Annotated in this window: 94 protein-coding genes and 3 tRNA genes (2 of these 97 only partly in view); 40 read left to right on the plus strand and 57 right to left on the minus strand. The window is 42.3% G+C overall.

The features are described 5' to 3' along the window. Together FQ083_RS03800 and FQ083_RS03805 are read right to left on the minus strand one after the other, a co-directional pair. Positions 1–56 carry the 5' portion of a c-type cytochrome gene (locus FQ083_RS03800; protein ID WP_011512659.1) on the minus strand. The gene continues 613 nt to the left of window position 1, outside the view, so only the first 56 of its 669 coding nucleotides appear in the window; the start codon lies at positions 54–56; its stop codon lies beyond the left edge, outside the window. Between the two features lie 342 nt (positions 57–398). Continuing rightward, positions 399–734: a c-type cytochrome gene (locus FQ083_RS03805; RefSeq protein ID WP_011512658.1), complete on the minus strand. Its 336-nt coding sequence runs from the start codon at positions 732–734 to the stop codon at positions 399–401. A gap of 411 nt (positions 735–1,145) precedes the next feature. Here FQ083_RS03805 and yihA point away from each other — a divergent pair, with 411 nt between their 5' ends. Next, a complete protein-coding gene (gene yihA / locus FQ083_RS03810; RefSeq protein ID WP_220432356.1) occupies positions 1,146–1,916 on the plus strand; it encodes a ribosome biogenesis GTP-binding protein YihA/YsxC in 771 nt (256 codons plus the stop codon). Positions 1,917–2,023: 107 nt separating this feature from the next. Here the strand turns inward: yihA and FQ083_RS03815 are convergent, their stop codons facing one another. From FQ083_RS03815 to FQ083_RS03825, 3 genes are all read right to left on the minus strand, one after another. Beyond that, positions 2,024–2,728, minus strand: coding sequence for an HAD family hydrolase (locus tag FQ083_RS03815; RefSeq protein ID WP_149408893.1), 705 nt, complete (start codon positions 2,726–2,728; stop codon positions 2,024–2,026). Positions 2,729–2,863: 135 nt separating this feature from the next. Further along, complete coding sequence (locus tag FQ083_RS03820) at positions 2,864–3,880, minus strand: RluA family pseudouridine synthase (protein WP_149408894.1); 1,017 nt, start codon at positions 3,878–3,880, stop codon at positions 2,864–2,866. 381 nt (positions 3,881–4,261) lie between these two features. Then, on the minus strand, positions 4,262–4,519 hold the full coding sequence (locus FQ083_RS03825) for a hypothetical protein (protein ID WP_149408895.1): 258 nt from the start codon (positions 4,517–4,519) through the stop codon (positions 4,262–4,264). A gap of 568 nt (positions 4,520–5,087) precedes the next feature. Here FQ083_RS03825 and FQ083_RS03830 point away from each other — a divergent pair. Beyond that, a complete protein-coding gene (locus FQ083_RS03830; RefSeq protein ID WP_149408896.1) occupies positions 5,088–9,428 on the plus strand; it encodes an Rne/Rng family ribonuclease in 4,341 nt (1,446 codons plus the stop codon). A 124-nt stretch (positions 9,429–9,552) separates the two neighbouring features. Here FQ083_RS03830 and FQ083_RS03835 read toward each other — a convergent pair whose 3' ends face one another. Beyond that, on the minus strand, positions 9,553–10,476 hold the full coding sequence (locus FQ083_RS03835; RefSeq protein ID WP_149408897.1) for a DUF808 domain-containing protein: 924 nt from the start codon (positions 10,474–10,476) through the stop codon (positions 9,553–9,555). A gap of 400 nt (positions 10,477–10,876) precedes the next feature. Here FQ083_RS03835 and FQ083_RS03840 point away from each other — a divergent pair, with 400 nt between their 5' ends. From FQ083_RS03840 to FQ083_RS03860, 5 genes are all read left to right on the plus strand, one after another. Further along, positions 10,877–11,734 (plus strand): DsbC family protein, encoded by an 858-nt coding sequence (locus FQ083_RS03840; protein ID WP_149408898.1) that lies wholly within the window; start codon positions 10,877–10,879, stop codon positions 11,732–11,734. 214 nt (positions 11,735–11,948) lie between these two features. Beyond that, a complete protein-coding gene (locus FQ083_RS03845; protein ID WP_149408899.1) occupies positions 11,949–13,295 on the plus strand; it encodes a homoserine dehydrogenase in 1,347 nt (448 codons plus the stop codon). A 58-nt stretch (positions 13,296–13,353) separates the two neighbouring features. Further along, positions 13,354–14,535: a thiolase family protein gene (locus FQ083_RS03850; RefSeq protein WP_149408900.1), complete on the plus strand. Its 1,182-nt coding sequence runs from the start codon at positions 13,354–13,356 to the stop codon at positions 14,533–14,535. 387 nt (positions 14,536–14,922) lie between these two features. Further along, positions 14,923–15,771, plus strand: coding sequence for a DUF2382 domain-containing protein (locus tag FQ083_RS03855; protein WP_020442634.1), 849 nt, complete (start codon positions 14,923–14,925; stop codon positions 15,769–15,771). Between the two features lie 171 nt (positions 15,772–15,942). After that, positions 15,943–16,611: a YsnF/AvaK domain-containing protein gene (locus FQ083_RS03860; protein WP_020442633.1), complete on the plus strand. Its 669-nt coding sequence runs from the start codon at positions 15,943–15,945 to the stop codon at positions 16,609–16,611. A 94-nt stretch (positions 16,612–16,705) separates the two neighbouring features. Here the strand turns inward: FQ083_RS03860 and FQ083_RS03865 are convergent, their stop codons facing one another. After that, a complete protein-coding gene (locus tag FQ083_RS03865) occupies positions 16,706–17,230 on the minus strand; it encodes a hypothetical protein (protein ID WP_149408901.1) in 525 nt (174 codons plus the stop codon). A gap of 183 nt (positions 17,231–17,413) precedes the next feature. After that, positions 17,414–20,194 carry a preprotein translocase subunit SecA gene (secA, locus tag FQ083_RS03870; RefSeq protein ID WP_149408902.1) on the minus strand — a complete coding sequence of 927 codons (2,781 nt, stop codon included), beginning with the start codon at positions 20,192–20,194 and terminating at the stop codon, positions 17,414–17,416. Positions 20,195–20,592: 398 nt separating this feature from the next. On the opposite strand from secA, the gene mutS reads away from it, so the two are divergent. Beyond that, the gene (gene mutS, locus FQ083_RS03875; RefSeq protein ID WP_149408903.1) at positions 20,593–23,721 is read left to right on the plus strand and encodes a DNA mismatch repair protein MutS; all 3,129 of its coding nucleotides are present in this window, start codon (positions 20,593–20,595) and stop codon (positions 23,719–23,721) included. Positions 23,722–23,813: 92 nt separating this feature from the next. Continuing rightward, positions 23,814–24,137 (plus strand): ferredoxin FdxA, encoded by a 324-nt coding sequence (fdxA, locus tag FQ083_RS03880; RefSeq protein WP_149408904.1) that lies wholly within the window; start codon positions 23,814–23,816, stop codon positions 24,135–24,137. 193 nt (positions 24,138–24,330) lie between these two features. On the opposite strand, the gene FQ083_RS03885 is transcribed toward fdxA, so the two are convergent. From FQ083_RS03885 to FQ083_RS03995, 23 genes are all read right to left on the minus strand, one after another. Further along, positions 24,331–24,777: a pilin gene (locus FQ083_RS03885; RefSeq protein ID WP_149408905.1), complete on the minus strand. Its 447-nt coding sequence runs from the start codon at positions 24,775–24,777 to the stop codon at positions 24,331–24,333. Positions 24,778–24,830: 53 nt separating this feature from the next. Beyond that, positions 24,831–26,384: a PglL family O-oligosaccharyltransferase gene (locus FQ083_RS03890; protein WP_188004063.1), complete on the minus strand. Its 1,554-nt coding sequence runs from the start codon at positions 26,382–26,384 to the stop codon at positions 24,831–24,833. Positions 26,385–26,418: 34 nt separating this feature from the next. Then, positions 26,419–26,847 carry a pilin gene (locus tag FQ083_RS03895; protein WP_149408907.1) on the minus strand — a complete coding sequence of 143 codons (429 nt, stop codon included), beginning with the start codon at positions 26,845–26,847 and terminating at the stop codon, positions 26,419–26,421. A 318-nt stretch (positions 26,848–27,165) separates the two neighbouring features. Then, on the minus strand, positions 27,166–27,615 hold the full coding sequence (locus FQ083_RS03900; RefSeq protein WP_149408908.1) for a type IV pilin protein: 450 nt from the start codon (positions 27,613–27,615) through the stop codon (positions 27,166–27,168). Continuing rightward, on the minus strand, positions 27,615–28,163 hold the full coding sequence (locus FQ083_RS03905) for a prepilin-type N-terminal cleavage/methylation domain-containing protein (RefSeq protein WP_149408909.1): 549 nt from the start codon (positions 28,161–28,163) through the stop codon (positions 27,615–27,617). The genes FQ083_RS03900 and FQ083_RS03905 overlap by 1 nt, the downstream gene beginning before the upstream one ends. A gap of 12 nt (positions 28,164–28,175) precedes the next feature. After that, a complete protein-coding gene (locus FQ083_RS03910; RefSeq protein WP_149408910.1) occupies positions 28,176–32,150 on the minus strand; it encodes a pilus assembly protein PilY in 3,975 nt (1,324 codons plus the stop codon). Positions 32,151–32,192: 42 nt separating this feature from the next. Beyond that, entirely contained in the window at positions 32,193–33,053 is an 861-nt protein-coding gene (locus FQ083_RS03915) for a PilX N-terminal domain-containing pilus assembly protein (protein WP_020442624.1), read from the minus strand. Between the two features lie 22 nt (positions 33,054–33,075). Continuing rightward, complete coding sequence (locus FQ083_RS03920; RefSeq protein WP_020442623.1) at positions 33,076–34,080, minus strand: prepilin-type N-terminal cleavage/methylation domain-containing protein; 1,005 nt, start codon at positions 34,078–34,080, stop codon at positions 33,076–33,078. Next, entirely contained in the window at positions 34,080–34,646 is a 567-nt protein-coding gene (gene pilV / locus FQ083_RS03925) for a type IV pilus modification protein PilV (protein ID WP_011512635.1), read from the minus strand. The genes FQ083_RS03920 and pilV overlap by 1 nt, the downstream gene beginning before the upstream one ends. Continuing rightward, on the minus strand, positions 34,646–35,152 hold the full coding sequence (locus tag FQ083_RS03930) for a prepilin-type N-terminal cleavage/methylation domain-containing protein (protein ID WP_149408911.1): 507 nt from the start codon (positions 35,150–35,152) through the stop codon (positions 34,646–34,648). Before FQ083_RS03930 ends, pilV begins: the two co-directional genes overlap by 1 nt. Before the next feature lie 305 nt (positions 35,153–35,457). Next, positions 35,458–36,300, minus strand: coding sequence for a ComF family protein (locus FQ083_RS03935; RefSeq protein WP_149408912.1), 843 nt, complete (start codon positions 36,298–36,300; stop codon positions 35,458–35,460). A gap of 42 nt (positions 36,301–36,342) precedes the next feature. Further along, the gene (locus FQ083_RS03940; protein ID WP_149408913.1) at positions 36,343–37,761 is read right to left on the minus strand and encodes a phospholipase A; all 1,419 of its coding nucleotides are present in this window, start codon (positions 37,759–37,761) and stop codon (positions 36,343–36,345) included. 471 nt (positions 37,762–38,232) lie between these two features. Further along, positions 38,233–40,455 (minus strand): protein-disulfide reductase DsbD domain-containing protein, encoded by a 2,223-nt coding sequence (locus FQ083_RS03945; RefSeq protein WP_149408914.1) that lies wholly within the window; start codon positions 40,453–40,455, stop codon positions 38,233–38,235. Between the two features lie 59 nt (positions 40,456–40,514). Further along, positions 40,515–41,075 (minus strand): protein-disulfide reductase DsbD N-terminal domain-containing protein, encoded by a 561-nt coding sequence (locus FQ083_RS03950; protein ID WP_149408915.1) that lies wholly within the window; start codon positions 41,073–41,075, stop codon positions 40,515–40,517. 405 nt (positions 41,076–41,480) lie between these two features. Next, the gene (gspG, locus tag FQ083_RS03955) at positions 41,481–42,014 is read right to left on the minus strand and encodes a type II secretion system major pseudopilin GspG (RefSeq protein ID WP_262880838.1); all 534 of its coding nucleotides are present in this window, start codon (positions 42,012–42,014) and stop codon (positions 41,481–41,483) included. 519 nt (positions 42,015–42,533) lie between these two features. Next, on the minus strand, positions 42,534–43,736 hold the full coding sequence (gene gspF, locus FQ083_RS03960) for a type II secretion system inner membrane protein GspF (RefSeq protein ID WP_149408917.1): 1,203 nt from the start codon (positions 43,734–43,736) through the stop codon (positions 42,534–42,536). An 83-nt stretch (positions 43,737–43,819) separates the two neighbouring features. Then, positions 43,820–44,908 (minus strand): hypothetical protein, encoded by a 1,089-nt coding sequence (locus FQ083_RS03965; RefSeq protein WP_149408918.1) that lies wholly within the window; start codon positions 44,906–44,908, stop codon positions 43,820–43,822. 283 nt (positions 44,909–45,191) lie between these two features. Next, positions 45,192–46,127 carry a helix-turn-helix domain-containing protein gene (locus tag FQ083_RS03970; protein WP_020442614.1) on the minus strand — a complete coding sequence of 312 codons (936 nt, stop codon included), beginning with the start codon at positions 46,125–46,127 and terminating at the stop codon, positions 45,192–45,194. Positions 46,128–46,475: 348 nt separating this feature from the next. Further along, positions 46,476–46,551 (minus strand) — tRNA-His (locus FQ083_RS03975). A gap of 40 nt (positions 46,552–46,591) precedes the next feature. Then, positions 46,592–46,668: transfer RNA gene (locus FQ083_RS03980), tRNA-Arg, on the minus strand. A gap of 92 nt (positions 46,669–46,760) precedes the next feature. Continuing rightward, positions 46,761–46,837 (minus strand) — tRNA-Pro (locus FQ083_RS03985). Positions 46,838–47,085: 248 nt separating this feature from the next. Continuing rightward, on the minus strand, positions 47,086–48,582 hold the full coding sequence (locus FQ083_RS03990) for an McrC family protein (RefSeq protein ID WP_149408919.1): 1,497 nt from the start codon (positions 48,580–48,582) through the stop codon (positions 47,086–47,088). Between the two features lie 12 nt (positions 48,583–48,594). After that, entirely contained in the window at positions 48,595–50,091 is a 1,497-nt protein-coding gene (locus tag FQ083_RS03995; RefSeq protein ID WP_149408920.1) for an McrB family protein, read from the minus strand. 248 nt (positions 50,092–50,339) lie between these two features. On the opposite strand from FQ083_RS03995, the gene FQ083_RS04000 reads away from it, so the two are divergent. Both FQ083_RS04000 and FQ083_RS04005 read left to right on the plus strand, forming a co-directional pair. Next, positions 50,340–51,059, plus strand: a complete 720-nt coding sequence (locus FQ083_RS04000; RefSeq protein ID WP_149408921.1) for a DUF4442 domain-containing protein — start codon at positions 50,340–50,342, stop codon at positions 51,057–51,059. Positions 51,060–51,205: 146 nt separating this feature from the next. After that, the gene (locus FQ083_RS04005) at positions 51,206–51,727 is read left to right on the plus strand and encodes a RidA family protein (protein ID WP_149408922.1); all 522 of its coding nucleotides are present in this window, start codon (positions 51,206–51,208) and stop codon (positions 51,725–51,727) included. Positions 51,728–51,749: 22 nt separating this feature from the next. On the opposite strand, the gene gspE is transcribed toward FQ083_RS04005, so the two are convergent. Further along, positions 51,750–53,318: a type II secretion system ATPase GspE gene (gene gspE / locus FQ083_RS04010; RefSeq protein ID WP_149408923.1), complete on the minus strand. Its 1,569-nt coding sequence runs from the start codon at positions 53,316–53,318 to the stop codon at positions 51,750–51,752. A gap of 161 nt (positions 53,319–53,479) precedes the next feature. Here gspE and FQ083_RS04015 point away from each other — a divergent pair, with 161 nt between their 5' ends. Both FQ083_RS04015 and FQ083_RS04020 read left to right on the plus strand, forming a co-directional pair. Next, the gene (locus tag FQ083_RS04015) at positions 53,480–54,304 is read left to right on the plus strand and encodes a thiazole synthase (protein WP_011512620.1); all 825 of its coding nucleotides are present in this window, start codon (positions 53,480–53,482) and stop codon (positions 54,302–54,304) included. A 46-nt stretch (positions 54,305–54,350) separates the two neighbouring features. Next, positions 54,351–55,790: a WS/DGAT/MGAT family O-acyltransferase gene (locus FQ083_RS04020; RefSeq protein ID WP_149408924.1), complete on the plus strand. Its 1,440-nt coding sequence runs from the start codon at positions 54,351–54,353 to the stop codon at positions 55,788–55,790. A 48-nt stretch (positions 55,791–55,838) separates the two neighbouring features. Here the strand turns inward: FQ083_RS04020 and FQ083_RS04025 are convergent, their stop codons facing one another. Both FQ083_RS04025 and dxs read right to left on the minus strand, forming a co-directional pair. Next, positions 55,839–56,666 (minus strand): inositol monophosphatase family protein, encoded by an 828-nt coding sequence (locus FQ083_RS04025; RefSeq protein ID WP_011512618.1) that lies wholly within the window; start codon positions 56,664–56,666, stop codon positions 55,839–55,841. Between the two features lie 368 nt (positions 56,667–57,034). Further along, the gene (dxs, locus tag FQ083_RS04030; RefSeq protein WP_149408925.1) at positions 57,035–59,077 is read right to left on the minus strand and encodes a 1-deoxy-D-xylulose-5-phosphate synthase; all 2,043 of its coding nucleotides are present in this window, start codon (positions 59,075–59,077) and stop codon (positions 57,035–57,037) included. Positions 59,078–59,641: 564 nt separating this feature from the next. Here dxs and ribA point away from each other — a divergent pair. From ribA to FQ083_RS04045, 3 genes are all read left to right on the plus strand, one after another. Continuing rightward, positions 59,642–60,316: a GTP cyclohydrolase II gene (ribA, locus tag FQ083_RS04035; RefSeq protein WP_133103852.1), complete on the plus strand. Its 675-nt coding sequence runs from the start codon at positions 59,642–59,644 to the stop codon at positions 60,314–60,316. An 18-nt stretch (positions 60,317–60,334) separates the two neighbouring features. Further along, on the plus strand, positions 60,335–61,345 hold the full coding sequence (hemF, locus tag FQ083_RS04040; RefSeq protein ID WP_149408926.1) for an oxygen-dependent coproporphyrinogen oxidase: 1,011 nt from the start codon (positions 60,335–60,337) through the stop codon (positions 61,343–61,345). A 575-nt stretch (positions 61,346–61,920) separates the two neighbouring features. After that, a complete protein-coding gene (locus FQ083_RS04045) occupies positions 61,921–62,391 on the plus strand; it encodes a c-type cytochrome (RefSeq protein ID WP_149408927.1) in 471 nt (156 codons plus the stop codon). An 80-nt stretch (positions 62,392–62,471) separates the two neighbouring features. Here FQ083_RS04045 and gloA read toward each other — a convergent pair whose 3' ends face one another. Together gloA and FQ083_RS04055 are read right to left on the minus strand one after the other, a co-directional pair. Continuing rightward, the gene (gene gloA / locus FQ083_RS04050; RefSeq protein ID WP_149408928.1) at positions 62,472–63,038 is read right to left on the minus strand and encodes a lactoylglutathione lyase; all 567 of its coding nucleotides are present in this window, start codon (positions 63,036–63,038) and stop codon (positions 62,472–62,474) included. Between the two features lie 96 nt (positions 63,039–63,134). Continuing rightward, positions 63,135–63,773 (minus strand): carbonic anhydrase, encoded by a 639-nt coding sequence (locus FQ083_RS04055; RefSeq protein WP_149408929.1) that lies wholly within the window; start codon positions 63,771–63,773, stop codon positions 63,135–63,137. Positions 63,774–64,223: 450 nt separating this feature from the next. On the opposite strand from FQ083_RS04055, the gene potA reads away from it, so the two are divergent. From potA to FQ083_RS04075, 4 genes are all read left to right on the plus strand, one after another. Then, complete coding sequence (gene potA / locus FQ083_RS04060; RefSeq protein WP_149408930.1) at positions 64,224–65,432, plus strand: spermidine/putrescine ABC transporter ATP-binding protein PotA; 1,209 nt, start codon at positions 64,224–64,226, stop codon at positions 65,430–65,432. Then, on the plus strand, positions 65,432–66,310 hold the full coding sequence (gene potB, locus FQ083_RS04065) for a spermidine/putrescine ABC transporter permease PotB (protein ID WP_149408931.1): 879 nt from the start codon (positions 65,432–65,434) through the stop codon (positions 66,308–66,310). Before potA ends, potB begins: the two co-directional genes overlap by 1 nt. Continuing rightward, positions 66,310–67,140 (plus strand): spermidine/putrescine ABC transporter permease PotC, encoded by an 831-nt coding sequence (potC, locus tag FQ083_RS04070; protein WP_149408932.1) that lies wholly within the window; start codon positions 66,310–66,312, stop codon positions 67,138–67,140. The genes potB and potC overlap by 1 nt, the downstream gene beginning before the upstream one ends. Before the next feature lie 86 nt (positions 67,141–67,226). Continuing rightward, on the plus strand, positions 67,227–68,117 hold the full coding sequence (locus FQ083_RS04075) for a LysR family transcriptional regulator (RefSeq protein WP_149408933.1): 891 nt from the start codon (positions 67,227–67,229) through the stop codon (positions 68,115–68,117). 72 nt (positions 68,118–68,189) lie between these two features. Here FQ083_RS04075 and FQ083_RS04080 read toward each other — a convergent pair whose 3' ends face one another. The 4 genes from FQ083_RS04080 to FQ083_RS04095 all read right to left on the minus strand — a co-directional run bounded on the left by FQ083_RS04080 (position 68,190) and on the right by FQ083_RS04095 (position 70,767). After that, positions 68,190–68,561: a CrcB family protein gene (locus FQ083_RS04080; protein ID WP_149408934.1), complete on the minus strand. Its 372-nt coding sequence runs from the start codon at positions 68,559–68,561 to the stop codon at positions 68,190–68,192. 58 nt (positions 68,562–68,619) lie between these two features. After that, the gene (gene tsaD / locus FQ083_RS04085) at positions 68,620–69,678 is read right to left on the minus strand and encodes a tRNA (adenosine(37)-N6)-threonylcarbamoyltransferase complex transferase subunit TsaD (RefSeq protein WP_149408935.1); all 1,059 of its coding nucleotides are present in this window, start codon (positions 69,676–69,678) and stop codon (positions 68,620–68,622) included. A gap of 96 nt (positions 69,679–69,774) precedes the next feature. Next, positions 69,775–70,290 carry a c-type cytochrome gene (locus FQ083_RS04090; RefSeq protein WP_149408936.1) on the minus strand — a complete coding sequence of 172 codons (516 nt, stop codon included), beginning with the start codon at positions 70,288–70,290 and terminating at the stop codon, positions 69,775–69,777. Between the two features lie 66 nt (positions 70,291–70,356). After that, entirely contained in the window at positions 70,357–70,767 is a 411-nt protein-coding gene (locus tag FQ083_RS04095; RefSeq protein ID WP_149408937.1) for a hypothetical protein, read from the minus strand. A gap of 392 nt (positions 70,768–71,159) precedes the next feature. Here FQ083_RS04095 and rpsU point away from each other — a divergent pair, with 392 nt between their 5' ends. Further along, on the plus strand, positions 71,160–71,375 hold the full coding sequence (gene rpsU, locus FQ083_RS04100) for a 30S ribosomal protein S21 (protein WP_010195908.1): 216 nt from the start codon (positions 71,160–71,162) through the stop codon (positions 71,373–71,375). A 191-nt stretch (positions 71,376–71,566) separates the two neighbouring features. Continuing rightward, entirely contained in the window at positions 71,567–72,016 is a 450-nt protein-coding gene (locus FQ083_RS04105) for a GatB/YqeY domain-containing protein (protein ID WP_011512603.1), read from the plus strand. 74 nt (positions 72,017–72,090) lie between these two features. On the opposite strand, the gene FQ083_RS04110 is transcribed toward FQ083_RS04105, so the two are convergent. Further along, a complete protein-coding gene (locus FQ083_RS04110) occupies positions 72,091–73,752 on the minus strand; it encodes a M48 family metalloprotease (protein WP_149408938.1) in 1,662 nt (553 codons plus the stop codon). A gap of 409 nt (positions 73,753–74,161) precedes the next feature. On the opposite strand from FQ083_RS04110, the gene FQ083_RS04115 reads away from it, so the two are divergent. The 4 genes from FQ083_RS04115 (at position 74,162) to thiS (ending at position 76,480) form a co-directional block, all read left to right on the plus strand. After that, positions 74,162–74,629 (plus strand): sulfurtransferase TusA family protein, encoded by a 468-nt coding sequence (locus FQ083_RS04115; protein WP_149408939.1) that lies wholly within the window; start codon positions 74,162–74,164, stop codon positions 74,627–74,629. A 241-nt stretch (positions 74,630–74,870) separates the two neighbouring features. After that, positions 74,871–75,734, plus strand: a complete 864-nt coding sequence (gene rpoH / locus FQ083_RS04120; RefSeq protein WP_011512600.1) for an RNA polymerase sigma factor RpoH — start codon at positions 74,871–74,873, stop codon at positions 75,732–75,734. A gap of 65 nt (positions 75,735–75,799) precedes the next feature. Next, positions 75,800–76,168: a DUF423 domain-containing protein gene (locus FQ083_RS04125; protein WP_149408941.1), complete on the plus strand. Its 369-nt coding sequence runs from the start codon at positions 75,800–75,802 to the stop codon at positions 76,166–76,168. A 111-nt stretch (positions 76,169–76,279) separates the two neighbouring features. After that, on the plus strand, positions 76,280–76,480 hold the full coding sequence (thiS, locus tag FQ083_RS04130) for a sulfur carrier protein ThiS (protein WP_149408942.1): 201 nt from the start codon (positions 76,280–76,282) through the stop codon (positions 76,478–76,480). Between the two features lie 297 nt (positions 76,481–76,777). Here the strand turns inward: thiS and hpf are convergent, their stop codons facing one another. Beyond that, positions 76,778–77,146, minus strand: a complete 369-nt coding sequence (hpf, locus tag FQ083_RS04135; protein ID WP_149408943.1) for a ribosome hibernation-promoting factor, HPF/YfiA family — start codon at positions 77,144–77,146, stop codon at positions 76,778–76,780. A gap of 402 nt (positions 77,147–77,548) precedes the next feature. Continuing rightward, on the minus strand, positions 77,549–79,246 hold the full coding sequence (gene rpoN, locus FQ083_RS04140) for an RNA polymerase factor sigma-54 (protein ID WP_149408944.1): 1,698 nt from the start codon (positions 79,244–79,246) through the stop codon (positions 77,549–77,551). 323 nt (positions 79,247–79,569) lie between these two features. Here rpoN and FQ083_RS04145 point away from each other — a divergent pair, with 323 nt between their 5' ends. Then, on the plus strand, positions 79,570–80,466 hold the full coding sequence (locus FQ083_RS04145) for a carbon-nitrogen hydrolase family protein (RefSeq protein WP_149408945.1): 897 nt from the start codon (positions 79,570–79,572) through the stop codon (positions 80,464–80,466). A gap of 75 nt (positions 80,467–80,541) precedes the next feature. Here FQ083_RS04145 and FQ083_RS04150 read toward each other — a convergent pair whose 3' ends face one another. The 4 genes from FQ083_RS04150 to lptM all read right to left on the minus strand — a co-directional run bounded on the left by FQ083_RS04150 (position 80,542) and on the right by lptM (position 84,531). After that, positions 80,542–81,591, minus strand: a complete 1,050-nt coding sequence (locus FQ083_RS04150) for a tyrosine recombinase XerC (RefSeq protein WP_149408946.1) — start codon at positions 81,589–81,591, stop codon at positions 80,542–80,544. A 57-nt stretch (positions 81,592–81,648) separates the two neighbouring features. After that, positions 81,649–82,536, minus strand: coding sequence for a diaminopimelate epimerase (dapF, locus tag FQ083_RS04155; RefSeq protein WP_020442583.1), 888 nt, complete (start codon positions 82,534–82,536; stop codon positions 81,649–81,651). A 256-nt stretch (positions 82,537–82,792) separates the two neighbouring features. Further along, positions 82,793–84,124 carry a diaminopimelate decarboxylase gene (gene lysA / locus FQ083_RS04160; protein ID WP_149408947.1) on the minus strand — a complete coding sequence of 444 codons (1,332 nt, stop codon included), beginning with the start codon at positions 84,122–84,124 and terminating at the stop codon, positions 82,793–82,795. A 95-nt stretch (positions 84,125–84,219) separates the two neighbouring features. Then, a complete protein-coding gene (lptM, locus tag FQ083_RS04165; protein WP_149408948.1) occupies positions 84,220–84,531 on the minus strand; it encodes an LPS translocon maturation chaperone LptM in 312 nt (103 codons plus the stop codon). Between the two features lie 601 nt (positions 84,532–85,132). On the opposite strand from lptM, the gene FQ083_RS04170 reads away from it, so the two are divergent. From FQ083_RS04170 to FQ083_RS04205, 8 genes are all read left to right on the plus strand, one after another. Beyond that, positions 85,133–86,365 carry an acetate/propionate family kinase gene (locus FQ083_RS04170; protein WP_149408949.1) on the plus strand — a complete coding sequence of 411 codons (1,233 nt, stop codon included), beginning with the start codon at positions 85,133–85,135 and terminating at the stop codon, positions 86,363–86,365. 110 nt (positions 86,366–86,475) lie between these two features. Next, on the plus strand, positions 86,476–88,632 hold the full coding sequence (pta, locus tag FQ083_RS04175) for a phosphate acetyltransferase (RefSeq protein ID WP_149408950.1): 2,157 nt from the start codon (positions 86,476–86,478) through the stop codon (positions 88,630–88,632). A 196-nt stretch (positions 88,633–88,828) separates the two neighbouring features. Beyond that, positions 88,829–89,737, plus strand: a complete 909-nt coding sequence (locus tag FQ083_RS04180) for a nicotinate-nicotinamide nucleotide adenylyltransferase (protein ID WP_149408951.1) — start codon at positions 88,829–88,831, stop codon at positions 89,735–89,737. A gap of 140 nt (positions 89,738–89,877) precedes the next feature. Continuing rightward, complete coding sequence (gene rsfS / locus FQ083_RS04185) at positions 89,878–90,291, plus strand: ribosome silencing factor (RefSeq protein WP_011512587.1); 414 nt, start codon at positions 89,878–89,880, stop codon at positions 90,289–90,291. 221 nt (positions 90,292–90,512) lie between these two features. Next, positions 90,513–91,313: an MOSC domain-containing protein gene (locus tag FQ083_RS04190; protein ID WP_149408952.1), complete on the plus strand. Its 801-nt coding sequence runs from the start codon at positions 90,513–90,515 to the stop codon at positions 91,311–91,313. Positions 91,314–91,319: 6 nt separating this feature from the next. Further along, positions 91,320–92,204: an N-acetylmuramoyl-L-alanine amidase gene (locus FQ083_RS04195; RefSeq protein WP_149408953.1), complete on the plus strand. Its 885-nt coding sequence runs from the start codon at positions 91,320–91,322 to the stop codon at positions 92,202–92,204. A gap of 29 nt (positions 92,205–92,233) precedes the next feature. Next, positions 92,234–92,428: a hypothetical protein gene (locus tag FQ083_RS04200; protein ID WP_149408954.1), complete on the plus strand. Its 195-nt coding sequence runs from the start codon at positions 92,234–92,236 to the stop codon at positions 92,426–92,428. Between the two features lie 100 nt (positions 92,429–92,528). After that, positions 92,529–95,621 (plus strand): histidine kinase, encoded by a 3,093-nt coding sequence (locus FQ083_RS04205; protein ID WP_149408955.1) that lies wholly within the window; start codon positions 92,529–92,531, stop codon positions 95,619–95,621. Positions 95,622–96,023: 402 nt separating this feature from the next. On the opposite strand, the gene purL is transcribed toward FQ083_RS04205, so the two are convergent. Then, positions 96,024–100,046, minus strand: a complete 4,023-nt coding sequence (gene purL, locus FQ083_RS04210) for a phosphoribosylformylglycinamidine synthase (protein ID WP_149408956.1) — start codon at positions 100,044–100,046, stop codon at positions 96,024–96,026. Positions 100,047–100,496: 450 nt separating this feature from the next. On the opposite strand from purL, the gene FQ083_RS04215 reads away from it, so the two are divergent. Further along, a complete protein-coding gene (locus FQ083_RS04215) occupies positions 100,497–100,991 on the plus strand; it encodes a pyridoxamine 5'-phosphate oxidase family protein (RefSeq protein ID WP_149408957.1) in 495 nt (164 codons plus the stop codon). Between the two features lie 147 nt (positions 100,992–101,138). Here the strand turns inward: FQ083_RS04215 and pgsA are convergent, their stop codons facing one another. The 5 genes from pgsA to FQ083_RS12625 form a co-directional block, all read right to left on the minus strand. Then, positions 101,139–101,819 (minus strand): CDP-diacylglycerol--glycerol-3-phosphate 3-phosphatidyltransferase, encoded by a 681-nt coding sequence (pgsA, locus tag FQ083_RS04220; RefSeq protein ID WP_011512579.1) that lies wholly within the window; start codon positions 101,817–101,819, stop codon positions 101,139–101,141. Positions 101,820–102,418: 599 nt separating this feature from the next. Continuing rightward, the gene (locus FQ083_RS04225; protein WP_011512578.1) at positions 102,419–102,850 is read right to left on the minus strand and encodes an MgtC/SapB family protein; all 432 of its coding nucleotides are present in this window, start codon (positions 102,848–102,850) and stop codon (positions 102,419–102,421) included. 107 nt (positions 102,851–102,957) lie between these two features. Next, entirely contained in the window at positions 102,958–104,136 is a 1,179-nt protein-coding gene (locus FQ083_RS04230; RefSeq protein WP_149408958.1) for an NAD(P)/FAD-dependent oxidoreductase, read from the minus strand. 357 nt (positions 104,137–104,493) lie between these two features. Continuing rightward, positions 104,494–106,461, minus strand: a complete 1,968-nt coding sequence (gene acs, locus FQ083_RS04235) for an acetate--CoA ligase (protein WP_149408959.1) — start codon at positions 106,459–106,461, stop codon at positions 104,494–104,496. Between the two features lie 15 nt (positions 106,462–106,476). Further along, positions 106,477–106,626, minus strand: coding sequence for a hypothetical protein (locus FQ083_RS12625; RefSeq protein ID WP_181209436.1), 150 nt, complete (start codon positions 106,624–106,626; stop codon positions 106,477–106,479). Positions 106,627–106,847: 221 nt separating this feature from the next. Here FQ083_RS12625 and FQ083_RS04240 point away from each other — a divergent pair, with 221 nt between their 5' ends. After that, positions 106,848–108,149 carry an NAD(P)/FAD-dependent oxidoreductase gene (locus FQ083_RS04240; protein WP_149408960.1) on the plus strand — a complete coding sequence of 434 codons (1,302 nt, stop codon included), beginning with the start codon at positions 106,848–106,850 and terminating at the stop codon, positions 108,147–108,149. Between the two features lie 74 nt (positions 108,150–108,223). On the opposite strand, the gene FQ083_RS04245 is transcribed toward FQ083_RS04240, so the two are convergent. Beyond that, the gene (locus FQ083_RS04245; protein ID WP_149408961.1) at positions 108,224–109,327 is read right to left on the minus strand and encodes an alkene reductase; all 1,104 of its coding nucleotides are present in this window, start codon (positions 109,325–109,327) and stop codon (positions 108,224–108,226) included. A 234-nt stretch (positions 109,328–109,561) separates the two neighbouring features. On the opposite strand from FQ083_RS04245, the gene FQ083_RS04250 reads away from it, so the two are divergent. Further along, positions 109,562–109,813, plus strand: a complete 252-nt coding sequence (locus FQ083_RS04250; RefSeq protein WP_149408962.1) for a hypothetical protein — start codon at positions 109,562–109,564, stop codon at positions 109,811–109,813. Positions 109,814–109,981: 168 nt separating this feature from the next. Here FQ083_RS04250 and FQ083_RS04255 read toward each other — a convergent pair whose 3' ends face one another. Both FQ083_RS04255 and trpB read right to left on the minus strand, forming a co-directional pair. Then, positions 109,982–110,878, minus strand: a complete 897-nt coding sequence (locus FQ083_RS04255) for a DMT family transporter (RefSeq protein ID WP_149408963.1) — start codon at positions 110,876–110,878, stop codon at positions 109,982–109,984. Between the two features lie 100 nt (positions 110,879–110,978). After that, positions 110,979–112,205 (minus strand): tryptophan synthase subunit beta, encoded by a 1,227-nt coding sequence (gene trpB / locus FQ083_RS04260; RefSeq protein WP_149408964.1) that lies wholly within the window; start codon positions 112,203–112,205, stop codon positions 110,979–110,981. Positions 112,206–112,492: 287 nt separating this feature from the next. Here trpB and FQ083_RS04265 point away from each other — a divergent pair, with 287 nt between their 5' ends. Next, on the plus strand, positions 112,493–113,512 hold the full coding sequence (locus FQ083_RS04265; protein WP_149408965.1) for a lipoate--protein ligase: 1,020 nt from the start codon (positions 112,493–112,495) through the stop codon (positions 113,510–113,512). Positions 113,513–113,559: 47 nt separating this feature from the next. Here the strand turns inward: FQ083_RS04265 and FQ083_RS04270 are convergent, their stop codons facing one another. Then, positions 113,560–114,759 carry a serine hydrolase domain-containing protein gene (locus FQ083_RS04270; RefSeq protein ID WP_149408966.1) on the minus strand — a complete coding sequence of 400 codons (1,200 nt, stop codon included), beginning with the start codon at positions 114,757–114,759 and terminating at the stop codon, positions 113,560–113,562. Positions 114,760–115,027: 268 nt separating this feature from the next. Between FQ083_RS04270 and FQ083_RS04275 the strand changes: the two genes are divergently transcribed. Then, a protein-coding gene (locus FQ083_RS04275) for a hypothetical protein (RefSeq protein ID WP_010196034.1) crosses the window boundary here: on the plus strand, positions 115,028–115,343 show its 5' portion. The gene runs 848 nt beyond the window's last position; the window shows 316 of its 1,164 coding nt (coding positions 1–316); its start codon is at positions 115,028–115,030; the stop codon falls past the right edge of the window.

The raw sequence follows: 115,343 nt of genomic DNA on the forward strand, positions 1-115,343 counted from the left end.
GCTTGTACGCTGAAACTTGCAACACATAAGCTGGCGGCAGCGATTAACTTTTTCATTGATACAAATCCTACTAACTCGATGTAAGCATTGTTTAGAGTGATTGCATTATGTAGACGCATTATATTCACAAAGCCATTATTTAGTTGCTAAGCCGTATATTCTATCGTCTTTATCACAAGCAGCACGAAAGTACTTACTAATATCAGGGTTTATTTTGGATTATTATAGCAAGACTTTTTACTATTTGCCTACTTAATCGTAGCATTGGGTAGTTTTCCCCCTTACTGACTCAATCTCTGGTTTATAAAGGGCAAAAAGCGCAAAAGGTTCTAGACCCTTGCGCCTTATTTATATGTCTTAGCAAATAGCTAATAAAGATTTAATAGATGTTTGGCTAATTATTTGCTCATATATTCAATCAGCTTACGATAGTCATCATTGCTACAATCTTCGCACAACCCACCAGCTGGCATCTGAATCATACCATTTTTGACCGAACTAATAAGTGCAGGCATGCCTTTTTGTTTTATTAGCTGCTGCCATTTGGCACTATCGCCTTTTTTAATCGCATTCAAGGCACCGCTGTCATGACACGCAGCGCAGGACTCATTATAAGTCGTTGCAGTACTAGCCGCCCCTGCACCAGTTATCATAGCTGCACTAATGATAAGCGCGCTAACACTGCTGGCTAAAAAGCGATTACCTTTGGCAAAAATCATAGTCATCGATAACATAAGACACCTCCATTGGCTCATTCGTCCAGACGTTTGCTTCATTGCTTCTGTGCCTTAACATCTGTGAATAAACCTATTCTGATAGAGATTGTAACAATATATGTCAAATTAATATATATGAATATAGTTTAACTTTGTTAATACGCTTGGATAAGGAATGGAGAAATGAGTTATTAGCCGCCTATCAATTACACCTCTACTGTAATTAATATGCGGCTAATAACCGTTATTTCAATAACTAAGCGCATTAATAGTATAGAATAGTCAGTAATTTAAAACCCTTATTTTATGAAAGGTTGATAGTTGGTTATTAGTAGCCAAAGATGCTGTGCTATTGACCGAGCAATTGCAAAATCTTTTACTATTTTATCTAAATTTAAGTATCTAAATTTTAACCGTAATGAGTCATTTATGAGTACCCCGTTCAACGATGTCGCCGCCAAGCATGCGGCTTTTAATACCAAAGCCCGTCAGCGTATTCAGCAAACTGAATTTATGATGTCAGCACCAACCTTTCGCCTGTGTCCTGCAGATATAGGCTTAGAGGTGGCATTTGCTGGTCGCTCAAACGCTGGTAAGTCTTCTGCCATTAATGCGCTTACCAACCAGCGCCAATTAGCACGCTCATCTAAAACGCCTGGTCGTACGCAGATGATTAACTTTTTTAATGTTGGTGATGCTGATAGACGATTGGTAGATTTGCCAGGTTATGGCTATGCCGCTGTACCGCTTGAGATGAAAAAAGAATGGCAGGTTGAGTTAGAAGAGTACTTGGTATCGCGCTCAAGCCTTGCAGGTCTGGTGCTGATGAGCGATATTCGTCATCCATTGAAGTTCTTTGATGAGCAAATGCTACGTTGGGCAAAAGATGGTGAGCTGCCCGTTCATATCTTGTTAACGAAAGCAGATAAGCTAAAGTATGGTGCCTCTAAAAATGCGTTGCTTAATACTCGTAAAAGACTGAAAGAACTGGGTCTGAACTGTAGTATTCAGCTGTTTTCAGCCTTAAGAAAAGAAGGTCTGGATGAATTAGCAGGCGTTATGGGCAACTGGTATGAGTATCAGCTTGATGCAGACAAAATTATCGAGTCCTCTTTTGCATTGCTAGAAGGCGATGAGCTAGAAGACGCAATCGAACAGGATGCGCTTCAAAAAGACAGCTCTCAAGAAGACAGCAAATAAATCTCATATCCTTCAATGAAAAAGGGTTTATCGTTATTATCGATAAACCCTTTTTTTGTTATCATTTTTTACCATTTAAGCAGATTATCATTTACACCGATTTATATTTAAGCGCATAATAATTGTGCCAACGCTTGGGGCGTGTCCACCTGATATGTGGGCTGCTGTGCGGCAAGCTCGTCGCTGCTGGCGGTACCATAATTAACTGCAATACTGGTCATGCCCAGACTGTTTGCCATTTGAATATCATAAATGCTATCACCGATAAATACGGCATCAGAGATTTGCTGTTCGGTATATTGCAAAATATCCGTCAGCATTTGCGGGTCAGGTTTGGAGCCTGCTTCATCCGCACAGCGCGTCATAACAAAATAATGATGGCTATCTGAAGCGTCCAAAACACGATCTAGACCCTTACGTTTTTTACCTGTCGCAACTGCAAGCTGACGGTTTTGCTGCTGCAAGGCTTGTAGCATATTTTCTATCGGCGCAAAGAACGGTGTACACTGGCTGTTAGCAATATAATAATCTGCGTAACTTTGTTGAATTAACAGTTTTTGCTCATCGCTTGAATGCGGATATAAAAGCTCAATGCCCTTCATTAAACTTAACCCGATAATATCTTTTACAGCCTTATCGGTTGTATTGAAGCCATGTGCCTCACCTGCTATATGCATAGCCTCAACAATCAAGCCAATCGAATCCATTAGCGTACCGTCCCAATCAAATATGATTAAGGTCTTATCGGCTAAATGATGCGGGTTGGCTGACTGAGAACTCTGAGCAGGAATCATTGTAGTAGTTTGGCTCATAAATATACCTTCATGAATAATCATAATAAATGGCAGATAGCAAAACGTCACGGCGACTTATGTTTCATAAGCTATCGTGACGTTTAAAGCTGATGCTTAACATAGCATCTAATCAAAGCTTGTTTAAGCAGCCGATTATTTAGGCAAATTGGCTTTAATCTCTTCTGGCATCCAGTCGAGCATCTCTTCTGGTAAAGGCGCAGTGATAGTCTCATAACCAGGTATATCTAGGCGCCACGCATGTAAGCACAGACGATGCACGCCAGATTTATCATGTACATTGTACTTATCATCGCCCAAGATAGCATGACCAATGTGCGCCAAATGTACACGAATTTGATGGGTACGTCCGGTGAGCGGCTTGGCTTCAATCAAGCTAACGGGCTGCTCAGCAATCATAAAACGACCATGAACGACGATATCAGTCTGACTCTCTTTGGTTTGTGGATCTTCTGCATCTACCTTAACGCGGCGCTCACCGCTTGCAAGCGTATAACGCAACAATGACGCATCGATACGTTGTTCGTTAAGTGCAGGCTGACCTTTTGCAATACATAAATAATGCTTTTGAATGGTTTTGTCGACCAGATGTTGCTGCAATACTTTAAGTGCAGAGCGTTTTTTAGAGATCATCAATAAACCTGAAGTATCTTTATCGATACGATGCACCAGCTCTAAATACTTCTTGCCTGTGACTTCACGCATGGCTTCAATAACACCAAATGCAAGACCACTACCGCCATGAACCGCAATACCTGATGGCTTATTAAGCACGATCAAACCTTCATCTTCATAGACCACACGCGCCAATAAACTTTTGGCAAATTCGGTGCTGATGATAGGTTTTTCACGAGTGGCAAGTACCACTGGCGCAATACGTACCACGTCTTCACGCTGCACTCTGTCATGAGCCTTGCAGCGCTTGTTATTAACGCGAATCTCATCTGAGCGAATCATTTTATAGATATGCGGTTTTGGCAAACCTTTTAAGCGATTAAGCAAAAAGTTATCCAAGCGCTGGTCGTGCTGATGACGCGTGACTTCAAGGTAATTGACCTTGCCGAAGTTGCTAATCTCATCGTCAGCACTTTGTGGGCGCGTTTTGCTATTAAAGATAGCTGGCGCTTCGTGGATAGGTTCGTCGTTTGTCATTTTTGAGTTCGTCATTTTTAGTTAGGCAATTACATAAAGATTTGCTATAGTTTAACATGTTGAGCGCCAATTAAGCAGAGGCTGAGACAATAATTCATTGCTAATTGATTGTTGTTTTAGGTGGAAAATATCGATTTTATGACTGGCTAATCACTTGTCAATACAATCGGCTGACTCATACAACCTATGCAAGCTCGGCGCTTCATCTGATTTTAAGGGTGTTATAGCAACAGATATACTTTATAATACCTAATAAAATGAAAGAATATGACTGATATTTATCAGTAAAAAAATATTTTTTAGTAAAAACTATTTATTCTTATGAAGCATTTCTTACAGAATATTATGACAATAGATAGTATCGACTTGATAAATATGGCATTAGCCTTTTATTAAGCGATAACCAACCATATACCCTTTACTCACTACCCGCATGATAACGACTTGATTTGATGATTTATTATCTAACAGTCCTTTAGCCGCGTGCAGTTGAGCAAGTATGGGTCGTTGAGAGTGCAATCGAGTATTACCCTGTAAACCTCGATAACTGCCTGAGTATTGGTGGTCAAACAGAGGACGATAAGTAGAATAGACATGAGACACCGTGCCGATAAGCCGGTCATTTATTCTGTTTGCCAAGTACGCCCCGCTGATGACTAACGCAGCAAGAACTCGCTTTGAGACGCCCAAGATATTATTAACGTTATATCCAAAAGAACGATAAATAAAGAATGACCAATTGCTTGACCTAGATGGATAACTGCTGAATCGTACTGTTTTATATAGTCGACAGCAATATTATTGCTAGACTTTGATTGATTGTGCCAGCACGATGCTTTTTTGGTATCAGTAATACCTTTATATATCAGTAACCATGCGCCGCTATGACAAAATGACAAAGCGTGCTGATCACCAACATGGTTCGAAATATTGATAATAAACGATCACTACCCTGCTTATACATTAATCGTTACCACTAGCCTGATTATATTAAGATATAGATATGTAATAGCCTTACACCCTATGCTCTCTACATCGACGTTATGCCACTGGTTGAAAGTAAAGCTTTTGAAGAGTGTTTTCACGCTTTATTTACGTTCTCTCGTTAATTTATATCTGCTCATGCTAATTTTGTTATTAGCAAATACTTGCCACTTTACCCTAAAGCCTGTCTTTTCGTTATTATGCGTACTCATAGGATACTATTATGAAACGCATTTTAATCAACGCCACCCAAAACGAAGAGATTCGTGTTGCCCTCTGTAAAGGCAATCATCTATACGATTTCGATCTCGAAAACCGTACCCGCGAACAAAAAAAATCTAATATCTATAAAGGTCATGTGACCCGTGTCGAGCCATCACTTGAAGCGGTATTTGTCGAATATGGCTCACAGCGTCAAGGTTTTTTGCCGATTCGTGAAATCTCTGCCGAATACTTAAGCGGCAATCCACGTGATGAAAACATCAAAAAGCTGATCAAAGAAGGTGACGAGCTCATCGTCCAAGTTGAAAAAGAAGAGCGCGGCAATAAAGGCGCTGCCCTTTCAACTTATGTGTCATTGGCTGGTCGTTATCTGGTATTAATGCCAAACAATCCTCGCGGCGGTGGCATCTCGCGTCAAATCTCAGGCAAACTGCGTGAAGATATGAAACGTATGCTTGGCAGCTTAGATCTGCCAAAAGGCATGAGTGTCATCATACGTACTGCTGGTATTGGTAAAACCCAAGAAGACTTGCAGCACGATTTAAATCATTTGCTAAACATCTGGCAAGCCATTCAAGAACAAAACCAAAAATATCCATCACCGCGCCTAGTGCATCAAGAAGCGGGCGTCGTTACGCGTGCTGTCCGTGACTATCTACGTGATGACATCTCTGAGATTTGGATTGATAACGAAAACGCTTATATTGAAGCGGCGGGCTTTATCGATGCTGTGATGCCAAAACAGGCTGAAAAACTACGCAAATATACCGATTATGAGCCGATGTTTTCGCGCTTTAATATTGAAAAACAGATTGAAACCGCCTATCAGCGTGAAGTTCGCCTACCATCAGGTGGCTCAATTGTTATCGATCAGACAGAAGCATTGGTATCTATCGATATCAACTCTGCTAAGTCTACTAAAGGTTCAGACGTTGCTGAAACCGCTTACCATACCAATCTAGAAGCCGCCGATGAGATTGCCCGTCAATTGCGCCTGCGTGATATGGGCGGTTTGATTGTCATTGATTTCATTGATATGAATGACAACAAGCATCAAAAAGAAGTTGAAAAACGTTTGATTGATGCTACCAAATATGACCGTGCCCGTGTCCAGTTTGGTGACATTTCTAAGTTTGGTTTGATGGAAATGAGCCGTCAGCGCCTGCGTCCATCATTAGAAGAGTCAACCGGTTATATCTGCCCACGCTGTCATGGTAATGGCATGATTCGCGACCTGCGTTCATTGTCATTATCTATCATGCGTCAGATTGAGCAAATCGCGCTAAAAGAGCGTCAAGGTGAAGTTCAAGCGGAAGTACCGACTGATATCGCAGCGTTTTTGTTGAATGAGAAACGCGACAGCTTGGTCTATCTTGAACAAGACAGTGGTACGCGCATCACTATTTTGCCGCATGCGCATTTAGAGTCGCCAAACTTTAAACTTCACTTTAATCGTGATGGCTTTGCCCCGTCAAGCTACGAGCGTATCACCGATACTCAGCTGCAAGAACATAGCGAGCTTGGCTACAACGTTGACTGGCAAACGGCTGAAAAAGAGCGCCCTGAGCAGCAGCCAACTCGACAGCCTCGTCAAGCTGCGGATAAAAATAGCAGCGATCAAGCGCAGGCTCGTCCTAATGCCCAGCAAAGTACGCCTACGCAGCAGCAACAGAATAGCACCAGTCATAGCAATGAACATCGCAGTAATAACAATAGTAGCAATGTCACATCAGCACGTGCGCCACAGGCTCAAGAGACTCCAAGCGCTCAAAACCCTCAGAGCTCTCAAAACATTGTGACCCCATCATCGCCAGTAGCACCACAACCTACTGCTATTGCCGCTGCACAGCCGCAAGCAGTTGCTTGGTTATCTAATTTATTTGCGCAAGCACCGCAAGCTCAAACCACATCGAGTGTTAGTAGTCGAGATGCTGCTGAAGCTATTGAAGCATTGGTCAATACCGGAGCACAAAGTCTAGGCTCGTTTGGCCAAGTGGATAATACGGCTTTAGCGAACAATGACAATAGTCAAAATACTGCAACGCCTCAGCCAGCAACTAATCAGCAAAGTAGTAATGAGCAGAATCGTCAACTGACACGTTCTGCTGAGAGTAGTACTGATGATAGCAGCGACGCTGAAGAAAGAAGAAGACGTAAACCTCGCAAATCAAGACCATCTAAGCCGCGTCAAAGAAAAGAGCAGGCAGATGAAACTGAGAATAGCGCCACTAGCAATACGACTGACAGCAGCGCTAGCACTGATGACAAAGCTAACAATCAAGATAAACGTCATCAAGATAATAGACGTCATAGCGATCGTAATCGCAACAATCGCCAAGACAATAATCGTAATACAAATGAAGACAACGCTAATCCGACCAGTGTTAATGCAACCAGTGTCAGCGACAGCAGTCGTTCTGACAGCTCTGATAATGTAGTAGAAGAGCAAACTCGTACTAAGCGCAAATCGAACAGTCAACGTGGATCACGTGGCAAGCTTGAGCGCGGTGAAACTTTAACGGCAGCTGACTCTAAGCAAAACAATCAGCAAGCCTCTAAAAATGCTAACAGCAACAAAAACCAGTCTAATGCGCGTCGCAACCAAGACCCTAATGAAGTAGTATTACAGGTGAATGAAGCTACTAGTGAGCTCAAATCACCAGAAGTGGTACATTTGTCATTAGATGATAGCAAGTCTGCATCACGCCAAGCGACTCACAAGCAAGCAGTAATTGAAAGTGATACTGATGCTGAAAAAGAGCGTTCAGAGAATAATAATGAGCAGCGTGCGGATAAGCAAAAGTCAGTCGATAACAAACCAGCTCAACAAACTGCTAAAACGATTGATACCAGCAGCGATGCATCTGATAACACACAACAAAGTAGCGTCCAAGCTGAAACTTCCGAAAAAGTCTCTGCACAAGTCAATACTACTCAGATCGATCAAGTAGAAAAAAGTGCTAATCCCAACCAAGCGGATCAACCTACTTCGAAAGAAGACGATAAAAGCGGCGATAAAATTAGTAGCCACAAACCTGCTGTAGATGAACGAGCTAATACAAAAATTAGCATAGACAGTGAAGCCGAGAATACTGCATCAACTCAAGAAGTGTTAGCGGTACAAGTAGAAAAGGCAGCGCCAATCGAAACCACTCAGAAGGCTCATGTTACTGAAAATACTGCCGAAGAAAATGTGGTCGTGGATTCTAACGAAGTTGCTGCCGAGGATAGTAGCAGTCAGGCAGTACTTGAGCTTACCCATGATGCTTTATTTGCTGAACGCTACGTTGCGGCAAATAAGTTTGGTCAAGCCAGTAATGACCCACGCGTCGTACGTCTTCAACAGGTGCAAGCATCATTTGCTAAAGCATCTCACGCAAATGAGCAAGATGCACAAGTTAGTGAACGCGCGCCTACCATTCGTGGTACGGTTGGTGAATTTATCCGTGCAACCTTAGCAGAGGCAGAAAATCGCTTAGCGACAGACGGTGTCATCAGCTGCTTTAATGCTGCTATCGCTAAGCATCTAGAGCAGACGCTAGTTAAAGACAGTGCTGACAAGCAAGTGGCTATTAAACCAGTTGCTCATAGCGACTTTGACTTTAGTAACTATGGCTATCAGCCTTTAGCAGCGGACTACATTGCACGTTTTGAGTCAATGACAAAAGCCGTCAGTCAGTTTGCAGCGTCCCAAGGTAAAACATCAGTAGAACCCCGTGCTATCAGTAAACGTGCTAGCAACGATCCACGTGGTCAGCATCCTGATTATAAAGAATCAGCGGTATTAGCTGTTACTGATACGGCAAATAACGAGCCCGTTCAAACGGGTATCGATATTGATGCGCATGAAGTAGAAGCCGATGCTCTGGCCAATCAAGCTCAAACAGATGCTGTCAGTGATCAAAGCAAGCAGTTATTAGATGCTGAACAAACATTAGCAGAAGTAGATGCAGTGCAAGCTCATATCGAAAGCAATGATATCGAAAGTATCAAAAGTGCCGAAAATGATGTAGCTGAAATTAAAATGACCGACGTCGACGCTGCTGAGGTTGAAAACGTTACTGTCGAGCAAAGTGAGACTGTACAAGATGCTGAATCAATAGTAGCGCCTTCTCTAAAAGACGACAGTCAAGCAGCCAAGTCAAAAACGACCATAGCCAGTTATAAAAACATGATTGAAAATGTGGCAGAGCAATTACTACCACAAAAAGGCATGTTCAACTTAACAACGCCTAAAGTACCAAAGGCTCGTGCCCGTAAGCCAAAAGCTGACCATAAAAAGCCGACGCAAGCTGAAAAACTTGAGTCAGATGATTCAGATAACTCAAATAGAGAGAGCTAATCGTAAGTTACCCTGTCTAAAAAGCAAAAGCCCCAAAGTTGTCAGCAACTTTGGGGCTTTTTTTATTTTCTATTTGATCGAATATAAGAGCTTATTTAATATTGTCGATTAACAACCAAAGCTATTAATGAGCAGCAGATTCATCCTTGTTGCGTATTTTACCAACAACCGTCAAGAGTGCAACGATGATCGCGCCAATAATAAAGCCAATAACACCATTCAATAGGGCGGTAGTGAAACTTTCAAAAATACCGGTCAAATGCGCAATATCCTCAACACCATGATATAAGAAATTAATACCATGCACTAAGATACCACCACCGACTAAGAACATCGCTAAGGTACCAGCGATAGATAGAAATTTCATTAATTTGGGCGCTGCAGCAAATAAAACCTTACCGACCTTTTGGGTAAATGCGCCTTCTTTTTCCATCATATGTAAACCAACATCATCAATCTTGACAATACCGGCAACCAGACCATAAATACCAACGGTAATACTAATCGCTAAAATAGACAGCACCAAACTGCGCTCTAGCAAAGTTGCGCTAGCAGTGGCACCCAGTGCAATCACAATGATTTCTGCTGATAAAATAAAATCGGTACGTATTGCTCCTTTGATTTTCTCTTTTTCAAAAGCAACCAAATCTACCTTTTCATCAGCATTGGCTTTTCGACGAGCTTCTTGCTCTTCATCATGCGGTAAAGCATGTGGCCAAAAGCGGTGGATGACTTTTTCAGCACCTTCATACACCAAAAACAACCCACCACACATCAATAAAAACGTAATTAATGGCGGGTAAATGGCACTGATAAGTAACGCCGCTGGGACCAAAATGAGCTTATTAATAAATGAGCCTTTGGCAACCGCCCAAACAACGGGAAGCTCACGGTTTGCTTTGACGCCTGAGACTTGCTCAGCGTTAAGTGCTAAGTCATCACCCAACACCCCTGCTGTTTTTTTGGCGGCGATTTTGGTCATGACCGAAACGTCATCCAAGATCACACTGATATCATCAAGTAAGGTTAATAAACTGGCACCTGCCATAGTTGCTCCTTAAGCTAAATTGCTTCAATAAGTAAATTTTCAAATAACAGATGACTCTGTCGTAAAATATGGTCAGTCACAAAACACAGTTATAAGCAGTAGCCTACCTAGACATAAAATGATATGAAATAGCACAAATGTATTTTATTTATATTTTCTTAACGAATAGCTACAAATTGTGTATTTAATAAGACCGTTATACAGGCTTTCGCGGTTATTTATAAAAATATGCTAATATGAGGCTGATTATTAGTTATCTTTTGTTATCAATAAACTGTAAAAATTTATTACCTCTTATAGATCGATCTAGTCATCATATTAGATCAAAATTCCAAAAAATCTTCATTACCTTTTGCTACCAAAATCTTGATTAGGCATGACTGCCTAAAGGAAACATCCTATGTTCTTAGCACCTTTTTCTAAAACCAATCCCAACCGTGATACGTTTTCTCGCAGTCCTCTTACTCGTGTTATGAGTGCTGCCTTGCTGGTTATCGTTGCAGCTGGCTGCTCTAATAATGCAGCAGATGCGACCAACAATACAGATCTTGTCAATAGCAGCAAAGCCAAAACGAGTACTGCTGCGGTTTCTAAGGACAGCGATGCTAAAGTAGTAAAGTCTTTGCAAGCCAATTTAAAGGCTTCTGGTATTGAAGAGACTGTCCTCTCAGCTGTACCAACCGATATGACTGGTATTTATTGGGTGACAGCTGAAGGATTGCCTTCTTTTTTTACGGATAAGGCGGGCAAGCATATTATTCAAGGGCAAATCATCGCTGTTGGTGCAGAAGCGCCTGTGGATATTAGTGCCGCGTTGTTGGCCAATACTGCCCAAGAAGCGTTAAAAGCAGTCGACAAAAAAGACATGGTTATTTATCCAGCAAAGGGCGCCATTAAAGCTGTGGTTTACGCCTTTACAGATGCAGATTGTGGTTATTGCCGTAAATTGCATGAAGAAATGGATGATATTAATACACGTGGCATCGAGGTACGTTATTTGGCATGGCCACGTAGCCAAGAATCAGTGCCAAAAATGGAAGCTATTTGGTGTAGTCAAGATCGTAAGGCGGCAATGAATCAGGGGAAAGCTGGCGCCGATGTGCAAGCGCCTAGCTGTGCCAATCCTGTACAAGAACAGATGGCATTAGGGGCAAAACTTGGTGTGCGAGGTACGCCCGCTATCTTTACTGAAGCAGGACAGCAAGTAGGCGGCTATCTACCTGCAGCTCAATTGGCAGAAGCAGTTGGTGCTAACTAAAAACGGTTATATGATTTAAGTATTTGTGATATGTATGACGGTGGCGACATTGTGTAGACGTCACAACTGCTTATCGGTATGATAGGATAAAGCGCTAGGCAAACTTAGCCATATAATTTCTATATAAGCGCTTATTTATGTTAGTGATTCTTGTAGTTTCAAGATCTTTCATAGCAGCGTTTTTTATCCCACTATTTAATCTCTTGAGGATCCTGTGAGCAAATCCATCAAACTAGCGATACTTGGTTTAGGCACCGTCGGAACGGGCGTGGTCAATCTAATCAATGATAATTTAGATGAACTAAAACGTCGTAGCGGACGCGACATTGTGATTACCGAAGTTGGTATTCGTCGTCAGCGTGATGACATTAATCCCAATATTATGCAAAACAGTGATCTGATGGCAACCGCTGCCAGTGACAATGTCGATATTGTCATCGAATTGATTGGCGGTACGACCCTTGCAAAAGACGTTATTATGCACGCCATCAAAAATGGCAAGCATGTGGTGACCGCCAATAAAGCGTTATTGGCTGAGCATGGTAATGAGATTTTTGCTTTTGCTGAACAGCATAATGTTCATGTCGCCTATGAAGCAGCCGTAGCAGGTGGTATTCCAATTATTAAGGTCATGCGTGAAGGTTTAGCTGCCAATAAAATTGATTGGCTAGCGGGTATCATTAATGGTACGGGCAACTTTATCATGACAGAGATGCGCGATAAAGGTCGTCCGTTTGCCGATGTACTGAACGAGGCGCAAGCACTTGGTTATGCTGAAGCCGACCCTACTTTTGACGTTGAAGGTATCGATGCGGCGCACAAGCTGGCGCTACTTGCCTCTATCGCCTTTGGTATTCCATTGCAGTTTAACAAAGTCTACTGTGAAGGTATTACCGGTATTACTTTGCAGGATGTCAATTACGCTGAAGAGCTTGGCTATCGTATCAAGCACTTGGGCTTTGCAGTTCGCCGTGCAGGAAATGGCAGTGGGGACGACAGCGCTGGTATTGAGCTGCGTGTACACCCAACACTGATTCCACAGAACGCCCTGCTTGCTAATGTTAATGGCGTAAAGAATGCCGTACTGGTGAACTCTCACCCTCTCGGTCAGACGTTATATTGCGGTGACGGCGCAGGTGCAGGCGCAACGGCTTCTGCAGTGATGGCAGATGTGATGGATTTAGTGCGTGTATTAGGATGTAAAGATGCTGACCAACAAAACAGCAATGGTCATCATGTACCGCACTTAGCTTTTATCCCTGAAAAATTGTCAGATACGCCAATATTGCGTGCTGAACAAATGATTACTGGATATTATTTACGTGTACATGCCTATGACAGTCCTGGAGTATTGGCAGATATTACCCGTATCTTGAGTGATGCCGGTATCAATATCGATGCTATTTTACAAAAACCGGCGCATAAGCTTGGGCAAGTGCCAGTGATTATTTTAACGCTGCCAGTGGTTGAGAGTCAGATGAATCTTGCCATCGAAAAAATCGAGAAGTTAGACACCATTACTGATAAAGTAGTACGCATACGCTTAGATGAGCTGGCGTAAAAATATGCTTTAATCAATCAAATATGTTGGATTAAAATACTCAAAAAAGGAAATAACAATGTCACATGATGCAATTGTAATCTTAAACGGCGCTCGCACCCCAATGGGCGGCTTCCAAGGCGCATTGACAGACATAAGCGCCACAGATTTGGGCGCAGCGGCTATCAAAGCAGCTGTTGCGCGTTCAGGCGTTAATGTTGATAATATTGATGAAGTTATTATGGGTTGTATCTTAACCGCAGGTTTGGGTCAAGGTCCTGCGCGTCAGGCGATGCGCAAAGCTGGCTTGTCTGATGCAACGGGTGCAGTTACCATCAATAAGCTGTGCGGTTCAGGTCTAAAAGCAGTTATGCAAGCGCATGACGGTATCAAAGCCGGAAGCTTTAAAGTTGCCGTTGCTGGTGGTATGGAGTCGATGACCAATGCGCCTTATATCATGCCAGGTTCGCGTGGTGGTTATCGCATGGGACATAAAGAAGTCAAAGATCATATGTTCTTAGACGGTCTAGAAGATGCCGATACTGGCAAGCTAATGGGTCAATTTGCACAAGAAATGGCGGATGAAAAAGGCTATACGCGTGAACAAATGGATAATTTTGCTATTGAGTCGCTAAATCGTGCACTTACAGCGATCAAAGACAATCATTTCAAAGATGAAATTGAACCAGTTACGTTCAAAACTCGTAAAGGCGAACAAACGGTTGATACCGATGAGCAGCCTGCCCTTGCTAATGCTGAGCGCATCCCTACTTTGCGTCCTGCCTTTGCAAAAGACGGTACCATCACCGCAGCAAACGCCAGCTCTATATCAGACGGTGCTGCAGCTGTTGTATTGATGAAAGAGTCACAAGCCAAAGAAGAAGGTCTAGAGTATCAAGCGCGTATCATTGCGACTGCCTCTAATTCTCGTCACCCAAGCGAGTTTACTATTGCCCCTGTTGGCGCAATTGAAAAAGTATTGGCAAGTGCTGGCTGGTCAGTCGCTGATGTCGATTTATGGGAAATCAATGAAGCATTCGCTATGGTTACGATGGCAGCAATGGATGAGCTAAACATTGAACATGCTAAAGTAAACATCGAAGGCGGTGCTTGTGCCCTTGGTCATCCAGTGGGCTGTTCAGGCGCTCGTATCCTAGTGACGCTTATTAACTCTCTAAAGCGTACTGGTGGCAAAAAAGGCGTTGCTACACTGTGTATCGGTGGCGGCGAAGCAGTAGCCGTAGCAATCGAATTGGCTTAAGCTATTTTAAAATGATCGGTATGCTGTAAATCTTTAGCTTATTATTAGAATCTAAAACCGCGTTGCTTTGAGCAATGCGGTTTTTTTATGTCAAAATATTAACACCCGTCTGCTTAAACGTATTAGCGTAGGAAAGCCTTAACTTAAAGGTTATATAGTGATTATGCTCTTTACAGCCTATTACACACCCTTACGTCAAGCGCACACTTTGCTACCTTGCTTATATATCTCATGCCAAATCGTCCTGTTACGATAACAACAAGTCGAGATAGCGACTGGCTATAATAAATGCTATTGCTTGAACCGTTTATCTAATAACAGTTTATATAAGAATATCAATAAACCATTTTATAAAAAGAAATTTACTCATACAAAAGGAAGATAATAATGAGCCAACTTATTCGTTTAAGAGATATCCAAGCAACTCACCGTGATCTGATCGGTGATGATTATTATGACCCAACTGGCAAGACTGCTTTTGGTGTCAATGAAGAAAAAATCGGTAAAATCGAAGGCGCATTGGTAGAAGATACTACTGGTCGCATTCGTTACTTAATCGTCGATGCAGGTGGCTGGTTTAGCTCAAAAGAAGTATTGGTACCAGCAGGTTTAGCACGTATCGTTGGTGATGACGTATTCTTTGATAGCTTGACCAAATCGCAGGTCGAAGCGATGGAAGTCTATGACCATGATTATCAATATAGCTATAAAGAACAGTATGAAAGAGACCGTCAGGCATTTGTCGCTGACAGTATCCCAGAAGCTGAGCGTATGGAAATTGCCGATCACAATTACGATGCACCAAATACCTTAGAGCTATTAGAAGAACGTCTGACTGTTAATAAAGATCGTATTGTGGCAGGTTTGGTAAAAGTCGGTAAGCATGTCGTGACTGAAGAGCGTAACGTCAATGTTGACTTGGAAGAAGAGCATGCCAATATTGAACGCACCAACGTTAATCGCCCAACTGAACGCCGTATCGGTGATATCGATGGCAATAATACGATCGAAGTTGAGCTAGAAGCTGAGCGTGCTCATGTCAATAAAGAGACCTATGTCACAGAAGAAGTGAATGTTGGTAAAACGACAGAACGTCATACTGAGACTATCGTAGATACCATTCAACGTGAAGAGCTAGATGTCGATAATAATGGTAACGTGATTGATCGTGATGGCAATTTGTTTACCCGTGATGATATCACTGCTGAAGATGTACGCCGCGCTCGTGGTATGTAATAGGCTAGGCATTCGTATGGTTTTATAATCTAAATAGTATTTGTGATATTGTTATATACTATTTAAATCAATACTATACGACAGCCATTAGCCACTGAGTGATTTTCTCAGTAGATAAGACCAGAGCTCGTCTCTGGTCTTTTTTTATATACAATAATAAGGACAATAACCATGAATGCTAATAATGAAAATAACTATCCTAATACCAACTATCCTGACTTTACCAATAATACCGCTAGTGGCACGCAAGATGATTTAACCTCATCTGACTTGTTATCATCTGATCATAGTCAGAAGCAAACAATAATAAGCAATCAACAAGAAAGTATTTCAGAAAATCTACCTGATACTAATAACAATAACGGTGGTTATCTAGAATTATTAGAAGAGCGCCCAGTAGTCAATAAAGAGCGCTTGGATGTTGGTAAAGTAACTGTCACCAAGCATTTTCGCACCAAAACTATTCAAGTACCTATTGAGCTGGTAGAAGAATATATCACGGTACGTACCGATTATCAGGATGCCGAAAGTCAGGATCTATTGTCAGGGAACTATGATGATAAAGACATATTGCGTCATGTAGAGCCTTCATTAGATAGTAAAGCCGTCGTTACTATTAATGGCACACAAGTTGAAATTGGCGATGCGCCTATTGAGATTGTTTTATCGCGTCAAATCGCAACCATTACTAAGGACACTTACGTCATCCAAGAAATAGCCATTGAAAAAACCACACATACGCATACTGACAGCATTGAAGTCGAACTCAAACATGAGGAACTCGATGTTACTGAAGAAGGGTTTTTGGCACATGAGCAAAATACGGCTCATAAGAGATAAGCTGTCGAGTTTCAAAGTTTGTGGAAATCAAAAGTAGAAAAGCAACGCGAACGTTGCTTTTTTTATATTAAATTATCCATTAACGTTCTAGCCGTTATTGAGTCTTTTTACATTCATAAGTAGTGACGTTAGTGGTGTCAGTGCCAGCGGTACGCATTACACCTGTTTCGCGATCTTTATGGGCTACGCGCCATTGTACAAAGCCTGTCGTCCCATCGATAGCCGTTGCGCCCTCAAATACTTCAGGATTGCTGGCTTCATTGGTTTTTGTCAAAGTGACAGTACCTTTAGCAGTTGCAAGTACCACTTGGCTATCCGTATCTTTATAAGTCGCTTCGACTTCTAGCTCAGGAGAGCACAAGTACGTTATTTGATTGACGCCAGTATTAACCGTAGCCACGGTATCATCTGCGACTTCGCTAGCGGAGGCATCTACGACCACATCACTTGGCTCTGCAGGTTCAGCAGACATAGGCACTGCCTGCTCTTCACTTATACTCTCTTCTAGACTTGGCTCTGTTTCTTGTTTTGGCTGACAGGCTGTTATAGACAAGGCTCCTGCCAATAATGCCGTAACAACCAAAGAGTGACGCCACTGTTTTAATAATGCTACATTCATCATGCTCTCCCAAATAATTATGCTAAACACTATAGCCTGTCCACAAATGCGCGCCTACATTGAATTTGTAAGTAATCAATACAATGTAGATGATATTTTTATTCAGCCATCACTCCTCAGTACATAAAAAAAGTCCCTATCTATTTCGATAAGGACTTCTTAATCAAGGAATGTTAGCTAGGTTTATATTTTGCCATGACATTGCTTATACTTAAGTGCTGAACCACATGGGCATGGGGCGTTACGGCTGATATTCATACCAGTATATGGGTCTGCATCATCGCTACTGCCCGCCATAGCACCTGCTACGCCAGAACCCGTAGCAGCGCCAACGACATTGCGGCTTTGCACTGCTGCTCTTTCCACACCGCCGTCCATATTATCGATATCACTATGCTCAAACTGCATTTGCATATGAGCGGCATTTTCACGTTGCTGTATTTCTAACGCCTCTAGCTCTTCTTTGGTTGGGATATGCACACGTGATAAGTCTTGTACTGTTTCAGACTTGATCGCGCCAAGCATCATCTGGAACAGCTCAAATGATTCACGCTTATATTCCTGCTCAGGGTTTTTCTGTGCATAACCACGCAGATGAATACCTTTACGCAGCTGATCCATCTGGGTTAAATGCTCTTTCCAGTGCTTATCTAAACTTTGCAGCATAAAATGACGCTCAAGCTGAGCCGCATCTTTTTCGCCCATTTGCTCACGGCGACTGTGATAACGATCCAGTGCTGTTTCGATGATCTTGGCTCGTAAGCCTTCTTCATCTAGGCGGCGATCTTCATCAAGCCAATCGTTGATAGGCATTGCAATCTTAAATTCGTTCTCAAGCTCATCCTCTAACCCATCGACATTCCACTGATCATCGATAGAGCCTGGCGGAATAAACTGGTTAATCATGGCATTATAGACTTCTTGATGCATGATTTTAATGGCCTCTAACAAGTCCATCTCTGCCAACAAATCATCACGCTGACCATAGATGACTTTACGTTGATCATTGGCCACATCATCGTATTTCAGTAGGTTTTTACGCGCATCAAAATCGCGACTCTCTACTTTACCTTGGGCGTTTTCAATCGACTTTGAAACCATTTTATGTTCAATGGCTTCGTCTTCTTTTAGCCCCATGGCACGCATCATATTCACGACGCGATCACCGGCGAAGATACGCATTAAGTCATCTTCAAGTGATAAGAAGAAACGTGACATCCCAGAATCACCTTGACGACCCGCACGTCCACGCAGCTGATTATCAATACGGCGTGATTCATGACGTTCAGAACCAATAATATGCAAACCACCGGCCGCAACGACTTGGTCATGCTTGATTTGCCATTGGGCTTTTAGACGCGCCATTTCTTCAGGGCTAACCGCATCAATATCTTCAATAAACGATTGCCAGTTACCGCCAAGGATAATATCGGTACCACGACCTGCCATATTGGTAGCAATCGTGACCGATTTTGGACTACCTGCCTGCGCAATGATTTCAGCTTCACGCTCATGCTGCTTAGCGTTTAGCACATTATGCTTAACGCCTTCTTGATCGAGCAGATAAGACAATTCTTCACTGGCTTCAATAGTTGCCGTACCAACCAATACTGGCGCGCCTTTGGCTTGAATCTCTTGAATTTCGCGGATAATGCCTTTGTATTTGCCTAACTTGGTTAAGAAAATTTGGTCATCCATATCGACACGAGCAATCGGCTCATGCGTTGGAATCACAATGACATCTAAGTCATAGGTTGATTTAAATTCTGCTGCTTCAGTATCAGCGGTACCCGTCATACCAGACAGTTTGTCATATAGACGGAAAAAATTCTGGAATGTGGTGGTTGCAAGTGTTTGGTTTTCTGCTTGAATCTCAACATTTTCTTTGGCTTCAACGGCTTGATGCAGACCTTCTGACCAACGACGACCCGGCATAGTACGACCGGTGTTTTCATCAACGATAACCACTTCGCCATCATCGACAATATAATGGATATTTTTGACAAAGACATGGTGGGCACGAATCGCCGCTTGTACGTGAGCCAATAATGGCAAACGGCTTGGGCTATAAAGACTTTCGTTTTCGCCAAGCTCGCCGACTTGGATTAAGAAGCGCTCAATTTTCTCATAGCCTTTTTCACTAATCTCAATCTGGCGATTTTTCTCATCAATCCAAAAATCCTCTTCTTCATTATTTTTATTGGCTTCTTCGTCTTTTGAGCGAATAAGCACAGGAATAATGGTATTAATCAGCGCATACATGCGTGATGAATCTTCAGCTTGACCCGAGATAATCAACGGCGTACGAGCTTCATCGATTAAAATAGAGTCAATCTCATCAATAATACAGAAGTTTAGCGGGCGCTGCTTTTTCTCTTTTAAACTAAAGACCATGTTATCGCGCAAATAATCAAAACCGTACTCGTTATTGGTACCGTAAGTGATATCCGCTTGATAAGCATCGACTTTTTCTTGTGGTGGTTGCTGCGAGTAAATCACGCCAACCGTCATGCCCAAAAAGCCAAATAGGGGACGGTTTAATTCCGCATCACGTGCCGCCAAATAATCATTAACCGTCACCAAATGTACGCCTTTGCCACTGATGGCATTGAGGTACATCGCCAAGGTACCCATCAAGGTTTTACCCTCACCAGTTTTCATCTCAGCGATTTTGCCTTCGTGCAAGGTAATACCACCGATCAGCTGCACGTCATAGTGGCGCATACCGTTAACCCGTAAAGACGCTTCACGACAAACCGCAAACGCTTCTGGCAATAAGGCATCTAGACTTTCGCCGCCTTGGTGTCTTACTTTAAATTCTTCAGTTTTTTGTTGTAATTGCTCATCAGACAGGGCTTGTATCGCAGCCTCGTATGCGTTGATTTTGCTGACCACTTTGCGCATGCGTTTAAGTTCACGCTCATTTTTGGTGCCAACGACACTGCCTATAATCTTTGATAACATAATTTTTTGACCTATGGAAATATTCGATAATTAGTGCGTATGACAACGCTTTACTCGCTGTTTTTTTAATTATTTGGCTGGTTACTATCCAATTTAAGACCGTCCAATAAAATATCGCCCAATTAAGTGTGACGTCATTATATATGGTTATGACGGCGATGGATACAAGGGCAGTTAGCAGATATTTGCCGACGTAAAAAGGTGATAGGACGTGTTAAAATAACACTTATAAACCTATGTTTTTCAATTTTTTTGCTTATTGCCAGCACACTTTTTAGATGATCTATTTTATTTTGAACTGATTATTATTAGCCTTTATATCTAAAGCCTTCTATCTAGCCAAACTTATTTAAACACCCCTATTCAATAAATAAAAAAGACAACTTAAGAGATTCTGCATGCCAGTTAAACCTTCTGCTCAAAATAACAATCTTAGTAAACCCACTTCAAAATCTGTGCCAGTTGACTCTGACTCATTGGTCATAGGTGATGCCATCTATCACTTGGCAGATCATACGCCGATGATGGTGCAATATCTCAATATGAAGGTTAACTATCCCCAAGCGTTATTGCTGTACCGGATGGGTGATTTTTACGAGTTATTTTTTGATGATGCCAAACGCGCGGCACAGATATTGGACATTACTTTAACCCGTCGAGGTACCGATAAAGCAGGTAATACGATTGCGATGGCAGGTGTCCCTTTTCATGCTGCAGATAGTTATATGGCAAGATTGATCGCTGCTGGGCAAACCGTCGTTGTCTGTGAACAAATCGATGAATCAGCTACTGGCACTGACAATGCAAATAACCCGTCCAATGCTCCGACGATGGGCGATAAGCAGAAGAAAGATAAGAGCAAATCTACTGCTGGCACTATTATGCGCCGTGAAGTGGTCAAAACGCTGACCGCAGGGACTATTACTGACGATGCACTCATTGCGCCCAATCACACCCCGACTGTCGTCGCTATTGATATCGAGATTCCTAAATCGAACAGCAAACAACCTGTGCAAGCTGCCGTTAGCCAAATGGATTTAGCCGCTGGGACTTTGACGACGCAAACGATCAGCGCTAATCAAGATGATATTGAATCTTTACAAACCCAAATGCTCACGGTGCTGGCACGCTTTGCGCCAAGCGAATGTATTATTAGTGAAGCGCTGAGTGACAGTAATGGTGATATCAGCGAAGAGTGGCTGCTATGGCTACGTCAACATCTTAATTGCCCTATTATTGAAGTTGCGGCTAATGACTTCCACCGTGAGCATGCCAGCGCAACCCTTTGCCAACAGTTTGAGGTTCAGCGTCTTGATGGGCTTGGTATTAGCGGTGCACCACTTGCCCAGTCTAGCTGCGCGGCGCTTATTCACTATGCACGACAAACCCAGCAGCGTCATGTACCACAAGTTAACCAGCTTATCGTCGAATATAATGATGACTATTTAATCATTGATGCCAATAGTCAGCAAAACCTTGAGCTATTTACGGCCGTTAGCAGTAATGGTACGTCATTAATATCTGTTCTCAACCACTGTCAAACGCCGATGGGTCGACGCTTACTCGTGCAGCAGATTAAACGCCCACTGCGTCAGCATTCGCGTATTAATTTGCGTTTAGATGCGATAACCAGTTTGCTAAATAACAGTGACCTGTCTATCAATACTGAATATTCTGATCAACACTTAGAAAAGAGTGTATTCGTCCAAAATATACGCGAAACCTTAAATGCTATCGGTGATATTGAGCGCATCAGTAGCCGTATTGGTCTGATGAGTGCTAAACCACGTGACTTGCGTAAATTGGCTGATGGTATTGCTAGTAGCGCCCAGCTTAATACTCTACTGATAAATGCGGGTATCAGCCATGAGCAGGCAGGACTGTTGCCGATGTTAATGCAGCAATTGCCTGCGCAGTTACCTGCCGTACAATCTGTCGCCGAGCTTATTGAGCGAGCTATTATCGTAGAGCCACCGGCGCATATTCGTGATGGTGGCATGTTAGCCGCAGGCTATGATGCAGAGTTTGATCGCCTTACCCATTTGCATGACAATATCCAAGTGACATTGGATGAGATGGTGGAACGCGCGCGTCAAGAGAGCCAATTACCCAGTCTAAAGGTAGGCTTTAATAAAGTGAGCGGCTTTTATTTTGAATTGCCTAAAATGCAGGCAAAAAATGCCCCTGCACATTTTATCCGGCGGCAAACTCTGAAAAGTAGCGAGCGTTTTATCACTGACGAGCTAAAGACAGTCGAAACTGAGTATCTAAGCGCGCAAAGCTTAGCATTGACTCGCGAAAAGCAGCTGTATAATGAGCTATTGATACGATTAGGTAGCCATTTAGCGGAGTTACAACAACTCAGCGCTGCTATCGCCCAGATAGATGTACTCAGTAATTGGGCGCAACTTGCGATCACTTATAACTGGCAGTGTCCAGCCATGAGTAACGAATCGAAAGAGAGCAGCATCTTAGATAATAGCTTAGAAAACAGTCACTCAGAAAATGGCTTGAATAATAACAGTCAAACCAGTATTGATATCAAAGCAGGTCGTCATGTTGTTGTAGAAGCTGTACTAAATCCTATTCATACTCATCAAAATAATCCTGCCAAACATAGCAGTCATTTTGTCGCCAATGATTGTGCATTGGGCAGTCATGCAAACCCTGAGCGATTATTAATGATTACTGGGCCTAATATGGGTGGCAAATCGACCTATATGCGCCAAACCGCGCTGATTGTCCTACTGGCTCATTGCGGTAGCTTTGTCCCAGCAGCGCGTGCTCATATTGGTGATATCGACCGTATCTTTACCCGTATTGGCTCGGCTGATGATTTGGCAGGTGGCAAATCAACCTTTATGGTGGAAATGATTGAAACCGCTAATATTCTTAACCAAGCAACCAATAAATCGCTAGTGCTGATGGATGAAGTCGGACGCGGTACAGCCACCACTGATGGCTTGGCAATCGCTCATGCTTGCGTTAATCGATTGGTAGAGATTGGCTGCCTGACATTATTTGCCACTCATTATTTTGAGCTGACAAAATTGGCACAAAGTTATGACTGCAATGACAAACTTATCCGTAATGTCCATGTCGCCGCCAGTGAGATCGACGGTCAACTGTTACTACTGCATCAAATCAAAGATGGTGCAGCAAGCTCCAGCTTTGGGTTACATGTGGCAAAAATGGCGGGTATCCCAACTCAAGTGCTTAATGATGCCAAGCGTTATTTAGTAGATAACTTAAGCATAGACAATCTAAAACCAGATAACGAAAGTATTGATGATGACAAAAATGAATTAGCTAAGTCGGTAAAGGATAAACGCCAGCAGACTTATGATAGTAGTATAGAGAAACCAAACATCGGGAATCTTGATAAAAAACAAAAAAATATAGATATTCCACAACAAAATCAGCTATTTAGCCTACAATACGAACTACAGGCTATCGACCCTGATAGCCTAACGCCAAAGCAGGCACATGATTTTCTATATCATCTGAAGAAAATCATTAGTTATTAAAGGGAATTGTTAAATTATCTCAAAAGCGCTAAAATGTGCCTTATTTTTAATCTATTCTATTTCGCTCAATCCAATAACAGGTAGACAGTACTATGACCTTTGTCGTTACAGAGAACTGCATTCTTTGCAAATACACCGACTGTGTGGAAGTCTGTCCTGTCGACTGCTTTTATGAAGGACCGAACTTCCTCGTCATCGACCCTGATGAGTGCATCGATTGCGCGCTATGCGAACCTGAATGCCCTGCTAATGCTATCTTCTCAGAAGATGAAGTGCCAAAAGGGCAAGAGATGTTCACTCAGCTAAATGAAGAGCTGGCGCAAAAATGGCCAAACATCACTGAGATGAAAGGACAGATGCCAGAAGCTGAAAAGTGGGATGGCGTGGAAGGCAAAATTCAGTATTTAGAGAAATAATTTACTAAAATCCGAACACTTTATTGAAGTTAAATTAGGCTGTGGCTTTTGCTACGGTCTTTTTTTGTCATAAACTATATTAATGAATTGAGACGTAGGCGGCGGCTTTAGTCCTGAAAAACGTCAAAAAATTGCATTACAACTTAATTTTTGCAAGAAAAATGCTTTAAATAGAACTTCCTTGAGCTACACTTCATCGACAAGCTTGCGGCAAATAAGCCGTAGCAATCCCAACCGATGCTCGACAAGTCCAATTACTATCATTATTTCTATCTAAAGTTAAAGTCTGATTGGATAAATAGCTGAGATTTTGGATTTGGCATTGCACTGCATTAGGAGTCGCGGCGTTGGCATTGGGCGGGGTCACACTAAACTGACAATATTGGGTCTGCGCTGGCATATTTAGACCGCTAGGGCTAAATTCGGTCACCCCTGCTCCCTCATCGATAAGTATCTGATAAGGCATGCGAAAGTGATTGATCTCTTGATAAATTAACATAACTTGAGTTTGCCGGATATAGTTTTGATAGCTGGCGGTAACTATCGCTGCTAATATCCCAATAATGGCAATAACCATCATTATCTCTATTAGCGTAAAGCCTGATTGATTTTTATGAGGAAGTTTTGAAGATGGTTGCATGGTGATAGCAGACTTGATTATCTTTTATTGTGTGATGCATACATTGTGCCATACTATAATTTAGAGCAGTTATTATATATTGCCGGACTAGATTTAAAATTTGAATATTCTTTCTGCATATATTTTTCCGGATATTGAGTATTCTGATTATTATATATAGCAGATTTATAGTAGGTTATTAGATTTTTATTAGTAGGATAACGATAGAAACTGTTTCTAAGGACTTTAAATTTATTATTTTTTAGAACATAGCACTCATCTAGAAATAAAATATCATTATTTATGTCTAAAGCATTCAATAATAGTATTTTGGAGGATATAGGCTGTATTTGCTGAGAAAACAGGTTTTTAGAAGCGTAAATGGTTCTTTTATTATTAAATAAGAAATAGTCTCTCGATATGATAATGACAGCAACTATCAATACAGTGACTATAGTCATCACAAGGCCTTTAACCTTTGAATTTTTAGTTTCATATACTTGCTGATGCAAAATACCGACATAAAGACCTACTGGTAATAAGAAATAGGCATATGCAAATGGGAATTCGAGCATACAATGGATAAAAAAAGCAGTGATAATAAGAAAATATATCAGTTGATTAGGAGTATTTATTTTTTTAAAGGTTTGCAAGAACCAGATGATGATGATAGTTATGATTGATATACCTATAGGGATACCAGTCCATACTATAATATCCAAAAATAGATTATGCGAATACTCAAGCCAAATATTTAAAGGATATTTTAAAGTTACTGAGGTTTGCGCTACCGAAGTTTGATTCCAGCCATAGCCAAACCATGGTTTATCTATTATGGCTATGAGCATCTGTTTCCATATATAGAGCCGTGAAGAATCAGAGCTAATTCTTTCTATCACAGTCAAACCTTGATCGTGGAAGAACAAAGTTATATAGGGCAAAGTCAAAACGAGAAATAAAAATGCTATAGAGCTTTTTAGCATAGTGCTAAAAAGGTTCAATTTCTTTTTAAGAAATGTGATAAATAATACGGCAATGAATACTAACCAGCTCGTTCTAGACTGAGTCAGCACTATACCCGTCATCAAAGTGGCACTTACTAAAAGATAGAGGTATATTTTTATTTTATTATTTTTAAATAATAAAATATTAGAGAAAAACCCTATAAATAGCAGCGTGGCTAAGTTATTAGGTTGACCTATATTTGCGAAGGGCCGGCGCGAGCTGCTATCTAATAGTAATGCAGAATGATAGATATTGCTCCATTGTATAAGCTGTAGCAATACACAGGATAGACTTATAAAAATAAAGGAGAAAGAGATTTTTTCGATCTCTTTAAACGACTTGGTGAGATTGATGCCACTGATTATACTTAAGAAAAAAGCGCTGATATAAATAAGAGATAAAACCAACTCTTGAGTAAAAAACAATAATCCAAATAAGTATTGAACCAAAGGAATAAGCGCTATAAGCCCGAAAACATAGATTACTCTTTCATCAATTTCAATATCTTTACGGTAGCTTTGTTTTGATACTAATATTATTAGAGCAAAAATAGCAAATAAATCTTGCAGAGCATTTAGCCAAGGCAAAAAAATGTTAGGGCTAAGATAACTTAGCCCTAACATTATGTAAAAAATTAGCATTTATATTAGAATTATTTTATGGGCGACATTCAGCTGGTACATATTTCGTAAAATCGGAAGTCGTAGTACATTTCCATGTTACTGCATCACCGGTATAAGTAGGTGTTAAGGTTAAAGGAACTGATTTAGCATCTGCCGTGGTTGTTACAAGAATTACGCCTGTTGTATCAGTACATGTTGAGGATAATACGTTCTTAGTCTTATTTGAAGCACCAATAAGTGACACTCCTGCACAGCTACCAGCACCGATAGTAGTACCGCCTTTGCTAATAATGTTTTCTGAAACGGTAGCTTTCATAGATGATGCCGTAGTTACAGCTTCGGTAACGCGAGCACGTGCTGTATAGTCGCTATAAGCAGGAATAGCAATCGCTGCTAGAATACCGATAATAGCGATTACGATCATTAGTTCGATTAAGGTAAAACCTTTTTGAGCAGTGTTCATATGAACTCCTTTTAGGGTATATAAAGATAATTGTCTATTGTTTCTACTAGCACGTTTTATCTTTAGGGATATAATGTATTTTTCTCTTATTATGGATATTGCACTTACCATGCCAAAATTATAGCTAGCGTTATCTTTTCAGCTAAATATCTAATTATCATTGAAATTTATTATTAACCGTTCTCTACTTTTATTTTAGCTAATATTAAATGTTACGCCCAAGCCACTAAAAATTGTCAGTCTGCCTATCATAAGTAACAAAAGGTAAAGATAACTGACGTTTTTTGTCAGATTCTCAACATTTCTATTTTATTTATATTATTTTGTCCATTCTTCACCAGTACCACAGACACTGCCTCGACATTTGACAGCTTGATAGTTAAGACTCAGATTATCATCACCTACCATTTGTGTCCCTGTCTTAGGACTGGCAGTAATTTTCCACTTAGCAACAAGTGGATCTGTTATGGTCACATCATATAGCTGAGTGCCCTGCCTTGGATATGCGGTAGCAAAATCTGTTTTGACACTTGCACTAATAGCACTATAGCTACCTTGTGCTAGCTTGCGGCTTTCAATCTCTGAAGCAATGTTCTGCATCTCACTCATCATGTCAGTACGTTTGGTTTTAATAACGTAGTTTTGATAACTAGGATAAGCAATTGCTGCCAAAATGCCGATGATGGCGACGACGATCATCATCTCAATCAGCGTAAAGCCCTGATCATTTTTTGATATTTTTTTAGATAATTCATTAAAATATGACATTACCAGTCCTCATTTCCAGTGCCGCAATTGGTAGAAGCAATGGTGACTGCCCTATCCTTACTTTTACATTTCACACCCGTACTATTTATCATCAAAATATGAGCATTTGAATTTTTAAATGAAGTATTTGGCTCTGCTAACATGCGCCATGAGCTGCCTGCGGTAGAATAACCAGTGCCTGTAGGAGCTAAAGTGTTACCTGTACTGCCATCTACTAACGCAATCATATAACGGTAATTCGTGCTATCGCTACCTTTAGGGACATAGATAGTTTTATTGTCAGTTGCATCATATGCATAGCTGATATCGCCATTACTTGCTATTTTTTTGGGCTTAAAGCCTTTATAAGTTAAAGCACTAGCGCGCCAACGGTTGAGCTCTATATCCAGCTCCTGCATTCGTGCCTGTGCTTGTGATTCAGCGTTACGCACCACAAACTGCCGATAAGACGGAATCGCAATCGCCGCTAAGATAGCCATGATTATGATGACTATCATCAGCTCTATAAGCGTAAAGCCTACTTGTCGTTTTAACGTCTTCATATTCATACGACCATCCTATCAGTCTACTTCGTACCACGTTTTCGGCTGTAGCGTAAAGCGCTCATTAAATATCATATCAGGCGCTGTACCATTACCAATGCTGCTATCAGTTGCTACTAAATTGCTTTGGTTCAGCCCTTTAGGGTTCGTAAGAGCATTGAAAAGTCCCTTGCCATTATCAGACCCAAAGTTTACGCGATCATTAGCACGTTCCGTCAATGTACGTGTCCCAATAAGGAGACGTTGGTTGGAGAGGCTGGAGCTACGTGGTCCGAGCGTCAACTCTTGAATACCTTTGCCTGCCTGCACATATCCACCAGTACCATTCTTAGAGGCGTCATCGGTACAGATGCCATAAGGTAAGCAATAGAGCTGTCTTTCTGAACCGCCTGTCACTTTTGCAGAGCAAGAATCTACGTCACCATAGCTCATATCTGGGTTATAAACCGTGGTATATATAAAGCTGTCAACTACTTCAGATTTACCAATGCCTTTGCCATATCTCACATTACCGTAGCCGTCAAAACGAGTCAGAGGATAGTACCAACCCTTTTTTGTGCCAGCTTTTTGGATATTAATGGCTGCATTTTTTTGAGCTAAAGTATACTCCGTAGCTGTAGAACTTCCAAGGGTTGAAGGCAACTCAGCTAAATGACTTGAGGCAGTATTGTTAGCTTCCAAATCCACGATTTCTTGACCACCAGATGTTCCCGTAGTCGTGAAATTACTAGCATAAAAAACACTGTTGGCCTTAGTCACATCACTGTCTATAATGCCATATAGCCGATCAGCTTTGGTATTATCACGTATTTTTGATAAAGGTGAGCTACGATCACCTGAGATGGCATTAACCAATGCGAATAGTCTATTAGTCGTATCGTTACGATAGAAACTGACAACCGGGCGTTCATAAAAACGGTAGTTATACTTTTTATCAGTGCCTGTATAGGCACTTTTGAGTACACGAGTGACCCTAGTATTGGTAAAAGAAGTTTCTGCTGATGCGGTTCCTGTCGTGACTGGCTTTATAAAACCTGCATTGGTAAAGTCAGCACGGAATATCTGACCACCCAAGTCTGCGAAATACATATGATCCATAAAGCCATCATTATCACGGTCTAAGGTAGTCACACCAGCGACAACGCTATTAGTCATAGCAGATACAGTATTGGATGCACCTGTGGAATTAGAAACGTTAGAAGCCGACCATATTAGAGCGCCTGTTTTGGCGTTAATGATATATACCGAGTTACCTTTGGTAGACGATATGTTTGAACAACTACTTAATAATTGGGCATCTATCACGCCAACTTGGAAGGTTTCTTTTTCATAACACATATCATAGCCACCACCGAACACTAATACATCGGTACCTGTATCAGTATTGCTGGTTTTTATTTTGGCCTTAGTAGGTTTTGACCATATCTGACCCATACGACTAAAGCCTGCAGTGGCTGGCGTTATCGTAAACATCATACTCGGATTATCACTATCATTGAGGTTTAGCCCGTAAAATGCTTCACCGCCCATACGCAGCCCACCATAAGCGAATACACCCTTACCCCCTGTCTTATTGACGTTTACCCTATTATTAGACAAATCATACTTATAGTCAGCAGTGACTAACCAAGGGGCGTCTATACCAAAGTTTGGAGATCCTATTTCAGCTTTTTTTGCGTCTTTAATAAGCGCATCAGACTTACTGGCATCTCTTAACATCTCTCTTGGTATAATAACAAACTTTTCTTTGCCACCATCACCAGTCCCTTGATCACCTGCATCTACCAAATGCAAGCCACCTTCGGATGAGCCAAATAATACATAGTCATCGCGTGTGTCCGTGACTCTACCAGTAGTAGGATCGAGAGTCGCTGAATAGGAAACTGCCGCTGGTGTAGAGTGAATAGTAGCACCTAGCACCTTAATGGCTTTTGATACATTAGCGGTACTAAGCGTCATATCTTTTACAGCCATGCCTGTAGCTGGAAGTACATCAAATCCTAAAAAATTTAGTAGTTTTCTCAGGGTTGCTGTGCTATAGGTACTTGTATCTTTAAAGGTAGTATCAGTTAAGACATTATTATCTACAGTCATTTTTCCAGCAATATTTACTCCTACCTTTCTTAAAACTGTAGATTGATCAGTCGCACTTTTCCAATCTTCGACATACAATGCTCTGACCGAAGTAACACCATTAACAGGTGTCTTTAACTGAGCGTAAAAACCACCCGACTCTACTTTATCATTTTTGTTAAGATAATCTTGATCTGACCAGAAATCTGGCGTTACTGGATTTAGCTCACCTGCTATATTTTTAAATAGTTTAGAACCACCCTTACCAAATAGCGTACCTTCATTTAATTTATACTTTTTCATATTACCTTCCCAAATTACGGAATTATCACCGACTTTGGGTTGTAAAGTTGGATAATATGCAACTGCCAGTTGACTGTCCGCTCGATAAGGGTCGTCAGGTATAATGATAGTTCCTGAAGGTGTCGAAGGTAAGGTGTTATCCAAATCGGTTACAAAAGATATAATACTATTGACAATATCATTTGTAGACTGCGCTGAGTAGAATCCACCTTCCCCAAAGCCTCCAACCCCTGGTAATGAAGGATGCGCCTTTTCTCCCCAGTTACAAGCGTTTCTTGCATCTAAAGTAGAATCATTATTCTTACCAACTATATTTTTGCAGTTATAAAAATCACGATTTGATATAACACCAGTTTTTGGATTGGTATAAGATAAGTTACGAATAACTCGCTGCGATTCCGGCTTCGCTGCGTCTTCCACTCTATCGACATCGAAATCTGAACCAAAGCCAACCACTGCGGTATAGATTTCTTGATCTGTACCTAATGGGCTAACCGTCGAGTCACGTAAGGCTTTGGCAAACGAACCAACTTCGGGCATACCGTTATTATTACCACTGCCACTCGGCAATGTGTCGTTAGATTGGCTAAAATTACTGCGGTTTAAAGCCAGCTTCATTAGATCTAAAGGCTTTTCAGAGTTATTTGGTGCTCCATCAGTCAAGAAGTAGATGCCTCGTCCGTCGCAGCTAGAAGGCTTTAAAAGTGGACTGATATAATTGCTACCACTATTACTTTTAGAAGATATAGTGGATTTGCTAAAACCACTACCAGTACCACTGGTTTTGGTACCCAGCATATAGGCGCCAACTTCTGCATAAGCATTCGCTGTCGGTGTACCGCCTCCTCCAGCTGCAGCAGCTACAACTTGGCGAATCTTTTGACGCTGTGTTTCATCTAATAATGCTGCAGGTAAAAGTATTTTACCACTACTGCCATCAGCATTCTTAGCAGTCCCATTTGCATTAAACTCTACAATATTATCACTGCCGCTTTGTGAAGAAAACTGGCCAATGCCAATGGCGACTTTTTTAGGATCTAACTGTGTGCTATTCATTAGAGTAAAGATTGCATCTTTAAGACGAGTAAGGCGATCGTATACTTTTTCACCTGTAAAATAATACTGATTGCCACTACTAGAGGTTATATAGTCATATCCTACAGTCGATGGTGCTTTACTAAGCTTGCTATCACAATCGTTAAAGCTATAATTACTAGATCCAGAGCCATTGCTACCACCACAACGGTACCATTGGTTTTTATCATTTACATCTAAACGATAAAAATATCGAGCATTATTACTACAGAAGTTTCTTATATATTGAGGGTTGGTATTTGACCATTCTGCTCCAACTGCAGAAAAAGTTGCCCCTCCTGGAAGATCACAGGCATAATTTACTTGATTTAACGTCATACTACCGGAGGTATCTAACATCATAGTAATAGTAGTTTTACCACTTTCTGCCGCTTTATAAATCTCTAAATCACCGATTTTTTTATCTGCCACATCTGCCTGTGAGATTGGCATTGCTATCATGGATGCCATGGCAACGACCAAATACTTTAGTGGTACTGCAATCATTTTATTTATTGTCGGTACGTTATCAAATCGCTTCATGACATCTATCCTTATATTGTTTCAGTGCAATGAGTAAGCAGACTAGGGCGCTGTTGAAAGTACACACTTGGAATTTAGTGTTCCTTTACCAAAGGGATAACATTTGGTAGAAGAAGAAACGTTTTCAACATCTGCTTGCTCATACAGCATTTTGCTCGGTGTGCTAGCCGCTAATAGGCACTCATCTAATGATTTTTTGCCAGTTGCTACATTGTTACGAATACTGGTCTGCTCAAAGCACTTTTCAGTCCCTAATTTGGGCTCATTATAAGCGGGCAATGAAGATGTTGGTCGAATATCAAATTTAAACTTTTTGCTTGTTCTATCTTCAACTTCTTTACCAATGACAACATGTTCAAACGCTTCTATATTTGCACTAGGAGGAGTAATCGCAATACTTACCTGTGTCATAACCGCCTGCCTAGCACTAGTGTAATCAGCGGCATTTGCATAATTACAGATACCGTTATTAATACCATCTACATACCCACCAGCAGGCACCCTGACTGTTGCACTATTGGTTAAATATCTCTGGGTACGCGGATTAAAACAATAAATAAATTCATTAGCTTTATTATCTTCAAATAATAAAAAATGACCGAGTGCCCCTGTCGCACTTGTTACATCTTGGTATCCATTAGATGTTGGGCTACCATTTACCATGGTCTCTATTTTTTGATTAGCACTATCTGCTGATTGCAGTAATACTGTATTGATCTGATCACTTGTCGCAATTTTAAGATCTGTCGTACTTTGTCTAACTGCAATAGCCCCTGCCAACATAATCAGCACTAAAAACAATAACACCACTATTAGCGTTGCTCCTTGCTCCGCTCTCCCGTATGCCAAACCTATATTGATATGTTTTTGTGTCGAACTTGATAAGTCACGATAGTGAATCACTTTTAGTCTCCTTACCAATAGGTTATAGGCTGGTATTTATATTGACTACACGAGCATTACGTAACAACGTTGTGGTTTCATAAGTGCTACGGACTTTCTTTTTGCTACTAGTATCTGCCTTTAATTTATTCTCTGTTGACGATTGCCCTAACAAAGCAAATTCTGACTGTTCAGCACTTCCTATAATAGGTGTACTACCATGAACAATTAAACCGATCTTGACAGCGGTAAGTACTGGATTACCAGTTGTTATCAATGAATAGGCACTGCTCGGAAGATAAATGATTTGTCCTGCATTAGTACCAGTCGTGTACTGAGCACCTAATAACACCTTGAATTGATCGATATTGACAATAAATTCTTGGCCAGCCTGACCAAAGTTTCTTGAATCACTTGATGGTGTCACAGTATCTATACCACCAGTCTTTTTAACGCGTCCTGCATCACAAGCCAATACTAATTTTTTGATAGCGCCAGTACTGGTATCCCCTGTTGCCTGACGTACAAAATAACGCTCAATAACGATATCATTGACAGCAGCAACCGCTCCTTCACAATCTGTCATTGGAGCGCCTGTTATGTTGATATATTGAATCGTCAACTGATCGCTATTGGTATTAGTATTTGATATGCCTGTCCACCCATTCGCACCAACGGCACTATCTCCTGCACGTCTTGTCAGATACCCCGTATTAGGATAAGGATTCGGTTCATTCGGATTCGGAACGCCAATATTAAGACCCGTTAAGACAATTCCGCCACTGGGAGTGGTACCATCAATTCTGGTGGTTGGATTACCAAGGTTTGCTAGGCGAATACTTTTTTCTAATTGTTGTAATCCGAACACACTGGCATCCTGTAGCTCACTACCACTTGCCTGAATACTGCTTGTTTTTACATTGATAAGATATACTTGAATAGCGGCTGCAGATACGATCAAGCCAAGCACTAAAGAAATCATCAGCTCTATTAACGTAAAGCCTGCTTGGTAATCATTAATATAATTATTTTTATGGCTATATGACATCAGTAAGCCTCCATAATAAAGCACTCTGCGCCGTTTTTATAACTGCCATTTGCGTTGGCACAAGCTTTAGCTTCAGTATCACTTAAACCAACTGTGGTGTCTCCCCAACTTGCTACAAAACACTGGAGTTCTTGATTACCTGATGTACCAGGACAGCCATTTGGAACCATACCAATATTAATGTCATTGGCGCTTGCATATGACTTTAATAACAATCCGTCACGTGTCGCAAGTTGGTCAATAGTACAACTGGCTGATGCTGCAGGTGCGGTATTACCACTTGTCAGACAACTGTCTTTAGTTATGCTCTTACTATCAACACTAACCGTGTCTGAAGATCCGTTTATTGCCGTCTTAAAAGCAGCAATACCGCTAGGATTAGTACGCATCGTCTCTGCACCGCCTCGCATAATAGCTAAAGAACGAGTACGCATTAAACTTTCGTCTGTCGCTTTTATAGCGGACATTTGCATGGCGCTGAACCCTAATACAGCCACTGCTAATAATAGCAATGCGACCATCACCTCTATTAACCCTATGCCTGACTGTGTGTCTTGTATATTCATTAACAGCTCCCAGCATTTGTAGTATTAACGTTAGCAATGTTAGTAAGGCTTACTTGTCTGGGCGTTTCACTATTAGAGCCACTATCACAGATGGTATATACTACTGTGGCATTGTTAGCTATTCTCTTATTTGGTTGAAAAACGATATTGGTTACTGTAGATGGAGTAATCGTTTGGGTAACAGTACTTTTATCACTAATATTATAGCTAGATATTTCGCTACCATTAGCTTGCAACTTAATCGTTTTAGGCGCGCTACTATTACCATATACAACACTTATATTCTGACGGCGTAGGACGCTTTCTACTTTTGCTTCTGTTAAAGCATTTGCCAATGTAGCCGCAGTCGACTTAACCCTTTGATTGGCAAGCTGAGTACTGATATTAGGTGCTGCAATACCGACAATAGTAGCAAGCACGGCAATCGTTACCATCAGCTCAATCAGAGTAAACCCTGAGCTACTTCTACGCAATTTCTGTGGTCGATTGTCAGCCGATGCTTTCACGTTAAATTCCTATATAGCTGCTGGCATATTCAAGCAGGACTGGCTCTACAGTCGTAGTGAATACCTAATATTTAAACAGGCTTTAATATAAAATAGTCAACTATAGCCATGCAATTTTTGTTCCATAAAACAAGTTGTCTAATCAATCAGCTTACACACTTTACTTCTCTATCTTTAAAACAGGCTATCTATTGGCTATTAGCAGCATATGTTTATAGTCTATCTAATTGTCAATATAGCGTGGGAGTAAAATAATGGAAACATAATAGCAACATAATAGTAGTTGCTAACAAGTTTATTAGCAACTATGACTGGCTACCATGCGCTAATGCATAGGCACACAGATAGTATTTATTATTGGAGTTAGGAGTTGTTGAAGGGTAAATTGATAGAATGCGAGCTAAGGCTTGTAAACTTGCTCCCGTAGTTGCCACATCATCAAATAAGATAAGGCGTTTAACGGGAGAAGACTCTAGTAAAGTAAAGGCATTGTCTAGATTACTCAAGCGTTCGGCACGGGTGAGTCCTTGCTGACTAACCGTATTGTCAATACGCTTGATACCTTGCCATAAAGGAATGTCCCAATGCTTAGATAAATGCGCGGCCAAAATACTGACAGGATCAAAGCCACGTTTAATGAGACGCTCATCGGTCGTTGGCATAGCGACAATCACACTATTATCATGATGGCAACCATGAGGTCGTGGTAGTTGACGTATCACATGTAATAATAACGGCAGCTTTGTCATATCCTCATGATGCTTAAAGGCTCTAATAGCTTGGCGCATGGGATAGTCATAGTAAGTTGCTGCTTGAATGGTGAGCGTCATGCCAGCAGTAATATCGACTTCAAATGGCTTGGGCAACCACGCAATACTGCTATGGCAGCTGGCGCATAATAGTCCACTACTAAAACGGCTATAGAGTTGCTTTCGGATTTTGCTAAAAGAAGAATGGCTACTTGATAAAGAGTACGATGCGTTTTCAGCTAATAAACTGTTTTGACTGAATAATAGAGTATTTGACAAAGAGGGATTTTGTAACAGCTGTGATTGCGGAGTACTACGATAAACGGCACATAACTGGCAGCGTAAGTTTATATACTCTGCCAGCCATAGTCCGGCTTGATAAGGCGCTAAGTGACGCATGACTTGCTGTCACTATAGGCACCGATATTTAAAGCGCTAATATTACAGCCCTTTCCAATCATTGAGTACGATACCAAAGCCGATAGAAGTATTCTCATAGTTATAATCTACGATAGATTCGCCATACCCTTGGAATACCTGTACAAAACCATTAACGTTTTTAGATAATGGATAAATATAATCGATTTGCGCAGCGCCTTTATTGGTGCCTGGATTATAGCGCAACGTACCGCTTAGACTTTGCTGACTCGGTAAATCATATAAGAACTTGATATCACCATAACCCATAAAATCTTCAATATCTGGATTGTCTTCACTGCTATCATTTTCATTGTTCACTCGTAACCAGAATCGCGGTATGACAGACAATTTACCCCACTCTGCCCCTGCCATCACATAAGCACGGTTCCATGAGCGCGATAATGGATCATCTTGACCATTTGAGTGGTGAATAGCACCTGCTCCGAGCATGCGCAGTCTTCCACCAAAAGGCAGATTTGCTGTCACAGGCTGGGTCAAAAATATCTCTGGCTGATAATCGGTTGCACGAAATGGTCGTGAATTGTCTTCATTATAAACTTGCCAATGCGACTCTTGAGTATAACCAAACCACAAATCAGCATTGGTATTAAACAAATCTTCTGCAACTTTAGTCTTTAATGATAGTTGAAACTTTAGATCCGTATTACGAGTGTCATTAGACGTAAAAGGTTTTTCCGGTTGAGGTCGAGTGGGTGTACTTGGGCTTAAATTAGGATCAAAGGTATAAAACAGTGGCATAACATAGGTTGGACGGTACGGTCTGACTGTCCATGTACCACGTTCACTGTTTTTATCAAGATCATACGCTAAGCTTAGCGGCGTATATTTTTCAATATCTGCTTGAGTCACGCCGACACTTTCCAATACCTCTGCTTCTCTTTGCGTCAGTCCAACCGTATCCAAACTTTCAGTCTCAGCGGGCGGTTTTGTTTCAATATCTTGAGGATAATTGCTCGAAACCTTTTTAGCAATGACATTGCCATTGGCAGTAATGGTACTGGTTTCTTCAGCCAGTATGACTTGAGGGTTGCCTGACAGCGTACTTATAACCGTCTTTGCCAAATCTACTGGCTGTTTACTTGTGACATAACTTGGCGTTTTGCCTTGTTCTGCAACCTTATCAAAGCATGCCAAACGGGCAGAACTGGTCTGTACTTGAGTACATTCAAAGAACAGAGCAGCCTGCTGAGCGATGAAATCTTCGCTTACTGCATTGCTATTTTGCACAGCGATACTGGTATTTATAGGCTGTAAGCTCTTAGCCTGAGCTGTATCAGCAGCCTGAGCTTGTACTGTGAAACAAGTGAGCGCTATACCAACAGCGATATGTAGAGAGCATTTAGTCGTTCGAAGCATCATTTTTTTTGGCGTTTCAAGTTTATTTACAGAGGGGCGCTGCGAAGTAGTATTGGAAAACATAAGTATCCTTTATTCAACTGATCATTACTGTCAATAGAATATATGAGGTGATTGATATAACAATTAGCATCGACGCTAAACTGGCATAAAAAATCAATATAACTTTAAGATAAAGAGTTGCTATTACGCTGAATAATGCGCATTTAGCAATGTTGCTTTATTGTAATGAAAACGTACACACTATACTAGCTTTATTGCTGCATAATGTAGCGCTAAATAGATATAAATAGCATAAAACCAAACGCTTATAATGAGTACAGAATAAAAAAAGGACCCTTTAACAAGTGTCTTGCTAATGACGCTTTCAAAGTAATGTTAATTTATTCAGCACGAAATACAACTAATCGAGTGCTGCAAGCCTTCTTCTAAGAAAAAATAAAAAAGCCAACATACTATGATAGTACGTTGGCTTTTTTATAGGAATCGTATTAAGGCATCTAAGAGGATAAAAAAAGATTTCCGATACGACTATTATTTATTTAATGCCGTCAAAGTCTGCTCAAACTCTGCACGACCAATCTCACCCACTTGTTTTTGTACCAACTGACCATCTTGGTAATACAATAAAGTTGGTGGTCCAAATAATTTATAACGCGCTAAAATTGCCTTAGAATCCGCCGTGGTTTCCGTAATATCGAGTCGTACCAATTGCCAGTCTTGCATTTGTGTGGGACGATTGGTAAATAGGTTCTTATCCATAATGCGGCATTCAATACACCAATCAGCAGTCAAATCGACTAACACTTTGGGATTAGCCGCGGTGATAACGTCCAATTCTGCCAACGTTGTGATGTGTTTATCTGAAGTATCTGATGCACTGTTTTGACCATCAGCAGACTGCCCTAACATGAGAGTCGCGCTCAACGAGGCTAACGGATGTAAGCTATCATCATTACCAAGTGCGGCACCAATCACTAAAGTAGCAGCCCAAATACCAGCTATCAAACCGATGGCTTGCGATAGCATTCGACCTTTACCACGCCAGCTCCATGCCCATGTTGCCACAACCATAAACCATAATGCCCATACCAGTAACATTACTGACGATATAAAGACGCGCTCTATTAATAGTAACGCTACGGCAAATAACAATAAGGCAAAACCTTGCTTGACCCAGTTCATCCACTCGCCCGCTTTTGGCATAATTTTGCCTTGGGTAGCACCAATCAAAATCAGTGGCGCTGACAAGCCAAAGCCTAGCATAAATAGGGCAGCAAAACCCAATAGAGGATTACCAATCGTTGATACAGCAAGTAAAGCGCCAAATAATGGTGCAGAAACACAAGGTGATACTACCAATGCTGATAAAAATCCAGCAGCTAAACTGCCACCAGCACTACCGAGCTTACTATCACCTGCTTGGCTTAAGCCCTGCATCTTACTACTGATAAAATGCGGCAAACGAATGGTAAATACTTCCAGCATGTAAAGGGCTAACAAAACAAATATTACTGCAAAACTGATCAGGATGATTGGGTTTTGTAGCCAGCCGATAATGCCGAGTGACTCGCCAAATACAGCAATGACAGCACCAAGTATCCCGTAAGCAATCGACACCCCAATCGCATAACTTGTCGTTAAAATGACACCTTTTTTAACCGTTGGATTTTGCTGACGGGCGACAATATTTGCGACTATAGGTAACATAGGTAGTACGCACGGCGTAAGCGCTAAGCCAAGCCCTGCCAAGAATAGTAACCCTAATGCCAACCAAGGATGCTTGGCTAAGCCAAACGGATCGCCATCAGCCAAATTATCTGCGGTAGCTAGCGTATCATTTGTCGGAGCAGCATTATCTGCTAACGGTGTATCAGCGCCAGAAATTGTATTGGTAACACTAAGCTCATTTGCCAAAGTGCCATCTTCTAATAAGGCATAATCAATGACTTCATCTTCTTCTGCAAGCGCTTGCTCTGCTTCAGCACTCATTGCCTCAGTACTGTCTATACTTGTGGCATTTGGCGCCTCTGATGTTGTGACGCTATTGCTATTATTTACCGAATTTGCATCAGTAGTAGTCTCTTGATTGACATCGCCTTTAGCAACACCAGTGACATTACTTGTCGTATTAACCACAGCTTGCGGCGAGCTTGCAACGATATCGACAGTGGTTTTTATTTTCTCAGGCGGGTAGCAAAGTCCTGCTTTGGCGCAGCCTTGCCAACCAATCACCACCGCTGCATTGTCAATGCTCTTGCCATTAATACTCAGAGTAGTAGTGGCTACCATATTTTTTTGATCAAATACTGGCACTTTACCAAAAGTTGGATCATCAATTAAGACAGGCGTTTGACTAAAAGTAAACGGTGCCGCCGTAACCCCAGCAGGCAAAGTGAGTTTAAGCTGATTCTTATAAACATAATGTTCTGGAGTGATATCAAAATTAATCGATAACTGAGTGCCAGCTTTGACAGCTTTACTGCTACTCGTGACTTGGAAGGCTTTATCCACTGACAGAAATTTCGATTGTCCAGCGCTTTGATTGCTACTAAAAAGATCGCCCAATCCTGCTGCCTGCGTCGTCATAGTCGTCGCAGTCAATCCTGCAAATAACGAGCTACTCGCTATAGTTAGTGCCAGCAGATATGACTTCTTTGGCACTTTATTTACAACTGATGGCAAATGCTTTGAAGACTGATTTCTTGTGGATACCGCTTTAAATGACGAAATGCTTTTTGCTGTCTTAATGGACATAAAGGACTACCTGTTATAACGACGATATAAATCAACCTACTTGCGCTATCTATTGGTGACTAACGTTTGACTGCAATGTTTAACGTGGTTTTAACCTTTTCTGGCGGATAGCATAGTCCAGCTTGAGCACAACCTTGCCAGCCAATCACAACCGGCACATTCTTTGCCGCTTTACCATTTTTGGTCGTCATCATAGTCGTTGCTATCACAGTTTTTTGCGTAAATACGGGTACCTTGCCAAAAGTTGGATCATCAATAGAAACCGGCGATTGGCTAAAGGTAAATGGCGACGCATTGATACCTTTTGGAAAACTTAAGGTCAGCTTATCTTTATACACGTAATGACCTGGTGTGATATCAAAAGCGATCGATAACTGCGTTCCTTTAGTGGTCGCTTTGGTACTGCTAGTCACTTGAAATGCCTTGTCAACGGGCAAAAATTTTGATTGCTGAGCACTATTATTACTAAACAATTCCCCCAGACCTGCAGCTTGAGTCGCAACAGACGTCATTGACAAAGTAGTCATCAAAGCAGTGGCTGTTATAGCAAGCAAATAAGGCTTTTTATTTGATTGTTTATTCATGATAATTGATTTCGATTTTGATGTTTCGATAGACATATGATTACCTCGGATTACTAGAAGAACAGCTGTTTTTTTACAATCAATAGAAAATAGTCAATCGTTTTAATAATAAATAGCAGGGTTAAGATTCCGTTTATCTGAATTTAAAGTTATAGTTAAAATATCTCAAAAGCGCTACAGTGCTGCTGATATAAATTTTTTGCAGCCTCTGTCTGCGTAGGCACAGCAAGCAAGAAAAATGAATATCAGTAGTACTTGATGTATCGATATTACTTTTCCCTGACTATAGTGATATTTATAGTTATTGATATTCATAAAAAATATCAACCAATAACGTCTTATTGGTTGATATATTAGTCTCATTAAAGATGCTTTTAGCGACAAGGTATTTATCATGGTATCGCTTGCAAACAATACCTAAATAACTGAGTAGGCTAGAGCTTATAGCTGAGCATAAAGATCAGCATCCTGCCCTTCTCCGCCCTGTTCGCCATCAGCCCCTAGAGAAAATAAATCATAAGGTCGACCTTCACTACCCGGGGCAACATATTGCAGCTCGTTTTCCCAACCATCCGTTGGATACCCGCCTTTAATATAACCACCGTCAGGATAGTTCTTAGCTTCCGCTGGTGGCGTGGTGAGTGCTTCTAAGCCTTGAGCCGTCGTTGGATAGCGCGAATTATCTACTTTATACATATCTAACGCATTTGATACTGTTGATAGCGCTGTTTCAGTGGTTTTAACCCGTGCTTTATCACTTTGTCCGACCACCTTTGGCACCACTAGACCGGCAAGAATGGCCAAAATCACAATCACCACCATGATTTCAATCAAGGTAAATCCTGATTGGAGATTGCTTACGCGCTGAGTGCTTGATAAAGCAACAGCTTTCTGACTTTGCGCTGCTGCTAAACACTCTGGCGTATCATCCATATTACTTGGTGAAATCGTACTTACTCGAATATTATCAGTCATAGTCATCGCTTCTGGCATCGCTTTTCGCGTCAAGGTTATATAAATAATGAAGATGACGTTTGTTTAAGTTACCTTTATCGTCACATTCATAATAGGCATATTTACAGTGTCTTAAGGAGCACTGAAACGATTATTACTATAAACCATGGTTTTACTTTTATCCAGCATTGAAGGCAGGTTGTCATTTATGTCAATGTGTCATTAATAATCTATGATGGCTAACCTTTTGAAATAGCGTTTGACTGTTACTTATAACTGATACTTACTATAACGCAAGGTTAGATTTGACAAAAGTAAAAGCGTTGGCCGGTCAATAATATACAACAGTAAGCAAAACTTAAGAAACGTAGCCAAATTTGAAGTCAAATCATTAGAATATAAATAAAAAAATGAATCAAAGTATTAGAAGTATAGAGGCTGTATTTGAAAATACAAAATATGGAAACAGAAATGCTGTTAAGCATAAGGGTAATAAAACAACTATTACTAACAGGAGCGTATATTTAAGGTTGATAAAAACTAGCCAGCCAAGTCATTCATATTCACAATTGGCAGCATCACCGCCATTACGATAATCATGACGACCACACCCATCAGCACCAGCATTAAAGGCTCAAGTAATGACAATAAAGTACTGATGAAATTGGTGGCTTCTGCCTCCTGCATATTGGCAGCACGGCTAAGCATATTTTCAAGCTCGCCCGAGTTTTCACCACTTTTAATCATTTGTACCATCATCGGCGGAAAATAGGGCGATTTGTCTAATTGACTCGACAGACTTGAACCCTCTGTCACTCTATCCGCAGCAGTAATGATGGTTTTTTGAATATGCAAATTGGTGGTGACCGCAGCGCCAATATGGAGCGCCTCAATCAATGGCACACCAGAGCGCACCAATATCGCAAGCGTACTGGCAAAGCGCGCCGCATTCAACCCTTTCGATAAGCGTGCCAGTATAGGCAATCTTAGCACAGCACTATCTATGGCCAGCTTGCCCGCTTGCGTCTGAGCAAAGCGATAGAATAAAAATGCCGTTCCTGCCAACACCAGCAGCATCAGCCACCACCACTGGGTAATAATATTTGATAAGCTAAGGACAATTTGGGTAATTAAAGGCAGAGCTTGTTCGGACTGCTCAAACACTTTGACAATTTTTGGTACTACAAAGCTCATTAGCCCCATAATTACGCCAACTGCCATCACCATCAGCACGATGGGATAAACCATAGCGCCTTGTATTTTTTTCTGTAAGGCAAAGCGATTTTCGGTGTAATCGGCAAGCTGATTTAAGATCAAATCCAAATGACCAGATTTTTCTCCAGCTGCAATGGTAGCGATATATAGTGGGGGAAAGCTCGCCGCTTGCTGCAAAGCGCGCGCCAAACTGAGACCTTCTAGGACATGCGAGCGCACGGCAAGCATCAAAGATTTGATATGGGTTTTTGGCGATTGTTTGGCGACAGCTGCCAAAGTTTCCTCTAACGGAATACCAGCAGCAAGTAATACAGATAGCTGGCGGGTAAGCAGTGCCAACTCATAAGCAGAGGGTTTTTTATAGCGGCTTTTATGCTGACTTTGCCTATCATTGACGGCGTTGACTTCGACAGGCGTCCATTGTTTATCACGCAGCTGCTGGCGTACTTGCCGCGCAGAATCCCCTTCAAGCAAGCCTTTTTGGATGCCGCCGCGATCGTCAAGCGCTTTATAATGATAAGCGGGCATAGCAGCGGATATCCTAAGACGGTCAAGAGTAAAAGAGAATGGATCAAGATTTGAAAAGTTGGCTTATTAAAAGAATAGATGACTTAAAGAAGCGGCGTAGAATCGTTACTATCCGGCATCAAGCCTTGCAATAATAGAACATCTAAATGCTGTTGTTGTAGCTTTTTATCAAAATCATTGACTTCAGCGATCAGCATACGCTCAATGCGCTTATCACTGGCAAACACACTGAGACGTGCACAAATGACTGCCAATTGATAAATACGTTTTTTGCAATAACCGTCTAAACCTTGTAACAATCTGACCATGTGCGGGGTTTCAAGGCTGGCATAATCATAATCACTCACCACATCCTGACCAAGCGCTGTCACGCCATAGGTAATAGATAAATGGGCGCAAAAATAACAGCTGAATAAATAGCCAACCACATGTCCGATATAATAGCCGCGATCGTAAGTAAAGCTACTGACGCCAAAGTGCCCGAGCACATAGCTGTTCAAACTGCCTTGATCAAAGATAGGTTTATTATGCTTTAGCTTGCCGACGGTGGCAAAGCATAATGGATTGTGCCCATCCTGTGTTGTCAACTGCCAACCTGCAGGTTGCTGAGCTGGCATATGGCGTACAATATCTTCGATGATGTCATCGACCACATGCAGCTGCTGCCATAAGCGCTCAATGGCATCCGTATCCATCAAACCGCGTTTATCCAGCTGCTGTGCAAGCAAATATTGCTGGTATTCGGCAAATTGTGTTTTGAGGGTATGTACAAGGTAAGTTGGACGGATAGCAGCAGAAGCCAAATATAATTGCTGCGTGCGCTCATGCTGAGCCCGATAAAGTGCCACGCGCTGAGTAGTAATACTACTGTCACTTGCAGAGATAGATGAGCTTTGGTTTATCAGAGTATGATTAGCAGTATTTATATTAGCAGAGCTAGTCTCTGTCAAGCTGCCCTCCGCATTTGGCAAAACAAATAATGCTAATAATGCCGCTTTATCAAGCCGAATAGCCATACCTGCCTGTGCGCTATTTTCCTGCTGAAGATTTGAGTTATGCTGATTATTGTTAGCTTTGACTCTGCTATTGAGCTTGTCTTTATGATTAATAGACGCAGAAGAATCTTGTAGATCATTTGATTTTACGCTTGGTTTTGCGGTCGGTTCAGTCATAAAACACCATCAGCTGCAAAAATAAACATTACCTAAGTCATACTATATTCTGGATAGACCGTAATATATAAGCATAAAATATAGGTCGCTAAAACACCGTCGCAACTAGGCGACTTATTACTTCATTGTCATTCCATAGTACCTGAACCTACACTTATTGTCAGCTGTGCAAGATCGAAATGCTAATGATGAAAAATTATTATCAGATAGACGCTATTATATCACTGACTCAGTTTAGAAAATATCACACAGCTTGGATGACTATTTATATGTGAAGCAGCGGCTAAGCAAGGTTTTGTTTTTGATATTGCTGGCGGTACGCTTTTGGCGATATGCCATACACGCGCTTAAAGGCTTGGCTAAAGGTTGAGTCTGAGGCATAACCCACTAGCTCACTAATACGGCTGATACTATTTTGCTGTAAGCGCAAATAACGTGCTGCCAGACGCAAACGGTAGTCAATCAGATAGGTTAACGGTGGCATACCAACCACGTCTTTGAAACGCTGCGCAAAACTCGAGCGTGACATACCTGCAACTTCAGCAAGCTCATGAATGCTCCAGTTTTGGCTTGGATTTTCGTGCATGGCGACCAATGCCTTGGTTAAAAATGGGTCTTTCATGGCTTTTAGCCAACTGTCAGTGGCTTCAGGCAAACTTTCGATATAAACCCGCAAACACTCAATCATCATAATACTTGCCCAATGATTGATAATCGCTGTCTTACCCATCCGCTCATGCTCAGCTTCCAACGTCAGCAGTCGAATCTCAACATCAATCACCTCGAACCGACCATCAGATTCATCATTAATTTCAGGCAATATCGTTGGTAGCACTGATAATAAAGGACGAATCATCTCTTTATCATACTTGCATTCAATCAGTATCAAAGATGATTGGGCATCACCATCGCCCTGAATATCAAGCACTTGTTCCGTGCAATTAGTAAGCAACTCATCCAAAGGTTTGGCACTCTCACCATGATGGTTGAGCGCGTAACTGACATGATTGTGCGAGCTAGGAATCATAATAATGTCGCCAGCATGCGCTTCTCTGAGTCCACTGCCCATATCAATACAAAAGCTACCAGACATCACCAAATAAAACACAATCGTATCTTGTCTAGTGAGTGAGTAAGACCAATTGCCTGTACCATTTAAGCGATAGTATTTCGTATCGAATAAATGCACATTTTGTAGTAACACGCTTAATGCATCCATTAACCATTTCCTCAATAACAGCTGCTCAATAACGCGCCACTTTAATAAAAAAATCGCATTAATATGAGGATCGATTTTATTTAAAAATATAGTGCTACTGAGATGAATTTTTCTTTGACAGTACAGCTAATATACCTTTATAAAGCCCTTACGACACAATATGTATCATAAAAAAATGATAAAAAACGCCAGTAGACTGTTAGATCATGAGCGACTTAAAAGGTTTAGGACTATCACAGAGGCAAAAAGATATAAAATAGACAGGTACAAAAAAATGCCAAAAATGGCAGCGGCTTTTTTTAAATGATTTTAATATAGAATATAAACAGAAGGGATACAGCAAAAAAATGGGGCGACTGATGGGACTCGAACCCACGACAACCGAGATCACAACCCGGGGCTCTACCAACTGAGCTACAACCGCCATAACTGTTGCCAAAATTCAGCAATATATGCAGGCTAAATGGTGCGCCTGGCAGGATTCGAACCTGCGGCCACCTCCTTAGAAGGGAGATGCTCTATCCAACTGAGCTACAGGCGCTCTTAGAGGACTTTTACATATTTTGGTCCGCTTGATATACAAGAAACCAAACCATTATACATAAAAAAAAGCCTGTAAGGCTCTTAAATAGATGGTCGGAGTGATAGGATTCGAACCTACGACCCTCTGGTCCCAAACCAGATGCGCTACCAAACTGCGCCACACTCCGAAATTCTCTATTAACACGATAGTTTGTTAATTAACTGGTTGTTGGCAATGCCACTAACCGGCTAACGTTCCTTGCTATCGAGGTGCACATATTAAGGGGAAACGCCGATGGTGTCAACACCTATTTTTAATTAATTTGAAATAACTGCTAAATTATTTAAAAAAGGCTTATTTCTTATAAACTAAGCGTCGACAACAAGCGCTACTCAACATAGTGCCTTATGAGCTAAGCGCATATTATACTAAATCTTATGTCGGAAGCAAGTCAGTGTTTATCGTACCTGTAAGCACATTAAAAGGTATCAGCCATAACTGAGCATAGGGTGCATTTTCACTATTGCACATGTCCTGAGTATCTTGCTTTAATACAACCGCTCGTCTTTGATTGTCTTGTACTGGATATACCAGCCAGACTTGCTCTGCTTGATAAGCCTGCGCATAGCTGCTCAGTTGATAAGCGTCGCTGGCACTAATGGCGCTGGCATGCGCTAAAGGCTTCCATTTAATATCAATCACGTGACTATATTGACCTGCTTGTTTTTCTGGTGATGGATTTGCTCCTAAATTCTTTATTGGTAAAGCATCATCATGCTTCTCTTCATTTTTAGTATTCGAACGCATCTGGCGATAAATCAATAAATCAGGACGAATAGACAAACACGCCTGCCCTTCTGCATCATTAAGCCAAACACGTTGCGTTTGAAACAGTGGTTGATAATCTTTGCTTTGCTGTTGAAAAATCAAAGCGATACGCTGGCTTGCCCATTGCTCAAACGCTTGATTCATATCTATCAGTAAGCATAAGCGTGGCGGTGTAGACCTACTACCAAATGGTTTTGATGCATTAATACTATGACCGATTTCCATATTTGATTGACTAAGCAGCCAATAAGCGAAATCTACAAGCTGCTGAGCGGCTTGTAATTGCTTTACTTGCAGCGGCTGAATGGCAAGCTCACGCTTTGCTTGAAGGTATATCGACTCTAGCTGGCGTATTTCATGCTGATGTAGGACAGACATTTGTTGCCACGGCTGTAAATGCAAAAGCAGATTTGATTGAGACAACAAAGGCATCAGCAGCGTTAATGCGCTCTTAATGACTCGATTGCCTAGCATGTCTTGGCTCAGCACACTGCGCTCACAAACGAATTTATGTGGCTGCATACTGTTATGACGTAATTGCTCTTTTATGAGTAAACGTCCTTGAATTGCTGCTTGGTTATGGATTTGGGTTTGATACTGTTTGGTCGGTTGATAATGAGCTAAGCGCTGCAAGAATTGCTCAATCAGCCAATTTGACAAGGGTAATGCTGCTAATGGTAGTGCGGCTAATTTATCATTATATTGACCAAAATTTTTGTTGTGAGGCGATTTGTTATCGTTACTATTCATTAGGTCTGACAGCATATTTTGTACCCAGTGACGGGTCTGTAAAATATCCGCATCTACTGGTGATTCATTTGACTGATATGGCTGCTTAATAGAGTTGCTAGCAGTGTTTGCAATAAATTTTGGCAGTATCTCAAGAGTCATGCCACTAGGCAGTACAATAACGCCAATATAATGTCCAACCTTGAGTTGCCACTGTCCTTGCTTGCGTTTAATACTAAATACTGACAGCTCTTGGGTTATCAGCCACTGAAAATCAGAGTCGTACAAGAAATTAGACGCTATTAAACGCTGATGTTCAAATACCGTCATGATATTCATTTCAGAGCTTTGAGTGTGCTTATGCGTATTTATCATCGATTAACATCCTCATGGATATAAGCGCTGATAGACGGCAAGCTGGGTGAACTTGCCAGTATTGGCAATAAGGTCAGTATTAATTGCATAACTGCCGGCATTTATAGATTGAGTAAAATAGGATTGCTGTCCTGCAAACATGGAGTTCTGAGAAGCTATACCATTCTCGCTAGCCATTTGAGTGGACATACCGTTATGTATTGACGTTTGACTATCATGAATAAATTGCGCCGATATTGGCTGCTGTTCATCTCTAAAAATATACTGCAAGACAGCCACTTGCCCGCCAGCTGCTTGGGCTAATTGTGGAATAATTTGCTCAGTAAGTGCCATTTGTAACTGCTCAAGACTATGCACGGAGAATAAAAATGCATGACCCATTTGCGCCTCAATCCCTAACGTTTGGCTAATACGATGATTTAAACCCGTTAATACTTTGGCTAAATTGATGCACTCCGCTTCGTCGACTATTTCTAATCCTTTATTGAGGTTGATAATCGGTAATAGCTCAGGCTGCGGCGGACAGTTAATAAAGCGAAAACGACGACGCAGTGCCATATCTAGTGGCGCTAACGAATGATCTTGGGTATTCATGGTCGCATAGACATCAACATTGGCAGGCACGCTAAACGCTCGCCCAGAGTATGCCAAACTTACTGTCATCGCATTGGGCGTACCTGCTCGTTTATCAGGTTCAATAAGGCTGAGCAATTCACCAAAAACGCGTGAGACGTTGGCACGATTAATCTCGTCAATCAGCATCGCATAACGCTGCTGAGAATCATTTGCCGCGCGCTGACAGAGCTTTAAAAAGGCGCCATCAGTAATGGCATAGCTCATTTGAGATGAGCTGTTATTCGACTGATTAGAAGCTGCCATTACCGGGCGAATGCCCTCGACAAACTCTTCATAGCCATATGCCTGATGGAAACTGACCATACTAAAGCGCTGTTGGCTAAAGCGTTGGGTTTGGCTGGCACTATTATCACGTTGCGCCTGCTGAAATTCTGACAATTGCTCTGACAATTCGCCTAATAGCATCAGGCTGTCAGGCAGTAAATACCACGCACCGCTAGGGTCTTTATCAAAATACGCTTGGCTGGCTCTATTTTTATACGCAACCGTCTGTGAGCTTGTTGGACTGTGCATTTGCAGTACAGACCACGCTGTATTACTTAAATTTTTCTCACGTGCGTTTTGTAATGCTTTGGCGATAAAAAACTCATGATTAACGATTTCAGGTACTTTTACTAAGTCCTGTTTTTGCGATTGAAAATCTAAAAATATTAAACACACCACATCACGCCAGTTCAATTCTTGCAATAACTGCTTGAGTAAATCCTCATTATTGGCTCTAGGCAGATAGTCCGTATATTCTTTAGAAATTTGGAGCAATCGGTAGGTTTTACCAGTACCCGCGACGCCCGTATAAATAATATTGGTCGGTTTATCATCACACATATCAGGCATAACATTATCCAGCAAAAAAGTATAAAAAAGCGCTAGCATTTTATCATTACAGTTGCTCGCTCTACAGGGTATCAGTGCTTAAATTACTAACGCCTAAGATGCCGTTACGTCACTGTTATTTTGTAAGCGCAGCAGTACATGGTAATAATAGTAGCGACTGAGCAGTTAATGTACCATAACTAAAATAGCTGCTAGCATAAAGCCTATTCGGTGACTCATTTATGACATGAGCCTTTTAACCCTAATATCATTAGCATTGTAAATCCCACTTAAATGAGGAATATTATATGTCAGGATTATTAAAAAAACTCCCGATCAAACGGACCAATAAACTGCCAGCCAAAGTCTCTGAGAACACAAAACCTGCAGTCGAAAAAACCAATAGCACGCTTAAACCAATCAGCAATCAATTTACCAAACTGTTATCCATCACCAAATATTTACCTGCTGGTGCACGTTCGAGCATTTTATCGAAAGCATTTGGTAAGGTGGTACCTTATGTGGGCACAACGGGTATCTACTATGAAACGGTCGAGCCAAACCAAGTGGTGGTCAGTTTAAATAATACCAAAGCGGTCCAAAACCATATCGGCTCCGTCCATGCAGTTGCCATTACTTTGCTTGCTGAAACGGCAACGGGATTCATTTTAGGCTTAAACTTACCTGCTGATCGTGTACTATTGATTAAGTCTTATTCGGTGAATTTCTATCGACCGATTAAAAAAGGACAAATGGCTGCCATCGCAAGCTTATCTGATGAGCAGCGTTTAGATATTTTAAATACTCCGAAAGGCGAAATGATTATTCCATGTGTCATTCATGACCGTGAGTCGGACAGTGATCGCGACCCAATCGTAGTCGAGATGACATGGGCTTGGATACCCAAGTCTGAGTTAGAAGCGCGTCGTCAAGGCAAAGCTAATGAGAAGTCGGCAGAGGCTGATACTGAGTCTCATACCAAGGTAGTAGTAGAAGTAGAAACAGACGCAAAAGTAGAAACTGAGTAAGACAATCAATCAGCTGATAATGATGAGGCTGTTTAAGATAATTAATATATTAAGAATACGTAAAGTAGTGCGCTATCCATGTTAAAGCATTTTTATAGCGCACTTCGTATAACGGTGATTTATAAACTTATAATAAGGAGACAATGATGTCCAAAATGATTTCCAAAGCTACTTCTAAAACAGCGTTTACTAATTTATCCAAGGCTTTTCTCGTCAGTATCTGTGCATTAGGATTTACCGTTAGTGCCACCGCTGCACCCGAAAAAACTTCAACTCATACACACCATGCAGCAACTATGACTAAGTCTAGCCCTGTGTTTTTAGGTGACGGCGGCAGTTATCCTTTCTCAGAAGCAGTCCGTGTCGGCGATACTTTGTATATGTCTGGTCAGATTGGCTTTAAAGATGGCAAGCTGGTCAAAGGCGGTGTTAAAGCCGAGGTCAAACAGACAATGGATAATATCAATATTACGTTATTGAAATATGGTTACCAAAAGTCAGATATCGTGAAGTGTATGGTGATGCTCACCGATATGGACGATTTTAATGACTTTAATAAAATCTATAAAGCTGAACTGGCAAAGCCTTATCCCGTCCGTTCAGCTTTTGGCGTCGCAGAGCTAGCGGCAGGTGCCAGCGTTGAAGTTGAATGTATCGCTGTCAAATAAAAATGTCTCTTAAAATATTACTCTAAACAATCAAAGCGTCCTCAAGTAGGGCGCTTTCTTTGGTCACGCGTAGCACTTCTTCTAATGTCGTACGTCCCGCGATTACCTTACGCAAACCATCAGCACGAATCGATGGTGTCTTTTGGCGGGCGTACTCTTCTAGCTCATACTCGGCGGTATTGCTATGAATCATGCGTCGCAGCGCATCATCAACGGGCACCACTTCATATATCGCTGTTCGCCCTTTGAAGCCTGATTGGTTACACTTATCGCAGCCGACTGCTCTAGGTAGCTTGATAGCTTTATCTGTCAGATTATCAGCAGCATTGTTAGCTACAATATTGTCAGACATTGATTGAATACCAATCTCAGTAAACAATTTGGCTTGTTCATGGTCAGCCATCTGCCAATCATGACAATGTGTACATAACGTACGTACCAAACGCTGGGCGACCACGCCTATCAATGATGATGATAATAAAAACGGCTCAACGCCCATATCTTGCAAGCGCGTAACCGCTCCAATAGCGGTGTTGGTATGTAGGGTTGATAATACCAAATGCCCTGTTAAAGACGCTTGCACAGCGATTTCTGCTGTCTCTAAATCGCGAATTTCACCCACCATGACCACGTCTGGGTCTTGACGCAACATTGCACGCAAGCTCTTAGCAAAGGTCATATCGACTTTGTTATTGACCTGCGTTTGCCCAATGCCATCGAGCTGAAATTCAATTGGATCTTCAGCGGTCAAGATATTACGGGTTTGATCATTTAAATCAGTCAGTGCGGAATATAGCGTGGTGGTTTTACCCGAGCCTGTCGGTCCTGTCACTAATATAATGCCATGCGGACGATGGATTAAGCGCTTAAGCTCACTATAATCATTATCAGATAGACCCAAATAGGTCATATTCAGGCGACCTGCTTGCTTATCTAGTAAGCGCATGACCACACGCTCACCAAAACTTGACGGCAATGTCGATACCCGCACATCAACCTCGCGCCCCGCTAAGCGCAAGCTAATACGCCCATCTTGTGGCACGCGCTTTTCAGCGATATCCAGTTTTGCCATCACTTTAATGCGCGATACTAATAACGGCGCTAATTGACGTTTTGGTGTGATGATTTCTTTAAGCTCACCATCGACGCGGAAGCGAACGACCAAGCGTTTTTCAAAGGTTTCAATATGGATATCTGAGGCGTTTAGACGTATCGCTTCGGACAATAATGCATTAATCAGACGGATAATAGGTGCATCGTCTTGTTGGTCCATCAAGTCTTCAGTTTCAGGCACGCTATCTGCCAAGCTATCAAGATCAGGATGGTCTTCAAGGCCAGCGGCGATATACTGTGACTCGCCAGTGTTACCTGCATAAGCGGCATTCATGCGTTTCTCAAAATCGTCCGAGCTGACACTTTCATATATTGGCACACCGCGTATGCCTTGCTGCTGTAAAAATCGCACCGCTTCATTGATTGCTGAAAGCGGCGTCACCTTGGTCAATAGCAATGTCGGTGGCAGCTCAGGATCAATGGCTAGAATAACCAAAATCTGATGGCGTTTTGCAAAACTGTACGGCAGTTGCATCATAAAAACGACCTAATAGATAAAGAAAAACTCAGAAAAAAACTTGTATCAAAGCATGGTAAATGTATTATTCTTAACTGGCTCAACTCAAAAAGACTGCAAGTAAGATTGCATGATTTTGTTATAATAGCATTTTGTTTTACTCGCCATTAGGATTTTCAGTTATGTCAGATAACACTAGCACTGCCACTCAATCGACACCCCTTTTGCAAGATACTTTTACGGTAGGCAGTCGTACTTTTTCTTCTCGATTATTGGTCGGTACGGGTAAGTATAAAGATATGACTGAAACGGGTGCCGCCATCGGCGCGTCAGCAGCAGAGATAGTGACGGTCGCTATTCGTCGTACCAATATCGGTCAAAATAGCAATGAGCCCAATTTGCTTGATGTCATTTCACCAGATAAATACACTATTTTGCCAAATACAGCGGGTTGTTTTGATGCAGAAACGGCGATTCGTACTTGTAAGCTTGCTCGCGAGCTATTAGGCGGGCATAATCTGGTTAAGCTTGAAGTATTGGGGGACGAAAAAACCTTATACCCTAATGTGATGGAAACACTAAAAGCTGCCAAAGTGTTGATTGATGACGGTTTTGAGGTCATGGTATATACGTCAGATGACCCTATCGTTGCTCAAGAGTTAGAGAGTATGGGCTGCGTGGCAATTATGCCACTTGGTAGTCTGATTGGCTCTGGTCTTGGTTTGCTCAATCGCCATACATTAAGCTTGATTATTGAAAATGCGAAAGTACCCGTATTGGTTGATGCTGGTGTCGGTACAGCTTCTGATGCCGCGATTGCCATGGAACTTGGCTGTGATGGCGTACTGATGAATTCAGCCATTGCCAATGCGCAAAATCCTGTGATGATGGCTCAAGCAATGAAGCATGCGGTATGGGCAGGTCGTCAGGCTTTCTTGGCGGGTCGTATGCCGATGCGCAAAATGGCAACTGCCAGCTCACCACAGACGGGATACTTTTTTCAGTAGTATTAAAGGTTAGGCGATTATATTTTTCATTATAAAAGGATTTATTATGCGACTTCTTACAGCAGTCGACCAGTTGTTTTTACTTCTTGAGTCGCGTAAACAACCCATGCATGTTGGAGGTCTATTTTTATTTGAATTACCAGAAGATGCCGATATCAGTTTTGTTCATCAGCTTGTAAAGCAGATGCAAGACTCTGATGTACCGCCAACGTTTCCGTTCAACCAAGTGCTTGAGCATATGGTATTTTGGAAAAAAGACAAAAATTTTGATGTTGAGCACCACTTGCATCATGTCGCCCTACCCAAGCCCGCTCGTGTGCGCGAACTTTTGATGTATGTTTCAAGAGAGCATGGTCGTCTATTAGACCGTGCTATGCCCCTGTGGGAATGCCATGTGATTGAAGGCATTCAGCCAGAGAGCGAAGGTAGCCCAGAGCGCTTTGCGCTGTATTTCAAAATCCATCACTCGCTGGTTGATGGTATCGCTGCCATGCGTTTGGTGAAAAAATCCTTGTCACAATCGCCCAATGAGCCGGTTACTTTGCCTATTTGGTCATTAATGGCACGCCATCGCAATCAGATCGATGCTATCTTGCCCAAAGAGCGCTCCGCTTTACGCATTCTAAAAGAGCAAGTATCTACCATTAAACCTGTGTTCACAGAATTACTGGATAATTTTAAAAATTATAATGACGACAGCTATGTCAGTACCTTTGATGCCCCGAGAAGTATTCTAAACAGACGCATCTCAGCATCGAGGCGCATAGCGGCACAATCTTATGATATTAAGCGCTTCAATGATATTGCTGAGCGTATTAATATTAGCAAAAACGATGTAGTATTAGCCGTTTGTGCTGGTGCTATCCGGCGTTATTTGATTTCTATGGATGCACTACCTAGCAAGCCTCTGATTGCGTTCGTGCCCATGTCTTTACGAACTGACGATAGTGTCGCGGGCAATCAGCTGTCATTTGTCCTTGCCAATCTGGGTACTCATCTGGATGATCCATTGAGTAGAATCAAGCTAATTCATCACAGTATGAACAATGGCAAACGCCGTTTTAGACGTATGAATCAAGCGCAAGTTATTAACTACAGTGTGGTGTCTTATGCATGGGAAGGGATTAATCTGGCGACTGGTTTGTTTCCTAAAAAACAAGCCTTTAACCTGATTATCTCAAATGTGCCAGGCTCCGAAAAATCATTGTATTGGAATGGCGCGCGCCTACAATCTTTGTACCCTGCCTCGATTGTCTTCAACGGGCAAGCGATGAATATTACGCTGGCAAGTTATTTGGATAAGATTGAATTTGGTATTACTGCCTGTAGCAAGGCCTTACCTCATGTGCAAGATATGCTGATGCTAATAGAAGAAGAGTTGCAGCTGCTTGAAAAGGTTAGTAAAGAGCTTGAATTCAATGGTATTACAGTTGAAGATAAAAGTGGCTATAAAGGTAATGGTAAAACAAAAAAGCTGGCTCCGTAACAGAACCAGCTTTTTATTTATCATACCTAGCTATCTAAAAGGGGACGATTAAAGCGCATCGCCCCATGCTGGCACAACCACTTGCATCAAAGGTTTTAGCAGTTTTATATTACAAGCAAAGATAGAGCCTGATGTCATCGAATTGTGTGCGCCGGTATGATCAACGACCACGCCACGTGCTTCGGTGACAATAAGCTCGCCTGCTGCGATATCCCAAGGCTTGATTGACATCTCAAAGTAGCCATCAAAACGACCAGCAGCCACATAACATAAATCAAGAGCAGCTGAGCCTAAACGACGTATTTGACCGCCCGCTTCAGTGATTTTTTGTAGGCTTTCGTAGTGCTCTTTGGCATATGAGATAACTTCGCCATTGCGCTTACGCTCAAGAGGATGCCCAGTAGTAAATAAACCACCATCGATCGTTTTACGCTCACTGACACTGATACGGCGTTGGTTTAAACGCGCGCCTTTACCACGGCTAGCAGAGAACATCTCATCACGGACAGGATCATAGATAACACCATGCTGAGTCACACCTTTATGCTGTACGGCAATAGACACACAGAACTGTGGTACGCCATGAACGAAGTTTTTAGTGCCATCTAGTGGATCGATAATCCAGCACCAGTCAGCATCTTCGCCGCGACCTTCCTGCATACCAAACTCTTCACCCAAATACGAATGATTTGGATAGCTGGCTTTTAATGTCTCAATCGTCAGCTCTTCACTAAAGCGATCAATACGAGTAACCAGACCATCTAGTCCTTTTGACTCGATATCCAACTCAATTTTGTGACGGTTTTGATGCGCGTACAAAATTTCTTTACCGACTTTTTCAGCAGCACGCGCTGCGATGACGACCATGGGTTCCATACAATAACCTGCTTGTTTGATAAATGGATATTACTAGATAAATATTAATTTATAAGTACCAATCGATAGATACTTATTAATAAAAAAAATATGTAAAGTAAGAGATACTTATAGCACCAACACTACTTATAAAATCAATGAAAAATAAAGCCACATAGCAAACCACAATATTTGGTTGCTATTAGTCGCACCGCTCAAATTGTCAAATAGTTCACACCTACGGCAAGCAGGCGATATCTTGGCACAAAAATACAGCCTTATTTTTTACACAGCTATTTTATCAACTTTTTACGGACTATGGGTATTTATTATTTTTATAATGTAGCAGATAGATGATTAATCGTCTTTTAAACCTTAAGCCACATCAGTTAAGATAATAAGTCTTGGAGCTGATTGAACACACCTTCCACATCTAGACCACAATCTGCTAGCTGTTCTGCTTGAGAGCCATGCGCTACAAACCGATCAGGGATACCTATATTGCAGATAGCTGGACGATGGATTTTAAAAGCAGCCGATTCATTTAATAAATATTCATTGACCGCACTACCCGCGCCGCCCATGATCATATGCTCTTCTAAAGTCGCTATATGAGTAACACCTTGCTCAACTAGGGTTTCAAGCAAGTTAGTATCTAAAGGCTTCACCCAGCGCATATTGACCACATGCAGCTGACAGCTTGATACTAATAAAGGGGATTTCGCAATCATTTCTGCGGCTTTCTGAGCCGTTTTGACCATTGTACCAAATGCCAATAATGCCAGTTTCTTGGGTGCATCGTCTGTACCAAGTACCGACTCTATAACCGCTTCACCAATGTTGTAAATTTGCGCTGGCTGCGTAATAGTCGCGCCAGTGCCGACACCGCGCGGATAGCGCACTGCGGTACAACCTTGGTATTCATAACAAGTATTGAGCAAATGATAGCATTCGTTTTCATCTTTTGGCGCTGCAATCAGCATATTGGGCACGCAGCGTAAAAAGGAAAAATCAAACACCCCTGCATGCGTAGCACCATCTTCACCAACTAGACCGGCGCGATCAATGGCGAACATCACATCAAGATTTTGCAAAGCAACATCATGTATCAGCTGATCGTATCCGCGCTGTAAAAACGTCGAGTAAATCGCTACAATCGGCTTCACGCCTTGCGTTGCCATGCCACCCGCTAACGTCACAGCGTGTTGCTCAGCAATCGCTACATCAAAGAAACGCTCTGGAAATTGACGAGCAAACTCAATCATCCCTGAGCCTTCTTCCATCGCTGGGGTAATGGCAAGCAGCTTATTATCTTGTGCCGCTTTGTCACATAAAAACTGCCCAAATACTTGCGAGTACTTTAAGGAAGGTTTAATCGCTGCTTTTTCAGTTTTTGGTGCATTATCGTCAGCAGGTAAGCTACTAATAGCATGATAGCCGACTGGATCTAATTCAGCAGGCGCAAAGCCTTTACCTTTGGTGGTATAAATATGGACCAAAACTGGACCTTTGACTTGCTTGGCAAGCGACAATACACGTAGTAGCTCAGGAATATTATGACCATCAAAAGGACCAAAATAGGTAAAGCCTATCGCCTTAAATAGATTGTCTTCTAGTTGCGGTACATCGCGCTGCTCTTTATGACGCTTACGTCGGTCAAATGCTTGCATATCAGGGCGTTGACATAATATTGGCTCGCCTGCATCAGAGATATCAACCTGATACCCTGACTCCCAAAGCATTGCTAAATGCCGTGAAAAGCCACCAATCGAGCAGGATATAGACATGTCATTGTCATTCAAAATCACCATCAAATCAGCGTCTTGTTGCACCGCGTCATTCATCGCTTCAAACGCCATGCCACCTGTCATCGCCCCATCGCCGATAATACAGGCAACCGTCTGCGCGCGCCCTTGATAGCGTAGCGCTAAGCTCATACCTAAACCAGCTGAGATGGACGTTGATGAATGCCCAACCCCAAAGGTATCATAGACAGATTCGGCGCGTTCTGGAAAAGCCGTTAAGCCAGTTTTAGAGCGGATAGTACTTAACTGATCACGGCGACCTGTCAGTACTTTGTGCGCATACGCTTGATGACCCACATCCCAAACGATCTGATCTTGCGGGGTGTCTAGCAAATAATGTAGCGCAATAGTCAATTCAATCACGCCTAAGTTGGCACCGAAATGACCACCGCTTTGACCCGCTGAATACAATACAAACAGCCTTAGCTCATCGGCTAAAGTCATCAGCTCAGCACTGCTAAAAGTCTTGAGATCAGCAGGACTATCTACACTGTCGAGCAATGGCGTCTGTGGACGCTCACGTGGAATCACTGCATACGTTTGTTGCAGTTTTGATAGCGGTACAGCAGAATCAACAGCTGACGCAGATAATGACTGAGACTGTGGGGAATGAGGTGACTGCTGCATAAAACGTACGATACCTACCAATCTGCTGACCAGATGCTACCTTAGACAAGGTCTAGCAATAGCAATAGTCTAAGTGGCGTTAATAATAGCCATGCCATCATTTGTATCATTGCTAATACAAGGGATGGCATCGACTATACAATTAGTGATACAGCTTTTATCGCTGCAATAACCCAAAATACGCTATTTGATATAAAGATAATAACGTTCAATGACAACCCTAAAGACTGCTCTAATAGCTGCCTCAAAGGTAATAATAATGGCTATTATGCCTTATTATTTTGTATCCATACCGGACGTTAGTGACGACATAGTAATGTAAGGGCAAAGACTTGTCACTGTATCCGTCAAAATAGTATGGCATAATAGCATTTATTTTTAATTGTCGCTTTAATCATCGTGCGTCGTCTGTGAACTTTGTGTGTTTTTATAATTTATGGGTTTTTATAATAAATATAATTAGCATACTATCTTGCAAACCCGCTAGCTTACAAGAACTTAGCTATTATAATAAAGCTATGTCAGACAATTAGCGCCACGATGATCAGCTTATGCAGGGCATTAATGTCATATCAATTTATTACTAGCGCCAAATTGCCTACTCGTCACGGCGAGTTTGATATTCATATCTTTGAGAATGATGAGGGTCAAGAGCATGTGATGCTGACGGTAGGTCTGCCTGTGTTTGATCAAACGGATATTGCCGACAGCATCTTAAATCAAAAAGATGATGCTTTATCAGAACGCCCTATTCCGTTAATAAGAATTCATTCTGAGTGCTTAACTGGTGACGCTTTTAGCTCCTTAAAATGTGATTGCGGACCACAGCTAAATACCGCTATGGATGCGATACAAAAAACGGGCTGCGGGGCGATTTTATATCTGCGCCAAGAAGGGCGCGGCATCGGTCTGACCAATAAAATCCGCGCTTACGCCTTACAAGATCAAGGTCACGACACTCTAGATGCCAACCTTATGTTGGGGTTGCCTGCTGATGCGCGTATCTATGATATGTGTGGACCTATGCTTGCTCATGTAGGCGTTGATGCTGTGCGCCTTATCACCAATAATCCTAGTAAAGTCGCTTACTTGACCGAGCATGGTATCGATGTCATTGAGCGGGTGCCATTAGTCGTTGGGGTGAATGATATGAATGCTGAATATCTAGCGACCAAGCGCGATCGTATGGGTCATCTATTAGACACAGATTTTAATACCACCCTACACCTTAATAAATAGCAAATAATCAGATATTTTATGAGCATCCCAAATATAGATAACGATATCAATGTGTCGGCGACCGATGCAACAACGACACCAAGCCATCATGACATCATGCGCGTGCGTGAGTTTCTAGTCGATTTACAAGCGCGTATCTGCCAAGCCCTAGAAGCGCAAGAAAGTGATGGCTGCACTGATGCGCAGAAAGCCGCTACCTTTGTCCCTGACGATTGGCAGCGCCCTGAAGGTGGTGGTGGTCGCTCGTGCGTGTTGGCAGACGGCGAAGTTATTGAAAAAGCTGGCGTTATGTTTAGTCATATTCATGTCCAAAACCTGCCTGCTTCAGCAACCGCTCGCCATCCTGATATTGCTGGTCGTAAAGCACAGGCAATGGGCGTATCTCTTGTTGTGCACCCCAAAAACCCTCATGTGCCAACCAGCCATGCCAATGTACGCTTGTTTATTGCCGAAGCAGAAGGCAAAGACCCTATTTGGTGGTTTGGTGGCGGTTTTGATTTAACGCCATTTTATCCTGTGCTTGCTGACTGCGTGCATTGGCATCAAGTCTGTCATGACCTCTGTGCACCTTTTGGCGACAGTATTTATCCTGATTTCAAGCAATGGTGCGACGAGTATTTCCATTTACGTCATCGTGATGAGCAGCGCGGTATCGGCGGCTTGTTTTATGATGACGTCAATACTGAAAGTCGCGGTTGGGATTTTGAAACCTGCTTTAAATTTATGCAAGCGGTCGGTAATGGCTATCTTGAAGGTATGCTGCCAATTTTTGAGCAGCGTAAAAATGTGTCCTATACTGAAGCAGAGCGTGAATTTCAGCTCTATCGCCGAGGTCGCTATGTTGAATACAACCTCGTTTATGACCGCGGCACTCTATTTGGTCTGCAAAGTAATGGGCGTATTGAATCCATCTTGGTCAGTATGCCACCGCTTGCTAGCTGGCATTATCGTTTTGAACCAGATCAGGGCACGCCTGAGTTTGAGTTGACTGACTTCTACCTAAAACCGCGTGATTGGTTGACTTTATAATCGGGATTGGCATAATAACTTACTAGTATTTATTGGTTTTGATATAAATCATTTTATTGTTAAAAAGGTCAGCTAATCATGCTGACCTTTTTTTATTTTAAATAAAGTGTTATTCAAAATAAGTAATGATAATTTTTAGGACAGCAATTTATATATTCAGTCTTGAATAAAAGAAATACAAAGATTATAAGGTACTACTGGTATCAATTTTTCTTGCTTACTGTGCCTACGCAGACAGAGGCTGCGAATAATTAATCCCAGTAGCACTGTATTCTTTTAAAAGTGTATCTACTATAGCTTAGCGAAAGCGATTATTTAAAACCAATTTATGAGAATATTTAATCTATTTTACAAAAACTCACGGTTTCGCCCTATGCTACTTAAGCTGCTTGCTGTTTAATATAGAATAGTACGTAATTTAAGCATCATGAAAAACAGTATTTTCGAATGTTAATAGAGAAAATATATTAAAAATATCGGATAAAATTTATTTTAATAGTAGCCATTTAATCAGGTGACGAGCATGCGTATGCTACGCCACCTTTTTATTAGCAACGTAAAAAGGAGCACGAATCATGACTCAGGTATCGAATCAAAAATCATTAAAATCTATCTTTGCTATTACTTTGATGGCAGCAACTTTAGGACTGACGGCTTGTAGCACACCAGTAGACCCTGATGTCAAAGCTCGTCAGGACATCATGAAGAACTTCGGTGATGCAATGAAGGTTATGGGCGGCATGGCAAAAGAGCCGGATACATTTGATGCTGACGTTTTTAAAGAACAGGCAGCATTTTTAGCAGAAGAGTCTAAAAATCCTTGGAGCCATTTTAATAATAAAGACGCCGCTGGCAATGCCAAAGCAGAGGTTTGGTCAAATGTTGATGGCTTTAAAGCAGAAGCAGAGAATTTTCAAAAGGTCACTGCTGAGCTAAACGCCGCTGCACAGACAGCAACTAGCATTGACGATGTGATGCCAGCTTTTAAACCTGTTGGCGACAGTTGTAAATCCTGCCATACGGACTTCCAAGTCGAAAAAGACTAAATAAGAATCCTTTAGCAATATAAAAAGCCACCCTATCAAACAATAAGGTGGCTTTTTTATTCGCTTAACTTATGAATCAATTAAGCCATCAAATCTGCTTGTACGATTTCAATCCAATACCCATCAACATCTTTAATAAAGACAATATTTTTCATGCTGCCTTCATCTGGACGTTTTTTGAATTCGACATTGTTTTCATCAAACCAAGCTACCGCTGCATTGAGATCAGGTACATTAAAACAAATATGACCAAACCCTTGTGGTTCTTGATTGCCATCATGATAGCTAAAGTCCGCTTTTGTCTCGGTACCATAGTTATGAGTCAATTCCAAAATGCCACGCTGACGGAAGGCAAAAATCTCTAAATCATTACCCGACGGCAAGTTTTCACGTTCACTCTCAGTCAGCTTGGCTAAAAAGTACAAATCAAAACCCATGGCTGGGAATTTTTTGACTGCCAGTAACGTCATACCTAAGACGCCAGTATAAAACGCTAAAGACTTCACAGGATCTTTGACACGCAGCATCGTATGGTTAAAGGTATAACCTGTCGTCTGCGCTGAGATAGGCTGTACGCCATCAGCCTTTACGCTGCTTTCAGGTTGCTCTTGTATTGAATGGTCGTTATTAAAAGTATTATTACTCATGATTATTCCTATATGTAAATATTTTTAATCACTAATAGATTAAATGATCATACCTATAACACTTATTCTTTCTAGCATAGCCTTTATAGAGCACTATTAAGCATCTAAAAACCGCACTTTACCTGTTTCTAAGTCGTACTCGGCACCAACGATCAATAGCTGACCACTACTGGTTAAATCCTCTAACGCACGCGAGCCATGCTTTAATTGACTGACCGACATACGCACATTTGCACGTATAGAGCGATCAACCAGCTCGTCTGCATCCACATCTTGCCCATTAGCGGTCGCAAGTTCATGCAGATTATAGACACTTGGACGGATACGGTCGACGATAGATTGTAGATTGGGTGAGTAGTTTTGCTCAGGATTGATTAATGTTTCAACACAGGCGGTGACAGCGCCGCAGTGCGAATGTCCAAGCACCACGACCAGTTTAGTATTGAATTTTTCAGCAGCAAATTCGATCGAACCAATTTGTGAAGGAGCTACCACGTTACCTGCAACGCGTATGACAAATAAATCGCCTAAACCTTGATCAAAAACGATCTCAACCGGTACCCGTGCGTCCGAGCAACCCAAAATAATCGCTAAAGGGTCTTGATCTTTGATTAATTCTGGACGCCTTTGCATACAGGGATCGGTATTGGTCAAGCTGTCTACATAGCGTATATTACCTTGCTTAAGCAGCTCCAGTGCTTCCTGACCTGTTTTAGGGCGTGTATTGTTAGGCATAAGAAATCCTTGATAATTTAACGGGTTAACATAGTAAATTGCTCTATAACTATCCTGTCATAGAGTCTAAGTCTTCGATATTGTTTGGTGCTTTAAGCAAACCTCACTTAAGTTCTTACTTTTATAAGTCACTCTATATTTATCATACGCAAACCAATTGTATAGGAATAAATTCAAAAAAATGGTAAAAATTATTTAATTTAAGGGTGGTTACTTAGTTTATTTAACAAAGCGTAGACTCATCTTTAATCGCCATTCCAAGATAACTATATGCATCAACCAACCAACAAGGAACTTGCGCTGACTTATAGTGAAGGTTTGTTATAATAGCCTGCGACCAACCCCTGTTAAACTCATCGCTTTAACATACTAAATCATCATGTCTAACGTATACAGCGTTCAGACTGCCACTGATATTTTAGTATGTATGTCGGTAATTTAGGAATCATTATGACCGAATCACTTTTAACGCCGCCGACTACTCCTGCATCAGCAAACACTGATAAGGTATTGCTACAACTGACCGGTCTAAAGAAAACCTATGATAATACTGAGGTCTTAAAGGACATCAACCTTGATATTCAGCATGGTGAATTTATCACCTTGCTTGGTCCATCAGGCTGCGGTAAAACGACGTTATTACGGTTGATTGCCGGTTTTGAGCAGCCTAATGCTGGGGAGATTTATCTCGATGGCGTCCAAATGTCAGGCTTGCCCGCTGATAAGCGTCCGGTCAATACGGTGTTTCAGCAATATGCGCTGTTTCCGCATATGACCGTCGCGCAAAATGTAGCGTATGGTCTAAAGCTACGAAAAGTCCCTAAAGTTGAGATTCAAACGCGGGTACGTGAGATGCTAGCGATGGTGCAGCTAGAACATTTAGCCAATCGTCGCCCGCAGGATTTATCCGGTGGGCAGCAGCAGCGCGTTGCAATTGCACGTGCAGTCATCAATCGTCCTAAATTACTATTGCTCGATGAGCCTTTGTCGGCGCTCGATCATAAGCTGCGTCTACAAATGCAGTCTGAGCTCAAACGCCTGCAACGTGAGCTTGGCATTACTTTTGTCTTCGTGACCCATGATCAAGAAGAAGCGCTGTCGATGTCAGACCGCATTGCAGTGATGAAAGACGGCAAGTTTCAGCAAATTGGCACGCCTATTGAGATTTACGAAACCCCTGCCAATCTATTTACTGCTAAGTTTATTGGCGAGACCAATTTATTTAAAGCGGAAGTCAAAGGTGTCTATCCTGAGCAACCCGATCGTGATGGTCGCGTGACCAATGGTCGTATTGAGGTCGAAGTCTGCGAAGCACAAGTTCAAGATGGACCAACACCAGTGCGTAATCTGCGTCGACCCGATTTTGCTAACGATGTCCAAGTCGGCGATATCGTCAACTTATTGCTACGTCCTGAAGACCTGCGAATTTATGATCCGACTGACAAAATTCACGGCGGCTTATTAGGGCGGGTTATCGAAAGCAATTATAAAGGCAGTACTCTAGACTCTATTATTGAGCTGGCTAATGGTCATGTGATTAAAGCCTCGGAATTCTTTGATGAAGATGACCCAAGTTTTGACTATAAGCTTAATGAAGGTGTAAAAGTGTCGTGGGTCGATGGCTGGGAATGGGTATTGCCAGAAGAGGAAATCCACTAATGGCACATACTGGCATCAGCAATAAAAGCCCTTTTCGTACGGCAACGCTATGGCTGATTTGGGGTTGGCTTCTTATCTTTGCGCTATTACCCAATATATTGGTCATAGCCGTCAGCTTTTTGACCCGTGATAGCACAGCTTTTATCAGCCTACCTGTCAGCATAGACAGCTACGTGCGCATGATTGACCCGCTTTATTTTGATGTCTTCGTGCACTCATTATGGATGGCAGGCATTACTACGATAATCTGCTTATTACTCGGCTATCCTTTTGCTTGGTTTGTCTCACGCGTGAGCAAACGCTGGCAGCCTTTGTTAATGCTCATGCTGATATTGCCATTTTGGACCAACTCCCTAGTACGGACGTATGCGCTTAAACTATTATTTGCCAATAACGGGTTAATTAATAAATCCTTATTAGCCATAGGCATTATTGATGCGCCCATTGATATCTTATATACCCAAGGCGCTGTGATTGCTGGTTTAACCTATTTGTTATTTCCTTTTATGGTGCTGCCTTTATATGCGGTATTTAGCGACTTACGCAATAATATGCTGCTTGCCTCGCAAGATTTGGGCGCCTCAAAACGACAAACCTTTTGGCATGTGGTATTACCCTTAACCACACCGGGGATTATCTCAGGGGTGCTATTGGTACTACTGCCAGCGATGAGCATGTTTTACGTCGCCGATATTTTGGGCGGCTCGCGTAATTTACTCGTTGGTAATATTATCAAGAACCAATTTTTAGATGCTCGAGATTGGCCATTTGGCGCGGCCGCCAGTGTGCTGTTGACGCTTGCTATGGCGGTATTATTACTCGCTTATCGCGCCAGTAGCCGCCGTATTGGCAAGACTGACTTTAGTGAGGTGGCCTAATGTCTGATAGTTCACTAAATAGCTCAACAAATAATAAATCGCCGAACAACAAAAATCCCATAAGGTTTGGCAATATCGTCGCCAAAGGCTATCTTGGGCTGATTTATACCTTGCTATATCTACCTATCATCGTCTTGGTAGTGATGTCATTTAATAAGTCAAAAATTGGCTATAATTGGGGCGGCTTTAGTTTAAAGTGGTATGAGTCATTACTCAATAATCAGGCGATGTTAGATGCTTTTTGGCATTCGATTTTATTAGGTTTGGTTGCCGCTACAGTCTCAACCATCATCGGTACACTGACCGCACTGGCGTTACATCGCTATGACTTTCGTGGTAAAGGGCTGCTAAATGGCTTGTTATTTGTGCTAATGATGTCGCCTGAGATTGTCTTAGCGATATCGCTACTGGCACTGTTTTTATTAATTGGGCTACAGCTGGGTTTTGTCTCGCTATTATTGGCACACATTACGTTTTGTTTGCCGTTTGTCGTTATAACCGTCTTTGCGCGCTTAAGTAGTTTGGATGAGCGTTTGATGGAAGCGGCGCGTGATTTAGGTGCTAGCGAATCAACAATGGTACGGACAGTATTAATTCCGGTGATTTCCCCAGCAGTGATGGCAGGTTGGCTACTTGCTTTTACCTTATCGCTCGATGATGTAGTGGTATCGACCTTTGTCACCGGTCCTAGCTATGAAATATTGCCGCTACGTATTTATTCTATGGTACGTGTGGGACTTAAACCCGAGGTCAATGCGATTGGTACGATATTGCTGGTTGCTTCCTTAATTCTGGTTGTGATTTCACAGTTATTGCTACGTCGACGTTGATTTTGATTTTTTGCTTATTTAAATCATTGAATGAGCCAAATATTGCTTACTTCTTATTCCTTTAACTTCAGTGGTTAGGTCATTTTATGCTAGAGCTCCGTCATCTTAATACGCTAACTGCGCTGCGAGCACATGGATCATTGGCCGCTGCTGCCGATGAGCTGCATGTCACCGCCTCTGCAGTCTCGCATCAGTTAAAAGAGCTAGAGAACTATTACGATATTAGTTTGGTCAATCGGCGCACGCGTCCGTTGACCTTTACGCCAGCTGGCAAGACGGTATTGGCACTCGCTGACAGCATTTTACCTCAGGTCACGCGCACCAAAGCCAACTTAAAACGCTTAGCCCATGGTCAAGCAGGCAGATTGCGCTTAGCTTCTGAATGTCATAGCTGCTTTGATTGGCTGATGCCGATTCTCAATCATTATCGCCGTGAGTGGTCAGATGTGGAGCTAGATTTTGCTACTGGTTTTGAGCCCGAGCCGCATCATCTATTGATGGAAGGTGATATTGACCTGCTCATTACCACTAGCAATCTGCCGATAGAAGGTATCAGTTATCAGCCCTTATTTGAATATGAAAGTCGTTTGGTACTGTCGCCGACTCATGACTTGGCGGAGCAACAATTTATCCATGCCAAAGACTTAGTCGATGAAACCTTGATTGCTTATCCAGTGGAAGCTAAGCGCCTTGATATTATTGCCAATTTTATGACCCCAGAGCAGGTCAGCTTTAAAAGTATGCGTACCACCGAGCTAACCGCTATGCTTATTCAGTTGGTTGCTAGTGAACGCGGGGTGGCAGCACTCCCCGACTGGGTGGTGGCTGAATATGAGAGAAAAGGTTGGGTAGTTTCACGTCCATTAGGTAGCGGCGTCTACTGTCAGCTGTATGCGGCAACGCGCACCTCGAGCCAAGAGATTGCCTATATGCAAGGGTTTGCGAGTTTATTAGAAGGTATCGTAAAACCTGTCTAGAAGTAATTATCACTAAAAAAAGAGCCGTATTAAAAGTTAATATGGCTCTTTTTTATTGCTGCATTTTTATTATTATAAAACCAACTTAAAGAAATAAAATCCAAGTGCCGTTGCTAATAACGTCAGCCCCACATGTAGCCCAATCAGTCCTAAGCCCGCAAGCAGTTTGCCATTATGGATAAAGGTAAATACTTCAGCGCTAAAGGTGCTAAAAGTCGTCAAACCACCCAAAAATCCAGTAATCACAAACAATCTGATATTGGGAGACAAGCCACTGCCCATACGCTCAAACCACACCAAGGCCAGCCCTATCAATAGTCCACCTAAAACATTGGCGCCAAGCGTCCCAAGTGGTATCCAGTGGTGCAGCGGATTAAAACGCGCTAGCCACCCTCGCAGGCAAGCGCCAATGGCAGCACCTAATCCAATCGCAAGCCACTGCATAAGTTATCCTTGAGTGATATAAAGTTTAATAAATTGGATACAAGCGACTTTCTAGCGCTTATACCGCTGGCAACTCGGTCATTGGCCAACGTGGCACGCAGCTGACAGCCAAATCATCTGCTTGACCCGCTTGCAAACGCTCGTAGCCCGCATACGCAATCATCGCACCATTATCGGTACATAAAGCAGGAGGTGCATAATGTACGGTCGCATTTATCTTAGCAAGCTCCCGCTCGAGAGTTTCACGCAAATGACTATTGGCACTGACACCGCCTGCAATAACCAATCGGCTCATATCGACTTGCTTAAGCGCTTTAACGCATTTTTTCACCAAGGTATCAACGACGGCATGCTGAAAACTGGCGGCAATATCAGCACGGACTTGCGGGTCGCTATCAGAGCTATTCCCAGAGCCCCCTGAACCATCGGTATCTTTAATCAGATTATGCACTGCCGTTTTCATACCGCTAAAAGAGAAATCCAAACCACGATGTAACATTGGTCTTGGTAAACTATAGGCATCCGAATTGCCACTTTCCGCTAATTTAGCGATATTAGGACCACCCGGATATGGCAAGCCCAACATCTTCGCCGCTTTATCAAAACACTCACCTGCCGCATCATCAATCGATTCGCCAAGGATTTCATATTGACCAATACCATGCGCAGCAATGAGTAGCGTATGCCCACCAGAAACCAATAAGGAGACAAACGGAAACGCTGGTGGATTCGCACCCATCAGCGGTGCCAATAGATGCCCTTCCATATGATGAATACCAATCGCTGGAATATCTAACCCATAAGCCAAGCTACGACCAAACAATGCACCCGTCATCAAGGCGCCGATAAGCCCCGGACCCTTGGTATAAGCGATGGCATCAATCTCATCTTTAGTGATGTTGCATTGCTGCAAAAGCTCATTAAATAAAGGCACTAACTTACGGATATGATCGCGACTAGCAAGCTCAGGCACCACGCCGCCATAAAGGGCGTGCAGCTCTATTTGTGAATACAGTACCTGCCCTAGCAGACCTTTATTATCGCTCGTTATCTGTTCGCTATCAAAAATCGCTAGACCCGTCTCATCGCAAGAGGTCTCTAAACCCAATACTTTCATCTATGTGCCTTTATATTTTGCCTTGTAGCGTGAATAAAAAACCGCCACTGTAAGCTTACAATGGCGGTCAGTTTAGCAAATTTCAATCAATAATATTTAGCTAGCTGCAGCAACCATATAATCAACAGCCGCATGAACTTGTGCCTCACTGACTTCAGCGCTTGCCTGCGCAGGCATTTTGTTAAAGCCCTTGGCAGAGTGCATATGTAGTGTATCGATACCTTTGGCGATTCGTGGTGCCCATGCTTCCTTATTACCGAATACTGGCGCGGCTAATAAACCTTTTTCATGACAGACTTTACATTGTTTTTCATACAATGCAGCACCTGCATCAGCAGCCAACACTTCAGGCTCAGCAGCGGCAGCACTTACTTCTTCTGCTTTTACTTCTGACACCTCAACTGTTTCTACTTCAACGACAGGCTCAGCTTCAGCAGGCGCTGCTGGCTCCACAACCACAGCTTCGGTTTCATTAACCACCGCAGGCTCATCAGTGGGAGTGTTGTCACCACCGCTACAGGCGCTAAGTGTCAATAACACACTAAGACTTAGACCAGACAGCGCTAACTTAACAACTGATTTTTTCTTTATTACAGCTTGTTTAATAGTCATGGTTGTTTCCTCATCTATAGATGGTTAGTGACACCGCTCATTATTGAATACTGCCTTCAAGTAGGATTAATTGGTTGCAGGTTCAGCTGAATCCGTCGCTGGCACTTCAGTACTATTGGCAGTATCGGCAGTCGCCACAGCGGTATCAGAACTATCGGCGCTTACCGTTGCATCAGCTGCTGTTCCCTCTACTGCGACAGCCCCTTCTTCAGTACTCATCGTCGCATCTGTTGTCGCATCTGTTGTCGCATCTGTTGTCGCATCAGCTGCTGGCATTGGCGCCGTTGCTGGGAAATCCATCTTTTCTGCTGCAGGTGCATTCGCGCGAGCAATCTCTGCTGCCTCATCAACACGATCGACGGCTAAAATGTGATCTGACTCTTCACCTTCTTTCTCACTACTACAAGCACTGACACCAAAACCAAGAGCGACGATAAATGCTGTACTTAGCGCCGTATTGAGTACTGATTTTTTCATTCCAACATCCTTAATAAAGTGCACATAAAACGATTGATATTATGCAAATTATCATAGCATAAACCTGGCCTAAACCGTTATAGACAGTAGGGGTTTTATTTATACTGATGCTATTTAGTAAATAACCCGTTCATCCTTCCTAAAGAACGTTTAGCTATAAATGACTTACGACCCTTATTGCTGGCAGCAGTTTGCAACTTAATGATAGTTATAGATTAATAAGTAAAAGCCTTTGACTTTATTGCGATTTTTTATTAAAATAGGCGCCCTTGTGCTATTGCGCAAGATTGTCCTAGTTTGAGCTGATGCCAGTAATCTTGAGATATTACGGCTAAATACTAACACACAGCCAAACTAATGCCCTTATATCTCATCCTAATCGAGGAGTCTTCATGCCTGCAGTTAAGGTTAAAGAAAACGAACCAGTTGATATCGCTATCCGTCGTTTTAAACGCGCTTGTGAAAAAGCTGGCGTATTGTCAGATGTACGTAAGCGTGAATTTTATGAAAAACCAACGCAAGTACGCAAGCGCAAAAAAGCTGCTGCAGTAAAGCGTTATAAAAAGAAATTACAACGCGAAACTATTCGTACCACTCGTATGTACTAATCGATAAGTAGATTAGTTAAGTACCAGCGCTACACTAACGCCACTGTTATCCGATGATATCAGTGGCGTTTTTTATGCTACAATTTTTGTTATTACTATCATTGGTTCTAACACTTTCTATTATAAAGCTTGTTCTGATTAGTAGACTTTTTACACAAACTTTTTACCTATAATCATAAGGAATAACAACAATGAGCCAAATTAAACAGACGTTAACTGACACCATCAAAGTCTCTATGAAAGCACGTGAGATTGAACGGGTCAAAGTACTGCGTAACGTACAAGCAGTTATCAAACAAATTGAGATCGACCGTCGAATAGAGCTTGATGATGCCGAAGTTTTGGAGATATTACAAAAACAGCTCAAACAGCGCCATGAGTCATTGACTATTTTTACCGAAAACGGTCGTGATGACTTGGCAACCAAAGAGCAGTTTGAGATTGATATTATCAATGAATATATGCCAAAACAGATGGATGATGCGGAGATTACTGCCTTGGTAAACGCAGAAATCGCTGAGCAAGGCGCAACGTCAATGCGTGATATGGGTAGCGTGATGGGTATATTAAAAACGAAAACCGCGGGTCGTGCTGATCCTGCCTTAATCTCAAAGCTGGTCAAAGACGCGCTACAAGGTTAATCGCTACAGCATATTGATAAAATCAACGCTTTTTCTATATAGCGCTTTATAGCAGTTAGTTATCAAAGAACCGCCTAAGGCTTAAAGTCTTTGGCGGTTTTTACGGCTTTGATTTCGGCATTGATATTAGCAAGTAGTGGACGAGCGCTATTGGCTTGAGCTGTATTTTGCAAATTTTCTGTCAATTTTTTGGCTTGCGTTAAAGAAGTCAGCGCGCGCTCGTAGCTTCCACTCCATAGTTGGTCATGACTGCGGTAGCGTAGTGCATTAATAGTAGCAATACTTTTTAGCGGTGCAGAATTGGTGGTCTTTGCCAATTTTTCATTGGCCAATTGCAAACTTTGCCACGCATAGCGATCACTTGGTTGCTGCTCGGTTAACGGCTTGAGTAAGGCTTGGGCTTTGGTTTGCTGATTACTATTGGTCAAGGCTTCTGCCAGATAAAGTCGTAAGTCACGGCGCTCAGGATAGAGCCGCTGCTGACTCTCTAGAATTTCAGCAGCTTGTTGCCATTTATTTTGTTCAGTCAAAATCTGGCTTTGGGTAATGGACAATAATGGCTCGAGTACTTGGCGCTTTGCTATCGGCAATGCCGACAGCTCGACAAATAAATTGTCGGCTTCTTTAAAGCGCTGCTGCTCGCCATACCAGTGCATCAGCGCAAGCTTTGCCCCGACGCTGTTCTTTGCCGCAGTCGTTAATGCAGTCTCTGAAGCATGCTTGCCTGTACTTTGTACCCGCCAATACAGCAAATCAAACAAAGCTTGATGGCGCTGCTGTTGATTTAACGGCAGCGTATTATAACGCTGCGCGCGGCTTTGAGATTCGCTCAAGCGCTCATTGCTCAGTGGATGAGAGCGGATAAAGCTTGGCAAAAACTGATTGGCGGTTTGATTCATCTGACTTTTTTGATTCATGGTCGCAAAGAAGCGCGGCATCGCCCGTGGGTCATAGCCAGCTTGGTTCATGATTTGCATACCGACCCGATCAGCATCACGTTCATTATTACGACTAAACGCCATACTACTATTCATAGTGGCGGTTTGGCTACCCATCATGACTGCTGCTGCCGCATCACCATCGACGGTCGATGCAGCAATCGCGGCGAGCATGCCACCTATTTGCATCAGCAAGGCTTTTTTACGCTCATCAGCGCCGCTTTCATAATGGCGCTGACTGATGTGCGCAACCTCATGAGCCACAACGCTTGCCAGCTCATCCATGCTGTTTGCAGCCAATATAGTGCCGGTATTAAGACCAATTACGCCGCCTGGAGCCGCAAACGCATTGATACTTGGATTGTCGATAATGACCAAACCAAGCGGTGCTTGCTGGCGCGCTTGGGCATTGAGCCGCCATGTTAGTTCTTTGACCGTTTCTTGAATCCAAGGGTCATGCTCCATCTTTACACGACCATTGATGTTTCTTAATGACCATTCACCAAGCAATTTATTTTGATATTGCTCATCAAAGCTCAGCCCTTGCCCGCGTAAACTGGGCAAACTTAGCTCTTCTGTGTTAGTGGTTTGCCATGAATCATAGCTCAATGGTACCGCTTGGCTTTTGCTAGAGGCGGCGCTTGTACAGGCCAATAGCATCGTTGACAGTGCTAATTTTATCGCAAGTGATCGCGACAGATGATGGTTTACCTGCTTAGAAAATAACCCTGTCTGTATGCTTGCATAGTAAGTGATAGCACGTTTATTCCGTGCATTTATTAGCGGCTTATCAAGCATTGATTGTCTTTTAGAATAATCCAAGTGCGTACCCTATATGCATAATCATAACGTGCTTTGACTATACGAGCTTGTCTATTGAACGTCAATTGCCGTCTGCTTGTCGCTACTAATAACTCCGCAGAGCGTCACTATTGCGCAACATGGTTATGTGAACCTATTAGATAAGTCTAATATAAAAATATGAAGATCAATACTACTCAGTTGTTCTGATTGATCAAACGCGATGATGACTATATTCAACTGCAATTGAATACAGGCAATTTGCTATAATGGTTGCTTATAAAACCGTCGGCGTCTCAGCACAATCGCCATATTGTATTAAAATAATATTATCCATAAGTATTGCAATGCTAAGCATTAGACTGAAACACAAGGTTTAATATTAGCCACGTTAAAGGTTTATTTTATGTCTGCTGATAGTCCATCCATCATGGTACGAGCCTCTTATCCAATATGTCTGGGAGAGACTGTGTCTAAGAGCGAGCAGCAGTCAATCAGGCAGCTCCTAGACTTATTACCAACAGATGACATCAACTTAAATGATAAAACAGATATGAGTAAACCAGTACTTGTTATCAAAGATATGGTCGATGGTCGCGGACTTGCCTGCCCGATGCCACTGTTAAAAACTAAGGTCGCTTTACGCAGTGTCGTCTCTGGAGAGTCATTGTACGTTGTGGCAACTGACCCAAATTCTCAAGCTGACATTATGGCTTTTTGTCAGCAAAGCTTACAAACAAAAGCCATGAACTCGCTATTGCTTAGTATTAATCAAGCCACCGTATCAGACAGTGAAGAATTTAGCGCCAGCCAATCTAAATATTCTGTTGATACAATATATCACTTTATCATTACCAAAACTGATAGCAACTAAGCGTCGCTATCCTTTACAATTACAACTATAAAGATTTTTATCTGACTGTTTGCTTATCTATTTAACCAAGGTCAAGAATATGGCTAATACCACTACTAACGCTGCAAATAACCGTAAAAAAGACAGCGCTGTTCCTGAAATAAACGAAGCGCGCGATGCAGCACTGAAAGCGGCAGCTGAGCGTCCGCCTTATGATGCCAGCGCGCTTGTCGATACCAGTACCCGTGATTTGGTACCTGCCATGCCGACGCATTTGTCCGCACCTGGGGTGAATTTGGGTGCTTATATTAATACCGTGCACCAAATCCCTATCTTGACTCCGACGCAAGAGCAAGAGCTTGCCCATCGCTATTATGATGAAGGCGATGTAGAAGCGGCGCGTTTACTGGTCATGTCGCATTTGCGTTTTGTCATTCATATTGCCCGCAGCTATTCAGGCTATGGGTTACCGCAAGCAGATTTGATCCAAGAAGGTAATTTGGGACTTATGAAGGCGGTAAAACGTTTTGATCCTAACAAAGGCGTACGTCTAGTATCATTTGCAGTGCATTGGATTAAAGCAGAGATTCATGAATTTGTCATCCGTAACTGGCGTATTGTAAAAGTTGCCACAACCAAGGCGCATCGTAAGCTGTTCTTTAACTTACGCAGTTTAAAAAAGACCAACAATCAGTTGACCCTTGAAGAAGCCGATGCGATTGCCAATGACTTAAACGTTACTCGTAAGCAAGTGCTTGAGATGGAGTCGCGCCTGACCTCTTATGATGCGTCATTTGAGGCGCAATCAAGTGACGATGACGATGGACGTTATGCGCCACAGCTATTTTTAGAGGATGGCATTGACCCTGCCGAAATCGTCGAAGAATCTGACTGGGAAGAAAATAATTCATCAGCTCTGATTGCTGCAATGGAAACCTTGGATGATCGCTCGCGTGATATTGTCGAGCAGCGCTGGTTATCTGAGCAAAAATCAACCTTGCATGAGTTGGCAGCGGTCTACTCTATCTCTGCTGAGCGCGTACGCCAAATCGAGAAAAATGCCATGGATAAAATCCGTGAAGCGATGACCATCGACAGTGTGATTTTACCTGATGATATTCAATAAGTTGCCTATAGATAAGACAACTGTCTTTGCCTAGTAAGCATTTATTCAACAATACGAGTACAACCATGTTCAATTGGATAAGTATCGCGGCGATCAATATGGCCATCGCCGTTGCTTTAGGCGCGTTTGGCGCGCATGGTCTCAAAGCTATGGTCAGCACTCAACAGCTAGAATGGTGGCAGACGGCAACCCTATATTGGTTCGTCCATTCACTTGGATTATTACTTGTTGGTATCCTTATTCGCTTAAACTATGCAACCCAAACCGCCGCATGGTTATTACAAATTGGTGTCATTATTTTTGCGGGTAGTTTATACGCCATGACACTTGGTGCGCCACGTTGGTTCGGTGCCATTACGCCTATTGGCGGTGTGCTGATGATTGTAGGTTGGTTATGGCTTGCGCTATCTTCAGCACGCTTAACAAATAGCTGATTGATTGATTTTAGTAAGAAATAATCTTATTTTATTTAGCTACGTTAGTGTTGGTAGTAGTGAAAATAGTAAGGCTAAATAGGAATTTTGGATTATTAGGGAGTACGATTTATGAGCAATATTAGTGTTAATGGTAAGAAGTTACAGACGACTCATCAAACGGTACAATTGGTTGTCAATGAGCTTGGGCTTAGTAACGGTCGTTATGCGGTGGAAGTCGATGGTGAACTGATTCCTAAAAGTGAGCTTGATAAGCTACATATCGTTGAAGGCATGGCTATTGAAGTAGTACAGGCTGTAGGCGGTGGCTAAGGTTTTTAACCATTGGAATAGATAGTCGTTTTTGATACATAGCATTTTAGGAAATTACACTGTAAAACCTAACGTATATAACACTTTCCTTTTTAAATTTATTATAAAAAAGACCTCAACGATTATGCGTTTGAGGTCTTTTTTTACTTAGCGTCTTAGGCTTGCTGAATTACTCATTTTTGAGCATGTCATGTATTCAATTTACTGAGGAATACTGTTTAATTTAATAACAGTGCTATTTACGCATTTATTTATTGGCTAATAATGATTAAAGTTTTATGACACAACAAGCTATCACTAAACTGCAGGCTCAGCTTCAGCCGTCATCAAATCTTCATAACGTGCATCACGCCCTGCACCCTGTGTTTTTTTGCTCTCCATTTTTGTTTTATACTTGCGTACTTGTCTATCAAGTTTGTCTGCCATCTCATTTATGGCTTTATACATATCATCATCAAGAGCTTGGACAAACATCTCTTTACCCGAGACTCGCATGATAGCTTCAGCCTTATGGCTCTTTTTAGCACCGCTGTTATCTAGCGATAGAATCACTTGAATACTTTGAATCTGATCGAAGTGACGCTCGACTTTTTCAAGTTTTTCGCGAACTGCGGTGTCCATGGCATCGGTAATACTGATATGGTGACCACTGATAGAAACATTCATATTATTGTCCTCTTATTAGTACTTACAATCAACAGATGAGGTCGCATCGCTGCTCTTGTCATCCTGCCTTACCACAAAATAATCTTGTATCTTTATCCTCAACGCCTTTAATAGCAGTGCTTTTAATAAAATATCGACATATCCTTTTATCGTCTTTTTTATCTCATCCCTAATGACTGACTACATAAATTTGCTAAATCGACACTTTGATTTTGTTGTTGGTATGACTCTAATTTGTCATGAAAACCTGCTAGTAGCAAGGCTTTATATTGTAAGTAAATGTAATAAAATCGGTTGTTTCTTTAATGTTTCTATATAATCAAAAAATTTTATTTTTTATATTATCTACAAAATATTTTGATTATTGATCGACTCTTTAGATAACTTATTGAATTCAGACCATTAATATTTTTGTTTGCGCTGTGTAGATGAGCCAATATTCATTGCTTCACGATATTTGGCGACTGTTCTCCTGGCAATATCGATACCTTCTGCCAACAAATAATCTTTTATCTTACTATCAGACAATGGCTTTTTGGGCTCTTCATCAGCGATAAGCTGCTTAATCATCGCGCTGATAGCAGTTGATGAGATATCACCATCGCTGCTGCTAACATGTGATGAAAAGAAATGTTTGAGCGAAAACAGTCCTTGCGGTGTCAAAATGGTTTTGCTAGTGGTCAGGCGCGAGACCGTTGATTCATGTAAATCGACTTCGTCTGCAATCACCTTTAAAATAAGCGGTTGCATAGCAGTGGCGCCATACTGCAAAAAAGATTGCTGGTAGCGCACGATGCTAGTGGCCACCTTTAACAGGTTCTGATTACGCTCTTCGATACTGCGAATAAACAAGCGCGCATCGGTGAGATTTTCACGCAGATATTGATTATCAGGGCTATTATCGCCGCGCTTAACAAGGTTGGCATATTCTTGGTTGACTCGTAGTTTTGGCAAGGTTTCAGGGTTTAGACGTACCTGCCAGCCATCTTCTTGAGTAGATATGGTGGTGTTTTGATGAGCATCATGGCGACGGATAGGCGTCACCAATACATCAGGGATATCATAGCTGTCGGGCGACTGAGTATAATCCGGTTGGCGGCTTTGAAATAGCGATCCTGGTGAAGGATTTAAAGTACGCAACAGCGTAAGCGCAGGGGTAATCTCCTGTGCCGCAAGTCCTGTGCGCTCAGTTAAGGCTTTAATATTATTACTGACCAGATACTCACTGGCAGATAAGAGCGCTTGGGCTTGTTTTAGATAAGGCGTATCAGTGTCGAGCTTAGATAGCTGAATCGCTAAGCATTCACTTAGATTTCGTGCGCCAACCCCAAGCGGATCACAGGATTGAATCATGCGCAGTACTGCCATTACTTCATCCTGCTCAACGCGCTCATCCCACTGATAAAAGCTCGCAATGGTATCAAAGCTCTGTAGCAACTCTTCTATATCGAGCCGTACAAAACCCATGTCGTCCATAGAATCCATCAAATACTCAGCGATAAGAGTATCTGTCTCTGAGAGACGTTTAAAATTCAGCTGCCAACGCACATGGTCTTGAATCGTCGCATTGGTACTGCCCTCATAGCGATCAAAGTCCTCAGAATCTGGACGCGCTGATATGCTGCCTGAACCAGTACTGGCGGTGTTAAAACCGTCATAATCTGCATTAGGACTATCATAGTTTGAGCCTTCAAAGTCTTCAATCGTATGACTGTCAATGGCATCCGTATCAAAACCGTCTTGCTGCAATTTATCTAGACTATCATTAGTAAAGCTATCGCTAGTACTGTCATCATAGTCAAAACCCTCTTCATTATTTGATGAAGGAGATATAGAAAACGTATCAGAAGCAGTACTCTGATTCCAACTGTCTAACGTTAGTGGCTCGCCAAACTCATCTAATACGTCTTTATCCATACTTTCGTACTCATCTTCATCGTTTTCGATGCGTTCTAGTAATGGATTACTGTCCAGCTTCGCTTGAACCTCCTGCGCAAGCTCAAGACTAGAGAGCTGCAGCAATTTAATAGCTTGCTGCATTTGCGGGGTCAGTTTTTGTGAGGTGCTTAGCGTGGTCGCCAATCCGAACGACATACTCATGGGCAGTTTATTACACTCCAGTCTTGGTAATATTGTCTTTGTAATGCTGATTATTGAGCGGTTTACCCTTAACAGGACATGACGATAGCATTTTTTGCGACAATTTTGCTATGATAATTTATGCCCTTGCCAGATAAGTGAATGACAAACCTCTGTCCGTAGCATTCTGGTAGCTTCTAAAGAATACTTTAATAAAAATTTATACCTGTGCATAGTTGCATAGAATGATTTGCGGAGTAAGGTTCAAATAAACCATTAATAATGACAAACCTGAAAACGTCTTATAAAAGAGATATAACATTAACAATATTGAGAAGCCTGCTATGAATGAACATATAAATAACATACAGCTGACCGTTGCTGCCATCCAAATGAATAGTCAGCAAAGCATTGAAGACAATCTGTCAGATATAAAATCCGCTATTATAGATGCTCGTGCACAAGGCGCGCAGCTTGTCGTACTACCAGAAAACTGCTGTAGCATGGGTAGACAGTTTGCTACTGCAGAGCAGTTCGATGCGCTGTCAGAGACGATAGCAGAGTATGCACGTACGTATGGTATATACGTGCTAGCGGGCTCTCTGCCCTGCCCGTATCGCCCTGACGGTATGATTGTGCCTGACAGTAGATTGCGCCAAGTAAGCCTATTGTTTGCGCCGGATGGTACACAAGTGGCACGCTATGACAAGATTCACTTATTCACTGCGACTGTCGCGGACAAACAAGGCAGTTATAACGAAGCGGCGACGTTTGAGCCAGGTACGCAGACGGTCGTGACAGCACTAGATATAGAGGGTGCCGTTTATCAGCTCGGTATGATGGTTTGCTTTGATCTACGCTTTCCTGCATTGGCGCAGCGTCTGCGGCAAGCAGGCGCAGAACTATTAAGTGCGCCCTCTGCTTTTACGTATCTAACCGGACAAGCCCATTGGTCGCTCTTACTGCAAGCGCGAGCTTTAGACAGTCAATGTATGGTAATTGGAGCAGCACAAGGCGGTGAGCATGCGTACAAAGACGGTCATACACGTCAGACGTGGGGACATACAACGATTAGCGCTTATGATGGAACTGTAATGAGCAGCTACAATGATAGTGAATTGAACCCATCTTTGAATAAAGACCATAAAAATTATGCTTTGGTCTTAGCGACGTTAGATAGACAAGCGCAAAATCAGGGACGACAAAGGATGCCTATCTTTGATTGTCATCGTTTGGCATAAAATAATTTTTATAAAAGCGTCTTGATAAAAGGTTTTTTTAATCAAAGCAATTTGCGATGAAAGACACTTTTAGAATTAAAGGGTTGAATCGCTGTCTTTGGATGCGTGAGTGGCTCGGGGATGGGCGCGGTCATAGACTTGGGTCAATTTAGCAAAATCGACATGGGTATAAATTTGCGTGGTACTGATATCGCTATGCCCAAGCATCTCTTGGACAGCGCGCAAGTCGCCACTCCCTGATAACATATGTGATGCAAAGCAATGGCGCAATAGATGCGGATACATGTTTTGAGCAATACCAGCACGAGTAGCAGCAACTTTGAGACGCTGCTGCACAGCCCTTGTTGATAAACGCGTACCCAGTTTTTCACTAATAAATAATGCACTGTCCATCTGCTCTACCCACAGATTGCGGTGCGGTAAATAACGACGAATGGCGTCAGCCGCTTTTATTCCTAAAGGTACTAGGCGTGTCTTATTACCTTTGCCGGTCACACGTACCCGCAAATCAGCCAAGTCTACATCTGCTATATCTAACGCGACTAGCTCACCGACACGTAGACCACTGCTGTAAAGCAATTCAAACATCGCCTTATCACGTAGCCACAAGCGTGCTTGTTCAGGTGTATCAGGGATTTCTTGGTCGAGCAATTGCGTCAATAAATCCACATCAGCGATAGAGGGTAAGGGTCTAGGGCTGCGCTTGAGCTGATACCCTGTAGTTGGATTGATACGTGCCAAATCCTCTTCTATCAGCCAGCCATAAAAATGACGAATAGCTGATAACTCTTGCTGAACGCTGGCAAGGGCTAGCTTGTCTTCATCAAGGCGTTGGCTGATATGCTGGGCTAATTGGCGCTTATCACAACGCGTCCATGTCAGGCATTTACCTCGCAGGAATAACGCCAGTTGATTCAAGCCTGCAAAATAGGCCGTCAATGTATGCGGCGAGTGATTGCGCACAGATAAGACATTTAGCCAACGATGCACAGGGGCTAATAATTCACTTAACGCGGCATCCGCTTCTATGGTGATTGCCAATTCTGCTGATAGCCATGACGGTGAAACGGATTGTTTATCAGATCGTGCGTCTGTCACTTGAGATTTTTTATAAGACATCACCATATTGAAAACAACCCTATTACTTATCCAGTAAAAATAACTGTCATTTATGTTTTACTATTAACTTTCTGGATTGGGCTTGATACCGGCTTGTGCCATCAAGCCATCTGGACTAAAGACACCTTCATACACAAATGCGGTTGGTCCGGTCATCATGACCGAATAGCCCGGCTGCCATTTAATTACCATGCTGCCGCCATAGAGCTGAGCACGCACATCTTCGCCTTCGTCAAGCCAGCCTTCGCGTATCCCAATGGCAACGGCTGCACAAGCGCCCGTACCACAGGCTTGCGTCTCACCGACACCGCGCTCATACACTCGCAGACGAATATGACGCTGATTCATTATTTGCATAAAACCGACATTGACACGTTCTGGAAATGCTGGATGCGATTCGATGGCTTTACCCAAGGTTTCAACGTCAGCATCAAGCACATCGTCAACTTTTATCACCGCATGCGGATTACCCATATTGGCAACATAAAGCTGCACCGGCGTACCATTTACGTCCAGATGATAAGCATTTTGGATTTTGGTGATGGCTCTTGGGGTAAATGGAATCTCACTTGGCTCAAACTTGGGCTTGCCCATATCAACTTCTACCCAGCCATAACGATCGGTCGTCAGCGAAATAATGCCGCTTGCCGTCTCAACACGGAGACGCTGTTTAAAGGATAACTTGCGTGCTTGCACAAAACGAGCAAAACAGCGGGCGCCATTACCGCATTGCTCAACCTCTGACCCATCAGTATTAAAAATACGGTAACTAAAATCGACGTCGGGGCGCATTGGCGGCTCAACGACGAGCAACTGATCAAAACCAATACCTAAATGACGATCACCCAGTAACTGCACCAAATCCTTGGTCAAGTCCAAACGCTGAGTCACCAAATCGATGACCATAAAGTCATTGCCCAACCCATGCATCTTAGTAAATTCTATTAGCATATCCCTGATATCCTATCCTATTTTTATGTATGTCTTATATTAGCACGCTGTCAGTTACAATCATAACTATCACCGTTATCAAATGCCAAGTTATATTCCACACTTATTATTCAGGTGTTTGATCATAATTTGCCATAAAAAAACCCACAATCATCATGATAATGGGTTAGATTTTTGAGATACTTTATGCTGCTTAACCATTAACCATTAACCATTAACCATTAACCATTAACCATTAACCATTAACCATTAACCATTAACCATGCCACAATACTTCGTCTGCATATAGCGCTTCAACGGTTTCGCGTTTGCGAATCAGCTGGTGGCGATCATCAGCTACCATGACTTCACTAGCTCGCGGGCGTGAATTATAGTTGCTACTCATAGTAAAGCCATAAGCACCAGCACCTGTGATTGCGAGAATATCGCCTGTTGAGAGCGACAACAAACGATCTTTTGCTAAGAAATCACCCGTTTCACAGATAGCGCCAACGATATCCCATGGCTCAGTACTTTCTGTATTAATACCATTACTAGGCAAAACGTTTGGAATTACTGCCATTTCTGCTTGATATAAAGCAGGGCGAATTAAGTCGTTCATTGCCGCGTCAACAATGGCAAAATTCTTATGCTCAGTTGGTTTGAGCACGTCAACCTTGGTCAATAACACCCCAGCATTTGCCACGATACTACGACCCGGCTCAAAGAATACGGTCAAGCCAAGCTCACTAAGTTTTGGTAATAACGCATTGGCAAATTCATCAATAGACACAGGCGTCTCATCAATATAACGCACACCCAGACCACCACCCAAGTCGATATGACGCAGCTCAATACCTGCTTTACGTAAGCTATGCACCAGCTCAATTACTTTGTCCAATGCCGCAACGAATGGCGCAACTTCAGTCAACTGCGAGCCGATATGACAGTCAATACCGACGATATCGATATGAGACAATTTGGCGGCTTGTTGATAAACGACCAGCGCATCCTCGTGAGCGACACCGAATTTATTGTCTTTGAGACCTGTTGAAATATACGGATGGGTTTTTGCATCCACATCAGGATTGACACGTAGTGATATCGGCGCTGATTTATCCAGCTGCGCGGCGACTTTATTGATTAGAGTCAGCTCACTAATCGACTCAACATTAAAGCAACCAATACCTTGGTTAAGCGCATATTCAATATCGTTATAGGTTTTGCCGACGCCTGAGAATACCACACGTGCAGCTTCGCCCCCTGCCGCCAATACCCGCATAAGCTCGCCACGTGAGACGATATCAAACCCTGCCCCTGCTTGCGCCAATACGCCAAGTACCGCAAGGTTAGAGTTTGCTTTTACCGCATAACAAATCTGGTGAGTTAAGCTAGCAAAGCTATCGGTATACGCTTGATAGACATCCAAAATGGCTTGCTTTGAGTATACATAACAAGGCGTACCATAGTGTTTAACCACTTCATCAATACTGACCTGTTCCATATACAGTGCACCGTCGCGATAATCTAGCGCGGGTAAATGGGCGGTTAAGGCTTCAGGATTGATGTACAGGCCTTGCTCAGTTTGGGTCGTGACTGACTGACTCATATAAATATCTCTAATATAATCAAGGTAACAATAAAGTATTGGGCTTGCTCAAAAATCGTTTGAACATTTACATTTTAATAATTCATGATTACTTATTAGTAATCGTTAGGATCGTTACTCGGTTCAGGCAGCTGAAAATTCTCTGTATTTTGTTGGTCGCTGTCAATCTTAGCAAAGGCAGTATCTTGTGGATTACTACCACTATCTAATATTGCCGTGCTATCTCGCACTGCTTTGCTACCAGCGTCTACAAGGTATAAATCGCCTTTTTGTCCGCAGCCAACCAACAAGGCCGCTGAAGCTATCGTGATCGACGTACCAAGCATGATGTTATACATACTATAGCGAGTGGCGCTGCCCACTGTCTGAGAGTGCTTGGGTTTTGAGGTATATCGTGTCGTAAACATAGGATAGATAACCTGTAATCTTGCAACGGTGTACGCGATAAAAATCACTATCAGCGAAAACAACCAAGGCTGCAATAGGGAAAATAGGAAGATTTTTTAATCATAGCATTATTCTATAAAGCTGTGCGCCTATAGAATATGTTTGCGTAGTAAATTTGCTGAAATGTAGTGATAGAGAATCCAATATAAATATAAAACAATGTTATTGATCTAAAGCTAGACAAACTTACTTACAATTTTTATAAAGGCAAATTTTTACTTATTTTATCTAATAAGCCCTTACTGTCTTCGGTGTACACCTGTAACCATCAATCAAGGACTGGCTGATCAAAGCCTTAGAGTTATCGTGGTGTCACTGCCAAAATATGATACATTATAGTCAACCCTTGTAGCTATAAGGCAACGCTAGCAGGCGTTTGCTTTACATTGAACCTATGTTAGACATAGTGATGGCTCAAGTATAACGAAGATCAGCGCGATGATGGTTTATGTTTCCAAACCGTGCAACCTATCCCAGCACCAATATCGCTGGTTTTCGTTTATTCAACAGGTGATCGTCAAGATGCGGCACCTTTTATAAAAGACAATCTAAGGATAGAGTATGAGCGCTGGCGTAAGCACCACTTTTGATGACAAACATTCTGAAGCATCGACCCTGACCAATCCTACTTTAGTATTGAACTGCGGCTCCTCTTCAATCAAATACGCCTTAATTAGTGAGGATGAAGGTACTCGTATCACAGGTCTTGCCGAAAACTTAGGTCTCGATACTGCCCGTATTAAACACACCACATTAAATGGTGAAAAGTTAGAAATTGCAATCGCTGGTGGTCGTCATGAACTTGCCTTACAAAAAATCCTTGAGCTACTTGAGCAGTATCACTTTATTGCTGTTGGGCATCGAGTGGTACATGGCGGTCGTGAGTACTCAGAAGCGGTGCGTGTCGATGCGCATGTGTTAGCAGAAGTCAAACGTCTAAAAGTCCTCGCCCCATTACACAATCCGGCAAACGCACTAGGTATCGAAGCTGTACAAGCAATCTATCCTGATATTCCGCAAGTGGTGGTATTTGATACTGCCTTCCACCAGACCATGCCACCCGTTGCTTTCCGCTATCCGCTACCAAAGGCACTCTATTCAGAACACAAAATCCGTCGTTATGGCTTCCATGGTACCTCGCATGCTTATGTATCAGAACGCGCCAGCCACATTACTAGCGCAACAGGACCACATGGTTGGTTAACTGCGCATTTGGGCAACGGCTGTTCAGCAACGGCTGTCTACGACGGCAAAAGCCTTGATACCAGTATGGGTCTGACCCCGCTTGAAGGTCTTATGATGGGTACGCGTAGTGGTGATGTTGACCCAAGCTTACATATTCATCTCAAGCGCCAACTTGGTATGAGCTTAGAAGAAATCGATAAAATGCTCAATAGTGAAAGTGGTTTACTTGGTATTTCAGGCTTATCGAATGACTTGCGTACCATTGAGCAAGCGGCTAATGAAGGTCATGAAGACGCGAAGCTGGCTATCGAGATGTTCTGCTATCGTGTTGGTAAATACCTTGCCAGCTTAAGCTGCGCGCTCCCTGATTTTACTGGTATTGTCTTTACTGGTGGTATCGGCGAAAACTCTGTGACTACGCGGATGCGTATTTTAGAAGTCATGCGTCATTTTGGCATCAAAGTAAATGCCGATAAGAACGCTGGCTTGGTCGGTGGCAATGAAGGCAGTTTCCATGCTGACGATAGCAGTATTGAGCTGTGGGTTGTCCCAACTGATGAAGAATGCCGTATCGCTCAAGAAACTCGTGCAGCCTTGGGTCTAAAATAAAACTAGGTCTACAATAAGACTCATATGCCTGCGATAAGAATCACAAGTTGATTCTTATCCGCTCAAGGATGACAATCTCTCTAAAAATATAATAAACAGTAGGATACATTATGCAAACTATTTTACTTGTGCCCATTAGCCGCGGTATCGGTGTGACGTCAGCGGCGTTAGGCTTGATTCGTGCTTTCGATTATAACGGTATCAAAGCGGGTTTTATGAAGCCGTTTTTACAAGACGATACGCTGGATAAGCAAAACAGTCTAGACAGCTCAAGCGCATTAGCCATGCATGCATTTGGACTAAAGCCACCTAAATCGATCAGCCGTCAACATGTTGAGCGTATGATTGGTGATGACAATCTTGATGACTTAATGGAAGAAGTGGTTGTTAACTACCATACTCTTGGTGATGATTACGATGTGGTGATTTGCGAAGGCTTAGTACCGACGACTGAAACTTCTTATGCCTCACAGATCAACCGTGCGATTGCTCATGCACTCGATGCCCGAATCATCTTTGTTAGCACCGCTGATACCAGTAAACCTGCCTATTTAGCCGATAAGCTTGATGTCCATGCGCGTGAATTTGGTGGTATGGCAAGTGATCGTACGCTTGGCTGTATCTTGATGCGGATGCATGACTTGCCGGATACGCAAAGCACCTTAGAAAATCAAATCGTTGCCCCTGGTGAAGCGATTGTGAGCTTGGATAGCGGCTTTATCCAAGAAGTACAACGATTATCGCCGCACTTTAATACTGAACAATTCCGCTTAATTGGTGTCGTACCATTTAGTGACTCATTATCCGTGCCGCGTACGTGGGATATCGCTGCTGAACTTGATGGTACTTGGCTCAACGTTGGTGAGGCAAAATCGCGCCGTATCAATCGCATTAGCTTGACTGCACGCTCAGTTGCACGTGTTGATGAAGTGTTCAAACGTGGTACGCTTATCGTGGTGCCGGGCGACCGTGACGATTTATTATTGGCGGCGGGTCTTGCCTGTATCAATGGTATTCCGCTAGCAGGATTGGTATTGACTGGCGGCGTTGTCCCTAGTCCAACCGTTGCTGAGCTTTGGCAATCTGCACTCAAAACTGGTATTCCTGTGATGAGTGTCGAAGATGACAGCTTTGAGACGGTACAAAGCCTATTACACATGAGTGCTGAGATTCCAAGTGATGACACCGAACGTGCTGAAGAAGTGGCTCGTTACGTCGCGGCGCATTTAGATTTGAGCTGGATTAAAGCATATTTTAGCCAAAATCATGAGCCACGCTTGTCACCTTCTGCTTTTCGTCATCAAGTGGTCAAAAAAGCGCAAATCGCCAAAAAACGTATCGTGCTCCCAGAAGGCTCTGAACCGCGTACGGTCGAAGCTGCTTGTATCTGTCAAAGCCGCGGTATTGCCAACTGTGTGCTACTCGCTAAGCGGGCTGATGTTGAACAAGTCGCCAAAAACCGCGACTTGGTATTACCTGAAGGGCTTGAAATAATCGACCCTGACAGCTTAGATATGAGCAAATATATCGCCGCTGTAGTCGAGCGTCGCAAAGGTAAAACCAGCGCAGAAGTGGCTGCTGAATATCTGCAAGATACCGTTTATTTAGGTACGACCATGCTACAGATGGACGAAGTTGATGGTCTAGTATCTGGGGCAATTCATACCACGGCGAATACTGTCCGCCCAGCGTTTCAGTTGATTAAAACGGCACCGGAGTACTCACTTGTATCGTCAGTCTTCTTTATGCTGTTGCCTGAGCAAGTGGTTGTCTACGGTGACTGCGCCATTAATCCTGATCCAAATGCAGAAGAATTGGCTGAGATTGCCATTCAGTCTGCGCAGTCTGCTGCCGCCTTTGGCATCGATCCAAAAGTGGCAATGATTAGCTACTCTACGGGCTCGTCAGGCACTGGCGCTGATGTCGAAAAAGTTACCCGTGCGACCCAAATCGTCCGTGAACGTGCGCCGAATCTAAAAGTCGACGGACCGCTACAGTATGACGCGGCTTCTGTCATGAGCGTCGGCAAGCAAAAAGCGCCGGATTCGCCTGTTGCTGGGCAAGCAAACGTCTTTATTTTCCCAGACCTCAATACGGGAAACACCACCTATAAAGCAGTACAACGTAGCGCCAATGTGGTCAGTGTTGGACCGATGTTGCAAGGCTTAAATAAACCAGTCAATGACTTGTCACGTGGTGCCTTGGTCGATGATATTATCTATACCATCGCCCTCACTGCCATTCAAGCACATAGCGACGTTATTTAAGCATCTAAAGCTTCGTTCAAAACACGTATTATTGAGCCGATTATCATAATGATGGTCGGCTTTTCTATGGCTTTTAAACAGTATAATTAAATATAATAAAATCGATAATCGGGATAAGTAAATAATCACATGCTATAGTCGATTTAAAATAAATCAACTACAACGCCCATCTGCATCAGTTTTTACTCACTCATTTATGTCAAATACTTCTAACAGTTATCAAAGCCAAAATACTAAGTCTGCCATCCGTGCTTATTTGGGTGGCTCATTTGATCCTGTACATAATGGTCATTTGCAAATGGCGATGACCGTTTATCAGTGTTTATTACCAATAGCTGAGCAGCAACAGCGCGAACTGTATGTATCGTTGCTGCCCAATGCGCGCTCGCCTTTTAAAGAAGATAGCACCGATCCTAAGCATCGTCTGGCGATGCTAAAGCTGGCAACGCAAGAGTCGCCCTTATGCATTAACGAGCTTGAGCTGTGGCAAGCACCGCCTGTCTATACTATCGATAGTGTGCAGACACTGCGCACACGCTACCCGCATGACAGTCTGATATTTGTCATGGGGATGGACAGCGCGCGTAGTTTAGAACACTGGAAAAATGGGCTGCAACTGACTGATTATGTCAGTCTATGGGTGTTTGACCGTGAAGAAAATTTTGATAGCGATATAGATATTGATATCAAAATTGATAAAAACGTCTCTAAGACTGAGTTGCACCACTCTTTAACATCCCAACTTCCAAAACTGCTACAACCTTTAACCATCGATTCTATAACTGAATTATTAGCCGCTAACCCTCAATCTTTAACAAACAGCTTTTGTGTAAAAAATAGCCATCAAGGTCATATTTATATCGACCCACGCCCTGTGACAGCAATATCAAGCACACACATACGTCAGCAGCTTTATCAACAACTGCCGCAAGCACCTCAATCATTAAATATAACGCACAGCACTGACATGCAAATTGCATCTTTACAACCAATAAATGATATCATAGGCAATACTGCACCCAATTCATTAGCTAAATGGCTAAATCCTGCTGTTTATCAATATATTATCGCCCATCAGCTATATTCTGCTGCTCAATTCCGTTAAAATCGCCTTATACTTTTAATTTTGCCCACTTTGATCATTTTTCCTCAAAAAACGTCTGCCCCTATCTGGCTCGTTAGAGAATGCATTGTGACGATTTACCATTTTATTTTTAATATTTACGATTCAAGAGATTAAAATTTATGACCAACACCATGACTGACGAACGTTTACAAGAATGTTTGACCCTTGTTCAAACCGCGCTAGACGATATGAAAGCTAAGAACATCACCGTAATGGATGTAGCAGCATTGACAGACGTAATGGAGCGTATCATCATCGCTGACGGTACCTCAAAGCGCCATGTACGTGCAATGGCTGACAGTGTCGGCGCTGAAGCCAAACTGGGTGGCTTTATGCCACTGGGTCGCGAAGGCGGTATCGATTCTGACTGGACATTGATTGATTTGGGCGCTGTTGTCGTGCATATGATGACTCCACAAGCCCGTGAGTTCTATGACCTAGAAGGTCTATGGTCATCGCCTGAACAATTGGCTGAGCTGGTTGCTGTACCGCGTGAGAAGAAAACAGCCGGTCGTCGCAACAAAAATAAATAATCTTATTTATTGCCAAAGCTGCTTAAGAAAAAGACCAGATATCTATTCTGGTCTTTTTTTGTCTAAAATTTACTGTGCTAATAAAATTCAAAATACGGTTAAATTTTAAACGGCTGAATTCTTACCATTAGAGGAATGATTAAGCTAAGATAATACGCATTATTAATACCAATATCGATATAACCTCTCCCCTAATAAATCCCTATAGATTAGGAAACCCTATGAGCTTAGAACCTATGAACATACAACCTATAAACTCAAAAACGATAGCATCTTCTAGCCAAAAAAATACTGCTGACTTTAACCAAACCTTGCCGCTCCATATCGCTACCCTCACCTGCGTTCGCGCTGGCAAAGCCATGCCATTTACCCGTGAAGAAATGAGCGCCATCGATAAAGCACCAATCAAAGCGCCCGTCGCTGTCAACTTTATGGGTCTCACAACTGATGAGCAAGCCGATAGACGTCATCATGGTGGCCCACTAAAAGCGGTACATCAACTAGCGACGGCGACTTATGACAAGATTAATGCAGAGTTTAGCTTGAAGGTGCGTGTTGGCACATTGGGTGAAAACCTCACTACAGAAGCAGTGAATGGTTTGCCAGAAATGACGGAAACCACGGTTTGTATTGGTGACGTTTTTCAGTATAGTCAAGATGAAATCATTGATGGGGATAGGGGCGACAGCGTGCAGTTACGCATTGTCCAGCCGCGACGACCATGCTACAAAATCAATGACCAAATCGGACAATTTACCAAAGTACCCAATATCGCGTCTTGGGTCAGCAAACAAGGCATCGCTGGTTGGTATTTTCAAGTCGTTCGTGATGGCATGATCAGCGCTGATTTACCGGTATATTTAATCGAACGCCCCTATCCTTTTGCGACACTTGAGAAACTGTGGCAGTTATCAAGCTCAAAAGAGACATGTGCAGCAGAAGTTATTGAACCTTGGCTTGCGATTGAGTGTTTGGAAGAGAGCTGGAAGAAGGTTTTGGCAAAGAAGATTAAAAAGGGTTAGCATTTCATGGCAAAAAATATCTTTTTAGCATTAGCATGTGCCTTAACGCTGTCTTTAGTTGGCTGCGTGACCACTAATAACACCCAAATAGCGAATACTGAACCCTTCGTTATTGATAGCGAAACCTATCAAGCCACTGGCAAAAGCGAGCGGATTAAATCCATCGTCCTGCACTATACCGTCTCAGATAATGCCAGATCTATAAAAACATTGACCACTGGAAATGTGAGCGCCCACTATCTAATTTTAGATCGTGACGATAATAAAATTTATAGCTTAGTGCCTGAAAGCGAACGTGCTTGGCATGCTGGCGCGGGCGGCTTCGCCGGTAGAACGATACTCAACGATACTTCTATCGGCATCGAGATTGTCAATGCAGGGATTAAGCCTGAATATCGAGATGCCTTAAAAAACGGCGCGCTCGACTATCATCCTTATAAGCATTATGTTGAATTTGATGAATTGCAAATTAAAAAAGTCGCGCAATTGGTGCAAGATTTGACAGCGAGATATGATATTTCACCAAAGAATATCATCGGTCATGCAGATCTAGCGCCCTCACGTAAGATTGACCCCGGTGCGAAGTTCCCTTGGCAGCGACTGTATTTCGATTACGGCATCGGCGCTTGGTATGATGACTTTGATAAGCAATTCTTTATGAATCAAGACGCATTTGCAGCGGCAACGATACCTGAGATTAAGCAAGCGTTTCGCGATTACGGTTATCAAATCAATGACACAGACGTGTGGGATAAAGCCAGTCGCAATGTCGTGTATGCCTTTCAGTTGCATTTCCGTCCGCAGCAGCCAACGGGCGAGCTGGATTTAGAAACTTATGCTATTTTAAAGGCACTCAATAAGAAGTATGCTGGTCGTGATGACTTTTATTAAGTGATAAAAAATATTAGGAGACATAAGCCATGAGCAACTCACAATACAACGAGAAAAATGATCAAGACGAGCTTCAGAAATATCTAGAAGAAAAAGCGAGGCAGGAGCAAGAAAAAGAGCAGGAAGCCGAGCCGCTCTCTGCGTATGAGGCTTGTGTACTAAAGGAGAGTGCAAAGATTCATGAGTTAATTGCTGAGGCTCAGAAGGGGTCAGAGGATAATTAATTGAAATATCCTTTCTCCTTTGTTCATGTGTTTAAGGTAGAATTAAGTTTGTAAAATTTAGCACTACAATACTAATTATACATGACGAGTAGGACTTACCATGAGCGCAGGGTTAATAAAGCATCTAAAGAAGAAAACCGAAGAAGACAGCAATACTAGAATATTAATGTCGCAATGGGAATTTGATGAAAAGCTCGTCGGTAAGTCGCTTGAAAATGTGGGTAGTTATTACCCACACTTTAGTAGTCATAACGAATCACACTCTCAGCAAATACTTGTCAATATAGAACGTCTACTTGGCAGTAATATTGACAAGCTGACAGCAACAGATACATGGTTAATCTTAGAAGCTGCTTATTGGCATGATATCGGTATGTTATTTAATGCTGATGAAGTTCGAGATGTCATTGAAAATGAGCATTTTAAAGATTACGTTGAGGAGCTTGCTAATAACAATGTTCAAGACTTACATGAGTTTGCCAAAGTGTGGCATAACGATGGTTGGGAAGCTGCCCTTGTTCATTATGATAACCCTTATAAAGGCGTTGAAAAATATCGTCAGATGGTTGCCGAATGGTATCGCAAAGGTCATGCTAAAAATTCAAACGACGTTGTTTTGAAGCCATTTGAAAAGCTCAATATTAGCTCTCCGCGTACTGAATTACTCCCAAACCGTATTTATAGGTATCTCGCTCAAATCTGTTTATCTCATGGTAAAAGTTTTAACTACGTCATGAAGGACTTACCTTTTCGCCAAACAGGTATGGGTACGGAGGACTGTCATCCTCGTTTTGTTGCATGCCTACTACGCTTAGGTGATCTGTTTGATATTGATGACAACCGCTTTTGTCCTGTTATGGCAAGACAAGTTGGTAATATGCCGTCTTTTAGTGAAACTCATAAACATAAACACCAAGCCATTCGAGAATTTCAGCTAGATAATGAAACGGTAAGCGTAACAGCTATTTGTAGTACTGAGATGGCATATATTGAATGTCGCAATTGGTTTGACTGGATCAAAGAAGAAATTCAAAACCAAATGTCCCAATGGAAAAACATCGTGCCTAGTCGTGACTTTGGTCTACTTCCAACAATAAATAAACTTGATGTTGAGATGGATGACTCAAAGGTATTATTAGATGGCAAACCTATGAAGTTTGCGTTAGATGAAAAGAATGTAATTGACTTATTGCAAGGTAACAATTTATATCATGGTGTAGATGATGTTGTAAGAGAACTTATACAAAATGCTATCGACGCTACATTAATGAGAGTATGGATAGACTCTAGAGATAATAAGAGTAGGAGGAACACACTAGAACAAGGTAATCCTTATGATAGCGAAGTTCGTGAAATTTTTGATAATTACTCTATTATTGTGAGTCTAGATTTTATTGAAACCACGAAGAATTATGAAAATATTTGGAAACTTTGTATTGAGGATTCTGGTATTGGTATTAGCTTAAAAGATCTCAAATATATGCAATATATGGGAGGTTCAGATAAAAACCTTGAAAAAAAGAAAATTATTAATAGTATGCCACAATGGATGAAGCCTTCAGGAGCTTTCGGTATAGGAATGCATAGCGTATTTTTATTAAGTAGAAAAAACCCAGAACAATATCAGCATTTGAGATTCTTAACCAAAAGTATAGTTAGCAATGAATCTATTGAAGTCAAACTTAACTCTCCTTTGAGTAAAGACAATGGCTATTGCTTTATTAGTCAGTTAGACCAAAATAGTAAATATATCCCATATGGTACTCGAACAGAGTTATTTCTTAAAACTGAACTAAGTTTTTCTTCTGATCTTGTCACCAATATTTCTAAAGAAGCTAACGCTTTGCTAACGGAACTAAAAAACTCAATATCTAATATTTTTATTAACAGTATTCCTGACATTGTCATCAATAATCTAGATATTTTGCTCAAAAAAGATATACCAATCCGGGTATCGGAACAGTCTTATGTATTAGAAGAAGACTATAGAATTACTAGTGATATAGCATGGTTCAATTATAAAAACTATAGTTTTGCTATACAAATATACGTACCAGAAACTATATGTAGTAATGATTTTGGGTACGCATATGCTTATTCCTTTAGAGGACAGGAGATACCCATCTATAGGGAAAACGTTTATCTTCTTCACTCTTTTAAAAATGCTAGTGTTTATATAGATATTTACGGGAATGCTAAAGAATTTCTAAATATTTCTAGAAATGATTGGAACAATTATGATCTACTCGATGACTTGATAGTCGAGGTAAAAAGAATATTTGAAAAAATGAATATAACCCAAGATAACATGAGAAAAATTACCTACGGTTTCGAGTACGATAAAGATTTAGGTTTCAGCATTATAAATAACGAAGTAAATGATAAGGATATAGATAAAAAAGATATAGAAAAACTAAAGTTTAATGATGATACATATGTTAGTGACATTATAAAGGAAGATTTATTCATATTAGGAAACCCTGAACCATCAAATGTGATAATAGAATTACTTGGACGTGACAAAGTACTTAGTAGCATAAAGTCTTTTAATAAGATTAACGATATATATTATAAAGGAGCTATAGAATATTTTCTTAAAAATAATTTTTTAATATATAAAATCAACTTTTCTGGAAAATTAGACAACTATAATAACAAAGACACTTTGCTTTTTTTTAAACCAGAATCTCTTAAAAATTTAGAAATAAAAAATGCGCTATGGGTAGATGATGATAATGTTGCTATATTTTCTCCTATCACCACAAGCTCAATTATAGATAATCAAGAACCAATATATCTCGCTGAAGACTACAAATTTGTTAATGAAATAAAGGAGTTTGATAAGTTATCTGAAGAGGATACAATATATATAAGGAAAAATTATGATGATTATCAATTATTTAGTGATTTTAAGGATTTAGAAATAATAATACCTGATCACTATTCATATACTCTAAATACATTTTATGGGGAAAGTGGAATAATATTCCCTTTTTATTTTGAGTTAGACGAAATAATATCTCATGACTTCGAGTCGCTATACAAATTTGTCAATAGTAAAGCTAAAAATACTAATTTATCTATATCTGAAATCGAAATAAAATATAAAGATTTAATAGGTTTAATAAGCAGACTAACAAAAGGAAACTCTAAATGGGATGACTTTTTTAGTAAAAACAATTACAAATATTAAAAAAATAAAATGGTATTTAATACTAGTTTTGAAGAAAGAGACACACTACATTAATAATTAAAAATCGTTGGATGCCAAAAATTTCACCCAACTTACCGATTGAGACTTAGCTAATTATAAATAGCTGCCTTGAGACTCGGTTTAGCCCCGACTGTAGCGGTATCCTGTCGGTTTGGGCGAGTTGCGGTGGCTAGAGTTTGAGGTGGTATCGAGGTAACAGTAACATCTCAACTCGTGTCACCGCCTCGCCCAGACTGGCAGATACAAGCGGAAGGCGGGATTAGCTCCGCCTACTTCTTAAAACTCAAATCCCAAACACAAAAAAGGTGAGTTTTGCGCCCACCTTCTCATTTTAAAAAACAGCTGTCTAAAATAATACCCTAAAACAACTTAGCCTGTATCTTAACGAATCCATGCCCGCGCATTACGGAACATACGCATCCACGCGCCGTCCTCGTCCCACTCTTCTGGTTTCCAGCTGTGATTGTAGGCACGTAGCGTACGCTCAGGGTGCGGCATCATGATGGTGACGCGACCGTCAGTGCTACACAGACCCGTGACACCACCGACAGAACCGTTTGGATTGAGCGGATACGTTTCAGTTGGATGACCTTGGCTATCGACATAACGCATGGCGAGCTGACCGTGTTTAGCCATACCGTCAATCTCTGTGTTGTCTAGCGTGGCATAGCCTTCACCATGCGCCACAGCGATTGGCAAGATGCTGTCTTGCATACCTTTGAACAGGATAGACTTGGTACGCTCGATTTTTACGTTGACCGTACGCGCTTCAAAACGAGCCGATTGGTTAGCGATGAAACGTGGGAAATTATCTGCACCTGGGATGAGGTCTTTTAACTGAGCCATCATCTGACAACCGTTACAGACACCTAGTGAGAAGGTATCAGGACGGGCAAAGAAGCGGACAAACTGCATGCGTAGCTCGTCATGGAACAAGATAGAGTTCGCCCAGCCAGAGCCAGCGCCCAGTACATCACCATAACTAAAGCCACCACAAGCGACCAGACCGTCGAAGTCACGTAGATTGATACGACCACTCAGTAGATCGCTCATGTGTACATCGACCGCTTCAAAGCCAGCTTGGGTAAAGCCTGCTGCCATTTCCGTCTGACCGTTGACGCCTTGCTCACGCAAGATAGCAACTCTTGGTTTATTCTCACGACTGGCTAAATATGGTTCTTCAACTTTTTGATTGAGATCAAAGTTTGGTGCAGCGATTAGACCTTGATGGCTAGCATCAGCAATCAAGTCATACTCTTGCTGTACGCATGCAGGGTTATCACGGCGACGCGCGATTTGATAGCTGACCTGCGTCCACGCTTGCTGTAATTCGGTACGGCTAAAGCGTAAAGTGTCATCACCCATGAGCGTTGGCGTTTGGATAAGTAAGCTGTCTTCTTCCGAGCTTTGACCAACGAGGCTCAGCATGTCAGCAACGTTAAACTCTTCTGCCAATTGCATTAGCGCCGCGACTTTTTCTGGTAATACTTGAATGACTGCGCCCAGCTCTTCACTGAACAGTTGACCGAGTAAGTTATCATCAGTTAATGACAGCTTGATACCTTGACGGCTGGTGAATTGCATCTCAGCGATGGTCGCTAATAAACCACCATCACCGATATCGTGATAGGCACTGATAACACCTTGCGCGTTACCCGCTTGGATAAAGTTAAAGAAGTCGACCAAGTCGCTTGGCTGCGCTAAATCTGGGCAGTCATTACCTAATTGGCTTAGAGTTTGCGCAAGGATTGAACCGCCGAGACGCAATTGTCCTTTAGATAAATCAATACGATAAAACGCGCTATCACCATTGATTAGCTCAGGTGTTAAGGTTTTTGCCACATCAACAACAGGTGCAAAAGCAGTAATAACCAAGCTCATTGGTGAAACGACTGATTTATCCGTGCTGCCGTTCTCGTCTTCGTCCGTCCAGTTGGCACGCATTGATAGCGAGTCTTTACCAACTGGAATGGCGATACCTAATGCTGGACATAATTCTTCGCCAACAGTATGTACGGCATCAAACAATGCTGCATCTTCTGCATCATCGCCACACGCTGCCATCCAGTTCGCTGACATAGTAATGTCAGATAACTGAGTAATACGTGCGCCAGCGATATTAGTAATGGCTTCACCGACTGCCAAACGAGCAGAAGCTTTTGGATTAATCAGAGCTACTGGCGTACGTTCACCAACGCTCATCGCCTCACCGCTCATTGGCTGACCATCTAAGGCAACCAAGCCTGAAGCCGTAACGGCGCAATCAGCAACGGGTACTTGATAGCGACCAACGAACTGATCACGCACAACCATACCCGTGATAGAGCGGTCACCAATGCTAATCAAGAATGATTTGCTAGCAACGGTCGGATGACGTAGCACATCTTTGATTGATTCAGCTAAATTGACTTCGCCTAACTCTAAAGCTGGCAAGGTAATTTCTTGACGCTCAAAACTACGCTTCATCTGTGGTGTACCGCCAAGCAATACTTGCATCGGCATATCGACTGGTTGCTCAGGCAGTAATTCGTCATTAACGACCAGTTGACGTACTTCCGTAGCTTCACCCAAGATGGCATACGGGCAGCGCTCACGAGCACAGATGGCATCGAATTGATCTTTGCTCTCAGGGCGAATCGCTAGCACATAACGCTCTTGTGCTTCGTTTGACCAGATTGCCATTGGCGACATGCCAGCTTCTAGCGATGGGATTTTACGTAGATTTAATACCGCGCCCATCTCATGGTCATTGACCAATTCTGGCATCGCATTTGATAGACCACCTGCGCCAACATCATGCAATGAGACGATTGGGTTGCCATCTTTACCATTATTGCTTGCATCAACGTCATTACCAGCTAGCGCCCAGCAGCGATCCATCACTTCTTGACAGCGACGTTCCATCTCAGCGTTATCACGCTGAACTGATGCAAAGTCCAAGCCTTCATCTAATGAACCACTATCGACAGAAGATGCCGCACCGCCACCAAGACCGATTTGCATCGCAGGGCCACCAAGGACGATTAATAAATCACCTTGTTGAATGGCATTTTTTTCAATCAGATTGCGTTTGATATTACCGTAACCACCTGCAAGCATGATTGGCTTATGATAGCCGCGCATTTGGCTGCCATCTTTTGCCGCTGACGTATCCAATTGGAAACTACGGAAATAACCGCAAAGGTTCGGGCGACCAAACTCGTTAGAGAAATTGGCTGAGCCTAATGGTGCTTCAGTCATAATTTCAAGACTGGTTGCCATACGATCTGGCGTACCATAATCCTGCGTACTTAACTGACCTGACGTTTCCCACTTCTCAACCATTTCTGGGATATGTAAATGTGACACATGGAAACCAGTTAAACCGGCTTTTGGCTTACCGCCACGACCAGTTGCGCCTTCATCACGAATCTCACCGCCCGCACCTGTCGCTGCACCCGCATAAGGCGCGATAGCAGTTGGATGGTTATGGGTTTCGACCTTCATTAAGATATCGATTTCTTCTTGATGGAAATCGTAAATATGAGCAGAGTTGGCGTCAGCGGCATCGTCAGTATTAGAAACAGGAAGCGGGTAAAAACGCATTCCTTTAGAGCCTGCCATCACTGCCGCGTTGTCTTTATAAGCAGACAAAATGCCTTGAGGATTGGCTTTATAAGTATTCTTAATCATTTGGAACAGTGACTTTGGCTGTACCGCGCCATCAACTGTCCACTCAGCGTTAAATATTTTATGACGGCAATGCTCTGAGTTTGCCTGTGCAAACATCATCAGCTCAACGTCCGTTGGATTACGCTTGAGTTCATTGACGTAAGCATTCATCAGATAGTCGATATCTTCGCTCGACAACGCAAAGCCAAATTCTTTATTGGCTGATTCTAACGCCGACTGACCTTGTCCAATCACATCGATATGATTCAGTGATGCCGGCTTTTCATCGTCAAAAAGATGACTGACCTTATCTAAATCATAAACCAAGCTTTGCGTCATACGGTCAAATAATAGTTGCTCAGCGGCTTTAGGTAGCGTTGCATTCACTTCGCCGTCTGCTTTTCCATCGACGGTTAGCGTATAAACAATGACACGCTCAACACGATTAATGGCAATTTCACAGTTATTAAAAATATCGGTCGCTTTACTTGCCCATGGCGATATCGTACCAAAACGTGGACCAACGATAACTTGTAGTTGATTGCTATTTGGGGCTTCAAGGACAGTGCCACTGTCGACAGCAAGTAAGTCTAGCGCTTTTTTATGCTCATCACCTTCGAGTTCTCGTGATAACACATACACTTGCTGGGTATGAATTTGGCTGACATTTAGCTCGGTTTTTTGCTGAAACTGACTGATGAGTTGCTGCGTCTGAAAATCGGTAAGAAACGGTTGTCCGGCGATGGTCATCATAAAGGCATATTCCATAGGATATAGGCAATAACAGGCATCTCTGCCATGCTAAGTAAATGGTTCGCGTATTATAACAAGAAGCCCTGTAATAAGCAGGACAAAACCAAGATAAATTGCCAATTGCTTCGGTAATATTATGCTAAAGCATTGAGCAAATACTGACGATTTGCTATCAAAACAGCAAGGCTGACGGCCCAGCGTCACAATTTTTACCTAAAGCTTATAATCCTTACAAACCCTCACATCGCCTTACGGGCAACCTATATAAATAGCCCAGCAGAAATCGCTATTCTAGATAGCAGTTCTTGACCAGCTAGTTTTTATAAAGCCAGTTTTTATGAAATAAACGGTTTGTCTACACTAACCCCTTAAGACTATTTTCCTAACAACTATTTCCTTAACAACTATAAATTCAAAATTTATTTACGATAATGAAAAAGGATATCCACCATGAGTAACCAAGAGCATCTCGATAAAATCCAAGGCGTTATCAAAGACGTGAAATTTGCCATGATGAGTACCAGCAATAAAAAAGGTGATATCCATGCGTGGCCGATGACCACAAGTGAGGTCAATCTCGATAATAAAGAGATCTGGTTTATCGGCGATAAAAAATCAGATGTCGTCAAAGATATTCAGGATGATGCAAGAATCGGGCTGACTTATGCCACTCAGGATGAAAAGAACTTTGTTTCTATTAGTGCTAACGCTGAATTACCGACAGACAAAGCTAAATTGGATGAGCTTTGGTCGCCAGTTTACAATGCCTTTTTTGAGCATGGTAAAGAAGATGAAAACGTACAATTGATTAAAGTAGTTCCTCATGGTGCCGAATGCTGGCTTAGCGGTAGTACAGTGGTGAATATGTTTAAGATGGCAGCGGCAGCCGTACAAGACGGCAAAACTGCTGAAGATATGGGCGAGACCTTTTCCGTTTCTTTATAATTTATCATTAAACTAATAAATAGATAAAAACAAAATTTTTATCATAAAAAACGCCAGTGGCTGATGCGACTGGCGTTTTTTATTGACTGGGCTTTATAGTTTTAGAATAAAAGTATAAGATTTAACCGCTATCTATTTAGCTACCTTTTACCCACTTTGCTTTAAATACGGCCACGCAGCTTTAAGATAAATCATCATCGACCATAAGGTTAGAATCACTGCCGCTACCATCAATACATAGCCGATGGTTTCAAGCGATTCCCAATTTAACAAAAGCACCGTAATCGCTATCATCTGAAAGGTGGTTTTGAGCTTACCTACATAAGATACCGCCACACTGGTACTTTTACCCAGTTCTGCCATCCATTCACGCAATGCCGATACGGCGATTTCACGCGAGATAATCACAATTGCTGCTATCGCCATGATGATATTGGGATGCCATTGTACTAAGATAATGAGCGCGGCTGCCACCATTAGCTTATCAGCGACGGGGTCTAAAAATCGACCAAAGGCTGATACCACATTGAGCTTACGAGCAAAATAGCCATCGAGCCAATCAGTAATAGCTGCTAGGATAAAAACGCCTGTTAATAACAAATGGCGCAATAGACTGTCGCTAAAGTCACTCATACCAACCTTTGCAATCACGTTGTCAGAGATTGCTGGCATGCCGATCCCCATAGCAGGTGGCCAATAGGCAATCGCAACAAATAGCGGAATCATCAAGATACGCGCAATCGTCAGGTTATTGGGCAAATTAAAAATACTTTTGTTATTCTGCGTACTTGACGGCTCCTGCGGATGCAAATGCGTGCTCTCAGTCATGGCAAACCCAGTTTAATATTGACTTAATAATGACGGATAGCTTAGCATTTTTCAGCCAAGTCGTCATGCCCTCTATGTAGGTATCGTTTATGCCAAGCGTATATTTTTCTAATTGAGCAATTTTTATCCTAGATGTGGCGTATTTAGCCATTTTAATGAGTAATAGCTGATTTTTATCACTGTTCCTTATCGCTATTTTTTGCAAAAACATCTTAATACTGTTGAATGCCTAGATACATCCATACATACATCGTCTAAAACGTAATAACATGTAAGCAAGCTTAGGAAAATAGCGGAATGTCGGTTATCATGAGCCGATGATATCGATACACTTGTACACTAAAAACTGTAAGCAGATGTAAGAGTTTCTTGAACTGTCTCTTTTCAACCAAATATAAATAATAAGAACAACCCCTAGTAATAATAATAAATTTGTATCAATTTATTTGTGGCTTATGATTTTTCATTTGATCGCATGATAAGTTTTCCTCAGTCCACGGTATCTCCTCCGTGGGCTCTTTTTTTACCCGCTATTCAGTCGTTTTATTCGCTGGGTGTCCTTTCCTTTATACATCGCTTCGCAGTATTTTCATTGGTTTCTACAGCTTTTCTTTTGACTTAAACGGCTCAGAGAATTGCAAGATCAAAAAACCAACCACAGACAAGATAATCGCAATTTCATAACGCCCATAAGCGACTGAGATACCAATAGCGCCAGTATTCCAAAGGCTTGCTGCCGTTGCTGTACCTTTTGAGCCTTGTTCATTTTTAAATATCGCGCCGCCACCGATAAAACCCATGCCGGTGATGATGGCATACATGATTCTCGCCTCACCAGTCGCATCATAAATATCCATACCAACGAGCATGAAAGCACAGGAAGCAATGGTCACTAAAGGAAAGGTTCTAAGCCCTGCGCCGTTGTCTTTCATCTCGCGGTTCAGTGCAATCGGTAAGGAAAGAATAAAGGCAATTCCCAATTGAAAAAAATGAAATTGCATCAGCTCCATATCGATATCAAATCCAGACATAGCGTTCTACCTCCTCTTATAACGATAAACGTTTTAATTTTTAGTGTTGGTTATGAGCTTGTTTACCATTTTAAAAAACACACTTTCAATCATCGTTTTCAACTGATTTAGTCAGCGCAGATTTTTGCTACGGTTTGTTTTGCCATCTGATAGCAGCTTTCGATGTTACCTTGTCCACACCAGTCGCCACTGACAATCCATTGACGCAGCTCATCAACTAAAATACCAAACTCTGTATTATCAAGCGGTTTAAGGGTTGCAGCATAACGCCAGCGATGACAATCGATTTGGCTTGGCGTACTATTCTCATCCCAACTCAACGCTTGCTTTGCTGCTTGTAGCAAGATTGCTTTTACAGCTTCTATATCGTCATCGACATGCTGCTCCGACCAATCGTTGCGAGCATGAATAGTGATACTTGGTAATAGACTGCCATGGTCAGGTTTTTGATGTTCAATAAAGATACGATCGAGCACCGAATCCTGCACATAAGCCACATCCCATAAAGGGGGTGACGTGTTTAATGCAGCAGGTAAAAACTGCTCTTTATCCCACCCAAGCATCAAGGTATAACAGGCCTGCATCTGTGCTTCGCTAATTTTTGCAAGCTCTTTAAAATTGCTATCCGCCATCAGCTCTACAGCTTGACCATTGGGCGCTGTACAAATTACCCAATCATAGCTGCCAAGGCTGTTGCCATTCTCATCAAACAGCTCAGTTTTGTTATTAGCCTCATTTTGTTCTACAAAATCTTCTTTGCGTAATGGCGCCACACGAGTTTTAAAGTTTATAGTTGTATGCTTTAGTTCATCAGCCAAGGCACGACCCCAACTGGTCATTTTGGGCGTGCTGATATAACGCGCTTGGGTACTGCTCCATTGTTCCTTGGCTTGTATGTCAGCATTCTGAGCGGCATCGTCAGAAGGTATTAAGTCCACCACATTGGCATACCATGGCTGCAATAAATTACTTTGTAGCCATGGTTTGATAAACTGCTGAAAGTCAGCAGTTTTGGCAGTAAAAAACTGCGCGCCAAATGCCCATTGCCAGTTTTTATGCGTTGCGCTGTCCATGCGATAGCGTGTTGCTAAACGACCAACGCTACGGGATTTCTCAAGAATAACAATGTTTGGTACGATCGACTGGTTTTTAAAATTAGCATTAGCATTGTCTTGAGTAAACGCGCGCTCCAATAAAGTAGCCGTAAATAAACCAGTCAACCCCCCGCCAATAATCGCAATTTTCAGTATGGATTGTTCAGTCGTATGCAAAGTAGAATCAGTCATAATGACAATAAACCTTATAAAATATTTAGCAAAATAGTAAGTAGTCAGGTGAAAGTAAGGGGGTTATTCTAAAAAATATTGAACCTCTAAAGCCTGCTAATATAGTTAATCCATTTTTAAAAGGGTACAGAACTACTAGGGTTAATTATTTGCAGCCTCTGTCTGCGCAGACACAGCAAGCAAGAAAAATTAACCCCAGTAGTACTTTATAATGCTTGTATTTCTTTTATTTAGGACCGACTATATCCATGATATCTCGGTAAAAAGCCATGCTACTTTTATAGCATGGCTTTTATACTTTAGCTTCCAGTCATTTTTAAGCATTGAGCCTATTCAAATTTTATTGATATTGAACAATCAATGTGATTTTGCCCGTTCTGTCTTGACCACTTCGACTAGCTCGTTAATGACTGAGCTGTCAGCTAGGGTAGATAAATCACCCAATCCAACATACTGTCCTGCCGCTAGACTACGCAAAATACGGCGCATGATTTTACCAGAGCGGGTTTTGGGTAGTACATTAACCATATAGATGGCATCTAAATTGGCAATCGGACCAATCTCAGAGCGCACATGGCGGTTTAACTCCGATTTTAGTGATTCAGTTGCCGTCTCACTCGACTTTAAGATAACAAAGGCACAGATACCCATACCGCGTATGTCGTGTGGCATTCCTACAACAGCTGCCTCTGCCGTCGCTGGGTGTGCAACGATCGAGCTTTCAATCTCTGCCGTGCCCAGTCTATGCCCTGACACATTGAGCACATCGTCTACACGTCCAGTAATCCAGTAGTGACCATCTTCATCACGCTGTACCCCATCACCGGTAAAATAATAGCCGGGATATTCGGTAAAATACGTCGCTAAAAACCGCGCGTGGTCTTGATAAATGGTACGCATCTGACCGGGCCAGCTACTATTAATCACCAAATTACCCTCAGCAGCACCTTCAAGCGCAACACCATCAGTATCAATGACTTCAGGGACGATGCCATATAGAGGATTCATCGCCGCGCCCGGCTTCATTGCGACCGTCCCCGGTATTGGCGCGAGCATAATACCGCCCGTTTCTGTCTGCCACCAAGTATCGACAACCGGACACTTGCTGCCACCGACGACATGATAGTACCAGTCCCATGCTTCAGGATTAATTGGCTCACCAACCGTCCCAAGTAAGCGCAAACTTGAGCGATCCGACTCACGGACAAAGGTATCGCCCTCTTTCATCATGGCTCTGATAGCGGTCGGTGCAGTATATAAAACGGTAATTTGGTGTTTATCGATAATATGCCCAATGCGCGCCCATGTCGGATACTCTGGCACGCCCTCAAACATCACTGTCGTGGTGCCATTGGCAAGCGGTGCATAAGTAGCATAAGTATGACCCGTCACCCAACCGACATCTGCGGTACACCAGTATACGTCATCATCTTTGATATCAAAAACATCACGAAACGTGGACAGCGCATAAGTGATATAGCCACCTGTGGTGTGCAACACGCCTTTAGGCTTGCCTGTTGAACCTGAGGTATATAATAAAAACAGCGGGTCTTCTGCATTCATCACTTCAGGTTCGCAGTGCTGCGACTCACCATCGACCAAGCTGTGATACCAGATATCACGGCGACCACTCATCGGTACTGAATTGCCTGTACGATGGACGACGATGACATTACTGACACTGTCAGTGCCATCCATATCTAGCGCGCGATCGACATTAGCCTTGAGTGGCGTACGCTTGTTACCACGAATACCTTCATCAGCGGTAATGACCAGCTTAGACTGACTATCAATGATACGATTACCCAAGCTCTCAGCGGAAAAACCACCAAATACCACCGAATGCACGGCGCCAATACGCGTACACGCCAGCATGGCAACCATCGCTTCTGGTATCATCGGCATATATAAGGTAACGCGGTCGCCCTTTTTGACCCCAAGCTTGCGCATGGCATTACCTAAGCGACAAACGGCTTCATGCAGTTCTTTAAATGATATGATTTTATGCAAGGAAGGATGATCGCCTTCCCAAATAATGGCAGGCTTATAGGGATTATTTCTGACGTGGCGATCCAGACAGTTGACTGAAATATTCAGCTCGCCATCCTCAAACCATTTAATGCGAAAGTCTTCTAAGTCGTAGCTGACGTCGCTGATTTTGGTGGGCTTTTTTATCCAATCAATCAGCTCGGCACGCTCCGCCCAAAAGGCATCTGTCGCCTCAGCTGATGCAATCGATTGCTTATATTTTTCAAAATACTGATCGGCGGTGATATTGGCTGCGGCGAGGAATTCAGGCGCAATGGGAAATGATTTTTGAGTCATGAGCTTCATCCTTTTTTAATTATTATGACCTGTGGCAAACATTGCTGATAGCGAGGATTGGCACAGGCAATAAGGGTCATCTTCCATAATGGTGACACTCAAAGACAGTTTGACAAATATGCTGAATGGTTGCAAGGCATCAACCACTAATCGCAACAATTGCATATCACATCAGTATGTTTAACAGTGCAGATTCTATGGCTGGTATTTTTTACCGCTATTTTTTTAAATGCAGTTGCAACAATGCTATTTAATCCTTGTAACCTGTTATAAAACATGGACAATAGCAACCTGATATCAAGCGCTATAATTGATATCGCCATTCTTTATATGACAATAGGCTCTATAAGACTTATTTGCTCTTTTAAAATCAGGAACTACCGACCATGGACAAGCACCGTACTGCCTCACAATACTCGCATTATGATGTCATCATCATTGGTGCTGGTGCGTCAGGGTTATATTGCGCATTAACCGCCGGTCGCCGTGGTCGCCGTGTATTAGTACTGGACCACGCCAATAAAGCCGGCAAAAAAATCCTTATGTCTGGTGGCGGGCGCTGTAACTTTACCAATTATTTTGTGGAGCCTGAGCATTTTATTGGTAGCAACCCACATTTTTGTAAATCAGCGCTTAGTCGATATCCGAGTTGGGAGTTTATCGGTATGGTTGAGCAGCATAAAATACCCTACCATGAGCGCGAGCATGGTCAGCTATTCTGCGATGATTCGGCGCAAGACATCTTGACGATGCTGCTCGATGCATGTGCCGCTGTCGGTGTACAAGTCAGGCTCAACACTCAAGTCGACAGCGTGCAAGCGCTCGAAAACGATAAGAAGGCACGCTTTCAATTATCAACCAGTAAAGCGCTGAGCAAAAAAGAAAAGCAAGAGAAAAAAGAGGCTCCAGAAAACACTAAGCCTGTGCAAACAGGCTTTCACTGTGAGTCACTGGTCGTGGCAACGGGCGGACTGTCTATTCCAACCATGGGTGCGAGTGGGTTAGGCTATGAGTTGGCACAGCAATTTGGTCATAGCCTTATCACGACTGATGCAAGCCTAGTGCCCTTTACGTTTACTGATAAAACTGGCGAGCTAATTCGTACGCTTGCTGGTATTAGTCTCCCTGTGATTGCCAGCAATGATCGCATCTCATTTAAATTGCCACTACTATTTACCCATCGCGGACTCTCTGGTCCTGCCATGTTGCAGCTGTCTAACTACTGGCAGACAGGCGAAACCATCAGTATCAATCTGCTTCCTGATATCGATATGACCGCGCTATTGCTTGCACATAAAAAATCACACCCAAGACAGCTTATCCGTACGGTATTGGCGGATTATACAGACAATGCCTTACCCAAAAAATTGCTTGCGGCGCTACAAACGACTCTGTGGGATGACATTAAAGACAAAGAGCTTGCCAATATTAAAGATGAGCGTTTAATTGAACTTGGTGAAACGCTTAATGGTTGGCAGCTAAAACCTTCTGGCACCGAAGGCTATCGTACCGCTGAAGTCACGCGTGGCGGCATCAAGACTGATGAAGTCTCATCAAAGACTATGCAAAGTAATTATCAAGATGGTCTGTATTTTATTGGTGAAGTGCTGGATGTCACAGGCTGGCTCGGTGGTTATAACTTCCAATGGGCGTGGGCAAGTGGCTTTGTCTGCGGTGAGATAGCTTAAATCATATTGACCAAACCATAAAAAGCCACCTTATGAATTATCGCAAGGTGGCCTTTTTATTGACTGTCAAACCATTATGCTTGGTTTAAAAACGGATAATCGGTATAGCCTTCTGTGCCGCCACCATAGAAGCTCTGCGGATGTTGTTCATTTAGCGGCGCGCCTTCTCGGATACGCTCAGCCAAATCAGGATTGGCGATATAATCACGGCCAAACGCCACGGCATCGATGTAGCCTGACTTGATGTTTCTTTCAGCCTTTTCCGCTGTATAACCACCTGCGGCAATGATTGTCTGATCAAAGGCATCGCGAACACGCTGACGGAACGCATCGCTATAAGGCGTTCCACCTGCCCAATCAGGCTCAGATAAATGCAAATACATAATAGCGCGTTGATTGATTTGTTCAATCAGCCAAATGTTTTCATCTTCGTTATATCCAGCTTCCACATTATTGAACGTACCAAGCGGTGAAATACGAATACCGACATGGTCCGCACCCCATGCATCGATACAAGCATCAATCACAGCCAGCATCAAGCGCGCACGGTTCTCACGGCTACCGCCATATTCATCAGTGCGCTGATTGGTATGCTCAGCCCAAAATTGATGTAATAAATAGCCATGTGCACCATGAATTTCCACTCCATCAAAGCCCGCCTCTTTAGCGTTTTTGGTCGCAAGACCGAAATCAGCAATAACTTGCTCTATCTCTTCCAGTGTCGCAGGACGCGGTGTGGTCGCTTCAACTCGAATGGCTTGGTTGTTGCTATCGCGCAGTGAAGTACGTACTCCCACATGAACATCGGAGGCAGAGATCGGCGCCTTACCATCAGGCTGAACACTTTCGTGCGCTACAAGACCAGTGTGCCAGAGCTGTACTACTATCTTGCCGCCTTTTGCATGGACATTATCGACAATGGTTTTCCACGCTGTCGTCTGATCTTCGGTATGGATACCAGGCGCGCCTGCATAGCCTTTTGCCTGAAAAGAAACCTGTGTCGCTTCAGCAATGACAAGCCCAGCACCGCTACGCTGTGAGTAATACTCACCAGCAAGCGCTGTAGGGACGTCACCGGGCTCGACAGAGCGCAAGCGCGTCAAAGGTGCCATAATAATGCGATTTTTTAGGGTTTGGGTGCCCATTTTGACGGGTTCGAATAAATTATCATGTGCCATAAAAAGCCTTATTTGCTGTTATAAAAATACGGTTATAGAATTTGTTAATGATGAATAATTCACACTTAATATTACGTCTAAAACGCATTAAGCACGCTATTCATAAGCCGTGTTCTTTATAGGGCGTAGATAAGGTAATTCCAAGGAAAAATTACAAACAAAAATATCAATATGGCATGATATCGGTATTGATAATACTCATTATTCAAAGCCTCTTACTAGCATATTAAGCGAATGACTTTAATCAGATTGGCTGATTATTTCATTAAGCCTTTATCCAGCGGATGGCAACAGACAATCAAGATATCTTTTGGAGCGATGCTGCCTATTACCACTACTTTTGAAGAGCTGGTCGAACGGGCGGTATTTTGGGAAGATTATGGGCAACGTTATCCCAATGGCTACGCGGTAAAAGACACCAAATTTTTATTGGATGTATATCGCAATGCGATTTTCTTCGATTTGGCGTGCCGATGGCGACGATAGAGAGTGCTTGGAAGGACTATTTTGCCAAAATAAACGTGTCGAAGGCTAAATCTAAAACATCCAAAATATGGATCATTTTTATTTAACCGTTAAACGAATACATTAGCCACAAAAAAAACCTTATTTTACACAGGTTTTTTTATATGAAATTTAAAAATAGTCAATGTTTTATGATTTGAGCATCTTTTTAAAAGACAAATTCAGAGACAAATAAGTACCAAATAATATCACTATTGAACCAATGATCGCGGGTGTATCCAATGCCTCGCCAAGCAGCAGATAGCCTAAAATAATGGCAAAAATCGGAATCACCAAAGTAATACTGGTCGCTCGTACCGGACCGATACTTTTGATCAACTGATTCATAAAAATCAGCGCGATGGCAGTCGAAAATACGCCGATACAAATGACAGAAATCCAAGCCATTACGCTGATGCTCTTACCATAAGGAAACTCATAAACCGCCACAGGCAACATAATCACACTGGCAATGATAAGCGAGCCTGCAGTAATCGCTACTGGAGAGACATTTTCCAAGTAATTTCGAGTGATATTTGCCCCAAGCGCGTAGCCAACACAGGCCAGTAATGCGTAGCCCATCGGCAATAACCCAGAACCTGACCCAGCGCCCTGCCCGCCAAATAAGTTCTCGCTCATTAGAATCATCACGCCGATCACACCAATGACCAAACCGAGAATTTGCTTTTTTGACAGTCTGTCTTTAAAAAATACACTGGCAATAAAGCCGCTTATCATTGGCACAGATGCATTAAGCACTGCCAATACGCCAGCGTTTACCGAGCGCGCTGAAAATGCAAACAGGATAAAGGGCACTGCTGCGGAGAACAGCCCAACCAACGTTAATACTTTCCAATTTTCACGAATGCCTACTCTGTTTTTCTTTTTTAGTATTAAAAACACCAACATCGTCAGTCCAGCCAAGACCACACGTAGGCTGGCAAAAGCTAATGAGCCAAATTCAGGCACGCCAATACGATAAAAAATGAAAGACAGCGACCACATAAAGGATAAGGTGATAAAAATAACGAGGTCGCGGTTAGACATGAGATGATCCTATCGAGCATTAGACAGTAAAAAAACCTCGATGATAACTGGTTAAGCGCTCAATAGGTATTGTATTTTCTGTACTTATCACAGATTTATTTTATAAATCCACCTTATCCAAAATAAAATCGATGTCTTTATCGCCACGCCCTGACAAATTGACCAAAATCGTCTCAGCCGCTGACATATCTTTGGCTATTTTCATGGCATAAGCGATGGCATGTGCCGACTCTAAGGCAGGAATAATACCCTCAAGGCGTGATAATGCCATAAACGCTTCTAAACATTCTGCATCAGTCGCTGACTCATAGGTCGCGAGCTCTAAATCTCGCAGGTGCGAATGCTGTGGTCCAACCCCTGGATAATCAAGACCGGAGGCAATCGAATGTACAGGAGCTGGCTCACCTTTTTCATCGAGCAGTACATAGCATTTAAAACCGTGAATCTCGCCTTTCACGCCCAGTGACATCGTCGCCGCATGGTTAGGGGTATCCAAGCCTTCGCCTGCTGGTTCCACGCCTATTTTTTCTACATCTTTATCATCAAAAAAGCCACTAAACATGCCAATAGCATTAGAGCCGCCGCCAACACAAGCGACCACTTTATTAGGCAGCTTACCCGTCGTCGCTAAGAACTGCGCCCGTGCTTCATGTCCGACCACTGACTGAAAATAGCTGACCATTTCAGGGTATGGCGCAGGACCTAATGCCGAGCCAATCGCAAACATACTGCTATCAAGCTCATTAAGATAAGTCTCAAAAGCGCTATCGACTGCTTCTTTTAGCGTCCCTGCGCCGCGTGAGACTGGTACGATATTGGCACCCAAAATCTTCATACGGCTGACGTTTGGATGTTCTTTTTTAATATCGACCACACCCATGTGGATCTCACATTCTAATCCCATCAATGCCGCTGCCGTTGCCAATGCTACGCCATGTTGCCCCGCGCCCGTTTCGGCAATTACTTTGGTTTTGCCTAATTTCTTGGCTAATAATACTTCACCCAAACAGTGATTAATCTTATGCGCGCCCGTATGGTTTAAATCTTCACGTTTAAAATAAATCTGCGCGCCGCCACAATGCTCCGTCAAACGCTGCGCATGATAAATAGGACTTGGACGACCAACATAGGTCTCACGCAAGCGCTTCATCTCAACGATAAAATCGTCATTTTTAATGATTTCACGAAAGCCTACTTCGATCTCTGCCATGGCTTTGGCAAGATCAGGATGACCGATTTTGCCACCGAACTCTCCGTATAAACCATCGTCATTGGGCAAAATTGATTGATGTAAACCGTAGCCAGTGGCGGTATTTTGCGTTGTCATAGTTAAGCCTTATTATTTTAAATGGAATATGAATATTGTTGTCTTTGCCGAATTATTTAGCGTTTTTAATGATAAGAATATTTTAATGTATTTGTGTTCTAGTACATTGAAACAAGATGATAAGCGAAATTATTCAGAAGGTCAAGTCTGTACATTGATAGTTGTCAGCTTCAATCGTCAATCCTCACTACCACACAGCAATTGAATTCCAAACTCGCATCGGTGAGAATGACAGTATTTATTTATAACACCCAATCTAGAAAATCATTCGAGAAAAAGGATAAATAATGAAACTGCGCATCTTAAAGTCTGCCGTGACCAACCCTTGGTTTAACCTCGCGACCGAAGATTGGATATTCCAAGCCCTCGACCCAGACTCGCACACGTTATTCTTATGGCGCAATAGCGAGACCGTGGTCATTGGGCGCTCGCAAAACCCATGGGTAGAATGCAAAATCGATAAGATGGAAGCCGACGATGTGTTTTTGGCACGGCGTCAGAGTGGCGGTGGCGCGGTATTTCATGATTTGGGCAATACCAACTTTACTTTTTTATCGCCCAAAGACGACTACGACCAAGCAGCGAACTTTACCATCATCATTAATGCGCTAAAGAAGTTAGGTATAGAGGCGGATTTATCTGGTCGTAACGATATGCAAGTCGGCGATAAAAAGATATCAGGCAGCGCCTTTAAACACGCGGCTGATCGCAGCTTTCATCATGGCACATTACTAGTGAACGCTAACATGCAAAAGCTGGGCGATTATCTTAATCCGCATCCACTTAAGCTTAAAGCCAAAGGCATCAAGTCTGTACGCGCGCGAGTCGCTAATCTGGTTGAGTTTAATGAAGACATCAATCACGAGACGTTATCTGATGCAATTATCGAAGCGTTTTGCGAATACTATCGTGACAAAGATTATGGCGACACTACGCCAGTAGAAGAATTGGATGAAGCCAGCCTCGCTAAGCAGCCGACGCTTAATAAATACTATCAGCAAATGGCAGATTGGGATTGGCGCTTTGGTAAGACACCTGAATTTACCCATCATATTGAGACACGCTTTGATTGGGGCATTATTGATTTGCACCTCGATGTGAAGCAAGCAGTGATTTCAGAGGTAGTGATATTCTCTGACGCACTAAACGTGGAATTAATTGATCTGTTAAAAGACACGCTGACTGACGTTAAATATGATACGCATGATATTACAGTTAAGTTTGATGAATTAAGTGAAGCGCATCCTGCATTGGCAGCGCAGATTGATGACGTGTCGGAGTGGCTAATTGGAGAGATGGAAGGTTAAAGCCTTGCGGTTGCAAGTGAAATAAATATTTGCAACCGCTCCTATTTTTATTCTAAGCCATCCAAAATCCTTTTCACCTCCGTCACATATTGACCCAAATCTGGCTCTAAATGAAATCCCTCTACTGGTGTGGGCAAACCTTTCTGCTTGCCCAATCTGACGATAATTGCGTTCTCTTCTGGTAGTATTAACACTCGCTGCCCCAAGTGACCGAGCATGGCATAAAAAGGAATCGGACTGTCCATATCCGTCCACACCGAATGCCCATATACTTGCGCCTGCCCTTCTACAAATGCACCCGCGTTTGGCGTAATCATAAAATCAACATGCGCTTTGCTAAGCAGTTGCTCACCTTGCCACTCGCCACCATCTAATAATAACTGCCCAAATTTAGCAAAATCCAGCGCACTGGCGTTTAGACAGCAATATACTTTTTCGATGCTCTCTGAGCCGTCAAGCGACCAATAGGCGTCGCCTTGCATCCCTAAAGGTTGCCAAAACTTCTCTTCCAAATAGCTAGATAGGGTATAGCCATGAGGTTCTAACGCACGTGATAGAGCAATACCGAGCATTTGCGTATCGCCCGATGAGTATTCAAACTGACCTCCACATTCTTCGACGAAATCTCGATTGACCATTTGCTTAACTAAGTCATGACCATAGTAGGATTCTGCGGTGGGATTGATGGGAAAGTAATAATCCTCCGTCCAATCATAGCCTGAGGTCATCGCTGATAAATCCGCGAGGGTACAGTTTTGCGCATATTGATTGTCCGCATATTCAGGCAACCACTTGGTAATCGGCTCATCAATGCTGCCGATGTAACCGTCTTCTACCGCTTTGAGATAGAGCATAGTCGTGACGGTTTTTGCCATCGAAAAGCTGTTGGTGTGCGAATCGCTGCCATAACCTTGCCAGTAGTTTTCGTACAGTAGCTTGCCGTCTTTGATAATAGCAAAGGCCACTGTTTGGTCTGTATCTAAAGCATTCTGCAACGTTGGGGTGAGTTTGACTTGCTCAAGATTGGAGTTTTTTTCCCATTCGGTAGCGTCTTTTGCACGGATAGTCCGATTGTCAAAATCGATATAATCATCAATATTGGCAGTGGCTTCACCTTTAAGGTAAGTAAGCTGTAAACCGCGAAAGATATAAGCATTACCAGTCACTACTAAGCCCAAGCTGATAATAATGAGTAGCGCTAAAATAGGCAAAACGATCCATTTAAACATGGTTTTTAACACAACCATTATAAAATCCTTTTTTATGGCGTGAGTAATGAGTACGATTGAGTGTCGCTGATAGGGTTTAATTTAGCATGGATAGGGAGGCTTGGGAGGGGGTTTTTTGAATAGTGAGTTTAGATTGTAGGCTGGGCTTTTAGTCCAGCGAATTAATGAGTTAAATATGAAAACTAAAACTATGTTTAGCTATGCTAAATTAAGATAAGTTGATGACTAAAAATTTTTATATTTTGTAGTTAGATAGAGCTTAGCGAATTAGGAGTTGAGAAACGAAATGATATTTCCGAATGATATAGATATTTTGAAAGAGAAAATTCAAAAAATACTTAATCCTATTAATTGTGCTGTTAAAAAACGCACTAAAGCTGACAAGGACTTTCTTTTCAAAGCTGTTCGAGCAGACGCGGGGGAAAACCTACCTCCTTATTACTTAATATATTTTCTTTTTGTTGACTTACTTGGTTTCAAAAACTTAGGTCGATTTGAAAAAGTTGCTTGGTCGATTCCAATTGATTATAACGGAGCCGCTTATCTTTTAGAACATAGGAAGCTAGGGATGGGACTTTTTATAGCAGACAAGGAAAATCAAG

Source organism: Psychrobacter sp. ANT_H59, assembly GCF_008369225.1.
Lineage (GTDB): Bacteria > Pseudomonadota > Gammaproteobacteria > Pseudomonadales > Moraxellaceae > Psychrobacter > Psychrobacter cryohalolentis.

Coding starts and splice junctions, on each gene's coding strand:
- gspF (WP_149408917.1), bottom strand. CDS start 43,736: ATGCCCGCTTATCATTATAAAGCGCTTGACGATCGCGGCGGCATCCAA.
- FQ083_RS03820 (WP_149408894.1), bottom strand. CDS start 3,880: ATGACAAACGACGAACCTATCCACGAAGCGCCAGCTATCTTTAATAGC.
- FQ083_RS03855 (WP_020442634.1), top strand. CDS start 14,923: ATGAGCCAACTTATTCGTTTAAGAGATATCCAAGCAACTCACCGTGAT.
- FQ083_RS03970 (WP_020442614.1), bottom strand. CDS start 46,127: ATGGATGCATTAAGCGTGTTACTACAAAATGTGCATTTATTCGATACG.
- rpsU (WP_010195908.1), top strand. CDS start 71,160: ATGCCTGCAGTTAAGGTTAAAGAAAACGAACCAGTTGATATCGCTATC.
- yihA (WP_220432356.1), top strand. CDS start 1,146: ATGAGTACCCCGTTCAACGATGTCGCCGCCAAGCATGCGGCTTTTAAT.
- gspE (WP_149408923.1), bottom strand. CDS start 53,318: ATGATGCAACTGCCGTACAGTTTTGCAAAACGCCATCAGATTTTGGTT.
- FQ083_RS04190 (WP_149408952.1), top strand. CDS start 90,513: ATGAGCTTAGAACCTATGAACATACAACCTATAAACTCAAAAACGATA.
- FQ083_RS03860 (WP_020442633.1), top strand. CDS start 15,943: ATGAATGCTAATAATGAAAATAACTATCCTAATACCAACTATCCTGAC.
- thiS (WP_149408942.1), top strand. CDS start 76,280: ATGAGCAATATTAGTGTTAATGGTAAGAAGTTACAGACGACTCATCAA.
- FQ083_RS04015 (WP_011512620.1), top strand. CDS start 53,480: ATGTCAGATAACACTAGCACTGCCACTCAATCGACACCCCTTTTGCAA.
- FQ083_RS03815 (WP_149408893.1), bottom strand. CDS start 2,728: ATGAGCCAAACTACTACAATGATTCCTGCTCAGAGTTCTCAGTCAGCC.
- lysA (WP_149408947.1), bottom strand. CDS start 84,124: ATGAGTCAGTCAGTCACGACCCAAACTGAGCAAGGCCTGTACATCAAT.
- potB (WP_149408931.1), top strand. CDS start 65,432: ATGGCACATACTGGCATCAGCAATAAAAGCCCTTTTCGTACGGCAACG.
- FQ083_RS04270 (WP_149408966.1), bottom strand. CDS start 114,759: ATGGTTGTGTTAAAAACCATGTTTAAATGGATCGTTTTGCCTATTTTA.
- FQ083_RS03990 (WP_149408919.1), bottom strand. CDS start 48,582: ATGATAAATACGCATAAGCACACTCAAAGCTCTGAAATGAATATCATG.
- FQ083_RS03885 (WP_149408905.1), bottom strand. CDS start 24,777: ATGCAACCATCTTCAAAACTTCCTCATAAAAATCAATCAGGCTTTACG.
- fdxA (WP_149408904.1), top strand. CDS start 23,814: ATGACCTTTGTCGTTACAGAGAACTGCATTCTTTGCAAATACACCGAC.
- FQ083_RS04195 (WP_149408953.1), top strand. CDS start 91,320: ATGGCAAAAAATATCTTTTTAGCATTAGCATGTGCCTTAACGCTGTCT.
- FQ083_RS04200 (WP_149408954.1), top strand. CDS start 92,234: ATGAGCAACTCACAATACAACGAGAAAAATGATCAAGACGAGCTTCAG.
- FQ083_RS04055 (WP_149408929.1), bottom strand. CDS start 63,773: ATGCCTAACAATACACGCCCTAAAACAGGTCAGGAAGCACTGGAGCTG.
- potA (WP_149408930.1), top strand. CDS start 64,224: ATGACCGAATCACTTTTAACGCCGCCGACTACTCCTGCATCAGCAAAC.
- FQ083_RS04240 (WP_149408960.1), top strand. CDS start 106,848: ATGGACAAGCACCGTACTGCCTCACAATACTCGCATTATGATGTCATC.
- FQ083_RS03940 (WP_149408913.1), bottom strand. CDS start 37,761: ATGTTTTCCAATACTACTTCGCAGCGCCCCTCTGTAAATAAACTTGAA.
- secA (WP_149408902.1), bottom strand. CDS start 20,194: ATGTTATCAAAGATTATAGGCAGTGTCGTTGGCACCAAAAATGAGCGT.
- mutS (WP_149408903.1), top strand. CDS start 20,593: ATGCCAGTTAAACCTTCTGCTCAAAATAACAATCTTAGTAAACCCACT.
- FQ083_RS03895 (WP_149408907.1), bottom strand. CDS start 26,847: ATGAACACTGCTCAAAAAGGTTTTACCTTAATCGAACTAATGATCGTA.
- gloA (WP_149408928.1), bottom strand. CDS start 63,038: ATGAGTAATAATACTTTTAATAACGACCATTCAATACAAGAGCAACCT.
- FQ083_RS03850 (WP_149408900.1), top strand. CDS start 13,354: ATGTCACATGATGCAATTGTAATCTTAAACGGCGCTCGCACCCCAATG.
- FQ083_RS04250 (WP_149408962.1), top strand. CDS start 109,562: ATGACTTTAATCAGATTGGCTGATTATTTCATTAAGCCTTTATCCAGC.
- pta (WP_149408950.1), top strand. CDS start 86,476: ATGCAAACTATTTTACTTGTGCCCATTAGCCGCGGTATCGGTGTGACG.
- FQ083_RS03965 (WP_149408918.1), bottom strand. CDS start 44,908: ATGACTGAACCGACCGCAAAACCAAGCGTAAAATCAAATGATCTACAA.
- FQ083_RS03905 (WP_149408909.1), bottom strand. CDS start 28,163: ATGAATATGAAGACGTTAAAACGACAAGTAGGCTTTACGCTTATAGAG.
- FQ083_RS04230 (WP_149408958.1), bottom strand. CDS start 104,136: ATGACTGATTCTACTTTGCATACGACTGAACAATCCATACTGAAAATT.
- FQ083_RS12625 (WP_181209436.1), bottom strand. CDS start 106,626: ATGCAATTGTTGCGATTAGTGGTTGATGCCTTGCAACCATTCAGCATA.
- hemF (WP_149408926.1), top strand. CDS start 60,335: ATGAGCATCCCAAATATAGATAACGATATCAATGTGTCGGCGACCGAT.
- FQ083_RS04180 (WP_149408951.1), top strand. CDS start 88,829: ATGTCAAATACTTCTAACAGTTATCAAAGCCAAAATACTAAGTCTGCC.
- acs (WP_149408959.1), bottom strand. CDS start 106,461: ATGACTCAAAAATCATTTCCCATTGCGCCTGAATTCCTCGCCGCAGCC.
- rsfS (WP_011512587.1), top strand. CDS start 89,878: ATGACCAACACCATGACTGACGAACGTTTACAAGAATGTTTGACCCTT.
- FQ083_RS04115 (WP_149408939.1), top strand. CDS start 74,162: ATGTCTGCTGATAGTCCATCCATCATGGTACGAGCCTCTTATCCAATA.
- FQ083_RS04045 (WP_149408927.1), top strand. CDS start 61,921: ATGACTCAGGTATCGAATCAAAAATCATTAAAATCTATCTTTGCTATT.
- FQ083_RS03830 (WP_149408896.1), top strand. CDS start 5,088: ATGAAACGCATTTTAATCAACGCCACCCAAAACGAAGAGATTCGTGTT.
- FQ083_RS03910 (WP_149408910.1), bottom strand. CDS start 32,150: ATGAAGCGATTTGATAACGTACCGACAATAAATAAAATGATTGCAGTA.
- FQ083_RS04245 (WP_149408961.1), bottom strand. CDS start 109,327: ATGGCACATGATAATTTATTCGAACCCGTCAAAATGGGCACCCAAACC.
- FQ083_RS03840 (WP_149408898.1), top strand. CDS start 10,877: ATGTTCTTAGCACCTTTTTCTAAAACCAATCCCAACCGTGATACGTTT.
- FQ083_RS04215 (WP_149408957.1), top strand. CDS start 100,497: ATGAGTAACCAAGAGCATCTCGATAAAATCCAAGGCGTTATCAAAGAC.
- tsaD (WP_149408935.1), bottom strand. CDS start 69,678: ATGAAAGTATTGGGTTTAGAGACCTCTTGCGATGAGACGGGTCTAGCG.
- FQ083_RS03865 (WP_149408901.1), bottom strand. CDS start 17,230: ATGAATGTAGCATTATTAAAACAGTGGCGTCACTCTTTGGTTGTTACG.
- FQ083_RS03935 (WP_149408912.1), bottom strand. CDS start 36,300: ATGCGTCACTTAGCGCCTTATCAAGCCGGACTATGGCTGGCAGAGTAT.
- FQ083_RS03995 (WP_149408920.1), bottom strand. CDS start 50,091: ATGCTAGCGCTTTTTTATACTTTTTTGCTGGATAATGTTATGCCTGAT.
- FQ083_RS04225 (WP_011512578.1), bottom strand. CDS start 102,850: ATGTCTGGATTTGATATCGATATGGAGCTGATGCAATTTCATTTTTTT.
- FQ083_RS04005 (WP_149408922.1), top strand. CDS start 51,206: ATGTCCAAAATGATTTCCAAAGCTACTTCTAAAACAGCGTTTACTAAT.
- FQ083_RS04150 (WP_149408946.1), bottom strand. CDS start 81,591: ATGGTGATGTCTTATAAAAAATCTCAAGTGACAGACGCACGATCTGAT.
- FQ083_RS04170 (WP_149408949.1), top strand. CDS start 85,133: ATGAGCGCTGGCGTAAGCACCACTTTTGATGACAAACATTCTGAAGCA.
- FQ083_RS03805 (WP_011512658.1), bottom strand. CDS start 734: ATGTTATCGATGACTATGATTTTTGCCAAAGGTAATCGCTTTTTAGCC.
- FQ083_RS04020 (WP_149408924.1), top strand. CDS start 54,351: ATGCGACTTCTTACAGCAGTCGACCAGTTGTTTTTACTTCTTGAGTCG.
- FQ083_RS04090 (WP_149408936.1), bottom strand. CDS start 70,290: ATGACTATTAAACAAGCTGTAATAAAGAAAAAATCAGTTGTTAAGTTA.
- FQ083_RS03900 (WP_149408908.1), bottom strand. CDS start 27,615: ATGTCATATTTTAATGAATTATCTAAAAAAATATCAAAAAATGATCAG.
- purL (WP_149408956.1), bottom strand. CDS start 100,046: ATGATGACCATCGCCGGACAACCGTTTCTTACCGATTTTCAGACGCAG.
- FQ083_RS04125 (WP_149408941.1), top strand. CDS start 75,800: ATGTTCAATTGGATAAGTATCGCGGCGATCAATATGGCCATCGCCGTT.
- FQ083_RS03945 (WP_149408914.1), bottom strand. CDS start 40,455: ATGTCCATTAAGACAGCAAAAAGCATTTCGTCATTTAAAGCGGTATCC.
- FQ083_RS04105 (WP_011512603.1), top strand. CDS start 71,567: ATGAGCCAAATTAAACAGACGTTAACTGACACCATCAAAGTCTCTATG.
- rpoH (WP_011512600.1), top strand. CDS start 74,871: ATGCCGACGCATTTGTCCGCACCTGGGGTGAATTTGGGTGCTTATATT.
- FQ083_RS04075 (WP_149408933.1), top strand. CDS start 67,227: ATGCTAGAGCTCCGTCATCTTAATACGCTAACTGCGCTGCGAGCACAT.
- rpoN (WP_149408944.1), bottom strand. CDS start 79,246: ATGAGTATGTCGTTCGGATTGGCGACCACGCTAAGCACCTCACAAAAA.
- gspG (WP_262880838.1), bottom strand. CDS start 42,014: ATGACTGATAATATTCGAGTAAGTACGATTTCACCAAGTAATATGGAT.
- hpf (WP_149408943.1), bottom strand. CDS start 77,146: ATGAATGTTTCTATCAGTGGTCACCATATCAGTATTACCGATGCCATG.
- ribA (WP_133103852.1), top strand. CDS start 59,642: ATGTCATATCAATTTATTACTAGCGCCAAATTGCCTACTCGTCACGGC.
- pilV (WP_011512635.1), bottom strand. CDS start 34,646: ATGAATATACAAGACACACAGTCAGGCATAGGGTTAATAGAGGTGATG.
- dxs (WP_149408925.1), bottom strand. CDS start 59,077: ATGCAGCAGTCACCTCATTCCCCACAGTCTCAGTCATTATCTGCGTCA.
- trpB (WP_149408964.1), bottom strand. CDS start 112,205: ATGACAACGCAAAATACCGCCACTGGCTACGGTTTACATCAATCAATT.
- FQ083_RS03835 (WP_149408897.1), bottom strand. CDS start 10,476: ATGGCAGGTGCCAGTTTATTAACCTTACTTGATGATATCAGTGTGATC.
- pgsA (WP_011512579.1), bottom strand. CDS start 101,819: ATGACTGAGAGCACGCATTTGCATCCGCAGGAGCCGTCAAGTACGCAG.
- dapF (WP_020442583.1), bottom strand. CDS start 82,536: ATGCTAATAGAATTTACTAAGATGCATGGGTTGGGCAATGACTTTATG.
- FQ083_RS03950 (WP_149408915.1), bottom strand. CDS start 41,075: ATGTCTATCGAAACATCAAAATCGAAATCAATTATCATGAATAAACAA.
- potC (WP_149408932.1), top strand. CDS start 66,310: ATGTCTGATAGTTCACTAAATAGCTCAACAAATAATAAATCGCCGAAC.
- FQ083_RS04110 (WP_149408938.1), bottom strand. CDS start 73,752: ATGCTTGATAAGCCGCTAATAAATGCACGGAATAAACGTGCTATCACT.
- FQ083_RS04255 (WP_149408963.1), bottom strand. CDS start 110,878: ATGTCTAACCGCGACCTCGTTATTTTTATCACCTTATCCTTTATGTGG.
- FQ083_RS04080 (WP_149408934.1), bottom strand. CDS start 68,561: ATGCAGTGGCTTGCGATTGGATTAGGTGCTGCCATTGGCGCTTGCCTG.
- FQ083_RS03920 (WP_020442623.1), bottom strand. CDS start 34,080: ATGTCATATAGCCATAAAAATAATTATATTAATGATTACCAAGCAGGC.
- FQ083_RS04145 (WP_149408945.1), top strand. CDS start 79,570: ATGAATGAACATATAAATAACATACAGCTGACCGTTGCTGCCATCCAA.
- FQ083_RS04000 (WP_149408921.1), top strand. CDS start 50,340: ATGTCAGGATTATTAAAAAAACTCCCGATCAAACGGACCAATAAACTG.
- FQ083_RS04265 (WP_149408965.1), top strand. CDS start 112,493: ATGAAACTGCGCATCTTAAAGTCTGCCGTGACCAACCCTTGGTTTAAC.
- FQ083_RS04205 (WP_149408955.1), top strand. CDS start 92,529: ATGAGCGCAGGGTTAATAAAGCATCTAAAGAAGAAAACCGAAGAAGAC.
- FQ083_RS03890 (WP_188004063.1), bottom strand. CDS start 26,384: ATGTTAGGGCTAAGTTATCTTAGCCCTAACATTTTTTTGCCTTGGCTA.
- FQ083_RS04025 (WP_011512618.1), bottom strand. CDS start 56,666: ATGGAACCCATGGTCGTCATCGCAGCGCGTGCTGCTGAAAAAGTCGGT.
- FQ083_RS04095 (WP_149408937.1), bottom strand. CDS start 70,767: ATGAAAAAATCAGTACTCAATACGGCGCTAAGTACAGCATTTATCGTC.
- lptM (WP_149408948.1), bottom strand. CDS start 84,531: ATGTTTACGACACGATATACCTCAAAACCCAAGCACTCTCAGACAGTG.